This window comes from Amycolatopsis sp. VS8301801F10 (assembly GCF_046195355.1).
Lineage (GTDB): Bacteria > Actinomycetota > Actinomycetes > Mycobacteriales > Pseudonocardiaceae > Amycolatopsis.
In genome coordinates this window covers 8,637,218-8,752,057 of the sequence record NZ_CP176065.1, presented here as the reverse complement: position 1 = coordinate 8,752,057, position 114,840 = coordinate 8,637,218, and the positions used below count along the sequence as shown (strand labels likewise).

Here is a 114,840-nt window from a genome sequence, read left to right as displayed (position 1 = left end):
CTTTCGCTCACCCACCGCTCGTACGCGTACGAGCACGGCGGCCTGCCGCCGAACGAGCGACTGGAGTTCCTCGGAGACGCGGTGCTCGGCCTCGTCGTCACCGACCACCTCTACACCACGCACCCCGACCTGCCCGAGGGCCAGCTCGCGAAGCTGCGCGCCAGCGTCGTCAACATGCACGCGCTGGCCGGCGTCGCGCGCGGGCTCGGCGAGGGCGGGCTCGGGGCGCATCTGCTGCTGGGCAAGGGCGAAGAGCTCACCGGCGGCCGGGACAAGGCGAGCATCCTCGCCGACGGTCTCGAAGCCGTCATCGGCGCCACGTACCTCGCGCACGGCATCGAGGTCGCGCGCAAGCTCGTGCACCACCTCTTCGACGGGTTGCTGGCCGAGGCTCCGCTGCGCGGGGCAGGCCTCGACTGGAAGACCAGCCTGCAGGAGCTGACCGCCTCCGGGGGACTCGGCGTGCCCGAGTACCGCGTCGAGGACAGCGGTCCCGACCACCGCAAGGAATTCACCGCCACCGTGCTGGTGGCGGGCCGCGCGCTGGGCGAGGGCAACGGCACCACGAAGAAGGAAGCCGAGCAGAAGGCCGCGGAGACCGCCTGGCGGGCCCTGTCGGAGGAACTCGGCAGGGGCGACGACGCGAGCTGACGCGTTCTCCCTTCTTTCCGGGGCTGGTTGGCGAGATTCGCTGATCAGCCCCGTTTTTGTGCGCCGGACCGGCGGCTGTGCCCGGTTTCCTGCCGGACGGGGGCGCCTGAGTCCTCCCCGGGCCTCGTCGCGGTTTGTGCACCGGCCCCGGAATTGTCGGGGGCGCCGGGCAGAATGAGGGCATGCCCGAACTACCCGAGGTCGAGACCGTCCGCGCCGGTCTCGAAGCGCACGTCGCCGGCCGTACCGTCCGGGCCGTCGAGGTGCTGCACGACCGCGCTATCCGGCGGCACGCCCAGGGAGCCGCCGACTTCACCGGACGGCTCGCCGGAGTCACGATCGAGGCCGCCCGGCGGCGCGGCAAATACCTGTGGCTGGAACTGTCCGACGGCGAGGCGGTCCTGGCGCATCTCGGCATGAGCGGGCAGATGCTGGTGCAGCCCGAGGACGCGCCGGACGAGAAACACCTGCGCGTCCGGGTCCGCTTCGCCGACGGCGGCCCGGAGTTGCGGTTCGTCGACCAACGGACGTTCGGTGGCTTGGCTTTGGACGAGCTGGTCGAGGTGGACGGCGACAGCCTGCCGGGGACTATCGCGCACATCGCGCGGGACCCGATGGATCCGAAGTTCGACCCGGAGGCGGCGGTGCGCGCGCTGCGGTCGCGCCGGACTGAGGTGAAGCGGGCGCTGCTGGATCAGACGTTGGTGTCTGGGGTGGGCAACATCTATGCCGACGAGGCGTTGTGGCGGGCGAAGCTGCATTGGTCTCGGCCGACGGAGAAGCTCACGGCTGCTCAGGGGCGGGCGTTGGTGGCCGCTGCCAGTGACGTGATGGCGGCGGCTTTGGTGGCGGGCGGGACTTCGTTTGATGCGCTTTATGTGAATGTGAATGGGGAGTCTGGGTATTTCGAGCGTTCGCTTGACGCGTATGGGCAGGAGGGGATGCCTTGTCGGCGTTGTGGGACGGCGATTCGGCGGGAGCCGTTTATGAATCGGTCTTCGTTTTCTTGTCCGAGGTGTCAGCGGCGGGCTAGGTCGGTTTAGCTGGGGGAGGGTCCGGTGACGGCTCGTCGCCCTGGCGGGCGACATTGCCGGTTGATGGGTTGCGTGGGGCGCCCCGAAGCTTGATTGTGCTGACGGTTCGGGGGTGCTTGTCAAGGCGGGAAAGATGCCTTGACAAGCACCCCCGAACCGCAGGGAGGCTTCGTATCGGGGTGCGGGGGAGGGGCTGGGTGCCACGCTCTTTGGGTGCAGATGCTGCGGCTTTAGGGCTGGGTGCCTCGCTGTTTGGGTGCACCGGCTGCGGGTTTGGGGCTGGGTGCCTTGCTGTTTGGGTGCAGCGGTGCGGTTTTTAGGGGTGGTTCAGCGGTTTGGGGTTGGCGGGTGCGGGTGGGTTGGGTGTGCGAAGTCGAGCGAAAACTAGGCCCGCAACCGTAATTGCCAGTGAGAGCCAGGGGAACCAGTTGCCGAATCTGGTGTGGAACGTTGGGCCGGGGCCTGCCGGAACGTCGGCGACGACCGACGTGAACGGAGTGGGGCCGCCGGTTCGGGCTTCGGCTTGGATGCGACCGTAACCGTCGGAGAGCATCAGGGTGCCGTTTGCGTCGGACAGTGCTATTGACTGTCCGCTTTCCACACCTCGGAGCAGTGCGTTGCGGGTGTGCTGCCAGCCGCCTTCGTCGTTGCTGTCTGGCGGGACTGCCAGTTCCGCCGGGATGGCGAGGATTCGCGAGCCGGCGGCTGCGTAGTCGCGGCTGGGGGCGGTGAAGGTCGTGTCGCCGCAGATCACCAAGCCGGTCGGGGCGGGCGCGCCGGGGACGAATACCAGGTCTCGGCCGGGTGGGCTCACCAGGTCGTGGTGTTTCAGGTATCGAACGGGTGCGGCGCCGTCGGCGGGGAAAGCCAGTGCGTAGTCGTAGTTGTGTTTGCCTGGTCGGTCGTAGTACTCGAAGCCGACCACGATCGCCGTGCCTCGGGCCTTGGCGGTGCGGCGCATTGGTTCTACCAGGGCGGTCGGCCATTCTTCTTCGGCGCTGAAAGCAGCTTCGGGCAGCACTACGAGCTGTACGCCGTCCGGCATGGCGGAAATCTGGTCGAGGTAGTCCTGGACCAGGGCTCGGCCGCGGGCGGTGCCGAGTTCAGGGCCCCAGTGGTAGCCCGCGTTCTGCGTGGTCGCGGCCATTCGCACCGACGGACCGCCCGAAGCGGAAAGGCGCAGGGCGCCGCCGCCGAGGGACAGGGTCACCAGGACTGCGGCGACGACCCCGGTGCGCAGCCGGGACGCTCCGGGCGCGCACATGGCGGCGACCGCGGAAGCGGGCAGCAGCACCAAAAACTCGATGCCCCACATCCCGGCCCACGAAGCGGTTTGCAGCACGAGCGGCGCGTCGCCCTGGTCGTTGGCCAGGGAACCCATCATGCCCATCGGGTTCGAGATGGCGATCAAATACAAGAGCGAGGTCCACGCCGCCGGTGCGGCCAGACTGGCCAGCAGCGTCCGGCGACGGCGTGCCAAGGCCCAGAAAAGCCAGACCGCGAATGTGAACACCAAAGACATTCCGACATCGATGGCCGCCCCGAACGGCCACAGCGGTTCGTCGCCGGAATGTGCTTGGTAGGCCCACATATTCGCGGTGCCGAGCAGGAAAGCGCCGAAGGCGGTGCCCGCGGCGGTCCAGCCGCCGACCCGAGTCGCCAGCAACAGCACGGGAAACGGCGCGAGCCAGGTGAGGACGGCGATCGGCGCGAGTCCGGTGCCGAAGTAGAAAAGCACCGCCGACGACAGGAGTGCGGCCGGGACCTGCCAGCGGGCGTTAGGTGTTGAGGCCATGGAGGATTCTCCGGGAGGTGCGTCGGCATGGTGCGCGGAATTTGGGTTCTGCTGTGCCGAGGCTGTCGGCGAGGTGGTGCTGCACGGTGGCTTGGGTTTGTGTGCGGATTTGCCTGCGGGCGTTAGGTTTTGAGGCCATCGAAGATCCTGCGGGAGGTGCGTCGGCATAGTGCGCGGAACTCGGGTTCCGCTGCCCCCATGCGGCCGGCGAGGTAGTGCAGCACCATGCCTTGCGTCTGCGTGCTGACGGTGAGCGCGGCTTCCAGCGGATCGTCCTCGCGCAGTACGCCGTCGCGCATGCCTTCTTCGATCAGTCGGACCAGGGCGGTGAACGGCGGCGAACCGGGTTCGCGGAAACCGTCCGGGTACAGGCGGGCTTGGGTCCAGCCGTCGGTCATCAGGAAGCGGTACAGGTGTGGCTGGCCGAGTGCGAAGTCCAGGAACCGGTCCAGCAGTGCGTCGAAGCGGTCGAGCCATTCGCCGCCGGGGGCCGGGTCTTTCCATGCCGCGCCTAGTTCGCGGGCGGTGGCGTCGGCGACTGCGCGCAGCAGGACCTCGCGGTTTTCGTAATGCCGGTAGATCGCCATCGCGGTGACCCCGGCGGCTTCGGCGACCCGGCGCATGCTGACCGCCGCTGCGCCCTCGGCGGCGATGATCTCGCGTGCTGCCGCCGCGAGTCGTTCGGCGGTGGGAATCTCGGCCATGTCTACACTGTAGACCACGAGGTCTACGCTGTATACCCGACCGTTCGGCTCCCGCTGACCAGGACGGATGGGCAGCGATACCGCCGGATGGCCGCGTGCCGTGCACACTACTGCGCTATGCGTGGTACCTTCTCTCGCGCAGGACCGGGGAAGGAACGCCGTGGAGATCAGTCAGCTGCTCAAGGGAGTGCTGGACCTGGCGGTCCTCGCGGTGCTGCGCGACGACGACGGGTACGGCTACGACGTGCTGCGAAGACTTCGCGTCGCCGGCCTGGAGGAGGTCGGGGACGCATCGGTGTACGGCACGCTGCGGCGGCTGTACAAGGCGGGCTTGCTGACGTCCTACGTGGTTCCGAGCGAAGAAGGCCCGCACCGCAAGTACTACAGCTTGAACGACCGGGGCAGGGCGCGGCTCGCCGAATCGGCGCGCACGTGGCGCAGCTTCGCGTCCATTATGGACAGTTTGGTGAACGAGCGGGCCTGACCGCGCGGGCAGGCGGCACGAATCGGGGAGAGGCAGCATGAGCACGGACAAGCCGACGGCCGCGCGGGTGTACCTGTCGAGGGTGCGCACCGCGCTCGCGGATCTGCCCGCGAACGAGATCGAGGAACTGCTCGAGGACGTCCGGCCGCAGCTGGCCGAGATGGAGGCGGAGGCCGGGGCGGCGGCGCGGGTCGAGGACCTCGTCGCGCGGCTCGGCACTCCGGAGAGCTACGCGGCGGAGCTGCGGGCGTCCGGCGGCTACCCGCCCGCTCCGGCGGCTCCGGAAGCGGCGACCGAGGTCCTGCCGACCGCGAAGCCGGGCCGGCTCGGAGCCCGGCTTGCCTTGTGGGGATTGCTTTTCTGCGCGGCGGGGACGGCGCTGGTCGCGTTCTACACAGCGGTGCGCTTCGATTCCGACGCGCTGGTCGGGATGCTCGTGCTGGCCCCGGTGTTCGCGGTGAGCGTGGCGTTCCTGCTGCTGCGCGGCGTCGATGCGATCCGGGAGCTGCCGGAGGCCGTCCGCGCGCGGGCGATGCTGAAGTCGATGCGGGAGGACCGGTCGGCCGACCGCGCGTTCGCCTATCTCAACTCGCTGAAACCGGCGTGGTGGGTGGTTTGCGGGTTCGCGCTGCTGGCGTTCGGGCTGCTGCTGATGATCCGAGACCTGCACGCGGTCCTGCTGCTGCCGGTGCTGCTCGTCGGCGCGGGCCTGGTGATGTGGGCGGGCCCGCGGATCAAGGCCGACGGGCGGATGCTGTGGATCGCGGTGCCGGTGTCGGCGTTCGTCGTGGGCAGCGCGTTCGGCGGCCTCGGCGCGGCGGTCAACCTGGTCCGGGACCGCACGTACTCGTCGAACTCCGCCCCGGTGTACGCCTCGTCGAGGTACGAGGACGTCCACGGCAACGAGGCGCTGCGCTACGGCTCGCACGAACTGAGCAACGTGTACGTCTTCGACGCGAACGGCAAGCCGCTCGAGAACGTCTACCTGTACGACGACCGCGGCCGCCCGCTCACGATCACGCGCTACGGCTGCGAGAAGGACAGCGGGACGAGCCAGATGACCGGGCAGGACAACCAGTTCCCGCGCCCGAAGGTCGTCGAGGGAGTGCAGGACGACCGCGGGAATGTCAACGGCTACAACGGTTATCGCGGGTACTGCCGGGAGGATCACGGGGTGCCGTTCGCGGCGGTGATCCCGAAGGCTCCGGCGACTTCGGCGACGCCGGTTCCGCCGACGAAGGCTGCTCAGCCGACCAAATAGGCGGGGTGCCTCCGCGGCAGCTTGCGAGCCGGTGCTGGGTGGTCGGCGGGAGGTTTGGGGCACGAGCCCGACAGCCCGGACCGCCGGGAGCCGGGGCAGCCGCGCCTCGCGAGGAGGCCCGGACGCGGGACCGGTTTCGTTGGCCGGGAGTCGGCTGGATTGGCGGCGGGCTCGTCCCGCGGTGAAGCCCCGGAGTGCGAAACGGGTTCTGGGTGGCCCGGACTTGGCTGGGGCGGGCTCGTTCCGCTGCCGGGTCTTGGATCGCGCATCCAGTTCTGGTCGGCGGGGCTGGCGACCAGGCTCGTCTCGCGGCGATGGGCCGGGGGTGCGAGACCGGTTCTGCTTGGTCGGGAGATAGCTGGACCGGCGGGACCCGTCCCGCCGCGAAGGCCCGCAAAGCGAAACCGGGCGCCCCGGCCGCGAAACGGCCCGGGCGCCCGGGAGGCGAGTGCCGGAACTCAGTGGTTGAAGGCGGAGCGCGCCGCGAGGTCCGCCAGCAGCTGGCGGCCCTTCTCGGCGTTGCGCGGCTGCGCCAGCACGTCGTAGCGCTGCGCGACCAGCTGGCTCTGCGAGATGAACCCGCGCTTGTTGCGGTTCGCCGCGTAGCCCAGTGCGCCGAAGGCCACGTTGAACACGACACCCGCGGCCAGGCCGAGCACGATCGACAGCAGTCCGGCGGCCGGGTTGAGCATGCTCAGCACCAGGCCGAGGAACAGGCCGAACACCGCGCCGGACATGGCCGCGCTGCTGAGCATCCGGCTCCAGCTCATTTTGCCCGCGATGCGCTCCACCAGCATCGGCTGGACCCCGACGATGGTCACGTCGGTGACCGGGAAATCAGCGTGCGCGAGGTGGTCGACGGCCTGCTGGGCCTGCTCGTAGGACTCGTACGACCCGATCGGCCACCCGGTGGGCAGCGTCGGGAGCTGCGGCCGCGCCTGCTGCTGGCTGAACGTGGTCTGCGTGAATGCTTCAGTCATCCCTCTCACCTCTCTTGCCCGGTCCAACGCACGAGGGGGCGGATTTGGTCCCGGACGCACCGGATTCACAGTATCTTCTCAGCCGGGCAACCCGGACATAGCAGGCGCCGGGCGGGTGAGGTCGGCGAAGCATCCGTTTAAAGGTCTAAGAAAATACCTTTTAGTGGATTGACCGCGCCCCGGCGGCCCGGTAGGAAGAAGCCGCAAAGGACCTGATCCGAACCTTTGGGGCGATGCGATGGCGGCCAGGCGAGGAATGCTCACGCTGGAAGACCTCCGCGAACGGGTGACGGCGGGCACGATCGACACGGTGCTCGTCGCGCTCACCGACATGCAGGGGCGGCTGCAGGGCAAGCGCTGTTCGGCGGAGTACTTCCTCGAAGAGGTGGCCGGCCACGCGACCGAGGCGTGCAACTACCTGCTCGCAGTGGACGTCGACATGAACACCGTCGACGGCTACGCCATCTCGTCCTGGCAGAGCGGCTACGGCGACTTCGTGCTCCGCCCGGATTTCGCGACGCTGCGGGAGATCCCGTGGCAGGAGGGCACCGCGCTGGTGCTCGCGGACGTCGAGCGCGTGCAGGGCGGCCCGGTTTCCGTTTCGCCGCGCCAGGTGCTGCGCCGTCAGCTCGACCGGCTCGCCGAACTCGGCCTGAAGGCGTACGTGGGCACCGAACTCGAGTTCATCGTGTTCGACGACTCCTACGAGTCCGCGTGGGACAAGCGCTACCACGACCTCAAACCGTCCAATCAGTACAACGTCGACTACTCCATGCTCGGCACCGCGCGCATCGAGCCGCTGCTGCGCCGGATCCGCAACGGGATGGCGGGTGCGGGCCTGTATCCGGAGTCGGCGAAGGGCGAGTGCAACCCGGGTCAGCACGAGATCGCCTTCCGTTACGCCGAAGCGCTCGCGACCTGCGACAACCACGGCATCTACAAAAACGGCGCGAAGGAGATCGCCGCGCAGGAGGGCAAGAGCCTCACGTTCATGGCGAAGTACAACGAACGCGAGGGCAACTCCTGTCACATCCACCTGAGCCTTCGCGGCAAGTCCGGCGAAGCGGTGCTTCCCGGCGACGGCGAACACGGCTTCTCGAAGCTGATGCAGCACTTCCTCGCCGGACAGCTGGCAGCGTTGCGCGAGCTGACGTACTTCTTCGCCCCGAACATCAACTCCTACAAGCGTTATGTCCCTGGCAGCTTCGCGCCGACAGCGATCGCGTGGGGCACGGACAACCGTACGTGCGCGTTGCGCGTTGTCGGGCACGGTGACGGGTTGCGCGTCGAGAACCGCGTACCTGGCGGAGACGTGAACCCGTACCTCGCTGTCGCCGCGATGGTCGCTGCCGGGCTGCACGGCATCGAGAACGAACTGCCGTTGGAGCCTGAGTTCGTAGGCAACGCGTACGAGTCCGACAAGCCCACTGTGCCCGTCACGCTTGCTGAAGCGGCTCAAGTGCTAGAAGGCAGCCGTATCGCGCGAGATGCCTTCGGTGCCGATGTAGTCGACCATTACCTCAACGCCGCGCGGATCGAGCGCGAAGCGTACGAGCGAGCTGTGACCGATTGGGAGCGCATCCGTGGTTTCGAACGACTCTGACCCGCCCGTCATCGGCCTCAGCACCTATTCGGAACAGGCGAAGTTCCTGGCCTGGGACACCGAAGCGACGCTGCTACACCGCGTGTACGCGGACTGTGTGGTGAAGGCGGGCGGGATTCCGGTGCTGTTGCCGCCCGTCACCGACCAGTACGCCAGGCTCGTCGAGCGCATCGACGGTCTCGTCCTCACCGGCGGCGCGGACGTCGAACCCAGCCGTTACGGCCAGGAGCCGCACCCCGCGACGTACACGCGAGAAGAGCGCGACGCGTTCGAATTCGGCTTGTTCGCGGCGGCGCGCGCGGCCGGGAAGCCGGTGCTCGGCGTGTGCCGCGGGCTGCAGGTGATGAGCGTCGCGCTCGGCGGCACGCTCACCCAGCACCTGCCGGAAACCCTCGGCGACGCGACGCATCAGCCGGCCCCGGCGACGTTCGGAACCAGCACAGTCACCCTGGTCGACGGCACGCGGGCGGCGGCGATTCTGGGCCAGGAAACGAAAGTCCACTGTTACCACCATCAGGCGATTGACCGGCTCGGCTCCGGTTTGCTCGCCTCGGGGCACGCGGAGGACGGCACGATCGAGGCCGCGGAGCTGCCGGGGGAGTTCGTGCTCGGCGTGCAATGGCATCCGGAGCAGGACGGCGACGACGTCCGGCTGTTCGCCACGCTGGTGAACGCCGCGCAGGAGGGGAAATGACGACGTTCGAGGTGCGCAATCCGGCGACCGCGGAAGTGGTCCGCCAGGTCGAGCTGACCAGCGAGGCGGAGACCGACGCCGCGATCGCCCGCGCGCACGCCGCGTTCCCGGCCTGGCGGGCGGTCGCCCCGGGCGACCGGGCGAGGCTGCTGCGCCGGTTCGCGGACGCGGTCGACGCCGATCTCGAACACCTCGCCCGGCTGGAGGTCGAGAACTCCGGGCACACCATCGGCAACGCCCGCTGGGAAGCGGGCAACGTGCGGGACCTGCTCGAATACTCCGCGGGCGCGCCGGAACGCTTGCTGGGCAAGCAGATTCCGGTCGACGGCGGCGTCAACGTGACCTTCCACGAGCCGCTGGGCGTCGTCGGCGTGATCGTGCCCTGGAACTTCCCGATGCCGATCGCGGGCTGGGGCTTCGCGCCGGCGCTCGCGGCGGGCAACACCGTCGTGCTCAAACCGGCCGAGCTGACCCCGCTCACCGCGCTGCGGCTGGCCGAACTCGCCCGTGAGGCGGGACTCCCGGAGGACGTCTTCCAGGTGCTGCCGGGCAAGGGATCCGTTGTCGGGCAACGGTTTGTCACGCATCCGGCGGTGCGCAAGGTCGTGTTCACCGGTTCGACCGAGGTCGGCAAGCAGGTGATGGCCGGCTGCGCGGCGCAGGTGAAGCGGGTGACGCTGGAGCTGGGCGGCAAGAACGCCAACATCGTGTTCGCCGACGCCGACGTGGAGAAAGCCGCGGCGACCGCGCCGTACGGGGTGTTCGACAACGCCGGGCAGGACTGCTGCGCGCGGTCGCTGATCCTGGTGCAGGACACCGTTTACGACCGGTTCCTCGAACTGCTGGAACCCGCGGTACAGGGCGTGGTCGTCGGCGATCCGGGCGACGAGGCGACCGAGATGGGCCCGCTGATTTCCGCGGACCACCACGCGAAAGTCTCCTCCTACGTCACCGAACAGACGCCGGTCGCCTTCCGCGGCAGCGCGCCGTCCGGGCCGGGCTACTGGTTCGCGCCGACCGTCGTGCTCCCGCCGGGCTTGGCCGATCCGCTGGCCCGCGACGAGATCTTCGGCCCGGTCGTGGCGGTGGTCCGCTTCCGCGACGAGGCTGAAGCCGTGCGGATGGCCAACGACACCGAATACGGTCTGTCCGGCTCGATCTGGACCCGCGACGTCGGCCGCGCTTTCCGGGTCGCGCGCGGCGTCGAATCCGGGAACCTGTCGGTGAATTCGCACTCCTCGGTCCGTTACTGGACGCCCTTCGGCGGCTTCAAGCAGTCCGGTCTCGGCCGCGAGCTGGGCCCGGACGCGGCCGCCGCCTTCACCGAGACGAAGAACGTTTTCCTGAGCACGGAGGAATGAATGGTGCAGCGTTTTGACGGCCGCGTCGCGGTGATCACCGGCGGGGCGAGCGGCATCGGCCTCGCCACCGCCAAGCGCCTGGCGAGCGAGGGCGCGAAGGTGGTTATCGGCGACATCGCGCCGGAGCAGGGCAAGGCCGCCGCCGACGCGGTGGGCGGGGCGTTCGTCCAGGTCGACGTCACCGACGCGGACCAGGTCGAGGCCCTTTTCCAGACGACGGTCGACGAGTTCGGCGCGGTCGACGTCGCGTTCAACAACGCGGGCATCTCGCCGCCCGAGGACGATTCGATCCTCACCACGGGAATCGAAGCCTGGGAGAAGGTGCAGCGGGTCAACCTGACGTCGGTGTATCTGTGCTGCAAGGCGGTTCTGCCGCACATGCAGCGCCAGGGCCGCGGTTCGATCGTGAACACCGCGTCGTTCGTGGCCGTGCTGGGGGCCGCGACGTCGCAGATTTCCTACACCGCCTCGAAAGGCGGCGTGCTCGCCATGACGCGCGAGCTGGGCGTGCAGTTCGCGCGCGAGAACATCCGCGTCAACGCGCTGTGCCCGGGGCCGGTCAACACGCCGCTGCTGAAGGAACTGTTCGCGAAGGACCCCGAGCGGGCGGCTCGTCGGCTGGTGCACGTCCCGGTCGGCCGGTTCGCCGAACCGGAGGAGATCGCCGCCGCGGTGGCCTTCCTGGCGAGCGACGACGCCAGCTTCATCACCGCCGCGCAGTTCCTCGTCGACGGCGGCATCTCGGGCGCTTACGTGACCCCGCTGTGACTGTCCGTGAAGGAAACCGGCGCGCGAGATCGCGCCGGTTTCTGGACTGAATCGGGAGGGAGAAATCGGCTTCCCGGCGATCTCGCCGCCTCGGCGGAGCCGAGGCCATGTCACAGCCGGGCGCGGTAGACTGGCGCGTGAAGCGGCAGGTAGAGTGGCCGCACCCACAATCGCATACAGGGCCGTTCGAGCCGGAGCGGGAGAGTCCCATGTCAGCAGTGGGACACCGAAGGAGCAAACTCCCCGGAATCTCTCAGGTAACCGCTACCGCTTTTGGCGAGGCCACTCTGGAAAGCAGGCGCACCCGCGCCTCACCCAAGGTGAAAGCCGTGCCGAGCGCGCGGTGAAACTCTCAGGTGCCCATGACAGAGGGGGAGTTCCCAGTGCACCGCCGCGCCCGGTGCCCGTCCCGAGGAGCTCCCATCACCTCCACCCCCTTCGACACCCGCCACATCGGTCCCGGCGAGGCCGAGCGGGCGAAGATGCTCGCCGAATGCGGTTACGGAAGCCTGGACGCCCTCGTGGAAGCGGCGGTCCCGACCGCTATCCGCACTGCCGGTGACCTGGCGCTTCCCGCGCCCGCGTCCGAGGAAGAGGCCACCGCGGAGCTGCGTGCGCTCGCCGCGCGCAACCGGCCGATGACGCAGATGATCGGTCTCGGCTACTCCGACACCGTCACGCCGGGCGTGATCCGCCGCAACGTGCTGGAGAACCCGGCCTGGTACACCGCGTACACGCCGTACCAGCCGGAGATCTCGCAGGGCAGGCTCGAAGCGCTGCTGAACTTCCAGACCGCGGTGTCCGACCTGACCGGGCTGGCGATCGCCAACGCCTCGATGCTCGACGAGTCCACCGCGGCCGCCGAGGCGATGACGCTGATGCGCCGCGCGTCGAAGTCGAAGTCCAATGTGGTCGTTCTCGACGCCGAATGCCTTCCGCAGACCATCGAGGTCGTGCGGACGCGCGCCGCCGGTCTCGGCATCGACGTGCAGGTGCGCGACCTGCTCACCGGGCTGCCCGAGGAGTTCTTCGGCGTCATCGTGCAGTACCCGGGCGCGTCCGGCGTGCTGCGCGGCCGCGGTTTCTACCACGCGGTTTCCGAAGCGGCGAAGGCCGCGGGCGCGCTGTACACGGTCGCTGCCGACCTGCTCGCGCTCACCTTGATCGCCGCGCCCGGCGAGTTCGGCGCGGACGTCGCTGTCGGTTCCACGCAGCGCTTCGGCGTGCCGCTGGGCTACGGCGGTCCGCACGCCGGGTACATGGCGGTGCGCGCGGGTCTCGAACGGTCGCTGCCTGGCCGTCTGGTGGGCGTGTCCGTGGACGCGGACGGCAACACTGCGTACCGCCTCGCGCTGCAGACGCGCGAGCAGCACATCCGTCGCGAGAAGGCGACCTCCAACATCTGTACCGCGCAGGTGCTGCCCGCGGTGCTCGCGGCGATGTACGCGGTCTACCACGGTCCTGAGGGGCTGAAGGCGATCGCGACGCGGGTTCACGAACTCGCGGCCGGTCTCGCGAACGCGCTGCGCGCCGGTGGCGTCGAAGTCGCCCACGAGGCCTTCTTCGACACTGTCGTCGCGAAGGTGCCTGGCCGCGCCGCTGAGGTGCACGCGGCTGCGCGCGAAGCTGGGATCAACCTCGGTCACATCGACGCCGACCACGTCCGCATCGCCTGCGACGAGGTCACGCGTCCCGACACGCTCGCGAAGGTGCTTCGCGCCTTCGGTGTCGACAGTGCGTGGGAAGCCGCGCAGGCGCTCCCGAACGGTCTCGCCCGCGAGAGCGGCTACCTGACGCACGAAGTGTTCAACTCGCACCGGTCCGAGACGTCGATGCTGCGTTACCTGCGCCGCCTCGCCGACCAGGACTTCGCGCTCGACCGCGGGATGATCCCGCTCGGCTCGTGCACGATGAAGCTCAACGCCACCGCCGAAATGGAGCCGATCAGCTGGCGCGAGTTCGCCGGCATCCACCCGTTCGCGCCGGCCGAGGACGCCGAGGGCTACCACGAGCTGGTCCGCCAGCTGTCCGGCTGGCTGGCCGAGGTCACCGGCTACGATCAGGTGTCGCTGCAGCCGAACGCGGGCAGCCAGGGCGAACTCGCCGGGCTGCTGGCCATCCGCGCCTACCACCAGGCGAACGGCCAGCCCGAGCGCGACGTCTGCCTGATCCCGTCGTCCGCGCACGGCACCAACGCCGCGTCCGCGGTGCTCGCCGGGATGCGCGTGGTCGTGGTCAAGTGCACCGACGAGGGCAACGTCGACCTGGAAGACCTGCAGTCCAAAGTGGACCAGCACCGTGCCGACCTCGCCGCGATCATGGTCACCTACCCGTCCACGCACGGCGTCTACGAGCACGGCATCGAGCGGCTCGCCAAGATCGTGCACGACGGCGGCGGCCAGGTGTACGTCGACGGCGCGAACCTCAACGCGCTGCTGGGCCTGGCGAAGCCGGGCGAGTTCGGCGGCGACGTCTCGCACCTGAACCTGCACAAGACGTTCTGCATCCCGCACGGCGGCGGCGGTCCCGGCGTCGGCCCGGTCGCGGCGCGCGCGCACCTCGCGCCGTACCTGCCGAACCACCCGCTGCTCGCGCAGGCCGGACCGGACACCGGCGTCGGCCCGATCAGCGGCGCGCCCTACGGCTCGGCGTCGATCCTGCCGATCTCCTGGGCGTACGTGCGGATGATGGGCGCGCCCGGGCTCACCGAGGCCACCAAGGTCGCGGTGCTCGCGGCCAACTACATCGCCGCCCGGCTCGCGCCGCACTACCCGGTGCTCTACACCGGCCAGGACGGCCTGGTCGCGCACGAGTGCATCCTCGACCTGCGCGGCATCACCAAGGAAACCGGCGTGACCGTGGACGACGTCGCGAAGCGGCTCATCGACTACGGCTTCCACGCGCCGACCATGTCCTTCCCGGTCGCGGGCACGCTCATGGTCGAGCCGACCGAGAGCGAGGACCTGGCCGAGATCGACCGGTTCTGCGAGGCGATGATCGCCATCCGCCGCGAGATCGACGAGGTCGCGGCCGGCCACTGGACCGCCGAGACCAGCCCGCTGCGCGGCGCGCCGCACACCGCTTCGTCGATCGCCGGCGAGTGGACCGCGGACTACGACCGCGAGCTGGCGGTGTACCCGTCCGGCGTGGCGCGCAAGACCAAGTACTGGCCGCCGGTGCGGCGGATCGACGGGGCGCGCGGCGACCGCAACCTCGTCTGCTCCTGCCCGCCCCTCGACGCGTACGACTCGTGAGCGGCAATCCCGGTTAGAACCGCGATCGCCACTCACGACAACGAAAGGCTTCCCGTGACGGAAACCCCCCTGCACCAGGTCCACCAGGATCTCGGCGCGCTGTTCACCGATTTCGCCGGCTGGTCGATGCCGGTGCGCTACGCCAGCGAACTGGCCGAGCACAAGGCCGTGCGCGAGGCGGCCGGGCTGTTCGACCTGTCGCACATGGCCGAGATCCACGTCCGCGGCCCGCAGGCCGCCGACGTGCTCGACTACGCGCTGGTCGGCAACCTGTCCGGCGTGAAACCGGGCCGCGCCCGCTACACGATGATCTGCGACGCCGACGGCGGCGTGCTGGACGACCTGGTCGTCTACCGGCTGGCCGACGAGGAGTACCTGGTCGTGGCCAACGCGGGCAACGCCACCGTGGTCGCGGACGCGCTGGCCGAGCGGGTCGCCGGCTTCGACGCGACGGTGGAGAACCGGTCCGCGGACACCGCGCTGATCGCGGTGCAGGGCCCGAAGGCGGTCGACGTGCTCGCCGCGGTGACCGACGCCGACCTCGGTGCGCTGAAGTACTACGCGAGCGTGCCCGCCGTCGTGAAGGGCCACGATGTCCTGCTGGCCCGCACCGGCTACACCGGCGAGGACGGCTTCGAGCTGTTCGTTGCCGCCGCCGAGGCTCCGGCGTTGTGGCGGCTGCTGACCGAGGCGGGGCAGGAGCACGGCCTGGTCCCGTGCGGCCTCGCCTGCCGCGACACGCTGCGGCTGGAAGCCGGAATGCCGTTGTACGGCAACGAACTCAGCCGCGAGCTGAACCCGTTCGCGGCCGGTCTCGGCCGGGTCGTGAAGTTCGAGAAGCCGGGCGACTTCGTGGGCCGCGCGGCCCTGGAGGAGCTGAAGAAGGCCGACGTCCCGCGCGTGCGGGTCGGCCTGCGCGGCACCGGCCGCCGCGCCCCGCGGCACGGGTACGCCGTGCTGTCCGGGGATGCCACTATCGGGGAGATCACCAGCGGCGCGCTGTCGCCGACGCTGGGCTACCCGATCGCCATGGCGTATGTAGACCGGGAGCACGCCGAGCCCGGCACCGCGCTGTCCGTCGACATCCGGGGCCGCGTCGAGCCGGTCGAGGTCGTCGCCCTGCCCTTCTACTCCCGAGCCTGAGAGGCCCCCGAACGATGAGCACCATCCCCCAGAACCTGTCCTACACCAAGGAACACGAGTGGCTGTCGGTCAACGACGGCGTCGCGACGGTGGGCATCACCGCGTTCGCGGCAGGCTCGCTCGGCGACATCGTGTTCGTGCAGCTGCCCGGCGTCGGCGACACGGTCACCGCCGGCGAGGTGTTCGGCGAGGTCGAGTCGACGAAATCGGTCAGCGAGCTGTACTCGCCGGTCAGCGGCGAGGTGGTGGCGGTGAACGAGACCACATCGGACACCCCCGAGGTCATCAACTCCGACCCCTACACCGAAGGATGGCTGCTGCAGGTGCGGCTCTCGGGCGACGTCCCGGAGCTGCTCGACGCGTCCGCGTACGCCGAGCTGACCCAGGAGAACTGATGACCGCCCCGTTCGACGCCCATCTGTCCGAAGTGGACCCCGAGGTCGCCGCCGCGGTGGCCGCGGAGCTGGACCGCCAGCAGTCGACGCTCGAGATGATCGCCTCGGAGAACTTCGCGCCGGTCGGCGTGCTCGAGGCGCAGGGCTCGGTGCTGACCAACAAGTACGCCGAGGGCTACCCGGGCCGCCGCTACTACGGCGGCTGCGAGCACGTCGACGTCGTCGAGCAGCTCGCGATCGACCGGGCCAAGGCGCTGTTCGGCGCGGAGCACGCGAACGTGCAGCCGCACTCGGGCGCGCAGGCCAACGCGGCGGCGATGTTCGCGGTGCTGAAGCCGGGCGACACGATCCTCGGCCTCGACCTCGCGCACGGCGGCCACCTGACGCACGGGATGAAGATCAACTTCTCCGGCAAGCTGTACAACGTGGTCGCCTACCACGTCGACAAGGAGACCGGGATCGTCGACGTCGCCGAGATCGAGCGGCTGGCGGTCGAGCACAAGCCGAAGCTGATCGTGGCCGGCTGGTCGGCCTACCCGCGCCAGCTCGACTTCGCCGAGTTCCGCCGGATCGCCGACCTGGTCGACGCCAAGCTGATGGTCGACATGGCGCACTTCGCCGGCCTCGTGGCCGCCGGGCTGCACCCGTCGCCGGTGCCGCACGCGGACATCGTCACGACCACCACGCACAAGACCCTCGGCGGCCCGCGCGGCGGGCTGATCCTGTGCCGCCAGGAACTGGCGAAGAAGATCAACTCGGCGGTGTTCCCCGGCCAGCAGGGCGGTCCGCTGGAGCACGTCATCGCGGCCAAGGCGGTGGCGCTGAAGATCGCCGCGACCGACGGGTTCCGCGAGCGCCAGGAGCGCACCCTGGAAGGCGCGAAGCTCCTCGCCGACCGGCTGTCGCGCACCGACTGCGCCGAGGCGGGCGTCCGCGTCCTCACCGGCGGCACCGACGTGCACCTGGTGCTGGTCGACCTGGTGAACTCCCAGCTCAACGGCCAGGAGGCGGAGGACCGGCTGCACTCGGTCGGGATCACTGTCAACCGCAACGCGGTGCCGTTCGACCCGCGTCCGCCGATGGTCACCTCGGGTCTGCGGATCGGCACCCCGGCGCTGGCCACCCGCGGTTTCGGCGCCGACGACTTCGCCGAGGTCGCCGACATCATCGCCGAAACGCTGAAACCGGACTTCGACGAGGCCGCCCAGCAGGCGCTGCGGGGTCGCGTGGAGCTGCTGGCCAAGAAGCACCCGCTGTACGCGGACCTGAACCGATGAGCGCGCAGCCCGAGGGGCGGAAGTTGTTGCGGCTTGAGGTGCGCAACAGCGAGACGCCGATCGAGAAGAAGCCGTCGTGGATCAAGACGCGGGTGCGGATGGGTCCGGAGTTCACCGAACTCAAGGGTCTGGTGCGTCGGGAAGGCCTGCACACTGTCTGTGAGGAGGCTGGTTGTCCCAATATCTACGAGTGTTGGGAGGACCGGGAGGCGACGTTCCTGATCGGCGGGGACCAGTGCACGCGGCGGTGCGATTTCTGTCAGATCGACACCGGCAAGCCCGCTGCGCTGGACCGCACCGAGCCGCGGAAGGTCGCCGAGAGCGTGCAGGCGATGGGCTTGCGGTATTCGACGATCACCGGTGTCGCCCGGGATGACCTGGCCGATGGCGGTGCGTGGCTGTACGCGGAGACGGTGCGGCAGATCCACGCGCTCAACCCGGGCACGGGTGTGGAGCTGTTGATTCCGGATTTCAATGCGGAGCCGGAGCAGTTGGCGGAGGTGTTCGGGTCGCGTCCGGAGGTGCTGGCGCACAACGTGGAGACGGTGCCGCGGATTTTCAAGCGCATTCGTCCCGGGTTCCGGTACGCCCGCTCGCTGGACGTGATCACGCAGGCTCGCGCGGCCGGTTTGGTGACGAAGTCGAACCTGATCCTCGGCATGGGCGAGACCCCCGAGGAGGTCGGCGTCGCCTTGCAGGACCTCTACGACGCCGGGTGCGAGATCATCACGATCACCCAGTACCTGCGCCCGTCGCCGCGGCATCACCCGGTCGACCGGTGGGTCAAGCCGGAAGAGTTCGTGGAACACGCCAAGACCGCTGAGGCGATCGGGTTCCCGGGCGTCATGGCGGGGCCGCTGGTGCGGTCGTCGTACCGCGCGGGCCGGTTGTACGCGCAGACCAAGGCCCACCGGGGCGAGGAATTGCCGGAGAACCTCGCTCACCTGACCGCCGAAGGACCGGCGGCGCAAGAAGCCAGCAGCGTGCTGGCGAGGCACTAAGAGAAGGGGCGGATCAATGGCGATCAGCGTCTTCGACCTGTTTTCGATCGGCATCGGGCCGTCGAGTTCGCACACGGTCGGCCCGATGCGGGCGGCCAAGACCTTTGTGGACGGTCTGGTCGAGGACGGCGTGCTGGACACGGTCGCGCGGGTGCAGGCCGAGCTGTTCGGCTCCCTCGGCGCGACCGGATTCGGGCACGGCAGTGACAAGGCGGTGCTGCTCGGGCTTTCCGGCGAGCGGCCGGAGGAAATCGACACCGACACGGTGCCCGCCAAGGTGGCGGCGATCCGGGAGTCCGGGCGGCTGACCGTCGGCGGGACGCATTCGGTCGCGTTCGCCGAGGACACCGACCTGACGATGCACCGGCGGAAATCCCTGCCCGCGCATCCGAACGGAATGGTGTTCCGGGCCTTCGCCGCGGACGGTTCGCTGCTGCGGGAACGGACGTACTACTCGGTCGGCGGCGGGTTCGTCCGCGACCAGTCGTACGAGACCGACCCGGTTTTCGTGGAGGACTCCACGCCGGTGCCGTACCCGTTCCGTACCGGGGCGGACCTGCTGAAGCATTGCGCGGACACCGGCCTGCCGATCAGCGAGATCATGCTGCGGAACGAGCTTTCCTGGCGCAGCCGCGAGGAAATTCGGGATGGCTTGCTGCGGATCTGGCAGGTGATGGCCGAGTGCGTGCGGAACGGGTACACGCACGAGGGTGTGCTGCCTGGCGGGTTGAAGGTGCCGCGGCGAGCCAAGTCGTTGCACGACAAGCTGCTGGCTGAAGACGGCGCGGACGACCCGTTGTACGCCATGGACTGGGTCAGCCTGTACGCGCTCGCGGTCAACGAGGAAAACGCCGCGGGCGGCCGCGTGGTCACTGCTCCCACCAACGGCGCGGCGGGGATCATTCCGGCGGTTTTGCACTACTACCAACGGTTTGTGCGCGGATCTTCCGATGACGGCATCGTCACGTTCCTGCTCACTGCCGGCGCGATCGGCTCGATCCTCAAGCAGACCGGCTCGATCTCGGGCGCTGAGGTCGGCTGCCAGGGCGAAGTCGGTTCGGCGTCGGCGATGGCGGCTGCCGGACTGACCGAAGTGCTGGGCGGATCGCCCGCGCAGGTCGAGAACGCGGCCGAGATCGGGGTCGAGCACCACCTCGGCTTGACGTGCGACCCGGTGGGCGGGCTGGTGCAGATCCCGTGCATCGAACGCAACGCCGTCGGCGCGTCGAAGGCGATCCACGCCGCGCGCATGGCGATGCGCGGCGACGGAAGCCACGTGGTGACGCTGGACAAGGCGATCAAGACCATGCGCGAAACCGGCGCGGACATGTCGGTGAAGTACAAGGAAACCGCGCGCGGCGGGTTGGCCGTGAACGTCATCGAGTGCTGATTTTCGTTCCGGGAAGGGCTTTTCGAGGGAATCAGATTCCTTCGAGGAGCCCTTCCCGGCGTTTCGGGGCCGCGAGCCGCAAGCCCAGTTCGATGAGCCACCAGCCGAACCGTTGCCGGACGGGCGCGCGAGTCGTCGGCGAATAGCGGACGCCCGCGACGGCGCGCAGTTCGTCTTGCCGGGCCGCGGCGTATTCGGGCAGGAACGGGTGCATCAGGATTCCCCCTCGGACGTGGTTTCGGCGGCGGAGCGCGGGAACGCCGCCCAGTGCGTGATCACCGACTCGTCGCCGGGGCGGGCCGGGCGGCGGTAGCGCTCGATCACGGCCCCGAGTTCTTCGGCCATCTGCCGGGTTTCGTCGGCCGTGAGAGTCAGCATGGTGCTGCTGAGCGTCGCGCTGTCGCGCCATTCGTCAGCCCAGCGCGGCAGTTCGGCGACGAACCGGGACTGTTCGCGATAGCGCTGGTCCACGTGGTGGTGCAGGAAGGCCATGAGCGAGCCGGCCATCTCCGGGTGATGCACGAAGTCCGCCGCGCTCATCCGGGTCGAATCCTGCGCCGCCTTCCACCAGCGTTCGCGCTTCGAGCCCCGGCCGGAGTCCTCCACGACCAACCCGGTTTCGGCGAGTTGCCGCAGGTGCCACGACGTGGTGCCGGAGCTTTCCCCGACGCGCTTGGCCAGCCCGGTCGCGGTGGCCGGGCCGTCGAGGGTCAGCAGGTCGAGCAGTTCCATCCGCAGCGGATGCGCCAGGGCGCGCAGGGTTTGCGCGTCGATCTGGCGAGTGCGGCGTTCGTCGGGCATGTCTCGTACCCTAGACCACAGAGAACTCTTTGCAAAGAATTCTCTGCAATCAGGGAGCATAGAATCGGACAGGTGGAGTCGACCTCGGTGGTGAGCGCGAACGCGGCCCTGTTCCGGCCGGTGCGGGCCGGGAACGCCTTCGAGGAGACCGTCGAGCGGCTGTTGCAGGCGATCCGGCTCGGGGTGGTCGGCGCGGGGGACCGGTTGCCCTCCGAGCGCGAGCTGGCCGAACGGCTCGGCGTGAGCCGGGTGACGCTGCGGGAGGCGATTCGCGCGCTGGCCGACGCCGGGTACGTCGAGTCGCGGCGCGGGCGGTACGGCGGCACGTTCGTGAACGAGAACCTGCCGGAGCCCGCGGAACGCGCGACCGGCGAGGTGGACGCGGCCGGGCTGGAAGACGCGCTGTGCCTGCGGCATGTGCTGGAAACCGGCGCCGCGGAGGCGGCCGCGGCGCGGACGTTGAGCCCGGCCGACCGCCAGCATCTCACCGGCACGCTCGCGGAAGCGTCGGCGGCCAGCCTCGCCGACTACCGGCGCAAGGATTCCCGGCTGCACCTGGCGATCGCCGAGGTGACCGCGTCCGCGTCGCTGACCAGCACGGTCGCCGACGCGCGGACCCGGGTCAACCAGCTGCTCGACCGGATCCCGCTGCTCGAACCCAATCTGGAGCATTCGAACGCGCAGCACGAGGCGATCGTCGACGCGATCCTGGCCGGCGATCCGGTGGCCGCGCGGCAGGCGATGGCCGAACACGTCGAGGGCACGGCGTCGTTGCTGCGCGCCTTCCTCTCGTGAGCAATTCACCGGGTCGACAGAACCTTGTCACTGGTTCAGTCGTCCTTCAATCGTGGAGTCAGCCTCGGAGAGTGACCAATCCGCTGGTACCCGTCGCCGGTGGCGCCGTATCCGCAGGGGTGCTTATTACCTGACCGGGTTCGCGATCGGCGTGCCGCTGATCGCGTTCTGGATCGCCTACCTGCTGATGGACGTCCGCAGCCCGCGGGACGTGCTCGCCTCGCTCGGCAAGACGGTCACGCTGAAGTACGCCGACGGCAGCGAGCTGCTGCGCGTCGTGCCCCCGGGCGGCGACCGGCGGTTCGTGCCGTTCGACCAGATCCCGCAGAAGCTGCGCGACGCGATCGTCGCCACCGAGGACCCGACGTTCTGGGCCAACTCCGGCTTCGACCCGACCGGGATCGGCCGCGCGTTCCTGACCGGCGTCGGCGGCGGGTCCGGGATCACCCAGCAGTACATCAAGAAATCGACCGGCGACGAGGATTCGACGCTCTGGCGGAAAATGCAGGAACTCGTGCTCGCCACGAAGATCACCCAGGAGCAGAGCAAGGAACAGATCTTCGAAAGCTACGTCAACATCATCTCTTTCGGCCGCAACACTTTCGGCCCGGCCGCGGCGATGAACGCGTACTTCGGCCGTCCGCTCGACAACACCATCACCTGGAGCGAAGCCGCTTTCCTGGCCGGGATGATCCAGTCTCCGTCGGTGCACGATCCGGCGGTTTCCGGGGACGAGCACGCGGCGAAGCGCTGGCGGTATGTGCGGGACAAGCTGGTCGAGCGCGGTTATCTGAAGAATGCCGACGGCATGGCTTATCCGGGCGCGGAGATCAAACCGCCCGCGGAGACGCGGGTGAGCCTGAGCTACGACCAGTACCATCTCAAACAGCGAGTGCTCACCGAACTGGAGGCGGCGGGGTTCTCGCTTTCCCGGTTGCAGCAAGGAAATCTCACCGTTCAGACCACTCTGGACCCAGGCTTGCAGACCGCCGCGCACGCCGCGCTGAGCGACCGGTTGAAGGGCGAGCCAGCGGAGTTTCGCGGCGCACTGGTGGCCGTCGACCCGACGAACGGTTCGGTGCGCGCGTACGACGGCGGCAACAACGGCGTCCGGGATTATGCGGCAACCGGCCATCCGCTCGGCTCGGCGTTCTACCCGTTCACCGCGGCGGCCGGGCTGAAGAACGGGATGTCGCTGGACGAGAAAGTAGCTGCTCCCAAGGAGATTCTGTACCTCGGCGAGAAGTTCGACTATCCGCCGAAATGCCCGCAGCCCTGCACCTTGCGCAGTGCGCTGGCCTCGGGCGCGGACACGCCGTTCATCACAGTCTCCAAGAAGGTCGGCGTCGACGAAGTGAGTGCGGCGGCCCGTTCGGCGGGAATTCCGGACGAGGTGGACGGCACGCCGACGATGCGCGAACAGGACGGTGCCACGATCGGCTCGGGCATCGTCGTCGGCCGGTACCCAATGCGCTCGCTCGACGTCGCCGGGGCGTACGCGACCTACGCCGCCAACGGAATGCGCGCGCCGGTGCACCTGGTGGACAAGGTGCTCGACCGGTCCGGGAAAGTCGTGTGGCAGCACGAAAGCGAGCCGGTCTCGGCGGTTCCGGAGAAGGTCGCACAGGACGTGACTTCCGTGCTGAGGACGACCCTGCCGGACGGCCGCCCGGCGGCTCTGCGCACGGGCGAGTTCGAACGCGGCAACTCGCGAGACAACCAGGACGCCTGGGCAGTCGGCTACACGCCCCAACTGGCAACGGCGGTGTGGCTCGGTTCTGACGACAACCGAAAGCTGCTCGACGCGGAGGGCAAGAAGGTGACCGGTTCGTCGGCGCCGGCGGACGTGTGGCGGTCCTTCATGGCCCGCCGGTGAATCAAGCGGCCCGCCGGCTGACCTTCGGAATCACCATCGGGCTCCCGCTCTCCGGGCACTCCATCACCCGGCACGGCAGCTCGAAGATCCGCTCCACGTTCTCCGCCGTCACGACCTCCTCCGGCGTCCCGGTGGCCAGCACCTTCCCGTCGCGCATCGCGATCAGGTGGGTCGCGTACCGGGCCGCGTGGTTGAGGTCGTGCAGCACCGCGACCAGCGTGCGGCCCTGTTCGCTGTGCAGCGTCGCGCAGAGGTCGAGGATGTCGAGCTGGTGCGCGATGTCCAGGTACGTCGTGGGCTCGTCGAGCAGCAGCAGGTCGGTCTGCTGGGCCAGCGCCATCGCCATCCAGACGCGCTGGCGCTGCCCGCCGGACAGCTCGTCCACCATCCGCTCGGCGAGGTCGTCGACGCCGGTCGCGCGCATCGCGTCGGCGACTACCATCGCGTCCTCTCGGGACCATTGGCGCAGCAGTTTCTGGTGCGGGTACCGGCCGCGCGCGACGAGGTCGGACACGGTGATCCCGTCCGGCGCGATCGAGCTTTGCGGCAGCAGGCCGAGCCTCCGCGCGACCTCCTTCGCGCCGTAGCTGGAGATCACCTCGCCGTCGAGGTAGACCGAGCCCGCGCGCGGCTTCAGCATCCGGGCGAGCGCGCGCAGCAGCGTCGTCTTGCCGCAGGCGTTGGGGCCGACGATGACCGTGAACGACTTGTCCGGGATGACCACGCCGAGCCGTTCGGCGACCGTGCGGCCGTCGTAGGCCAGCGTCAGGTTCTCGGCGTGCAGTCGGGTGCCTTCGCTCGTCAGTGCCACACAGGTAAGGCTAACCTAGTGACCCCCGTTCGGGGAGTTCCGTGGGTCGCATTAGCGAACAGTGACCGGCCGGTGCCATGATGCGTCCGGGAGAATCCCGGCAGAGCGAGGGTGGGATGGACGACTACCGCGTCGTCGCGGACGAACTCGCCGCCGACATCGAAGCCGGCCGGCTGCGGCCCGGCGACCGGCTGCCGCCGCAGCGCCGCTTCGCACGCGACCGCGGCATCGCCGGTTCCACCGCGGCCCGGGTGTACGGCGAACTCGTCCGCCGCGGCCTGGCGATCGGCGAGGTCGGCCGGGGCACCTTCGTGCGCGCGGCGAAGCCCGGCCCCGAACCGGCGCTGTCCGAACCCGGCGACGCGCGGGTCGACCTCGAGCTCAACTTCGCCGTGCTGCCAAGCCAATCGGCGAAACTGGCGCGAGCGCTCGAACCCGTGCTGCGCGCGGACGTCTTCACCGACGCCCTGCACCCGCTCGGCGCGGCGGGCACCAAAGCGGTCCGCGAGGCAGCGGTCGCGATGCTCGCTCGCGGGTCGTGGACGCCGGATCCGGAATCGGTGCTGGTCGCCGGAAACGGACGGCAGGGCATCGCCGCCGCGCTCGCCGCGTTCGTGCCGACCGGCGAACGGCTGGCGGTCGAATCCCTGACGTATCCGGTGGTCAAAGCCGCGGCGACCCGGCTGGGCATCGAACTGGTGCCGATCGAAACCGACGCGCACGGCCTGGTCCCGGCCGCGCTCGCGGCGAGCGCTCCGGTGCGCGCGCTGTACGTCCAGCCGACCCTGCACAACCCGCTCGGCACCACGATGCCGCCGCAGCGCCGCGCCGAACTGGCCGAGACCGTCCGCGGGCTGGACCTGCCGGTGGTCGAGGACGGCATCTACACCTTTCTCCGCCCGGACACCGAACCGCTCGCCGCGCTGATGCCGGAGCGGACGGTTTTCGTGGACAGCCTGTCGAAACGCGTAGCGCCCGGGCTCACCGCCGGATTCCTCGTGGTGCCGCCGCAGTGGGTCCCGCGACTGGCGAGCGCGATCCGATCCGGCGGCTGGACGGCGTCCCGATTCTCCGTGGAGGCGGCGCGGCGGTGGATCACTGGTGGCGTGCTGGCGGAGGTCGAAGCGGCGAAGCGCGCCGACGCCGGGGTGCGGGCAAGGATCGTCGCGGAACGTCTGGCGGGATTCCAGGTGTACGGCGACGCCTCGGCTTATCACCGGTGGTGGGTGCTGCCGGAGCAGTGGCGGGCCGAGACCTTCGTGGCCGCCGCCGCCCGCCGGGGGATCGCGTTGTCCCCGGCGGCGGCGTTTTCGGTGGTGCCGGGACACGCGCCGAACGCGGTGCGGATCGCGGTGTCCGCGCCTTCGGAGGAGACGTTGGCGAGCGCGCTGGACGTGCTGGCCGAGTTGGCGAGCGAGTCACCGGACGACCTGCTGGTGGACTCGTGAGTGGTGATCCCGGTTAGAACCGGGATGCACACTCACGACCTCCTTCGCCACACCAGCCGCGTCAGTGTCGCCGCGACTTTCGCCGGGGCGGGCTGCCGGGGCCGCTTTTTGGCTTCCGGCGCGGATTCCGGCATCACCCGGTACACGAGATGCGCCGCGAACCGGGCGAGGTCAGGGGCTGCCAGCGAGGCCAGTTCCGCGGCCCGGCCCTCGGGAAGGCTCAGGATCTGCGGCCGCCGCTCGATCGCCTTCACCACCAGCGCCGCGGCGCGTTCCGGGGAACTCGCGGGCAGCCCGCGGTACGACCCGGTCGGCGCGATCATGTCGGTGCGCACCAACGGCATCCGGACCGACGAGAACGTGACGCCGTCGGACAGCGTCTCGCGCCCGGCGGTTAGGCCGAACTCCTCGAGTGCGGCTTTCGAGGCCAGGTAAGCGGAAAACCGCGGCGTGTCGGTCTGCAGGCCCTGCGTGGTGACGTTCACGACGTGGCCGAACCGGCGTTCGATCATCGACGGCAGCAGGCCGAGGGTCAGCCGCACTGGGCCGAAGTAGTTGATGGCCATGGTGCGTTCGTAGTCGTGGAAGCGTTCCGTCGACAGCTGCACCGAGCGTCGAATGGACCGTCCGGCGTTGTTCACCAATACGTCCACCGCACCGTGGTCGGCGAGGACCGCCTTTACGAGACTGTCGACCGCTTCGCCGTCAGTGAGGTCGCACGGGTACGCCGCCGCTTCGCCGCCTGCTGCGGTGATCTCGCTACGCACGTCTTCGAGTTCTTCCGCACGCCGCGCGACGAGAAGCACCTTCGCACCGCGGCGCGCGACAGCCAGCGCACTCGCGCGGCCAATGCCGGACGACGCACCGGTAATGAGGACAACGCGTCCTTCGAGCCCTGGACGGCGAGCGTGGTCCGGGTCGAGATGCGCGCGCCAGTAGCGGTAGAGCGGTTCGGCGTAGTCGCGAAGCTCGGGAAGGTGGACGCCGCTGCCGTACAGCTCCGAAGTGGTGCGCGCGGTGTCGAACTCCACCTCCATGTTCAGGTGGGGGAGTACTTCGAGCGGAATCCCCAGCTCGGTCAACACTGCGGCCCGCGTCGCCCGTCCAGTCGGCAGGCGGTCCACAGCGGTCGCGAGCCGAGACGCTGTGCTGCGAAGCAGGCGAGACGGCACAGTCGTGCGTACGCGCGGCGCTCCGGCAACGCGGGCGAAGGCGTTGTAGACCTCGTGCAGCTTCTGCGGCCGCGGCGAAGCAAGGTGGTACGTACTGCCCGAAGGCGCTTCGCGGTGCATGAGGTTTTCCATCGCGGCGACGACGTAGTCGACCGGGACGAGGTTCGTGGCACCGAGATCGGGGGCGACGAGCGGCAGCTGCTTCGGCAGCGCGGCGAGCCGCGAGATGGCGGGCAGGAAGTAGTACGGCCCGTCGATCTTGTCCATCTCGCCGGTGCGCGAATCGCCGACGACCGCCGAGGGCCGGTAGACGCGGAACGCCACGTCGGACTGCGCGCGGACCAGCTTCTCGGCCTCGAACTTCGTGGCGTGGTACGGAGAACTGAAGGACTGCCCGAGGTCGAAGTCGGCTTCGGTGAAGCGGCCGGCGTGATCGCCCGCGACGGCGATGGACGAAACGTGGTGCAGCAGCCGCGCCCCGGCGGCCGCGGCGAAGGCGAGCAGGTTCCGCGTGCCCTCGACGTTCGCGGCCCGGTTCGCCGCGTCGTCGGCGGTGAAGTCGTAGATCGCGCCGAGGTGGACGACGTGGTCGACCCCGTCGTAGCCGGCCGGGTCGAGGCCGAGCAGCGGTTCGGTGAGGTCGCCGACGGCGGGGACCAGGCGGTCGGCGTTCGGCCACTCCCGCGCGAGGTCGGCCAGGCGGTCGCGCGAGGTGTTGCGGACGAGCACGTGGACGGCGGTCGTGTCCCGCCGCGCGAGCAACCGGGCGACCAGGCGCTTTCCGAGGAAGCCCGTCGCGCCCGTGACGAAGTAGGTGGTCATGGCCGGCACCTTTCGGGGTCTGCGGGTGCCGACTCTACCTACTGATGAGTAGGAACGGTAGTTGTCAGTCGGTTCCGGTGCGGCGCGCCGACGTCGCGGTGGCCACCACGGCGTCGCGCAGGGCCGCGCGCAGCCGTCCGACCTCCAGCGGGCCCAGCACCGCCGCCTCTCCCGGCGGTGCGACCAGGACGACTTTGTCGTCGCTGCTCACGAACACCGTCACGTCGCGCCGCCGCCCCGCCAGGTCCCGGCAGCCGACCGTCCACTCGTTCCGCACCGCACTGTCGTCCCGCGCTGTCACGGCCTTCGCCCTCCGATCACGTAGTGCCCGTGTCCTTCGTGCGCGAGTGGGACCGGCGGCTCCGGGGCGGCTTACGCCGGTTCACCCGAATTGCCTACTGGCCGGTTTTCCACGGGGTGTGACCAGCCGCGTACCGGAGTAGCGTCGGCCACCGCACGCCGCGGGCACTCGGGAGGACGGATGTCGGAACCTCGGAAGATCGTCATCGTCGGAACAGGGCTGGCCGGTGCCACCGCGGCGGCCACCATTCGAGAACGCAGTCTCGACGGCGAAGTCCTGCTGCTCGGCTCCAGCCCGCACCGGCCGTACGAGCTGCCTCCGCTGTCGAAAGCAGTGCTGCTCGGCAACGCCGACGAACCCGACTGGGTGCGCGAAGAGGGCTACTGGGCCGAGAACGACATCAAGCTGCTCTCCGGCACCACGGCGACCCGGGTCGAACTGGGCGCGCGCCTCGTCCTCGACGACGCTGGAGGCGAACACCGCTACGACCGTCTTGTCTTAGCGACCGGCTCGCGCCCGCGGACGTTGAAGGTGCCGGGGGGCGACCTGCCCGGCCTCTACACGCTTCGCACTCTCGATGACGCACTGCGGCTGCGTGAGGCTTTCGAGGCAGCGAAGCGGGTACTGATCGTCGGCGCAGGCTGGATCGGCACTGAAGCCGCCGCGGCCGCGCGTACGCACGGCGCTGAGGTGACTGTGGTCGCTCCGGAGAAGCTGCCGCTCGCGAACGTCCTGGGCGACGAAGTGGCCGGTGCGTTCTACCGTCTGCACGAAGAACACGGCGTGCAATGGCGTCTAGGCGAAGGCGTCGCAGCGATCACCGGTGACACCTCAGCGACCGGCGTCCGACTGTCGAGCGGCGAAGAGCTGTACGCCGACGTTGTGCTCATCGCCGTGGGCGCTGCTCCCAGCGTCGAGCTGGCACACGCCGCCGGCCTGGAACTGGCCGACGACGGCGGTGTCGATGTCGACGCAGGCCTGCGTACAGCGGCACCTGACGTGTACGCGATCGGCGATATCGCTTCGCAGTTCCATCCGCGCTACGGCCGCCGCGTACGCGTCGAGCACTGGGCGACAGCGCGTACGCAGGGCGAGCACGTGGCAGTCAACCTCTTCGGCGCGAACGAGCCGTACCTGAACACTCCGTACTTCTTCTCCGACCAATACGACCCGGACCGCGGCGGCCCGGCGATCGGCTGCGAATACCGCGGCCTGGCGGTCTTGGACCGGGACCGCGTCGTAGTGCGCGGCGACCTCGCGGCTTACGACTTCACGGCGTTCTGGGTGACCCCGGACAACGAGGTTTCGGCCGCGCTGAACGTCAACCAGTGGGACGACGGGGACGCGCTGCAGAAGCTGGTCGACGAACGCATCGCGGTCACCGACGACCAGCTCCGGAGCGGGAATCTCGCCGATCTGGGCTGACCGCCAGCGTCGCGAACGACAGCAGGGCGAGCACCCCGAACCCGGCCATCACGGCGGTCATCGGAACCGCCGTGCCGGACCCGCCGAGCCCGACCAGCGGCGTCGCGATCCCGCCGATCGCGAACTGCAGCACTCCCAGCAGCGCCGACGCCGATCCCGCGGTGCGCGCGTGTGCGGCGAGCGCGAGGGAACTGGCGTTCGGGCTGATGATTCCGATGCAGGACACCATGAGCAGCAACGGAATCAGCAACGCGGGCAACGGAAGGTGCAGGGTCGCCGCGGTCAGCGTGGCCAGGCCGGACAGCGTCGACACCGTCAGCCCGGTACGCAGCAGCGTCCGTTCAGGAAACCGGCCGACGAGCCATCCGTTGAGCTGCCCGGCAAGCACGATGCCGACGCCGTTGAGCCCGAAAACGACGCTGTATTCCTGCGGGCTGAGGCGGTAAACGTCCTGCAGCGCGAACGACGAACCCGAGATGTACGCGAACAGCGCGGCGAAGTTGAGCCCCGCCGTGAGCGCGTAGCCGAGAAAGGTGCGATCGGTGAGCAGCCGCCCGTACGTACGAAGCACGCCGCCCAGCCGCGCCGGATGCCGCTGCTCGACCGGCAACGGCTCCGGCAGCGCGAACGCGACCGCGCCGAGCAGCAGCACACCGAACCCGGTTAGGACGACGAACACGCCGCGCCAAGACGTGAACGTGAGCAGTTGACCGCCGAGCACCGGAGCGAGGATCGGCGCGAGCCCGTTGACGAGCAGGAGAAGCGAGAAGAACTTCGTCATCGCGGTGCCGGTGTAGAGGTCGCGGACGGCCGCGCGGGCGATCACGATCCCAGCCGCCGCGCCGAGCGCCTGGACGCTCCGAGCGGCGATCAGCAGTTCAACGCCAGGACTAGCCGCCGCCGCGACCGACCCGGCGATGTACAGCCCCAGCCCGGCCAGCAACGGCCGCCGCCGCCCCAAAGCATCCGACAACGGCCCAGCGACGATCTGGCCGACCGCCAGCCCGACGACGAACGCGGTGAGCGTCAGCTGGACGGTGGTGTCGGAGGCCTGGAAGTCGCCCGCCATCCGGGGGAGGGCGGGGAGATACATGTCGATGGAGAGCGGACCGAACGCGGAGAGGCCACCGAGGATGAGGAGCCGCCGGATCTTGCCCGGGGCCGGACGGTCGGGGAGGGTGGCCGGGTGATCGGCGGGGTGTTCCGCGGTGGGTGGGGGCGCGGTGGGGTGTTGGGCTGCGGAGTGGTTGGCCGTGGGGCGGTTGGGGGTGGGATGTTCCGTGCTGGACGGGCCCGCGGCGGAGTGATCGGCTGCGGAATGGTCCGTCGTGGGTCGGTTTGCTGTGGAGTGGTCGGCCGTAGAGCGGTCGACGGTGGATCGTTCCGTGCCGGATGGGGCCGCGGTGGGGCGTTGGGCTGCGGGTTGGTCCGGTGTGGGGTGGTTCGCTGGGGAGTAACGGGCCGTGGAGTGCTCGACGGCGGAATGTTCGGCTGCGGGTTGGTTCGGCACCGGGTAGTTCGCTGTGGAGTAATCGGCCGTGGGGTGGTTGACGGCCGAATGCTCCGCGCTGGATGGAGCCGCGGTGGGGTGTTGGTCGGCGGGGTAGTCCGGCGTGGGGCGGTCCGCTGTGTAGTGGTCGACGCTGGAATGCTCCGTGCTGGATCGGGTCGCGGTGGAATGTTCGGCGCCGCAAGGGCCCGCAGCGGAGTGATCGGCTGCGGAATGGTCCGTCGTTGGTTGGTCCCCTGTGGAGTGATCCGCAGCGGAGTGGTCGGACGTGGAGTAGTGGGTGGCGGAACACTCCATGTCGAAAGGGCCGTCAGCGGAATGTTCACCCGCGGAATGATCCGACGTCCCCCGGCTCACCCTGGACCGATCGGCCCCGGAGCGCCCAGCCCCCGAACGCTCCGGCGCCGAGCGATCCCCAGACCCCCGCGGCAGGTTGTCCGCAGACGGCGATTCCCGTTCAGCGGCACACAACGATCTCGCCGCACCGCCGGGATGCCGCTCGTCCGGCCCTGTCGTGTCTTCCGTCCCCATCCGCGCCGCACCGTCTCCTCCGTCGTGGCGGGACCTCCCCGCCACGACGAGTGTCCGTTATCCGCCCGGCAGCCCGGTGATCGGATCAATTTCCGCAGCAAATCCTCCTTCCCTCTAGATCTGCCCGCCACCTGTGCGCTATACATCGGATGTATCGCGTGAACGGTGTCGAGAGAGGGGTTCGTCCGTGCGGTTTGTGCGTCTCGGGGCAGCGGGGGCTGAGCGTCCGTTCGTCCGTGCCGGTGACGGCACCCTCCACGACCTCTCCGGGGTCACGCCGGACATCGACGGCGCGTTCCTCTCCGGCGACGGCCCGGCCAAGGCCGCGCGGGCGCTCGAAGCCGGGGAGCTGCCGGTCGCCGACGAGGCCGGGCTGCGGGTCGGCGCGCCGATCGCCGCGCCGGGCAAGATCGTCTGCATCGGGATGAACTACCGCCGCCACGCCGAGGAAACCGGCGCGGCCGTGCCGACCGAACCGGTGCTGTTCATGAAAGCCCCCGACGTCATGGTCGGACCGTTCGACGAGGTGCTGATCCCGCGCGGCTCCACGGCCACCGACTGGGAGGTCGAACTCGGCGTCGTCATCGGGAAAACCGCCCGCTACCTGGAAAGCGCGGACGAAGCGTTGGCGCACGTCGCCGGGTATGTCGTGTCCAACGACGTCTCCGAGCGCGATTTCCAGCTGCACCGCGGCGGCCAGTGGGACAAGGGCAAGAACTGCGAGACCTTCAACCCGCTCGGCCCGGAACTGGTGACCGCCGACGAGGTCCCCGACCCGCAGGCGCTCGGCCTGCGCACCTGGGTCAACGGCGAGAAGGTGCAGGATTCGTCCACAAAGGACATGGTGTTCGGCGTCGCCGAAACCATCCATTACCTGAGCCAGTTCATGGTGCTGCGCCCCGGCGACCTGATCAACACCGGCACCCCGGAGGGCGTCGCGCTCGGGCAGCCCGAACCGAAGCCGTACCTGCGCGCGGGCGACGTCGTCGAACTGGAAATCGACGGCCTCGGCAAGCAGCGCCAGACCTTCGGGCAGGCCTGACATGGCGAAAATCGTGGCTATGGAGGTCCGGGACGTCCGTTTCCCGACGTCGCGCGACCTCGACGGTTCGGACGCGATGAACCCGGATCCGGACTATTCGGCGGCTTACGTCGAACTGCACACCGACGCCGGGCCGGACGGTTACGGCCTCGCGTTCACCATCGGCCGCGGCAACGACGTGCAAGCCGCCGCGATCCGTGCGCTGGCACCGCATGTGGTCGGCCGTGACGTGCCGGAAGACGCGGAAGCGCTCGGCGACCTTTCGCGAGCGTTGATCGGCGACTCGCAATTCCGTTGGCTGGGACCGGAAAAAGGCGTGGCGCACATGGCGATCGGTGCGATCGTCAACGCCGCGTGGGACCTCGCCGCACGACGTGCCGGGCTTCCCTTGTGGAAGTTCGCTTCGCGGATGACGCCGGAAGAGTTGGTGTCCCTTGTGGACTTCCGCTACCTGTCCGACGCGCTCACCGAACAGGAAGCGCTCGACATCCTGCGTGCCGCCGAATCCGGGAAAGCCGAACGGACCGCCAAACTCGAGGCCGAGGGATATCGCGCGTACAGCACGTCGGCGGGCTGGCTCGGTTACTCCGACGCGAAACTCGTGCGGCTGGCCGAACAGGCTGTCGCCGACGGTTTCGAGATGATCAAGTTGAAGGTCGGCGGGAATCTCGAGGACGATGTCCGGCGAATGAAACTGGCGCGCGAGACTGTCGGTGCGGGAATCCGGATCGCGGTCGACGCGAATCAGCGCTGGGACGTCGCGACGGCGGTGTCGTGGATGACCGCGCTGGCGCCGTTCGATCCATATTGGATTGAAGAGCCGACCTCGCCGGATGACGTTCTCGGCCACGCGGCGATCGCGAAGGCGCTCGCACCGATCAAGGTCGCCACCGGCGAACACGTGCAGAACCGTGTGGTGTTCAAGCAATTGCTGCAGTCCGGTGCGATAGACGTGCTGCAGCTGGACGCCGCACGCGTCGGCGGAGTGAACGAGAATCTCGCGATCCTGTTGCTGGCGGCCAAATTCGGAGTTCCGGTATGTCCGCACGCCGGCGGAGTCGGATTGTGCGAGCTGGTGCGGCATCTGTCCATGTTCGACTTCGTGGCAGTGTCCGGTTCGGACGAAGACCGCACGATCGAATGGGTCGACCACCTGCACGACCACTTCACCGACCCGGCCGTCGTGCGCGACGGCCGCTACCTCGCCCCGACCGCACCGGGCTTTTCCGCGCGCATGCACGACGCTACGCTGCGCCGGTTCAGTTTCCCGGACGGTCCTGAATGGACGGAGAACGCGCAGTGAGCGAATTCGACGGCTTGGTCGCCGCGGTCACCGGCGGCGCTTCGGGTATCGGCCTGGCCACGGCGAACCTGCTGGCCCAGCGCGGCGCGAAGGTGGCCGTGCTCGACCTCAAGACCGACGAGGTGCCCGAGCCGCTGGCCGGATTCCGCTGCGATGTCACGTCCGATGCCGAGGTGCGTGCCGCGGTCGACGCGGTGGCCGAACGCTTCGGCCGGCTCGACATCCTGATCAACAATGCGGGAATCGGTGCACAGGGCGATGTCACCGCGAATGACGACGACGAATGGCACCGCGCGTACGACGTGAACGTGGTCGGAATGGTGCGCACGGCGCGAGCTGCCTTGCCGCACTTGAAAAACTCGCCCGCGGCGGCAGTCGTGAACACCTGCTCGATCGCCGCGTGGGCCGGGTTGCCCGCGCGGGCGCTGTACTCGGCCACGAAGGGCGCGGTGCTGTCGCTGACCCTCGCGATGGCCACCGACCACCTGCCGGACCGGATCCGCGTCAACTGCGTGTGCCCCGGAACCGCGGACACTCCGTGGGTCGGCAGGCTGCTCGACACCGCAGCGGACCCGGCGGCGGAACGGAAGGCGCTCGCCGCCCGCCAGCCGATGGGGAGGCTGGTGACCGCGGACGAGGTCGCGAACGCGATCGCGTACCTGGCCAGCCCGCTTTCGGCATCGACTACCGGCACCGCGCTCGCGGTGGACGGCGGCATGTACGGCCTGCGCCCGCGCGGACCCGTGCAGAACTGATCTGCTTAGCCAACAAGGCCTGTCATCAAGGAGGATGCGGTGCGTACGAAGGTGATCCGGCTGGCCGCCGCGGTGGCCGCCTGCGGTTTGGTGCTCGGTGCGTGCGGGTCCACTAAGGACAAACCGGCGGCAGCGGCGAGCGGCGGCGGCACCGGCAAGGTCGGGGCGACCCTGCCCCTGCTGACCTCGCCGTTCTGGCAGGCCTACAACAAATACGTGCCGCAGATGGCGAAGGAGCAGGGGCTCGACGCGCTGCCCACGGTGAACGCCGACAGCGACCCGGCTAAGCTCATCACGGACATCGGCACGCTGCTCAGCCAGGGCGTGAAGGGGCTCGTCGTCACGCCGCTCGACTCGGCCGCGGTCGTCGCCGGGCTGAAACAGGCTGAGAACAAGGGCGTTCCGGTGGTCGCGGTGGACGTCGCGCCGGAAAGCGGCAAGGTCGCGATGGTGGTTCGGGCGGACAACAAGGCCTATGGAACCAAGGCGTGCGAGGAAATTGGCAAGCGCGTGAAGAGCGGCAAGGTCGTTCAGGTGATGGGCGACCTCGCGTCGGTCAATGGCCGCGATCGGTCGGCGGCGTTCCGCGATTGCATGAAGCAGAAATACCCAGATATCAAGGTGCTCGAGGTCGCCGCCGAATGGAAGGCGGACAAGGCTTCGTCCGGTTTGGACAGTCTGCTGACCGCGAACCCGGACATCAAGGGCGTGTACATGCAGGCCGGCGGGGTTTACCTCGCGCCGACCGAGCAGGCGCTCAAGCGCAAGAACCTGTTCTTCCCGGTCGGCGACCCGAAGCACGTGGTGCTGGTGAGCAACGACGGCATCCCGCAGGAGCTGACCGCGATCCGCAACGGCGAACTGGACGCGACCGTTTCGCAGCCTGCCGACGCCTACGCCAAGTACGGCATGTACTGGCTCAAGAAGGCGATGGCGGGCGAGACGTTCAAGCCCGGCCCGACCGACCACGACTCCACGATCGTCGAGATCAGCCCCGGCATCCTGGAAGACCAGCTGCCCGCGCCGGTCGTGACCAAGGACAACGTGGACGACAAAGCGTTGTGGGGTAACAACCTGTGAGCGCGCCGGTAGTGCAGGCGGACGGCGTCGGGAAGCGGTACGGGCCCACCGTGGCGCTGCACGACGTCAGCCTCACCGTGCGGCCCGGCGAGTCACACGCACTCGTCGGCCGCAACGGGGCGGGCAAGTCCACGCTGGTGTCGATCCTCACTGGACTGTCCGAAACGGACACCGGCAGCGTTTCCTTCGGTGGGGTACCGGCACCTCCGCTGTCCAAACAGGACGACTGGAAGGCACGCGTGGCGTGCGTGTACCAGCACGCGATGGTGGTGCCGCAGCTGACGGTCGCGGAGAATCTGTTCCTGAACCGGCAGGCTCAGGGCGGCTTTGCGATCGGCTGGAAGAAGCTGCGCCGGCAAGCGCGGGAGCTGCTGGACTCGTGGGACGTGCGGGTCGATGTGGACACTCCGGCTGGCGAACTGTCCGTTGAGGACCGTCAGTTCGTCGAGATCGCCCGCGCGTTGAGTTATGGTGCCCGGTTCATCGTTCTGGACGAACCGACCGCGCAGCTGGACAGTCAGGCCATCGAGCGGCTTTTCGGGCGCATGCGGCAGATGCAGGAAAACGGCGTCACCTTCCTGTTCATCTCGCACCATCTGCACGAGGTTTACGAGGTGTGCCAAGCGGTTACCGTCCTGCGCGACGCTCGGCACGTGCTCACCGCGCCCGTCGAGGAGGTCAGCCGCGCGGCGCTGGTCGACGCGATGACGGGGGAACAGGGCGGCCTGGCTGTGCGAGACGCAGCCACCCGTGACCCGCTTGCAGTCGACGCCGAAGAGGTGCTCGCTGTCGATGGGTTGTCCGGCGACGGCTTCCACGACGTTTCCCTTCGCGTCCACCGCGGCGAGGTTGTCGGTCTCGCCGGGAGCAACGCGAGCGGCAAACATCAGGTGGCCGAGACGGTCTACGGCCTGCGCGCGCCCACCTCAGGAACCGTTTCAGTGAACGGAAAACGCCTGCCTTCGGGCGACATTCCCGCCGCCCTGCGCGCGGGAATCGGCTGCGTCCCCCGGGACCGGCACCACGAAGGCCTGGTGCTGGAACACTCCATTATGGACAACGCGACGCTGTCCGTGCTCGATCGGATGGGCCGCGGCGGCCTGGCGTCCCCGAAGGTCCGCCGCGAACGCGGAGCGCGCGCCCTGACCGACTACGACATCGTGGCGGCAAGCCCGGACCAGCCGGTTTCGGATCTGTCCGGCGGGAACCAGCAGAAAGTCGTGCTCGCCCGGGCGTTGGAGAGCGATCCGCGCGTGGTGGTGCTGATCAACCCCACCGCGGGGGTGGATGTGAAGTCGAAGGAGGCCCTGCTCGCGGTCGTGGACCGGGTGCGGGCCGAGGGGAAGGCGGTGCTGCTCGTGAGCGACGAGCTGGACGACCTGCGCCTGGCCGACCGCGTGCTGGTGTTGCGCGCCGGCGAGGTGGCCGCCGTTCACCAGGCCGGCTGGTCCGACGGGGACCTGGTGGCGGATATCGAAGGAGTCGGGCTCCATGACTGACCTGATGAGCGACCCGCAGACGGCGCTGCCCGCGGTACGGGCGAAGCGCCGGAAGTCGGCGTGGCTGCGCGAACTGGCGCTGCTGCCCGCGCTCGTGGTGGTGTTCGTGATCGGCGGGCTGATCAGCGACACGTTCTTCACCTTCGACAACATCATCAGCATCCTTTCCGCGGCGGCGGCGTTGTCGCTGGTCGTGCTGGGCGAATCGCTGGTGCTGCTGACCGGCAAGTTCGACCTGTCGCTGGAATCCACGATGGGCATCGCCCCGGCGATCGGCGCGATGCTGGTCATCCCGGCGGCGTCGTCCGGCTTCGGCACCGAATGGCCCTCAGTGCTCGGCCTGGTCGCGATCCCCGTGGTCGGAGCCCTGATCGGGTTCGTGAACGGCTTCCTGATCGTGAAGCTGAAGCTGAACGCGTTCATCGTGACGCTGGCGATGCTGACGGTCCTGCGCGGAACCCAGATCGGCACGACGAACGGCAAGACGCTGTTCGACCAGCTGGACGCGTTCACCGCGCTGGCGACGACGACGTTCGCCGGACTCCCGATGTCGGTCTGGCTCGCGGCGGCGCTGTTCGTCCTCTTCGGACTGGGCCTGCGCTACCACCGAGTCGGCCGCTCGCTGTACGCAATCGGCGGCAACCGAGAAGCCGCGCGGGCCGCTGGAATCCGGGTAGACCGCATCTCGTGGGCGGTCTTCGTGGTGGCCGGAGTGCTGGCTGCGATCGGAGGCCTCGCGTACACCGGCTACGTCGGCGCACTGGGTGCCGACCAGGGCGACGGGCTGATCCTGCAGGTCTTCGCCGCAGCGGTGATCGGCGGCGTCTCCCTGGACGGCGGCCGAGGCACCCTGGTCGGCGCACTGACCGGGGTGCTGCTGCTGCAGTCGGTGGACAGCCTGCTGCGCATCGCCCAGGTCCCGGCGGAATGGCTGAAGGCGATTTACGGGGGGATCATTTTGATCGCTCTGATCATCAGCCGGTATGCCGGCGGAAAGCCCCAGACCTGATCGGCGGAGGTTCGGTGATCATCCGACCTTCTTGGTGCACACGCTCGGGCGGCTTCGCGCCTGGTGCGGTGGTTGGCTGGTCGGCTGGCGCGGTGGTTGGCTGGTTGGCTGGTGTGGTTGGTCCGGGTGGCTTGGTGGCTGGTGCAGTTGGCTCGGTGACTGGTGCGGTCGGTCCGGGTGGCTCGCTGGCTGGCGCGGTTGGCCGGTCGGGTGGCGTTGTCGGCCGGGGTGGCTCGGTGACTGGTCTGGTAATTAGCCGGTTGGCTGGTGCGGTCGGTGTGAGCGGCTTGGTGGCTGGTGCGGTTGGCCCGTCGGGTGGTGCGGTCCGTCCGGGCGGCTCGCTGGCTGGTGGGGTGATTGGCCGGTCGGATGGCGCGGTCGGCCCGGGTGGCTCGGTGACTGGTGCGGTTGGCCGGTTGGCAGGTGCGGTCGGTCCGGGTGGCTTGGTGGCTGGTGTGGTGGTTGGCCCGGCGGGTGGCGTTGTCGGCCGGGGTAGCTCGGTGACTGGTCTGGTGATTAGCCGGTTGGCTGGTGCGGTCGGTGTGAGTGGCTCGCTGGCCGGTGTGGTGATCGGCCGGTCGGATGGCGCGGTGACCGGTGCGGTGGGTGGCATCGCGAGGAGGTTCGTGAAGGGCCCCTTCATCCCGCCAGCCAGCGAACGAGTTCCCTGCGTTTCGGCCCTGCGCGTACGACGGGTCCTTTCGCCTTTCCGGGTTCGGCACTCGCCGTTCCCCACCGCACGATCGACGCGAAAGTCCCCCTCGCTCCAGCTAGATGGGAGCGAGGGGTCCCTTCGCTTCGAACGTCCTGACGTGAAGGGTCCCCTCATCACCGCCGTGCAGGCGCGAAAGTCCCCGTCACGCCAATCGAGCACGAGCAAAGGGTCCCTTCACTCCGAGCACCAAGGAATGAAGGGACCCGTCACCGCATCAAGCCGTTCAGGAACAGCTGTCCGCATAGGAACCGACGCCGTCCGATCAGGAGGCGGCAGGCTCAGCCTCGTCGCCGGCCGCGGCGTCCTCGACCAGGGTGCTTCGCAGCCACTGTTCCACTCCGGCGACGTGCACCGTCGCCCACGAGCGGGCCAGTTCCGGTTCGCGTGCGGCGATCGCGTCGTAGATCGCGGCGTGTTGTTCCCGGGTCCGGGCAACCGCGCCCTCCTGGGTGAGGCCGCGCCAGATGCGGGCTCGCGCGGTCGGGCCGGAGAGACTTTCGAGCAGCGAACACAGCACCGGATTGCCCGAACCGTCCGCGATTTTGCGGTGGAACTGCAAATCGTTGGCCACCAGTGCCTCGACGGTCGGCGATTCCTCCAGCTCTCCGAGCAGCTCGCCGAGTTCGGCGACGTCCTCGTCGCGCATGTGCAGCGCCGCCATCGCGGTGGCCGCCGGTTCCAGGATCCGCCGCACGGCAAGGAAATCGAGCACGGTGTCGTCGCGGTGGAAGTCGACGACGAAGGTCATCGCGTCGAGCAGCAGGTTCGGTTCCAGGCTGGTGACGTAGGTGCCGTCGCCCTGGCGCACGTCCAGCACCCGGATCAGGCACAGCGCCTTCACCGCCTCCCGCAGCGAACTGCGGGACAGCCCCAGCCGCTGCGCGAGCTCGGCCTCCTTGGGGAGCCGGTCGCCCGGAGCCAGCTCGCCCGAAATGATCATGTCCTTGATCTTGTCGATCGCGACATCGGTGACGGGCATCGGGACCGCCCTCCCTGCAGAGACCTCGGATGTTTACCCCTAACAGCGTGCCACGACTCCCGTCAGGAGGAACGATGACCCACGGCCCGGCGCCGCAAACGGTCGCCTTGCGCACCCGGCTCAAGCCCGGAATGGAGAAAACCTACGAGGAGGTGCACGCGGTGATCCCGGCGGATCTGGACGCCGCGCTGCGCCGCGCCGGCGTGCGTTCGTGGCGGATCTGGCGCGACGGGCTCGACCTGTTCCACTTCGTCGAGGTGGACGATTTCGAGCAGATGCGCGCGAAACTCGCCGACGATCCGGCCGACATCGCGTGGCAGAAACGGATCAACGAACTGCTCGACCTCGACCGTTCGGACGTCGCGCACGGCCTCGGGCTGGTGTGGCAACTCCCGGCGGAGGCGTGACCGTGGACCTTCCTCCGCTGGGACTCGGCGGCGCGCAACTGGGCAACCTCTACCACGCGGTGCCGGACGAGATCGCCGCGGCGAGCGTGCGGCGGGCGTGGGACGAGGGGATTCGCTACTTCGACACCGCGCCGCACTACGGGCTCGGACTGTCCGAACGACGGCTCGGGGCCGCGCTGGCGGCGTATCCGCGAGCCGAGTACGTCCTGTCCACGAAAGTCGGGAGAGTGCTGGAACCGCGTGCGGTGGCCCCCGGCGAACGTGACGACCAGGGCTTCGACGTTCCCGCCACTTACCGCCGCCGGTGGGATTTCAGCCGCGACGGGGTGTGGCGTTCGCTGGAGTCGAGCTTGGACCGGCTGGGGCTCGACCGCATTGATCTCGTGTACGTGCACGATCCGGACGAGCATTTCGAGGAAGCAGTTTCGGGTGCGTTCCCGGCGTTGCTGGAGTTGCGCGAGCAGGGCGTCGTGGGGGCGATCGGGGCCGGGATGAACCAGGCGCCGATGCTGGCGGAATTCGTGCGCCGGTTCGATCTTGACCACGTCCTGATGGCTGGCCGGTACACCTTGCTGAACCAGCCGGCGTTGGACGAGTTGCTGCCGCTGTGCGTCGAACGCGGCGTCGGTGTCGTGGCCGGCGGCGTGTTCAACGGCGGAATCCTCGCCACTGAGCAACCCGGTGCGATTTACGATTACGCGGCCGCGCCCGCGGATCTCGTGGAAAAGGCTCAGAAGATCGCGGAAATCTGTGCGCGACACGGTGTTTCGCTGCCCGAGGCCGCGCTGGCGTTACCGCGAACGCACCCGGCAGTGGTGTCGGTGGTCGTCGGCGCACACGACGCCGAGCAGGTGTCGCTGAACGTTCGCCGGGCAGCGGCGAACGTGCCGCCCGTACTGTGGGACGACCTCGCCGACGCCGGCCTCCTGCGGTCGGCCGCCCGCCCCGTCGCGTCCGGAGGAGCCCAGTGATCGACTCGCACCACCACCTGTGGGACCCGGCGCGCCGCGAATACCCGTGGATGTCCGGCGACGCGCTGGCTCCGATCCGCAAGCCGTACACCGTCGACGATCTGCGCACGGTGGCCACCGCGGCGGGCGTCCACGCGACCGTGCTGGTGCAGACCGTCTCGGACGAGGCGGAAACCGAGGAATTCCTGGCCACAGCCGCGTCCGAACCCCTGCTGGCCGGCGTCGTCGGCTGGGTCGACCTCGCTGCCCCGGACGTAGCCGACCGGCTCGCCCGGCTGCGCGAACTAGGCCCGCTGGTCGGCATCCGGCACCAGGTCGAGGACGTGCCGGACCCGGACTGGCTGCTGCGCCCGGAGATCCTGCGCGGCCTGACCGCGGTCGGCAACGCGGGCCTGGTCTACGACCTGCTCGTGGCACCGGCACAGCTCGCCGCCGCCCGGCAGGTCGCCGAGCGGTTGCCGGACTTGCGGCTGGTCCTCGACCACGCCGCGAAGCCTGGCATCGCGGCCGGCGAATGGCAGCCGTGGGCGGACGGCGTGGCGTCGCTGGCCGCGCACGGCAACGTGCACTGCAAGCTGTCCGGCTTGGTGACGGAAGCCGACTGGCGCGAATGGCAGGTGGGCCATCTGCGCCGCTACGCAGACCACGTGTTCGAGTCGTTCGGCGCGAACCGGGTCATGTTCGGCTCCGACTGGCCAGTGTGCGAACTGGCGGCAGCGTACGAAGTCGTACTGGACGCGGCGGTGTCGCTGACCGGCGGGCTGAGCGACCCGGAACGTCTGGAGGTCTTCGAGCGCACGGCGGCACGCGTATATGAACTGAAAGATGCGGCGGGCTAAAACCAGAGTGCCGTGCGAAGCAGAGCCTGTCGACCGATTCGGCGGTCCGCGGCGGCGTTCCAGCCGTTCGAGTGACGAAACGACTCAGAAGTCCTGGCCCTGCACCATCTCGCGGAGCTTGGACAGCGCGCGGTGCTGCGTGACCCGGACGTTGCCGGGCGAAATGCCCAGCGTTTCGGCCGTCTCGTTAGCGCTGAGGCCGACGACGATCCGCAGCGCCAGGATCTCCTGCTGCAGCGGGGCGAGGCGGGTGAGCAGCTCCTGCAGACGGCTGCCGAGGTCGAGGCGCAGCGCGTGCGATTCCGGCTCGTTGCCGCCGGAGAGCGGGTGCTCCGGGAGTTCGGGCACCGGCTCGGACCGGTCGCGCGCGACGGCCCGGTAGGCGTCGGCGACCTTGTTGGCCGCGATCGCGTGCACGAGGTAGAGGAAGGAGCCGCCGCGGTCCTGGTAGTCGGGAAGGGCCTTGAGGACGGCCATGCAGACGTCCTGCGCGACGTCGTCGGCGGCGAGGTAAGAGAGGTCGCGGCCGCCCATCCGGGCCCGGCAGTAGCGGGCGACGACGGGGCGGAGCACGTGCAGCAGGTCGGCGATCGCGGCTTGATCGCCCTGCCCCGCGGCGCGTACCAGCGGGTCGAGGTCTTCTTTGGTCAGGCGTCCGCCGGACCGGGGCAGCGTCGAAGGGCTCACGTAGCCCGCGACGCCGGACACCGCAGTACGGGACGTCTTTGACGGTGCTGTCATGGTCGTCTCCCCGGCAACCCTGCGACCGTCGCTTGTCTTGGGGTCAACACTCTGTGATGTTGCGGTCGCAAGTACTCCGATTGAACCGGGCGAGCACTGCGATCGTTGCGACGCTCCGTAACCTTAAGCGGCCGGAGGCCGACCGTCCACATTTCAACTACGAATACCCCGTTAGCAGCAGCGGTCTTGACACAAACGAGACCAGCCGACGCACAGTACGAATCCGGCCTCGCAGCATGTGCGGATGTCCGATTTTGCGCGTCACGAAGAGTGATAGCCGGGTAGCTCAACTGAGAGTGGTCGCACTGCGGGTAGAACGGGTTCCACTACCGTTGGTGATCTTGTGGCTCGCCGTCACGCCGCGCCCGGGCGAAAACCCACCACCGCAGAACGGCGAACCGGACGACCCCGCCGACGAAACTGGCCGCGAGAAGCGCGGCGGTCTGCTGCCCGGCCGAGGGATGCGCGACGACGGCGTCGAGGGCCGCGAGGACGACCGATCCGTAGCCTGCGTAGAAGGCGAAAGTGACGAGGTCCTGCAGATGCCGCTTGCCCGCGCGACTGCTCCGGCTGGCGAAAGTGACACGCCGGTGGAACTCGGTGTTGCCCGCCGTCGTGATCGCGAGCGCGACGAGATTCGCCCATTGCGCGCCGATTTCCGGCCGGAAGACGAGGAAGAGGACTGCCTGCAGCCCGGTGGTGACGACCCCCGCGGCGAGATACCAGGCGGCGTGTCCTCCGATCTCGCGACGTGCGGTGCGTTTGTCGGGGCGGGTTGGCCGATGGACGCTCTGCGGTGCCAGACGCGTGGCGGGGCTCGCGGCCGGACTCTGGTGGGGCTGGCCGTGGGCGGGGCCGGTTTCGAGATCCGTCGCAGGTCGCGGCGGGCGGGTGGCTGCGGCGGCGAGGTTGTTGCCGGTTTTTGGCGACAGGAGGTCGGAGGTTTTCGCCGCTGCTGGCTCGTTCGGATTCGCCGTTGAGTGGCGACTGGCGGGCACGTCGCTTGCGTCCGAACGCGGCAGTCCGGCGTCGCCACTCGCTGGCCGAGGGCGACGGGGGTCCGTGGCGGTCGTTGGGTGGCGTCCGGCGGGGTCGGACCGTCGCAGCTCGTCGTCGTTGATTGCCGATTTATGGCGATTGATGCTCGGGTCGCGCACCCGGTCGTGGCTGATGGTTTCGGCTCCGGCGGCTGGCGGTCGCGAGGGTGCGGAGGCAGTTGCCGTTTCGTGGCGAGAGGCGGTGGCGTTGGCCGTCGGGCGGCGACTGGCCTGTCCAGGATTCGGCGGGAGCTGATCGCAATCGGTCGTTTCCTGGCGAGCGGTGCTCGGATTCGCCGTTGAGCGGCGACGGGCGTTCATCCTGCGGTGGTCGGTGCCGGAGTCCAAGGAGGCGCGAGTGCTGACTTCGTCGACCAGTACGGCCAGACCGTTGTCGGCTGCGCGGTACTGGTCGCTGGCCTCGGCGAAATCCGGGTGACTCGGAGTCGTGCCGAGCGTGCCAAAGTCCGGCAGCGCGTCATCGCCGAGTGGGTCGCTGCTGGCTTTGCGCCGGGGACGGATCCGGATCCGGCCGCGCGGCTTCCACCTGGTGGTGGTCATAGTGCCGACGCTAACTCCCCTTCGTTCGCTCATGCCCTGGCGGACCGCAGGAAACCCCTGTGATTCCGACGACAGCCGTTCGGCCCGTTTCACTCGAGGCCGCCTCGGGTAGCTCACCACGAACAATCCGGACCTGCGGGGAGGTGCCCGTGCGCGATCTTGGTGACGACACTCTCCGTGAGGGTCGGCCACCCGATGCGGTGAGTTCTCGCGTCGACCCGGTCCGCGCGTCCGCGCCTGGTGCCGCGGCGCGCGCCGAATCAGCTTCCGACGAGGTTCGGGAAAGCCAGCGTGCCGCGGAGCAGCCGGAGGTGCGTCCGCCGGTGCATGGCGGGCCGTTCGAGGGATCGGCCGATGCCGCCGGGGAGTCTGTCGGCGAGAAGTCTGCCGCCGGTGAGTCTGCTGACGGGGGCGATGCCGCGCCGGGGTCGCCCGACTCGGCTGGGTCCGGCTGGCCGGTGCCTGAACAAGGCGAACGGGTCGACCACGGCGGCTGCACGGTCGCCGACGCGATCCGGTCGGCCATGGCCCGAAGATCGTGATCTCAAACGTATTTGTGACAGGTTCCACCCTCGCGGCAACGGCCTCGCGCTCACACTGCGCGACCGTCGTGCCGCCTTTAGCGTGAAAAACCACCCTGCAACCGACCGCGCGCATCCGACTGCGACGAAGGGAAGGCCGAAAGATGCTGACCGTTACCGAAGCCGCCGCCGAGGCGATCACCGCGTTGACCGCTGAACAAGGCAGTGACTCCGAACAGAGCGGCCTGCGCTTCGCGCTGCAGAGCATGGAAGGCGACGGTGCCCAGCTGGCACTGTCCGTTGCCCCGGCACCGGAGGACGGCGACCGCGTCGTCGGCGCCGACGGCGGGGCGAAGGTCTTCCTCGAGCCGCAGGCTGCGGCCTTGCTCGACGACAAGGTCCTCGACGTTCAGCAGGACGACACCGGTGACGTCGCCTTCGCCGTCCTGCCCCAGCAGCAGTCCGCCTGACGGACTGCGCGAGCAACACCCGGCCACGGGGTTCGCGCGGCGGTGTCCGTCCGTTGAATCCCGTGGGCCGCTCGCCGGTACCGGATGCCTCACCGCAGGCGGGTCCTGCGAGGTGCTCCATGGCCGATCCCTTGGATGGCACAGCCATCCGAAAGGTGGGTTGTCCAGACGACGGCGTGGCTGCGTTGCTGTGCAGAAGCGCTCCCGCGATTGCCCGCGGGGGCGTTCTGCTACCTGGCGCGCAGCCAGTCCCGCACTAGCACTCCGGCCCGTTCGCGCAGCAGTTCCGCGGCGTGGGTGCGGGCGTAGTCCAGCGACGGCGCGTGGTCGATCAGCGCGCTGCTGCCCACGACTCCCAGCTCGGCCAGCGCCTCCGTGTCCAGCTGGATCCGTCCGGCGAGCACCAGCAGCGGAACACCCGTCCGTGCGGCCCGCGCCGCGATGCCGGCCGGGGCCTTGCCCGACAGCGATTGTTCGTCCAGCGAGCCTTCGCCGGTGATCACCAAGTCCGCGCCGGTCAGAGCGGTGTCGACGCCGGTCAGGCCGGCAATCAGGTCGAAGCCGGACTCGACCGTCGCGCCGAAACCCGCGATCGCTCCCGCCGCGACACCTCCGCCAGCCCCGGCTCCGGCAAGGTCGGAGACGTCGCGCGCGCCAGCCCGCACAAGCGCTTTCGCCCAGTGTGACAGTGCTTCGTCGAGCGCACGGACGTCGTCCGGGTCGGCCCCCTTCTGCGGACCGAACACGGCCGCCGCACCGTTCGCGCCGAGGAGCGGATTCGTCACGTCCGTCGCGACCGCGACCGGCACAGTGCCGAGCCGTTCGCGCGCAGGGCTCAGGTCGACGCGCGCCACCTGTGCCAGCGACCCGCCGCCGAGACCAACCGGTGCGCCGGAAGCGTCGAGGACTTTGGCACCCAGCGCAGCCAGCATTCCCGCCCCGCCGTCGGTGCTAGCGGTACCGCCGACGGTCAGCACGAGTCGCCGTGCTCCGCGAGCGAGGGCGTCGTTCAGCAACTCGCCGACGCCCCACGTGTGCGCGGCCAACGCGACTTCCCGGCTCGGCGTCACGAACTCGATCCCGCACGCTCGCGCCGACTCGACGTAGGCCGTGCCGTCAAGCAGCACGTACCTCGCCTCGACCGGATCGGCGAGCGGACCTCGCACTGACAACCGCACCATGGTGCCGCCCGCGTTCTCGAGCACCTCCAACGTCCCTTCGCCGCCGTCGGCGACTGGGCACGCGGAGATCTCGGCGTCCGGCAACGCATCGCGCACGCCCTGCGCGATCGCATCCGTCGCCTCGACCGCGGTCAGGCTTCCCTTGAACTTGTCCGGTGCGATCACGACCCGCGTCATCGGCCCACTTCCGTCAGCGGTTCGGCACCGGCGAGCACTGAGACGACATTGCGTGCGGCCAAGACCGCCATCGCCGTCCGCGTTTCCACCGTCGCCGACCCGAGATGCGGTGTCAGCACCACGCCGTCGCGGTCCAGCAACCGAGGTTCGACGTCCGGCTCCTTTTCGAACACGTCCAGCGCCGCGCCCGCGATCTCACCGGCTTCGAGCGCGTCGGCCAGCGCCGACTCGTCGACCACCGGACCGCGCGTGGTGTTCACCAGGTACGCGGTCGGCTTCATCGCCCGCAACGCGTTCGCGTCGACTAGGTGCCGGGTCTCGGGAGTCAGCGGACAGTGCAGCGACACGAAGTCGGAACGCCGCAGCAGTTCGTCAAACGACACGAACTCGCCGTCGAAGTCCGGTTTCGCCGACCGTCCGGAGTAGACGACCCGCATCCCGAACGCCGCCGCTCGTTGCGCCACCGCACGGCCGATCTGCCCGAGCCCGACGATGCCGAGCGTCTTGCCCTGCAAGCCGGACCCGAGAAGGAAGGCGAGGTGGAACGACCACGGCTGCCGTGCGCGCAGCAAACGTTCGCCTTCGCCGAGCCGCCGCGAGACGGCCAGCAGCAACCCGAACGCGAGGTCCGCGGTGGCGTCGGTGAGCACGCCCGGCGTGTTGGTGACCACGACCCCGCGCTCGGCCAGTGCACTGACCTCCACGTTGTCGTAGCCCACCGCGACGTTCGCGACGACCTTCAGTCCGGGACCCGCCGCGTCCGCGACTGAGCCGTCGATCCGGTCGTGCAGCATCGACACCACCGCGGCCGATCCGGCGACGAACTTCCGCAGTTCCTCGGGCGTGAGCGGCCGGTCCTCTGGCGAGATCTCGACTTCGCCTGCTTCGCCGAGCACCTGCACGGCCTCGTCCGGGATCCAGCGGGTGACAGCGATCTTCGGCATGCGGAGCAGCCTAATGCCGACCGTGCCGCTCGAGCGAGGTTCGCGGCGCGCTCACCGCCGGACACCCGCCTGAGCTGCGACGGAGCGTCCAGCCGCGACAGAACTTCGCCGACGCCGACAGCGCCCGGATTCCGCATTGCGGTACCACGCAACGAAATCCGGTCTGCCGCCGACTGCTCCGCTCTGTGCTTGCCGCGAAACCCGTTCGCCGACCCCTAGCGCACCGTGTTGTCTTATCGCCTCACCTCATCTCCCTCGAAGCCGCAAAACCTGGCGTTGTCTTGTGCCGTCTCTCCGGACGTCCGCTTCACCCTTTGGCACTCCCACGGGCGGCCGGATCGTGCTATGTTCTCATGTAGAACTTCTGTGCGCTATGCGAACACGCTAGCACGGAACGGCAGAAGCAGGAAGATCCAGACGGAAGGGCTCGTGATGGCAAGGGTGCTGTCGCTCGGCGAGGCGGTCGCCGAGCTGGTGCACGACGGAGACACCGTCGCTCTCGAGGGCTTCACGCACCTCATCCCCGTGGCGGCCGGGCACGAGATCATCCGTCAGGGCAGGCGGAACCTCACGCTCGTGCGGATGACGCCGGACATCGTCTACGACCAGCTCATCGGCGCGGGGTGTGCGAGCAAGCTGATCTTCTCGTGGGGCGGCAACCCCGGGGTCGGCTCGCTGCACCGGTTCCGCGACGCCGTGCAGCACGCGTGGCCGGCGCCGCTGGAGATCGAGGAACACAGCCACGCGGGCATGGCGAACCGTTATGTCGCAGGAGCTTCCGGGTTGCCGTTCGCCGTGCTGCGCGGCTACACCGGCACCGATCTGCCCGCGCAGACGGACACGATCAAGCCGATCACCTGTCCGTTCACCGGCGAGCAGCTCACCGCGGTGCCCGCGCTGAACCCGGACGTCACGATCGTGCACGCACAGCGGGCCGACCGGGCGGGCAACGTTCAGCTGTGGGGCATCGCGGGGGTGCAGAAGGAAGCGGTGCTCGCGGCGAAGCGGTCGCTGGTCACCGTCGAGGAGGTCGTGAACGAGCTGGAGCCGCGGCCGGGCGCACTGGTCCTTCCGTCCTGGGCGGTCACCGCGGTGGCCGAGGTGCCGCGCGGCGCGGCGCCGTCCTATGCCGCCGGGTACTACGAGCGGGACAACGCGGCGTATCAAGCGTGGGACGAGATCGGGCGGGACCGCGAGGAATTCGCCAAGTGGCTGAACGACCTGACCGGGGTGAAGGCATGAGCGAGTACACCGCTGACGAGATGATGAGCATCGCCGCGGCCCGCGCGCTCGGCGAGGGCATGTCGTGCTTCGTCGGGATCGGATTGCCCAGCACGGCGGCGAACCTGGCCCGGCGCACGCACGCCCCGAACCTCACGCTGATCTACGAATCGGGTTGTCTCGGCGCGAAACCCAGCAGGCTGCCGCTGTCGATCGGCGACGGCGAACTGGCCGACACCGCCGACGCGGTCGTCAGCGTGCCCGAGGTGTTCAACTACTGGTTGCAGCCCGGCCGGATCGACGTCGGGTTCCTCGGTGCCGCGCAGCTCGACAAATTCGGCAACATCAACACCACGGTCATCGGTTCCGACTACCGCGATCCGAAGGTGCGCCTGCCCGGCGCGGGCGGGGCGCCGGAGATCGCCGCGTCCTGCAAGGAAGTATTCGTCGTGCTGCGGCAGAGCAAGCGGACGTTCGTGGACAAGGTCGACTTCGTGACGTCGTTCGGCCACGGCTCCGGGCGCGGCGACCGCGAACGGCTCGGCCTGCGCGGAGCCGGGCCGACGCTCGTGGTCACCGACCTCGGCCTGATGCGGCCCGACCCGGAAACCGCGGAGCTCACGCTCACCGAACTGCACCCCGGGGTCGAGCTGGACCAGGTCGTGGAAGCGACGGGGTGGACACTGAAGACGGCCGCGGACCTCAAGACCACCCCCGCGCCCACCGAACGCGAACTGACCCTGCTCCGCGAACTGAAGAAGGCCGGCGAATGAGCGACGCATACATCCTCGACGCGATCCGCACTCCCTTCGGGCGCTACGGCGGCGCCCTTTCCGGAGTGCGTCCTGACGACCTGGCCGCGGGTGTCCTGCGGGCGCTGGCCGAGCGCAACGGCCTCGATCCGTCCACTGTGGACGAAGTGCTGCTCGGCGACGCCAACGGGGCGGGCGAGGACAACCGCAACGTGGCGCGGATGGCCCTGCTCCTCGCCGGATGGCCGACCTCGGTGCCCGGCGCGACGGTGAACCGGCTGTGCGGGTCCGGCGTCGAAGCGACCATGCAGGCGAGCCGGGCGATCCAGGTCGGCGACGCGTCGCTGGCGGTCGCGGGCGGCGTCGAGTCGATGAGCCGCTCGCCGCTGGTGATGCCGAAGCCGGACAAGGCTTTCCCGGGCGGCAATCAGACGCTGTACAACACGGCGCTCGGCTGGCGGATGGTCAACCCGGCGATGCCGTCGCAATGGACGGTTTCCCTCGGCGAGTCGACCGAACTGCTCGCCGAGCGTTACGGCATCGGCCGAGAAGAGCAGGACGCGTTCGCCGCGCGCAGTCACGTGAACGCCGCGCGGGCGTGGGACGAGGGCTTCTACGACGACCATGTGGTTCCGGTCGAAGGCGTCGAGCTGACCCGGGACGAGGGCATCCGCCCGGACTCCTCGCCCGAGAAGCTCGCGAAGCTGAAAACGGTGTTCCGCAAGGAAAACGGCACCGTCACGGCGGGCAACGCGTCGCCGCTGAACGACGGTGCGTCGGCGTTGCTGCTCGGCGACGAGGCCGCGGCCGAGCGGCTCGGCAAGACGCCGCTGGCCCGGATCGCCGGACGCGGCGCCGCGGGGGTCGACCCGGACGTGTTCGGCATCGGCCCGGTGCGCGCCGCGGAAATCGCGCTGGAACGGGCCGGCATCGGCTGGGACGACCTCGCGGCGGTGGAACTCAACGAGGCGTTCGCGGCGCAATCGCTGGCCTGCCTGAAAGAATGGTCGAAGCTGGACCCGGAGATCGTCAACGTCAACGGCGGGGCCATCGCGATCGGGCACCCGCTCGGCGCGTCCGGCGGCCGGATCATCGGCACGCTGGCGCACCAGCTCCGCCGCACCGGCGGTCGCTGGGGCCTCGCGGCGATCTGCATTGGCGTCGGCCAAGGTCTCGCTGTCGTGCTCGAGAATCGCTGAGAAAGGGGAGGCATCGTGGCCACACCGACCGACCGGCGCCTGCCGCAGTACCGGCCCGATCCGGACGGCACCCACCCGCCGCTCGACTACGCGCCGTACCGGTCCACCGCGCTGCGGCATCCGAAGCAGCCGCTGGTCCTGCTGCCGCAGATGCTCACCGAGGTCACCGGTCCGCTGCTCGGCCCGGGGCGGCTCGGCGAGTTCGACAACGACCTCACCCGCCAGCACGCGGGCGAGCCGCAGGGCCAGCGGATCATCGTCACCGGCAGGCTTCTCGACGGCGACGGGCGGCCGATCCGCAACTCGCTCGTGGAGATCTGGCAGGCCAACGCGGGCGGCCGCTACCGGCACACCGGCGACCGCTGGCCGTCCCCGCTCGACCCGAACTTCGACGGGCTCGGCCGCACGCTGACCGACGACGACGGGCGCTACGAGTTCACCACCATCAAGCCCGGCGCGTATCCGTGGAAGAACCACGACAACGCCTGGCGTCCCGCGCACATCCACTTCTCGGTGTTCGGCTCGGCGTTCACCCAGCGGCTCGTCACCCAGATGTACTTCCCGGACGATCCGCTGTTCTCGCAGGACCCGATCTTCAACTCCATTCCGGACGAGAAGGCGCGGCAGCGGATGATCTCCCGGTTCGACCTCGACCGCACCGAGGAAGAATGGGCGCTGGCGTTCCAGTTCGACATCGTGGTGCGCGGGCGCGAGCAGTCGGTGTTCGAGGACGAGGAGGAGGACGAGTGAGGTTGGAAAGCACGCCCTCGCAGACCGTCGGGCCGTACCTGTCCATCGGACTGCCGTGGGACGACGGGCCGTTCGTGGTCCCGGAAGGCACCGAAGGCGCGGTGTGGATCCGCGGCGGGGTGTACGACGGCGCGGGAAACCCGGTCCCCGACGCGATGATCGAGACGTGGCAGGCCGATCCGGACGGCGGGTTCGACCACCCCGACGACCCGCGCGGCAAGCCCGCCGCTCCGTTCCGCGGATTCGGCCGGTGCCCGACCGACGACCAGGGCCAGTACCGGATTCTCACGGTGCTGCCCGGCATCGTGCCGGACGCGTCCGGGGCTCCGCAGGCGCGGCACATCGACGTGTCGGTGTTCGCCCGCGGGCTGCTGAACCGGGTCGTCACGCGCATTTACTTCGAGGACCAGGACAACGCCGGCGACGCCGTGCTGGCGAGCGTTCCCGCGGAACGACGGGATACGTTGCTGGCCAAGAAGGAGGGTGTCGACTACCGGTTCGACGTGCGTTTGCAAGGCGAAGGCGAGACGGTGTTCTTCGCGGCCTGACCGGCCGTGTCCATTGTGGAGGTTCAAACGTGAGCAGTGTCCGGGTGCACCGGGTCGTCGAAGGCCCGGAGGCGGGTCCGGTGGTGGTGTTCTCCAACTCGATCGGCAGCGACCACCGGATGTGGGAGCCGCAGGTCGCGCCGTTGACCGAACGCGGATTCCGCGTGGTTCGGTACGACACGCGCGGCCACGGGTCGTCGCCGGTGCCGCCGGGGCCGTACGACCTGGCTGATCTGGGCGGCGACGTGCTGGGGTTGCTCGACGACCTCGGCGTCGAGCGCGCGCATTTCGTCGGTCTGTCGCTCGGCGGGATGACCGGGATGTGGCTCGGCGCGCACGCCGCGGAACGGCTGGCGAGCCTCACGCTGTGCTGCACGTCAGCGCGGCTCGGGCCGCCCGAGATGTGGGTCGATCGCGCACGCCTCGTGCGGGCGGAGGGCACCAAGGCGGTCGCGGAAGCAGGCGTCGGGCGCTGGGTCACGCCGGGCTACGCGCAGGCGCATCCGGACCAAGTCGCGTACCTGCGCGAGATGATCGAGGCCCAGCCTGACGAGGGGTACGCCGGCTGCTGCGAGGTGATCGAGCGGATGGACCTCACCGGCGACCTGCCGAAGATCTCCGTCCCGACGCTGGTGATCGCGGGTGCGGAAGACCCGTCGACGCCCGCCGAACCGCACGGGAAGGCCATCGCGGACGGGATCCCCGGCGCCCGGCTCGAGGTCGTCGCTTCCGCCGCGCACCTGGGCAGCTATGAACAGCCGGAGGAATTCACCCGGCTGATCCTCGAGCGGATCACGGAGGGCCAGTGACCGGAGACCGCTACGAGGCGGGCATGCGGGTGCGCCGCGAGGTGCTCGGCGACGAACATGTCGACCGGGCGGTCGCGCGGACCACCGAGTTCAGCAAGCCGTTCCAGGAGTACATCACCGAAGCGGCATGGGGTTCGGTGTGGACGCGCGACGGCCTCGACCGGCGGACCCGCAGCTGCATCACGCTGGCCGCGCTCACCGCGCTGCACTGCCACGACGAGCTGGCGATGCACGTCCGCGCGGCGGTGCGCAACGGGCTCACCGCGGACGAGATCCGCGAGGTCCTGCTGCACACCGGCGTCTACGCGGGGGTGCCGGCGGCGAACACCGCGATCGGCATCGCCCAGCGCGTCCTCGCGGAGCTGGGAGAACCCACCGCCCAGCCGCCGGCCGGATAGGGTTCGCCGCATGGAATCCGACGACCAGGCCGAACGCGGTGCGCACCACGTGCAGTCGCTGGAACGCGGGCTGGCGGTGATCAAGGCGTTCAGCGCCGAGGCACCGCATCCGACGCTCAGCGACGTCGCACGTGCCACCGGGCTGACCCGTGCGGCCGCGCGCCGGTTCCTGCTCACGCTCGTGGACCTCGGCTACGTCCGCACCGACGGGAAGTACTTCTCGCTCACCGCGCGCGTGCTGGAACTCGGCTACGCGTACCTGTCCAGCCTCAGCCTGGCCGAGATCGCGCAACCGCACCTGGAGCGGCTGTCGGCGGAGGTGCACGAGTCGAGTTCGGTGTCGGTGCTGGAGATCGCCGACATCGTGTACGTCGCGCGCGTCGCGGTGTCGCGGATCATGACGGTGAGCATCAACGTCGGCACGCGGTTCCCCGCGCATGCCACGTCGATGGGGCACGTGCTGCTCGCCGACATGGACCGGACCGAACTCAACGCCTATTTCATCGTCGCCGACCTCGACCGGCTGACCCCGCACACTCTCACCCACCGCACCGCGCTCGAAGCCGAGCTGGCCAAGGTCCGGGAGCAGGGCTGGGCGATGGTCGACCAGGAACTCGAAGAAGGCCTTCGCTCGGTCGCCGCGCCAATTCGCAACCGGGCGGGGCGCGCGGTCGCCGCGGTCAACATCTCGACGCACGCGAGCCGGACGTCGGTCGAGACTGTCCGGACCGAGTTCGTTCCGCCGTTGCTCGAGACCGCGGCCGCCATTTCGGCGGAGCTCGCCACGGTCGCGCCCGGGCGTGCGGCCCAGGGCTGAGGAGCGCCGATGACGGAACCGGTTGCCGGACTGCTGCTCGCCGCCGGGGCGGGGAGGCGGTTCGGCGGGCCCAAAGCGCTGGTCGAGTACGACGGGGAGCCGCTGGTCCGGCGAGCGGTGCGGAACCTGGCCGAGGCCGGATGCGCCTCGGTGCGGGTGGTGGTCGGTGCGTCGGCTGAGCAGGTCCGGGAGCTCTTGCCGCCGGACGTCACTGCGGTGCTCGCTCCGCGGTGGCAGGACGGGATGGGGGAGTCGCTGAAGGCTGGGCTGGAATCGCTGACCGGGGAGCCGGCGGTGGCGGTGCTCGTGCATCTGGTGGATCTGCCGTGGGTTCCGGCGGCGGCGCTCGAGCGGATCGTCGGAGAGGCTTCCGAGGACGCGGTCGTGCGGGCCGCTTACCAGGGGGTTCCCGGGCATCCGGTGCTGTTCGGGCGGCGTTGGTGGGGTGAGATCGCGGGGTCGGCGAGCGGGGACCACGGGGCGCGGGACTGGTTGCGCGGGCGTGCTGACGTGCGGCTGGTCGAGTGCGGCGATCTCGGGAGCGGCAGTGACGTCGATCGGCCCGGGGACCTGGCCGGGCCTGGCGCGGAGCGGCGATGAATCGTGCGGTGGTGCGCGGTGCGGCCGGCGAGGGGAATCCGGCAGGGGCCTCGTTGGGTTGGCGAGTGAGCTTCTCTTGTCCGGACGAGGCGGCGGCGCACAGTGCCTTGCTGGAGCTGCAGTCCAGAGGCGGCTTACGGAGCGTGGCTGAACCCGTCGGATCGGAGGGCGGGTGGCGGCGAACGGCGAACTTGACGGTCTCGGATCTACGATCGGGGGCGTGACAGAGTCCCTCGCCTCGCCCGACGCGCTCGCGGCCGCCCTCGACACCACCGGTTACCTTGCCGACGAGGGGCTGGCCACCGCGGGCTTCCTCGCGACGCAGATGCAGCGTCCGCTCTTCTGCGAAGGCGAGCCGGGCACCGGGAAGACCTCGCTGGCGCTGGCCTTGTCCGAGGCGTTGAAGTGGCCGTTGGTGCGGCTTCAGTGTCACGAGGGCATCGACGCCGCGCAGGCGCTCTACGAATGGGACTTCCCTCGGCAGCTCCTGCACCTGCGGGCCCTGGAAGCGGCCGACGGCGGACGGCTCGACGCGGAAACTGCCGAGCGTTCGCTGTACACGGAGCGTTTCCTGCTCGCGCGTCCGCTGCTGCAGGCGCTGACTACGACGCCGTGTGTGCTGCTGGTGGACGAGATCGATCGCGCGGACGACGAGTTCGAGGCGTTCCTCCTGCAGTTGCTCGACGAATACACGGTCACGATCCCGGAGTACGGCGAGGTGCGGGCCGAGCAGCCGCCGCTCGTCGTGCTGACGTCCAACCGGACTCGCGAGGTGCACGACGCGCTCAAGCGCCGGTGCCTTTACCACTGGCTCGAGCACCCGGATCTGGCCAGGGAAATCAGCATCCTGCGCCGTCGGCTGCCCGGGATCGGCGAGACGCTCGCGCGCCAGATCGCCGACGCCGTGCACCGGCTGCGGGCAATGGACCTTTTGAAACCGCCGGGTGTCGCCGAATCTCTCGACTGGGCAAGGGCTTTGCTCGCTCTCCAGCGCGACGAACTGGACGCCGCGACGGCCGCGCGCACCCTGGGTGCGGTGCTGAAATACAGCGAGGACCTCGACCGGGTGCGGGCGAAGCTGGACACGCTGTTCTCCTGAGGTTCTGTCTATTGTGGACAGTGCGGTAAATTCCGTTGCGGCGGGTGCGGGGATCGGGCATGCTTGAAGCATCACTGAATGACTTCGCCGACTTCACTGATATTTGCCTGAGCTTGTGACTGTGACTGTGCCGGAAGGAGGGCTCGTGACCGACTTCGTCCGGACTGCCCTCCTGGCTGTCCGCTGAGTTCCCGTTCTTTCCTGAAGGTTCCGTGCGCCCGCCTTGCGCTACCGAGGCTGGCCGCTGCGCGCAACCACGGTCCGCGCACGCTGTCCCGGAGGCGGGACAGCGTGCGCGGCCGCCCTTTCGCCGATGCCGTGGCCGGCGGGAGCCTTCGGGACCGTGGTGCGGGTGGCGTGCTTGGCTTGCCGTGCGCGACGGCCCGGCTGGGGAGTTGGCGCGGTGTCGGCTTGGCCTCGAGTGCGGGGGTTTCCGTGGGGCTTCTGTGCGGCGGCGTTTGGCTGGAGGGCCGGGCGTGAGTCGTGACGCAGGGAGCGCGACCGGACGGCCGGAGTGAGCCATGGCGGTGGGCTGGAGGGTCGGAGCGTGACCGGAGAGCCGGGGCGCGAGTTGTGGCGTTGGGCTTGAGGGTGGAGCGTGACCGTCGGGCCAGACCGCGTGAATCGCGGGGTTGGACTGGAAGGTCGGAAGGTCACCGGAGGGCCCGCGTGTGAGTCGTGGCGTTCGGCGGGAGGGCCGGGGCTCGCGGTGTTGGGCCTGAGGGGCGGAGCGTGGCCGTAGGGCCAGACCGTGAATCGCGGCGCGGGGCTGGAGGGCCGGGGCGTGAGGCGTGGCCACGGGCCTGAGGCGGAGCGTGAGTCGTGGCGTTCGGCTAGAGGTCGGCGCGTGAGCTGTGGCGTTCGGTCGGAAGGAATGGACTCGAACGTTCCCCTGGGCGGGCGGAGGGCGAGCGTGGCGGTTGGCCGGATGACCGGGGCGTAGCGCGAGCTGTGGCGTTGGGCTGCAGGGCCCGCGCGTGAGCGAGGCGTTCGGCTGGCTGGCTGGTGCGTGAGCTGTTGCGTTGTGCCGGAAGGGCTGGAATGGCGAGCGTTCGGGCGGGCGTGGCTGGAGCGCGGACGCGGCGTTCGGCAGGAGGGCCGGGGTGCGAGCCGTGGTGTCAGCTGGGCGTCGGTTTCGTGGTGCGGTTCTTCTCCTGCAGGGCAAGGTGGCTCGCGCTGGATCGTGGAGGGTCCGGGCTGGATGGAACGGCGGGCAGGCGCTCGGATGCCGCGGAGCGGGGGCGAGTTGGTGCGAGCCGGAACATCCGCGGGTTCGACGCGGTTCACACTGGAATGGCGGTGCGGAGGAACACTGGCGAGCTGGAGCAGCTCAAGCCGGAACCCTCGTGTGCCCAAGAGCTTCTGGCTGGCCGCGAACCTCCGCGCGGGCGGAAATTCCTGCGCGCCAAGATCACGGGCGACCGTCTGCGGCTTGCCGTCGGGCGGCGATGGCTCAGGGCGGCTGAACCGGTCGCGGGTGAGGGGCGTTCGGGCAAATCCGGATCGGCTGTCGCGGCGCGGTTTCCCGGGTGGGGGTCACAATGGGGAGCATGAGCACCGAAGTCGCTGACCCGCTTGCTGGTTATGCGGGGTTCGCGGCGGCGTTGCGGGAGGCGGGCGTCGCCTGTGACGCGCGGCGGGTGCAGGCTTACCTGTCCGCCGTGGCGAAAGTCGATGTCGCTCGTCCCACGCAGCTGTACTGGGTCGGGCGGTTGACCCTTTGCTCCGACCCCGACGACCTGCCTCGCTACGAGGAAGCGTTCGCACGGTGGTTTGAGGGGGACGAGAGCCCAAAGGCGACGTCGGGGACTCCGGTGCGGAAGCAGGCCCGGATCGCTCCGCTCGTCGCGGCCGGCGGCGACGGGGACAGCACCCAGGAATCTCACGACACGCTGCGGGTCGCGGCGAGCGATCACGAGGTGTTGCGGCATCGGGATCTCGCTGAGCTCATCAAGGCCGAGCGGGCGCATTTGCGCGAGTTGCTGGCGACGTTGCGGCCCGTGCTGCCTCGTCGGCGAGCGGCGCGGCGGACGGCTGCGCATCGGGGTGCGCTTGATCCGGCGCGGACTCTCCGGGCGATGCTCGCGTCCGGTGGCGAGCCCGTTCGGCTGGCGCATCATCGGCGGGGGACGCGGGCGCGGAAAGTCGTTTTGCTGATCGACGTTTCCGGCTCGATGAGCCCGTATGCCGACGCGTTGCTGCGGTTCGCGCACGTCGTCGCGAGAGCGGCGCCGATGTCGGTCGAGGTGTTTACGCTGGGCACTCGGATGACGCGAGTGTCCCGGCAGCTCCGGCAGCGCGATCCGGAGCAGGCCATGCTCGCCGCGGGTACCGCGGTGCCCGATTTCGCTGGTGGGACACGGCTTGGCGAGACGTTGCGGGTGTTTCTCGACCGTTGGGGACAACGCGGGTTCGCGCGACGCGCGGTAGTCACCGTGTTCTCCGACGGGTGGGAGCGCGGCGACGTCAGCCTGCTGGCCGAACAACTTGGCCGGCTGCGCCGTCTCGCGCACGCCGTATTCTGGGTGAATCCGCACGCAGGGCACGAGGGTTATGCTCCGGTCCAATCCGGCATCGTGGCCGCCCTGCCGCACATCGACCGGCTGCTGGCCGGGCACAGCCTGGCGACGTTGGAACGACTCCTCGGGGAGATTGCCGATGCGTGACGTACTGGACGACGTGTACCGCCGCTGGCAGGCGGGCGAAACGGTCGGGCTCGGCACGGTGGTGGCCACGTTCTCGTCGGCGCCGCGGGCTCCGGGCGCGTCGATGATGGTCGCGCCGGACGGCACGGTCGTCGGGAGCGTGTCCGGCGGCTGTGTCGAGGGCGCGGTGTACGAGCTGGCCAACGAGGTCGTAGCCGAGCGGAAGCCGGTGCTGCAGCGCTACGGGGTCAGCGACGACGACGCCTTCGCGGTCGGGCTCACCTGCGGCGGGATCATCGACATCTACGTCGAGCCGGTGGACCGCGAATCGATGCCGGAGCTGGAGCGCGTCGTCGAATCGGTGCGCGGCGGCGAGCCGGTCGCGGTGGTCACGATCGTGGAGCACGAGACGCCCGGGCTGGTCGGCGAGCACATGATCGTGTGGCCGGACCGGGTCGAGGGGTCCCTTGGCTCGTCGCGGATGGACGACGCGGTCGCGGACGACGCGCGCGGGCTTCTCGCCGCTGGACGCACCGGCACGCTCCATTACGGACCGGACGGGCAGCGGCGCGGCGAGGGCATGGCGGTTTTCGTGAACTCCTTCGAGCCGCCGCCGCGACTGCTCGTGTTCGGTGCCATCGACTTCGCCGCCGCAATGGCACGGATGGGTGCTTATCTCGGGTACCAGGTGACGGTGTGCGACGCGCGCCCGGTGTTCGCGACCAGCAGCCGGTTCCCGGAGGCACATGACGTGGTCGTCGACTGGCCGCACCGCTATCTGAAGGCCGAGGCCGAGGCGGGCCGGATCGACGGGCGGACGGCGATCGCGGTGCTCACGCACGACCCGAAGTTCGACGTGCCGCTGCTGGAGGTCGCGCTGCGGCTCGACGTCGGGTACGTCGGCGCGATGGGTTCCCGCAAGACGCACGACGACCGGTTCGCGCGGCTTCGCGAGGCGGGGATCACCGAGAGCGAGCTGGAACGCCTGTCGTCGCCGATCGGGCTCGACCTCGGCGCGCGCACGCCGGAGGAGACGGCGGTGTCGATCGCGGCGGAGATCATCGCGCTGCGCTGGAGCGGGACCGGGCAGCGGCTGGCGGCGTTGAGCGGGCGGATCCACAGCTGACCGGACGGCGGCGAGCAGCAAGCGTTTGCGCCGGGACCGGCGGCTGGGATTCTCGAGCGGCGCTGGTGGGGCGGGTTGCTGGATGGTCCGGCGGCTTGGCGGGAGGCTTCTCGGCCGGGGTCCGGCGGCTGGTGCGGTTGGGATTCGGGAGTAGCGCCGGTGAGGTGGGTTGCTGGGTGGTCCGGCGGTTCGCGAGATGCTGTGCGGGCAGGGGTCCGTGGGTTGGCGCGGCTGGAGATTCGGGAGTGGCGCTGATGGGGCAGGCTGCTGGGCGGCCCGGCGGTTCGCGGAATGCTTCTCGGGCGAAGGGCCATGGCTGATGCGGTTGGGGATTCTCGAGTGGCGCCGGTGAGGTGGGTTGCTGGGTAGTCCGGCGGTTCACAGGATGCTGCGGGGGCCGGTGGTTGGCGCAGCTGGGGGATCCGGGAGTGGCGCTGGCGAGGCGGGACAGCTGAGTTCGTCAGACGCCGTGCGTGCCGGGATCGTTGGCCGGTGCGAGAGGGAGATCCCGGTGCAAGAGCGAGATCCGGGCAGGCGGCGCAGTTGAGTATTTCGGCAGCTGACCGGCTGCTGCGAGGCGCGAGACCGGCGGCTGGTGCAGCCCGACCACGCAATCCACCGGGAAACCCCAGCCCAGCAACGAAACCGGTGAACCCCCGACCCGAAACCTCGTCCCCCCGGGAAGATCCACCGCCTAGGGCGGGGCTGAAAAATCACCCGTCCGGCTTCACGCAACTGCGTCTCGAAACGCGCGACAAACCCGCACTTGCGGAACGGCAGAACCGACGTGTGACATCAGGACTTGTCCGCGCGCGAAAGGCGTAGCACGCTCCCCTGTGAGGCCGATCACGCATCGCGCCTTGGCCGTTCCCGAACCGGCCCGCCGCCTCCGCCGGGAGGGCTGGCGGGCATTTGCACTTGGAGGCCTTTGATGCGCATCACCGTCACTGTCGACGGCACGAAATACACCGATGACGTCGAGCCGCGCACCCTGCTCGTCCATTACTTACGGGAACGCGTCGGGAAGGTGGGCACCGTCGTCGGGTGCGACACCAGCAACTGCGGCGCGTGCACCGTCCATCTCGACGGACACAGCGTGAAATCCTGTTCCGTTCTCGCCGTGCAGGCCGACGGATGCGAGGTCACGACCATCGAGGGGCTGGCCCGCGACGGTCAGTTGCACCCCGTCCAGCAAGCCTTCCACGACAATCACGCATTGCAGTGCGGGTTCTGCACGCCGGGCATGATCATGCAGTCCATCGACCTGCTCGCGGACAACCCGGACCCCGACGAGCAGGCCGTTCGCGAGGGGCTCGAGGGCAATCTTTGCCGCTGCACCGGTTACCAGAACATCGTGAAGGCGGTTCGCGCCGCCGCGAAGCACATGAGTCCTGGTGCGGGGCCGGAAGCCGAGAAGATCGAGCAGGCCAACCACGTCGGCGTGGGTGGTGAATGATGACTGCCACGATCGAGCCCGAGGTAGGAAAGTCCCGTCGGCGCAAGGAAGACGAGCGGCTGATCACCGGGCGTACTCGGTGGACGGACAACATCGCGTTGCCGGGCATGCTGCATCTCGCGGTGCTGCGGAGTCCGCTGGCGCACGCGAAGATCGTTTCGATCGACACGTCCGCGGCCAAGGAATCGCCCGGGGTCGTCGCCGTTTACACCGCTGCTGACCTCGATCCCGAAGGGGCGATCGGCATGCCGTGCGCGTGGCCGATCACGCCGGACATGGCTGCGCCGCGGCGTCCGGTGCTGGCGGCGGATCGGGTGAATTTCGCTGGCGAGGGCGTGGCTGTGGTGGTCGCGCGGTCGTCGGCGGAGGCGCATGACGCGCTCGAGGCGATCGAGGTCGAGTACGACGAACTGCCGCCGGTGCTCGACCTCGAAGCCGCGCTCGCCGAGGACGCGCCGCTGGTGCACGAGGAACTCGGCAGCAACAAAAACGCGTTCTGGGTCTTCGACTCGGCCGAGGCGGGCACTGGCGGCAACGTCGAGGAAGCACTGTCCTCTTCGGAGGTCGTGCTGAAGCGGCGGTTCCGCCAGCAGCGATTGGTGCCCGCGTTCATGGAGCCGCGCGCGTGCGTGGTCGACCCGACCGGCGCGCAGCTGACCATGTGGTCGGCCACCCAGGTGCCGCACATCCTGCGCGTGATGTCCGCGCTGACGCTCGGCATCCCGGAGCACAAGCTGCGCGTGATCGCGCCGGACGTCGGCGGCGGGTTCGGCGGCAAGATCGGCGTGCTGCCCGAGGAAATGATGACCGTGCTCGTCGCGAACAAGCTCGGCAAACCGGTGAAGTGGAACGAATCCCGGTCCGAGACGATGCTCGCCGCGCACCACGGCCGCGACCAGATCCAGGACATCACGATCTCGGCGAAGTCCGACGGCACGGTCACCGGGCTCAAGGTCGAACTGCTCGCCAACCTCGGCGCGTACAACGGCCTGGTCGGGCCGGGCGTGCCGATCCTCGGCGCGTTCATGTTCAACGCGATCTACAAGATCCCGGCTTACCACTTCGCCTGCACCAACGTGTTCACCACGACCACGCTCACCGACGCCTACCGCGGCGCGGGCCGTCCGGAAGCGACGTTCGCGATCGAGCGGATCATGGACGAGCTGGCCGACGAGCTCGGCATGGACCCGATCGAGCTGCGCGAAAAGAACTGGATCAAGCACGAGGAATTCCCGTTCACCACGGTCTGCGGGCTCACCTACGACTCCGGCAACTACGAGGCCGCGACCGAAAAGGCGAAGGAGCTTTTCGGCTACGACGCGCTGCGCCGCGAGCAGAAGGAACGCCGCGAGGCGAACGATCCGGTGCAGCTCGGCATCGGGGTCTCGACGTTCACCGAGATGTGCGGGCTCGCGCCGTCGCGGGTGCTGGGTTCGCTCGACTACGGCGCTGGCGGCTGGGAATACGCGTCGCTGCGGATGCTGCCGACCGGCAAGGTCGAGGTCACCACGGGTGCGTCGGCGCACGGACAGGGACACGAGACGGCGTGGAGCCAGATCGTGGCCGACCAGCTCGGTGTGGCCTTCGAGGACGTCGAGGTGCTGCACGGCGACACGCAGTCCTCGCACAAGGGCCTTGACACTTACGGCTCGCGGTCACTGGTCGTCGGCGGCATCGCGATCGTCAAGGCGGCGGAGAAGGTGGTCGCGAAGGCGAAACCGATCGCCGCGCATCTGCTGGAATGCTCCGAGGACGACCTCGAGTTCTCCGGCGGCAAGTTCACCGTGAAGGGCACGGATTCGTCGACGACGATCCAGGACGTCGCGCTCGCCGTGTTCGCCGCGCACAACCTGCCGGACGGTGTCGAACCGTCGCTGGATTCCGACGCCACCTTCGATCCGGAGAACTTCTCCTTCCCGCACGGCACGCACCTGTGCGCGGCCGAAGTGGACACTGAGACCGGCCAGGTGAAACTGCGTTCGTACGTCTGCGTGGACGACGTCGGCAAGGTGGTCAACCCGCTGATCGTGGAAGGCCAGGTGCACGGCGGGCTCGCGCAGGGCATCGCGCAGGCGTTGTTCGAGGAGGCCGTCCACGACGAGAGCGGCACGCTCACCACCGGCACGTTCGCCGACTATCTGCTGCCCTCGGCGGCCGACCTGCCGTCGTTCACCACGGACCGCACGGAAACGCCGTCGACCACGAACCCGTTGGGAGCCAAGGGAGTCGGCGAGGCGGGCACGATCGCCTCGACGCCCGCCGTGGTCAACGCCGTGGTCGACGCGGTGCGCCACTTCGGGGTGAACGACATCGAAATGCCGCTCACGCCGATGCGCGTGTGGAACGCGGTGCGGGGCGGCGCCGCTGACGCCGGCGGACCCGGCGGCGAGGCCGGCGGCGGTCTCGGTTCGATCGACGCCTCCGGAGGTGCCCAGTGATCCCGGCCCCGTTCGACTACGTCGCTCCGTCCACGGTGGACGAAGCCGTGCAGGCGCTCGCCGCGGCGGGCGAGGACGCCAAGGTGCTCGCGGGCGGGCAAAGCCTGCTGCCGGTGCTGCGGATGCGGCTGGCCGCGCCGACCACGCTGGTCGACCTCGGGAAAATCGCCGAAATGCGCGGCGTGCGCGAGGACGGCGACGCGCTCGTGGTCGGTGCGATGACGACGCATTACGAGGTCCAGCGCGACCCGTTGATCGCCGAGCACGCGGCGCTGGTGAAGGAAGCGACCGACACCGTCGCGGACCCGCAGGTGCGCCACCGCGGCACGTTCGGCGGCGCGATCGCGCACGCGGACCCGGCCGGGGACCTGCTGGCCCCGGTGCTCGCGCTGGACGGCGAGCTGGTGCTGGCCGGTCCGGACGGGCGGCGCACGGTGCCCGCGGCGGAGTTCTTCCAGGACTACTTCACCACCGCGCTGGCCCCGGACGAGCTGCTCGTCGAGGTGCGGCTGCCCAAGCACACCGGCTGGCGGGCGCACTACGAAAAGTTCAACCGGGTCGCCCAGGCCTGGTCGATGTGCGCGGTGGCGGCCACCGTGCGCACCGAGGGCGGCGTGATCGAGGAAGCCCGGGTGGCGCTCACGAACATGGGCGCGACCCCCGTCCGGGCGACCGGCGTGGAGCAGGCGTTGCTCGGCGCGCAGGCCAACGCGGAGACGATCCGGGCGGCCGCCGCGCACGCGGCCGAGGGCACCAACCCGGTCGCGGACGGCAATTCCGACGTCGAGTACCGCCAGCATCTCGCGCGGGTGCTGACTGGGCGTGCCGTCGCGGCGGCGGTGGGCGCCTGAGCTGACCGGCCGGGAAGGACTCCTTGGGGGACTCTGCTTCCCCCAAGGAGTCCTTCGCGGCAACGCTTCGCCGGAGACGGCCGTAAGGTGGACGGCAACGGCTCGAAGCAGTGTGCAGGAGAGGAGGTCGGCCCGTGCGGCTCGACCACGAATTCACCGTCCCCGCCCCGATCGGGGAGGTCTGGCAGGCCGTCATCGACCCGGAGCGGGTCGCCCCGTGCATGCCGGGCGCCTCGCTCACCAAGGTGGAGGGGGACACCTTCGCGGGCACGGTGAAGGTCAAGCTGGGTCCGATTTCGCTGCTGTACAAGGGAACCGGCGAGTTCCTGGAGAAGGACGAGGCGGCGCGCAAGGTCGTCATCAAGGCGTCTGGCAAGGACGCCCGCGGCGGCGGCACCGCGGCGGCGACGGTGACCCTCATGCTCACCGAACGCGACGGCGGCACGCACGGCGCGGTCGCCACCGACCTGGCGATCACCGGACGTCCGGCGCAGTTCGGGCGCGGCCTGATCTCCGAGGTGGGCGGCAAGATCCTCGACACCTTCGCGGGGAATCTCGCGGCCTCACTGGAGACCCCGGCCGAAGCGGCGCCGGCTCCGGAAGCGAAGGCGGAGGAGAAGCCCGAGGAGAAGCCCGCGGCCGAGGAGAAGCCCGAGGAGAAGCCGGTCGCCGAGGAGAAGCCGCACTTGCGGAGCGTTCCGGCGGGCGGTTCGACCGGCGAGACCGAGGCGATCGACCTGCTCGACTACGCGGGGCAGTCCGTCGCGAAGCGGCTGGCTCCGGTGGCCGCGGGCGCGGTCGTGCTGCTGATCGTGCTGGCCGTGGTGCGGAAGCTGCGTCGCCGCTGACCGGCCCGGGAAACGCCCGCTCGCTCTACCCAGAGCGTGCCCGGCGGGCAGTTCGCGGGCGAGTTTTCGCTCGGTTCGGCTAGCTTCGGAGTGGACCCGCTACCCTGGGCAACTTCCGTAGGCCGAATTTCGCGTGGGGGCGCCCGTGACGCAGGCACCTGTCCCCATCGGGGTGCGCGACGCGGTGACGGCTTGGCGCGGCTGGCCGCCGCGCTGGGCGATGTGGGCGGTCGCGCGGCGGCGGTGGATCGGCTACGCGATGGGGTGCGAGGCCCTCGCCGCGGCGCTCACGGTGACCGGTCTCGCGACCGGGTTCGGCGGGCCGGTGCAGGTCAGCTCGTTCGGCGTGCTCGTCGGGCTGGGCATCGCGCAGGCCGAAATGTCGCGCCGGATCGAGCGGCTGCGGCGGTGGATGAGCGGCCAGACGCACATCAACGTCACGTCCGTCTGGTACCTCGCCGGTGCGTTCCTGCTTCCGCCGGCCTGGGTCGCGTTGCTGGCGTTGGTGCTGTACCTGCATCTGTGGCTGCGAGTGTGGCGACACGTGCGTACGCGGCCCGCGCATCGCTTCGTCGCGAGCACCGCGTGGGCGATGCTGTCGTGCTTCGCGGCGTCTGCGGTGTTGACCATCGGCGGTCTGGATCAAGCGCGGCTCGACACCGCGTACGGCGTCCTCGCGCTCGCCTTGGCCGGGGCTGTCTTCGAGTTGGTGAACGTGGTGCTCGTAGCGACGGGCATCTACCTGTACACGAACAGCCGCTCGCCCGCGGACCTCGTCGGCACCTGGGAAGACAACGCCTTCGAGCTGGCGACGCTCTGTCTCGGCGGGCTCGCTGCGCTGGCGTTCGTCCACCAGCCGGTGCTCGTGGTGTTCGTGTTGCCGCCGTTGTTCTTGCTGCACCGCTACCTCCTGCTGAAACAGCAGCTGCAGGTGGCGGTGGTGACCGACGAGAAGACGGGGCTGCTCAACACCGCGGGCTGGCACGAGCTGGCGACCCGCGAATTCACCCGGGCCCGGCGGCGCGGGGCGGGCAGCGGGTTCGCCGTGCTGATGATCGATCTCGACCACTTCAAGCGCATCAACGACACGTACGGCCACCTCACCGGCGACGAGGTGCTGGCCGCGGTGGCCGTGGCGATCGAGTCCTCGGTGCGGCAAAGCGACACCGTCGGCCGGTTCGGCGGCGAGGAATTCGTAGTCCTGCTGCCCGCGACCGGCGGCACGGACGTGCTCGGGATCGCCGAACGGGTGCGGGTCGCGGTGGGGGAGCTGACCGTCTCGGTGGGAGGTCCGCTGCGGATCAGCGGACTCTCCGTGTCCGTCGGGGTGGCGTGTTATCCGCAGGCGGGCAACACCCTTGACGAGGTGCTGCGGTCCGCCGACGCCGCGCTGTACCGGGCGAAAGACGGCGGCCGGAACCGCGTGGCGGTCTGAGCCGGAAATACCGGGCGCGGGCAATTGTTGAACGTTGTATGAGCACTGCGGATCACGAGACCGACGTCGTGGTGATCGGGGCCGGGCAGGCCGGACTGTCGGCGGCGTATCACCTGCGCCGGGCCGGATTCGCCAACGAACGCGGGTTCGTCGTGCTCGACCACGGCAAACGCGCGGGCGGCGCGTGGCAGTACCGGTGGCCGTCGCTGGTGGTCGGGAAGGTGCACGGGATCCACGACCTGCCGGGGATGGCGTTCGGGACCCCGGACCCGGCGCGGCCGGCGAGCGAAGCCGTGTCGGAGTACTTCGCGCGCTTCGAGAAGACGTATGACCTGCCGGTGCACCGTCCGGTCGACGTGACCGCGGTGCGGCGCGCGGGGGAGCGGCTGGTGGTCGAATCGCCCGCGGAGACGTGGGCGGCGCGTGCGGTGATCAGCGCGACCGGGACCTGGGACCGGCCGTTCTGGCCGCGTTACCCCGGCAGTTTCGCCGGACGGCAGCTGCACACGGCGGATTACCGCGGCGCGGAGGAGTTCCGCGACCAGCGCGTGGTGGTCGTCGGCGGCGGGACGTCGGCGGTCCAGTTGCTGATGGAGATCGGCCCGGTCGCCCGTTCGACGGTGTGGGTGACGCGGCGTCCGCCGGTGTGGCGCGAGGAAGAGTTCAGCGAGGACTGGGGGCGCATGGCGGTGGCGAAGGTCGACCAGCGGGTGCGGGCCGGGTTGCCGCCGGAGAGCGTCGTGAGCGTGACGGACCTGCCGGTGACGCCGCAGGTGCTCGCCGGTCGGGCGGCGGGATATCTGGACCGGCGGCCGATGTTCTCGCGCTTGGTTCCCGACGGGGTCGTCTGGGAGGACGGCAGCTTCGAGCCCGCGGACATCATCCTGTGGGCGACCGGGTTCCGCGCCTCGATCGACCACCTGGCTCCGCTGCACCTGCGGACGCCCGGCGGCGGGATCCGGATGGACGGGACCCGCGTGGTCGCGGAGCCGCGGCTGCACCTGGTCGGGTACGGGCCTTCGGCCAGCACGGTGGGGGCGAACCGGGCTGGGCGCGCGGCGGTGCGGGAAGTCCGGCGGCTGCTGGAGCGGTGAAGTTCCGTGAGGGCCACTTTCACGGACAGGCGGTGAGGGCCAGCGTCCCTCAGGTTTTCCCTTCACCGCACTTCCCTGGAGCCAGCAGCGGGCCATTCCGCTGATCGGGCGGTCTTGATCGTTTCACGTCCGTTCCGGGCTTGTCGGGAGAAACCGGGCCCGCTACTCTGCCGTTTTAGTTAGGAAACTTTCCTAACGCAACGAGACGCCGCAAAACCGTAACGCCGCCGCCCTGTTCCCGTCCGGCCCGAAGGAGTGCGACGTGTCCTCGTCCCGTGTCCGAAGCATCGCCCGGTTCGCCTTGCCGGCGGCCGCCGTGGTGCTGTTGCCCGCCGCGGTCTCGCCCGCGCGCGACGCCAGCGCCGCTGCCGCAGATGTGCTGCTGTCCCAAGGAAAACCCGTCAGCACGTCCACGCTCGAGACGTCCGCGTTGAGCGGCGAGAACGCCGTCGACGGGAACCTCAAGACCCGCTGGGCCAGTGCGGTCAGCGCCGACGCCCAGTGGCTGCGCGTCGATCTCGGGCAGGCCGCCACGATCCACCGGGTGAAGCTGAACTGGGAAGCCGCCTACGCCAAGAAGTACCGCATCGAGATCTCCGACGACGGCGAGAACTTCAAGTCGATCGCGACGATCACCAGCGGCGACGGCGGCACCGACGACCTCACCGGATTGTCCGGGCACGGCCGGTTCCTGCGCTTCGTCGGCACCGAGCGCGCCACGAAGTACGGCTACTCGCTGTGGGAGCTTCAGGCGTACGGCACGCCGGACTCGTCCGGGGACACCCAGGCGCCCACCGCTCCGTCGAACCTCGCCGCGGGCGAGGTCGGCCCGAACAGCGTCGCGCTGACCTGGGCCGCCGCGACGGACAACGTCGGCGTCAGCGGGTACGAGGTGCTGCGGGACGGCAAGTCCGTCGCCACCAGCACGACCACGTCCTACACCGACAACGGCCTCTCGCCGGACACCGACTACACCTACACCGTCCGGGCCAAGGACGCCGCCGGCAACACCTCGCCGGTCAGCGGCGCGGTCAAGGTGCACACGAAGCCGGGGACCGCGGGCAACACCTTCGTGCTCGCCGCGGCCGGCGACATCGCCGAGCAGTGCACCGCGAGCAGCTCCAGCTGCATCCACCCGAAGACCGCGAAGCTCGTCCAGGACATGAACCCGGCCGCGGTGATCACCATGGGCGACAACCAGTACGACTCCGACGACGTCGGACTGAAGCTGCAGAACTTCAAGGACTACTACGACAAGACCTGGGGCAAGTTCAAGAGCATCACGCACCCGATCCCCGGCAACCACGAGACCTACGACGACGACACGCCGTTCAAGGCCTACGAGCAGTACTTCGGCAAGATCGCCACCCCGAACGGCAAACGGTACTACAGCTGGGAAATGGGCAACTGGCACTTCATCGCGCTGGACTCCAACGGCTTCGTCGACGACAAGGACGGCGGCGAGCTCAAGGACACCGACCAGATGAACTGGCTCAAGCAGGACCTGGCGAAGAACACCAAGGGCTGCGTCGCGGCGTACTACCACCACCCGCGGTGGAGCTCCGGCGACCACGGCGACCAGCGCGGTTCCAAGCAGCTGTGGGATCTGTTCGCGCAGAACAAGGTCGACCTGGTCCTCAACGGCCACGACCACCACTACGAGCGGTTCGTGCCGCAGGACGCGAGCGGCAAGGCGAACCCGGCGGGCCCGGTCGAGATCATCGGCGGCATGGGCGGCGCGAACCCGTACCCGGTCCACTCCGCGCACCCCACCACGGCGAAGCTGCTCAAGGACACCTTCGGCGTGCTGAAGCTGACGATGACCGACACCACCTTCTCCGAGCAGCTGATCGGTCTCGACGGCAAGGTCCAGGACAGCAGCCCGACCTACACCTGCCACAACTAGGGGCCGGTCATGTACATCGCGACAAGCCGTAGTTCGGACGTCGCGGCGGGCACCGAGCGGAAGGCCGGCCTGCGCCGGGTGTCGGCGAACGTCGTCGCACTCGGCGCGGTCAGCCTGGTCACCGACATCTCGTCGGAGATGGTGACCGCGGTGCTCCCGCTGTATCTGGTGCTCGGCCTCGGGCTGAACCCGCTGCAGTTCGGCCTGCTCGACGGGCTTTACGCGGGAGCCACCGCCGTGGTCCGCGTGCTCGGCGGGCATCTGGCCGACCGGTGGCGCCGCCTCAAGGCGGTCGCCGGGTTCGGCTACGGCTTGTCCGCGGTGTGCAAGCTCGGCCTGGTCGCGGCCGGTTCGTCGGTCGCGGCGATCGGCGTGGTGCTCGCCGCCGACCGGACCGGCAAGGGGCTGCGCACCGCCCCGCGCGACGCGTTGATCTCGCTCAGCAGCGAGCCCGACACGCTCGGCCGGTCGTTCGGCGTGCACCGTGCGATGGACACCGTCGGCGCGTTCCTCGGCCCGCTCGTCGCGATGGCCGTGCTCGCGCTGAGCCTCGGCAGCTATACGTCGGTGTTCTTCACCAGTTTCTGCATCGCGGCGATCGCGGTGCTGCTGCTCGTGTTGTTCGTCCGCGACCATAAACAGGAAATCGCCGACCGGGCCGCGGTGTCCGTGAAGGCCGCTTTCGGATTGCTGCGCGAGCGGGGTTTCCGCCGCGTGGCGGTGTGGGCGGCGCTGCTCGGATTCGTGACTCTCGGCGATTCCTTTGTGTACCTGGTGCTTCAGCGGCGCTGGGACGTCGCGGCGACGTTCTTCCCGTTGCTGCCGCTCGGCACCGCCGGGGTGTATTTGGCGCTGGCGGTTCCGCTGGGCAAGCTGGCCGACCGGATCGGGCGCTGGCCGGTGTTCCTCGGCGGGCACGTCGCGCTGGTCGCCGCGCTGGTCGCGTTGTGCGGGCCGGTGTCCGGATTCTGGCTCGCGGCTCTCGCGTTGGGGCTGCACGGCGTGTTCTACGCGGCTACCGACGGGGTGCTGATGGCTGCCGCCGGACCGTTGGTGCCCGCCGATCTCCGGGCGACCGGGCTGGCCGTGGTCCAAACGGGACAGGCGGCCGCCCGGATGCTCTCGTCTGTCCTCTTCGGACTCGCCTGGACCTTGTGGGATCTCCAGCCCGCGGTCCTCGTGGCGGCCGGAGCGCTCGCTGTCGTGGCGCTCGGCGCCGCTTTCGCAAGGCCGGTGCGCAAATGAAAAAAGTCCTTCTCGCGGTGGTCGGAACTGTGGTGCTCGCGGCGGCCGCGGTGGTGTACACCGTTGCCGCGCGGCCCAGTCCGGCCGAACCGGGGAAAGTCGAGCACCTTTCGCTCGCGCCCGGGCAGTTGTTCTTTCGCAGCACTAAAACGGGCAACGTCGGCGTCGTTCCGCTCGCGGATCCTGGTGCCGCGCCGAAGTTCAGCGACCTGAAGTGCGATCGGTTCGCGGTGTCCGCGTCGACCGGGATGTGCCTCGCGGTGCGGCCGGGCACGCTGCCCGCGGTCAGCGACTTCAGCGTTCTCGACCGCAATTTCACCACGACGCACAAGGATTACCTGCCGGGGACGCCGAGCCGGGCGCGGGTTTCGCCGGACGGCAAACGGGTGTACTGGACGGTGTTCGTCACCGGCGATTCCTATGCCGCTACCGGGTTTTCCACCCGCGCCGGGATTTACCAGCTGGACAACGGCGAGCTGGAGAAGACGATCGAGGAACTGCCGGTCCTGGTCGGCGGGAAGCGGTACTTCTCCGCGGACGTCAATTACTGGGGCATCACGTTCGCCAAGGACGGCAAGCGGTTCTATTCGACGCTGGGCACCAAGGGCAAGACGTACCTGATCGAAGGCGACTACGACACTTACCGCGGCAAAGCGCTGCGGGAGAACGTGGAATGCCCGTCGCTGTCGCCGGACGAAACGCGGATCGCGTTCAAGAAGAAGGTCGGCGAGGGCGTCTGGCGGCTGTCCGTGCTCGACCTCAAGACGATGCGGGAGACCGCGCTCGCCGAGACCCGCAGCGTCGACGACCAGGCGCTCTGGCAGGACGACCACACGATCCTGTACGGGCTGGAGAACGCCGTGTGGTCGGTGCCCGCGGACGGGTCCGGGGCCCCGCGCAAGCTGGTCTCCGACGCCTCCTCGCCCGCCGTCACCCGCTGATTCGACATCTCTTTACGACGTATAGTACCCTCGCGTCCGGCGATACTTTACGACGTAAAGAGATGAGATGGCTGAAGCGACTCTGTACGACGGAACGCGGATCGAAGCGCAGGTGCGCGGGGAAGGGCCGGTGCTGCTGCTCCCGGTCGACCCCCGGCCGGCCGAAGGACCGGAGGCCGAGGCGGCCCGGCAGTGGGGCGCCGACCCGGAGCTGGGCCGTTCGCTGATCGGGGGATTCGCCGGGTTCCGGGTGGTGGCCTTCGACTACCAGGGGCATCGGATGGCGCATCCGGCCGAGCTGACGCCGGACGTGGTCGCGGCCGACTTCCTGGCCGTGGCGGACGCCGTGGGGGCGGAACGGTTCTCGTATTACGGGTACTCGTGGCTGGCGTTGTCCGGGCTGCAGCTGGCGTTGCGGACGGATCGGCTGGACGCGCTGGTGATGGGCGGGTATCCGCCGCTGAACGGGCCGTATGCGGCGATGCTCGCGGTGACCCGGGCGACGTACGAGGTGGCGCTGGCCGGGCCGTCGGCGTCGCCATCCGTGGCTGAGCCGGGGGATTGGGATTCAGTGGATGTCCAGTTGTCGACGGAGCAGACGAAGCAGTTCGTGACGTTGTACGAGGCGTTGCAGGATTTCGACGACCGGGCGGTCGAGCTGTCGTGTCCGCGGTTGTGCTTCGCGGGGTCGGAGGATCGGATCGAGTACAGCGAGCGGTGGGGCGGGGTGACCGTCGACATCGCGGGGCCGTTGCTGCGGGAGCGGGCTGAGCTGGAGGCGCGCGGGTGGACGGTGGAGGTGCTGGACGGGGTGGACCACATGGGGGCGATGCAGGCCGCGGCGGTGCTGCCGGTGGTGCGGCCGTGGCTGGGGAAGGTCTTGTGAGTGGCGATCACGGTTCTAACCGTGATCGCCACTCACGACGCCCCGCCTAACCGCAGCTCGTGCTCCAGCGCCTCCAGCTCCGCCCCTCCCGCCATCTGCCGGGTCAGCTCCGGCAGTTCGATCTCCGGCTTCTCGTAGCACCCGAGCGCCGTGCCGCGTTTGAGGAGCAGGAAACGGTCGGCCACCGGATACGCGTGATGCGGGTTGTGCGTGATCAGGACGACGCCCAGGCCCCGGTCGCGGGCCTGGGCCACGTACTTCAGCACCACCCCGGCCTGCTTCACGCCCAACGCGGCCGTCGGCTCGTCCAGGATCAGCACCTTCGCGCCGAAGTGGATGGCGCGGGCGATCGCGACGCATTGCCGTTCGCCGCCGGACAGCGTGCCGACCGGCTGTTCGACGTCCCGCAGGTCGATGCCGAGGTCGGCTAGGGCTTTCTTCGTCAGCTCCCGGCCTTTGCGCCGGTCCAGGGCGCGGAACGGACCGAAGCCGACGGTCGGTTCGGAGCCGAGGAAGAAGTTGCGCCACACGCTCATCAGCGGCACCACCGCGAGATCCTGATACACCGTGGCGATTCCGCGGTCCAGCGCTTCCCGGGGCGAGGCGAACCGCACCGGCGCGCCTTCGACGAGGAACTCGCCTTCGTCGTGCTGGTGCACCCCGGCGAGGATCTTGATCAAAGTGGACTTTCCCGCGCCGTTGTCGCCCAGTACGCAGGTGACCTCGCCCGCATTGACCACAGTGGACACTTCGCGCAGCGCGACCACGGTTCCGTACCGCTTGCCGACGTTCCTGACTTCGAGGAGAGCGTTCATCGCCGCACCCTTTCCGCGCGCCGCCGCAAAGCGTTGTTGACCAGGACCGCCGCCAGCAGCATGATCCCGAGGAACAGCATGAACCAGTCGTTGTCCCAGCCGGCGAACACGATGCCCTGACGGGCCATGCCGAAGATCAGCGCTCCGATCGCCGCGCCGACGGCCGAGCCGAACCCGCCGGTCAGCAGGCAGCCGCCGATCACCGCGGCGATGATGTACTGGAATTCGAGCCCGATGCCCTGATTCGCCTGGACGCTCGCGAACCGCAGGATGTTGATCGAGCCGACGAGCCATCCGGCGAGCGCGGTGCCCATGAACAACAGGATTTTCGTGCGCACCACCGGAACGCCGACCGCGCGGGCGCTGGCCGCCGAACCGCCGACCGCGAAGATCCAGTTGCCGAAGCGCGTCCGCACGAGCAGCCACGCGGCCACCGCGATCGCGCCGAGCCACCAGACGATGGAAATCTGGAATGGCGTGCCGCCGATGTCCACTGTGGAGGCGAAGACGAACCCGGCGGACGCGTAACCGTCGGTGGAGCGCATGCCGGAGACCTGCACGGTTCCGGTGACCAGTCGCGTAACGCCGAGGTTCAAGCCTTGCAGGGCAAGGAAAGTGCCGAGGGTGACGATGAAACTCGGCAGTCCGGTTTTCATCACCAGCCAGCCGTTGAACGCGCCGACGGCCAGCGCGAAGACCAGCGAGACCAGCAGTGCGAGCCAGACGTTCCAGCCCGCTTGGGTGGCGAGGATCGCGGTGACCAGCGAGGTCGACGCGGTCATCACGCCCGCGGACAGGTCGAACTCGCCGCCGACCATCAGCAGCGACACGGCCACCGCCATGATGCCCAGCGTCGCCGCGTCGTCCAGCCAGGTCGCGGCTCCGCTGGCGCTGAAGAACTTGTCGGACGCGAAGGTGAAGAACAGGAAGACCACGACCGCGCCGAGCAACGCGCCGATCTCCGGGCGGAGCACCAACCGGTCGGTCAGCCGCGGCTTCGCCAGCCGTTCGTCGAGGGTCGTCATCGGGTGCCCCTTTGCACGTACTGGCCGACCTTGTCCACTGTGGATTTGTCGACCAGGTCGGGGCCGGTGAGCACCGGTTTGCCGCCGCCGACGACGTTCGCGTTGTCCCGGTACAGCTTCAGGAACTGCACCGGGAGGTAGCCCTGTTCGTACTGCTGCTGGTCGACCGCGAACAGCACGTCCCCGGCCTTGATCGCGGCCACCACGTCGGAGTTGAGGTCGAACGTAGCGACCTGCGCCTTCGCGTTGACCGACTTGATCGCGCTCACCGCCCGTGCGGCGACTTGGGAGTTCAGCGTGAGGACCGCGTCGATCGACGAATCGGTCTGCACCGCGCCGCGGATGCGGGACTCGGCGTCGGTCGGGTTGGAGATGTCCACCTGAAGCGTCTGCACGGTGCCGGCGAACCCGGTCTTCGCGCCGTCGCACCGCTGCGCCTGGCCGACGTTTCCGGCCTCGTGGATCACGCACAGCAGCTTGTGCTTGCCCAGTTCCTTGAACTTCTTCCCGGCTTCCTGCCCGGCGATCGACTCGTTCTGTCCGACGTGCGTGAGCGCGCCGTACGCCGCGCTTTTGTCCTCGCCGGAGTTGATGGTGATCACCGGGATTCCGGCGCGCACCGCGGCCTCAATGGACGGACGGAGCGCCTCGGGGTTCGCCATCGACACCACGAGCCCGCCGGTTTGCTGCGCGACTGCGTTGTCGATCAGCTTCGCCTGCGCGCCCGGATCGCCGTCCGAGGTGTACTCAACTTGCACGCCAAGGTCTTTGCCCGCTTGTTCGGCGCCGTTTTTCACCACGTTCCAGAACGCGTCGCCGGCGGTGCCGTGCGTGATCACCGAAACCTTCAGCGGTCCGGACGGCGTCGGCGCGGCGGCGGGCGCGGTCGACTTCGGCTCGGCGGCCGGACCGGTGCACGCCGCCAGCAGCAAGCCCGCGGCCAGCAGGCCCGCCACCGCGCGGCCGGAGCGCCGTGCGCGCTCCCAGCGATGGGACATCGTTGTCTCTCCTCGCTTGTTTTCCAACGTCAGCCGGTGATGGTGCGCAGATACGACAGGCTGGCCGCGACGTCCTTGCCGGGGCGGTCCACCGGGCTGTCGTCGCTCAGCGCGGTGTCCTGCTCCAGGACGTACCAGCCGTCGTAGCCCGCTTCGACGACGGAGCGGACCATGGCTTCGATGTCGACGTCGCCCTCGCCCAGCGGCACGTAAAGCCCCTTGCCGACGGCTTCGGCGTACGGAAGTTCGCCCGCACGAACGGCGTCGGCCAGTTCGCCGCGGACGTCTTTGAGGTGCAGGTGGCCGATCCGCCGCGGGTGCCGCCGGGCGAGCGCGACCGGGTCGGTGCCGCCGATCAGCAGGTGGCCGGTGTCGAGGCAGAGCTGGAGATCGGAATCGGCGAGGAAGCGTTCGACCTCGGCCTCGGTCTCCACGTGGGTGCCGACGTGGGGATGCAGTACCGTTCGGAGGCCGTGTTTCGCTGCTGTATCGCGGATCTTGCCTGCCGTGCGGACCAAAGTGGACCATTCGGCGTCGGTCAGAGTGGGCCGTTCGTCGTAACCGTCGAGGCCGGTTGCTGCGGCGAGCACGAGCGTTCCGCCGCCGCAGGCCGCGAACAGCGCCGCAGAGTCTTCCGCTTCGGCGACGGCCGCGTCCGGATTTTCGTGCAGCGGCACGGCGAGGAAGCCGCCGACGAGTTCGAGCCGATGGCTTCCCAGCAGCTTCTTCAGCTCGGCCGGTTCGCGCGGCAGGTAACCGGGCGGGCCCAATTCCGTTGCGGTGACGCCCAATCCGGCCATTTCCCCGAGCACCGCCGGGGCGTCGAGCACTCGTCCCCAGCCGGGCACCTCGCAGACTCCCCACGAGATCGGGGCGGCGGCGACGCGGATCTTCGCGGTCATGGATCCCTCTCCGGTCGGGGGACGGGCCCTTGATTAGAGCGCTCTAAGCTTGTAGCGTCCGGACCGTCGCGTCAAGCGCTTCTCCGGGGAGGTTTTCGCATGGGGAAGCCCACCATGGAGGACGTCGCCGCGCGCGCCGGGGTTTCCCGGGCGCTGGTTTCGCTCGTGATGCGCAACGCGCCGAACGTCTCGGCGCGACGGCGCGCGGCGGTGCTGAAAGCGGCCGAGGAACTGGGGTATTCGCCGCACGTCATGGCGCGGTCTCTGGCGAGCCGGACCTCGACGGTGCTCGGCGTGATGGTGAACGATCTGCGCAACGCCTTCTTCGCCGACGTCGTGGAAGGGCTGGACGCGGCGGCTCAATCGGCCGGATTCGATTTGATCCTCAACACCGGCGGCCGGATGCCATCGCGGGAAGGGGCGGCGTTGCGCAGTCTGCTGTCTTTTCGTCCGGCTGGCATGGTGCTGTTGTCGCCAGTCGTGCCAGCCGCAGCGATCGAAGCCGCGGCACGGCAGTGTCCGGTAGTGTTGGTGTCGCGCACTTCTCGTCTGTCCACTGTGGATACCGTGAACGACGACGGCGAGGCTGGCGCGGCGTTGGCCGTGGAGCACCTGGTCCAGCTGGGGCATCGGCGGATCGCGCATCTCGACGGCGGGGGAGCGGCCGGTGCCGCGGCGCGACGGCGCGGTTTCCAGCGGGCGATGCGGGCGCACGGGCTGGAGCCGATCGTGGTGCGCAGCGAACACACCGACACGGCGGGCGAAAAGGCTGTGCAGGAGTTGCTGTCGGTGTATTCACCGACGCCGACCGCGCTGCTCGCGGGCAACGACTTCAACGCGGTCGGGGCGATCTCGGCGCTCGAGGAACACGGGTTGCGGGTGCCAGAGGACGTTTCGGTGGTCGGCTACGACAACACGTCCTTGGCTTCCCTGCGGCACATTTCACTGACCACAGTGGACCAGCCGCGCGCGGAAATGGCGCGGCTCGCTTTTGACGCGTTGCTGGAACGCGTACGCGGTGAGCGCACCGAGCCGGTGCGGCATTTGCTTCATCCGTCCCTGGTCGTGCGGGAGACCACGGGGCCTAACTCAGGGGAGGCACAGCGATGAGGTTGGGACTGGCAGGAGCCGGACGGATCGGAGCCGCGCACGCGGAAACGCTGGCGGGCTTCGACGAGGTCGCTTCGGTGGTCGTGGCGGACGTGGATCCCGCGCGAGCCCAGTCGGTCGCGGCTCGGCTCGGAGTCGAGGCGGCTGAGGGAATCGACGCGCTGTTCCGGGCTGGTCTCGACGGTTTGGTCATCGCGGCGGCCACGGACGCGCATCCGAAGTTGATCATCCAGGCGGTCGACGCGGGAGTGCCGGTGTTCTGCGAAAAGCCGGTCGCCGCGGACATCCCCGGCACACTCGCGGTGCTCGACCGGATCGCGGGCTCGGACGTCCCGGTGCAGATCGGCTTCCAGCGCCGGTTCGACGCGGGCTACCAGGCCGCGCGGGTCGCGGTGGAAAGCGGGGAACTGGGCTGGCTGCACAGCGTCCGGGCGACCACTTTGGACCCGGCCCCGCCGCCCGCCGCCTATGTCGCGCATTCCGGCGGACTGTTCCGGGACTGCGGGGTGCACGATTTCGACATCCTCCGGTGGGTGACCGGCCGGGAAGTCGCGGAAGTTTTCGCCTTGGGCGGCAACAAAGGCGAGCAGTTCTTCGCGGATGCCGGAGACGTCGACACCGCGGCAGTCGCCCTGACGCTCGACGACGGAACCCTCGCGACGGTCTCGCTGACGCGCTACAACGGCGCGGGCTACGACGTGCGCTTCGAAGCCCTCGGCTCGCTGGGGAACGCCGTGGTGGGCTTGGACGACCAGGCCCCGCTGCGGTCGGTGGAACCGGGGGTCGGACCGTTGCCGGGACCGGCGTATCCCGGCTTCATGGAACGGTTCCGGACCGCTTATGCCGCCGAGCTGCGGGCCTTCCTGGACGTCGCCGCCCGGCGGATCCCGTCGCCGGCGGGCGCGGGGGATGCGTTGGAGGCGTTCTACATCGCGGAGGCGTGCGAGGTCTCGCGGAGGGAGAACCGTCCGGTGCGGGTCGCGGAGGTGCGGCGGTAGGCGGGAAAGTATATGAGCACCTCGGCGAGAGCGTTGAGTTCTTCCGCGTCGAAACGACCGGAAAGCACCGCTGTGTTGCCGTGTCCGTCGCCGACCGCCTCATGGCGAGCGAGGTGTGCGCTTCAGCTCTTTGAGTCGGCATGCGCCGATAACTCAACCTCGCGGGCGAAGCAGCTTCTCCACCAACGTATCCACCAGCTCCCGAGGCACCGCCGCCCCGGTCAGTGCACTGTAGACGATCGGCCCCAGCAAAGAGTCCCTTGTGGACTCCGGGTCCAGCACCGGGGAAATCTCGCCTGATTCGGCGGCCCGCGTCAGCATCTCGCGCTCGGCGAGCTGCCGCGGCTCCAAGTAGCGCTCATGGAAGCGCGCCGCCGTCCCGACATCGTGCTGTGCCTCGGCCAGCAGGGTGAGCAGGCATTTGCCCGCCGGGTCCTCGGTCAGGAAGTGCGCGAAGTCGCGCAGATACGCGCGGATGCTCTCAGCTGTCGGCAGGTCCGTCGGCACCGGCAGGCGTTTCGCGCTGTCCTCGATCAGCGTGTCCAGCAGGATTTCGACCTTGGACGGCCACCAGCGGTAGATCGTCTGCTTCGCGACGCCGGCGCGACGCGCGATCGCTTCGACGGTCAATGCGCCGAAGCCGTGCTCGACCAGCAGGTCGTCGGCGGCGTGGAGCACCGCCAGGCGGGCGGCCTCGTCGCGCCGGTTGCCGGAGCGTGCCCTGCGGGGCTGGGAATTGACTGCGGGCATACCGGACACCTTACCGTGCTACTGTCTAGACGTGACGTTGCGTCTAGACAAGGGAGCGGCCATGACAGCACGCCGGGCAGTGGTGGTCGGGGCTTCGCGCGGACTGGGATTGGTGCTGGTCACCGAACTGGACCGGCGCGGATGGGAGGTCATCGCGACCACTCGCGACGGTTCGGTGCCGCTGGAGGGAATGCGGACCGAGCACCTCGAGATGACCGACGAAGCACAGATCGCCGCGCTGAGAGACAGAATGGACGGTCCGCTCGATCTGCTCTTCGTGAACGCGGCGATCGACCGCGGGAATCTGCCGATCAGCGAAGTGCCCACTGGGATGTTCGCCGAAGTGATGATCACGAATGCGTTGGGGCCGTTGAGAGTCCTCGAAGGACTGCGCGATCTCGTCGCGCCGGGCGGCACGGTCGCGGTGATGTCGTCCGAACAGGGCAGTATCTCGAGGAACGTCGAACCGGGATACGAGCTGTACAAGGCGAGCAAGGCCGCGCTCAACCAGCTCATGCGCAGTTACGCGACCCGGTACAAGGGCGACGGGCGCACCAAACTGCTCATCGACCCCGGCCACAACCGGACGCGGCTCGGCGGGCCGGACGCGCCGTTGCTGCCGGAAGAAAGCGTGCCCGCGGTCGTCGACGTGCTCGAAGCGCGGGCGGGCGAGCCGGGGCTGCGGTTCCTCGACCGGTTCGGCGAGCAGATTCCCTGGTAACGACTAAGCCGATCGGGTAGCGCCGGGCGGCTTCGCGTGCCAAGCTGCGGGGCGTGCCTGGATCGGGAGAATCCGAGATCGTGCTGATCCCGCTCGACGAGCAGGGGCTGGAGCGGCTGCTGGAAGCCGCGGTGGCCGACGCCGATCCGACGGAGGTCATGCCGCCGGTGGAGGGTCCCGCCGGATGGACCGAAGCCCGCCGCGAAGCGTTTCTCGCCTTCCACCGCCGACGATCGCTCAATCCGGACACCGCCATCGAGACGACGTGGGTCGTGGAGGTCGACGGCCAGGTCTGCGGGGCGGCCCGGCTGCGGCCGGTGTCCGGACGGGCCGCGCTGGAGGTCGAAGCCGGGGTGTGGCTCGGCCGTTCGGCGCGCGGCCGCGGGATCGGGCGCAAGGTGACCGCGGTGCTGCTGGACGCGGCGCGCGACGGCGGCGCGGCGAAGTTCGTCGCGACGACCACAGTGGACAACGCGGCAGCCCAGCGGCTGCTGAGCGGGGCCGGTGCGGAACTGGACGTCCGCGGCACGGAGATCGACGCGCACCTGGACTTCTGACCGGCCCGGCACCGCCGGGCGAGGCCAAGGTCCGTGAGGGGAACTCTGAGGGATTCAGCTTTCCCCTCACGGACAGCGGGTCAGTTGAGTTCCAGCTCCGGCGAGTACATGTCGAACCAGTGGTGCAGGTCCAGTGCCCGGTCCATGCCGACGCGCTGGGCCTGGCTGATCGCCGACGGATCGGTGTCCGCCGACTGCTGCAGCCACTCCCGGCTGACCATCTGGAACACCGGATTGTCCTTCTGCGCCAAGGCTTCCTTGACCTGCTGCTGCAGCGCGATCGCGTACCCCGGGTCCTGAGTGGACGGATACGGGCTCTTCACCCGGTCCCGCACCGACGCGGGCAGCACGTGCTTCGTCGCGTGCCGCAGCAGGCTTTTTTCCCGGCCGTCGAAGGTCTTCAGCGACCACGGCGCGTTGTAGACGTACTCCACCAGCCGGTGGTCGCAGAACGGCACGCGCACTTCCAGGCCCACCGCCATCGACATCCGGTCCTTGCGGTCGAGCAGCTGCCGCACGAAACGGGTCAGGTGCAGGTTCGAGATGACCCGCATCCGGGACTCCCGCTCGGATTCGCCGTCCAGCAAGTCCACTTGGGACACCGCGGTCCGGTACTGGTCGTCGACGTAGGAATCCAGGTCCAGCTTCGCGGCGAGACCCGGTTCGAGCAGCGAACCCCGGTTCTCCATCAGGCTGTTGCGGAAGGCCAGCCACGGGAAGGTGTCCGCGTTGACCGCGGCCTCGTCGTGGAACCAGCGGTACCCGCCGAACACCTCGTCGGCCGATTCGCCGGACAGTGCGACCGTCGATTCCGCCCGGATCGCCTTGAACAGCAAGTACAACGACGTGTCCATGTCGCCGAGCCCGGACGGGATGTCGCGGGCGCGCAGCACCGCGCGGCGCACCTCGGGGTCGCTCAGGTCGGCCGGGTTCAGCATCACGTCCTGGTGCGCCGAACCGACGAGCTTGGCGACGTCGCGGATGTAGGGCGAATCGGGCGTGTCGCGCATTTCGTCGGGCTGGAAGTTCTCCTCCTGCCCGAAAAAGTCGACCGAGAAGGTGCGCAGCTGCTCGCCTTCCTCGGCGAGCCGGGCGGCGGCGAGGCCGGTGACCGCGCTCGAGTCGAGACCGCCGGACAGCAGCACGCAGCGCGGGACGTCGGCGATCAGCTGCCGGTTGACGATGTCGGTCATCAGCTCGCGCACGCGCGCGACCGTCGTCTCCTGGTCGTCGGTGTGCTCCTTCGCGTCGAGCTTCCAGTAGGTGCGGGTGTTGATGCCCTCGCGGGTCACCGTCACGACGGTGGCCGGGTCGACCTCGTACATGCCCTTCCACAGCGACCAGCCCGGCCGCTTCGTGAAGCCCATCAGCTCGCGCAGGCCGTCGCTGTCGACCACCTTGCGCGCCAACGGGTTCGCCAGGATCGCCTTCGGCTCGGAGCCGAACAGGACGCCGTCGCGGGTGGGGTAGTAGTAGAACGGCTTGATGCCCATCCGGTCGCGGATCATCACGAGCTTCTGGTCGCGCTCGTCCCAGATCGCGAACGCGTACATGCCGTTGAGGTGGTCCACGACCTCGGTGCCCCACTGCAGATAGCCGTGCAGCACGACCTCGGTGTCGCTGTCGGTCTCCCAGCGGTGCCCCAGTTTGGTGAGTTCTTCACGAAGTTCGGAGAAGTTGTACGCCTCGCCGCTGTAGACCATCGCGACCTCGCCGTTCGGGGTCTTGACGCTCATCGGCTGGCGGCCGCCCGGCAGGTCGATGATGGCGAGCCGGCGATGGCCCAGCGCGACCGAGCGGCGGACCCAGGTTCCGCGGTCGTCGGGTCCTCGGCAGGCCATGGTCTCGGTCATCGCGTCCGCGATCTCCTGCTGCTGCGTGAGATCGGTGTCGTAGGAAACCCAGCCCGCGATTCCGCACATACGAGCCCTCCCTGAACCTAGTTAGTTAGTTGATACAACTATTGGTTACTCAGGTGTAACACGGACCCCGGCGCTTGTCTGCCCGAATTGCACTCTCTGTCCTTGATCCGCTACCAGCTGTGCCGCAAGTCACCCACCAACTACAGAACGTCACGCGCTCCCCATCGCCCGGATGCCGCCCGCCGTAGTGGCCCGGGTCACCGGGCGTCAAGATCGCGTAAACGCCCCCAGGTCGCGGCGTCAAGGAGGCGTCAGACGCGGGTGCTCACGCTCCGCTACGACCGCACAGTGGCTCTCGACCGACGGTCACCCGTGCCGGGTGACCCTTCCTGAGAGGTGCCTCGTGGCGGATTTGCTGTACGCCCTATTGCTCATCGGCGTTTTCGCGGTGCTCGCCGGTGTCCTGCGCGGGCTGGAGAAGCTGTGAGCGGCGCGGGCACCGTGGCCAACATCGTCGGCGGGCTGCTGGCGCTTGGCCTCCTCGGCTACCTGTTCGTCGCCCTCGTGAGGCCGGAGAAATTCTGAGATGAGTGACGTCGCGGCCGGCTTCCTGCAAGCCGGCGTGCTCCTGGTCGCCCTCGCGGTGGTCTACAAACCCCTCGGCGACTACCTCGCCCGCGTCTTCTCCACCGGGAAGCACCTGCGGGTCGAGAAGGCCCTGTACAAGATCGTCCGGGTCGACCCGGGCACCGAACAGCACTGGAAGACCTACGCCTCCGGCGTGCTCGGCTTCTCGTTCGTCTCGGTGCTCCTGCTGTATCTGCTGCAGCGCCTGCAATCGGTCCTGCCGTGGAACTTCGGCCGCGGGCCGGTGTCGCCCGCCGTCGCCTTCAACACCGCGGTTTCCTTCGTGACCAACACGAACTGGCAGTCGTACACCCCCGAGACGACCATGGGCCACTTCGTCCAGATGGCCGGGCTCACCGTGCAGAACTTCCTGTCCGCCGGTGTCGGGCTCGCCGTGGCGATCGCGGTGACGCGCGGGTTCGTCCGCTCGCGCACCGACCGGCTGGGCAACTTCTGGGTCGACCTGACCCGCGGCACGATTCGCGTGCTGCTGCCGATGGCGTTCGTGTTCGCGCTCGTGCTCGTGGCGCTCGGCGTGGTGCAGAGCCTGCGTTCCGGCGTCGCGGTGACGAATCCGGACGGCAGCACCAGCCGGATCGCGCTCGCCCCGGCGGCGAGCCAGGAAGTGATCAAGGAACTGGGCACGAACGGCGGCGGCATCTTCAACGCCAACTCCGCGCACCCGTTCGAGAACCCGAACGTCTGGACCAACGTCGTCGAGATGTTCCTGATCCTGGTGATCCCGGTCTGCCTCACCCGCGCCTTCGGGCAATTGGTCGGCAACCGGAAGCAGGGCTACGTGCTGCTGTCGGTGATGGCCGGTCTGTGGACCGCGATGCTCGCGGTGATCTGGACTTCCGAGGCACGCACGAACAGCCCGGCGGCGCTGGCCGCGGGCGCGAACCTCGAAGGCAAGGAACAGCGGTTCGGGATCGGCGGCACGTCGTTGTTCGCCGACACCACCACCGGTACTTCGACCGGCGCGGTGAACGGCGCGCACGACAGCCTGTCCGGCCTCGGCGGCGGGGGCACGATGCTGAACATGCTCTTCGGCGAGGTTTCGCCGGGCGGCGTCGGCACCGGGATGTACGGCATCCTCGTGATGGCCGTGATCGCGATGTTCCTCGCCGGGCTGATGGTCGGCCGGACGCCGGAGTACCTGGGCAAGAAGCTCGGCAAACGCGAGGTCACCTGCGCGGCGATCGCGATGCTGGCGATGCCCACCGTGGTCCTGCTCGGCTCCGGCATCGCGCTGATGCTGCCGGGAACCCGGGACGCGCTGGGCAACTCGGGTCCGCACGGGCTGTCGGAAGTCCTGTACGGCTACACGTCCGCGGGCAACAACAACGGCAGCGCCTTCGGCGGTCTCACCGCGACCAGCGACTGGTTCCAGGCGTCGCTGTCGGTGGCCATGCTGATCGGCCGGTTCGTGCCCATCGTCGCGGTGCTCTGCCTGGCGGGTTCGCTTGCCGCGCAGAAGAAAGTCCCGGAAACCGCGGGCACGCTGCCCACCACCGGGCCGCTGTTCGGGACGCTGCTGACCGGCACCGTCGTCCTCGTCGCGGCCCTCACGTTCATCCCGGCCCTCGCGCTGGGGCCGATCGCGGAGGCGTTGGCATGACCATCACTCAAGAGCGGACTCCCGAAGAGGAGACGCAACACCACGTAGAAAACGCTGGCAGAGTCGGTGCCGGTGTCTTCAGTCCGAAGCAGCTGTGGTCGTCCATGCCGGACGCGCTGCGCAAGCTGAACCCGCGCCACCAGCTCAAAAACCCGGTGATGTTCGTGGTGTGGGCCGGTTCGGTCCTGACCACCGTCTTCGCGATCACCGACCCGAGCGTGTTCTCCATCCTGATCGCGGTGTGGCTGTGGTTCACCGTCGTGTTCGCGAACCTGGCCGAGGCCGTCGCCGAGGGGCGCGGCAAGGCGCAGGCGGAATCCTTGCGGCGGACCAAAAAGGAGACCGTCGCGCGGCGGCTCACCGAGGACGGTTCCGAAGAGCAAGTGCCGGGCGTGGACCTGCGCGTCGGCGACCGCGTGGTGGTCGAGGCCGGGCAGGTGATCCCGGGCGACGGCGACGTCGTCGAGGGCATCGCCACGGTCGACGAATCGGCCATCACCGGCGAGTCGGCTCCGGTGATCCGGGAGTCCGGCGGCGACCGTTCGGCGGTGACCGGCGGCACCACGGTGCTGAGCGACCGGATCGTGGTGCGGATCAGCACCAAGCCCGGCGAGTCCTTTGTGGACCGGATGATCGCGTTGGTGGAAGGCGCTTCCCGGCAGAAGACGCCGAACGAGATCGCGCTGACCATCCTGCTGTCGACGCTGACCATCATCTTCCTGCTCGCCGTCGTGGCGCTGCAGCCGATGGCGGCCTACTCCGGCAGCGAGCAGTCGGTGATCGTGCTGACCGCGCTGCTGGTCTGCCTGATCCCGACGACGATCGGCGCGCTGCTGAGCGCGATCGGCATCGCCGGGATGGACCGGCTGGTGCAGCGCAACGTCCTCGCCACCTCCGGCCGCGCGGTCGAAGCCGCCGGAGACGTATCGACTCTGCTGCTGGACAAGACCGGCACGATCACCTTCGGCAACCGGCGCGCGACCGAGCTGATCCCGGTCGGCGAGTCCACTGTGGACGACCTGGCGCGCGCGGTCCGGCTGTCCAGCCTCGCCGACGGCACGCCGGAAGGCCGCAGCATCGTCGAGCTGACCGCCGAGCAGCACGGGCTGCCCGGAAAAGCGGACGACAGCGAAAAGCTCGCCGAGTTCGTGCCGTTCACCGCCCAGACCCGGATGAGCGGCGTCGACCTCGATGGCCGCGAAGTCCGCAAGGGCGCGACTTCGGCGGTGCGCCAATGGGTGCGCGACCGCGGCGGCGATGTGCCGGACGAGACCGAACGCGTCGTGGACGAGATCAGCCAGCAGGGCGGAACCCCGCTGGTGGTCGCGGAAGCGGCGGGCGGCACGGCGTTCGTGCGCGGCGTGATCCGGCTGTCGGACGTGGTGAAGCCGGGCATGAAGGAGCGGTTCGAGGAACTGCGCTCGATGGGCATCAAGACGGTGATGATCACCGGCGACAACCCGCTCACCGCGAAGGCCATTGCCGAGGACGCGGGCGTCGACGACTATCTCGCCGAGGCCAAGCCCGAGGACAAGATGGCGCTCATCAAGAAGGAGCAGGAGGGCGGGCGGCTCGTCGCGATGACCGGCGACGGCACGAACGACGCGCCCGCGCTCGCGCAGTCCGACGTCGGCGTGGCGATGAACACCGGGACCATGGCGGCCAAGGAGGCCGGCAACATGGTCGACCTCGATTCGAACCCGACGAAGCTGATCGAGATCGTCGGCATCGGCAAACAGCTGCTGATCACCCGCGGCGCGCTCACCACGTTCAGCGTGGCGAACGACCTGGCGAAGTACTTCGCCATCCTGCCGGCGATGTTCACCAGCATCTTCGCCCAGCTCGGCGCGCTCAACATCATGCACCTGGCGACGCCGAAGTCGGCGATCCTGTCCGCGGTGATCTTCAACGCGCTGATCATCGTCGCGCTGATCCCGCTCGCCCTGCGCGGCGTGCGGTACCGGCCGTCGTCGGCGTCCGCGCTGCTGCGCCGCAACCTGCTCGTCTACGGCCTCGGCGGGATCGTCAGCCCGTTCCTCGGGATCTGGGTGATCGACCTGATCGTGCGCCACATTCCAGGGATTGGCTGACATGAACGTCTTGCTCAAGCAGACCTGGGCGGGCCTGCGCCTGCTCCTCGCGATGACCGTGCTGCTCGGCATCCTCTATCCGCTGGGCGTGTGGGCGGTGTCCCGCATTCCCGGCCTCCAGGGGAACGCGGAGGGCTCGGTGGTGACGCAGAACGGCCAGGCCGTCGGCTCGTCGCTGATCGGGATCGACCCGGTGCCCGCCGACGCCGCGCACGACCCGTGGTTCCACAACCGGCCCTCCGCCGGTTCGAAGGACGTGCTCGGGCCGGGCGACCCGTCGACGTCGGGGCCGTCCAACAAGGGGCCGTACAACGAGGATCTGGCGAAGGCCATCGCGCAGCGGCGGGAGCTGATCGCCAAACGCGAGGGCGTCAACCCGGCGGAGGTGCCCGCGGACGCGGTGACCGCCTCGGGTTCGGGCCTCGACCCGGCGATCAGCTTCGCCTACGCCGAGCTGCAGGTGCTTCGCGTGGCCCGCAACACCGGGCTGAGCGAGGACAAGGTGCGGCAGCTGGTCGCGGACAACACCACCGGCAACGGGATCGGCGTGCCGGGCGTGAATGTGCTCCGGCTCAACCTTGCCGTGCATTCGGCCGCTCCTGGCGCACACTGACACAGTGAGCACCTCTGACCCCTCCCCGAAGCCGCGCCGAGGCGAACTGCGGATCTACCTCGGCGCGGCTCCGGGCGTCGGCAAGACCTTCGCCATGCTCGGCGAAGCACGCCGCCGCCTCGACCGCGGCACCGACGTGGTCGTCGGCCTGGTCGAGACGCACGGCCGGAAGAAGACCGCCGACCTGCTCGACGGGCTGGAGATCGTGCCGCGGCGCACGGTCCGCCACCGCGGGCACGAGTTCGCCGAAATGGACCTCGACGCGGTGCTCGCCCGCGCGCCCGAGGTCGTCGTCGTGGACGAGCTGGCGCACACGAACGTGCCCGGCGGACGGCACGAGAAACGCTGGCAGGACATCGACGAGCTGCTCGAAGCGGGCATCGACGTGCTGTCCACGGTCAACGTCCAGCACCTGCAGAGCCTCAACGACGTGGTCGAGCGGATCACCGGCGTCACCCAGCAGGAAACCGTTCCGGACGAGGTCGTGCGCCGGGCGGAGCAGCTGGAGCTGGTGGACATCACGCCGGAGGCGCTGCGGCGGCGGCTCGCGCACGGCAACGTCTACCCGGCCGAGCGGATCGACGCCGCGCTGGGCAACTACTTCCGGCCCGGCAACCTCACCGCGTTGCGCGAACTGGCCCTGTTGTGGGTGGCCGACCAGGTCGACGTCGCGCTGCAGCGGTATCGCGCCGAGCAGAAGATCACCGATACGTGGGAAACGCGCGAACGGGTGGTCGTGTCGATCACCGGCGGTCCGGAAAGCGAGACGCTGATCCGGCGGGCCAGCCGGATCGCCACCCGGGCGGGCGCGGAACTGCAGGTCGTGCACATCCTGCGCGGAGACGGCCTGGCCGGGATCGGGCCGACCGCGATGGCCCGCTGCCGCACGCTGGCCGAGGAGGTCGGCGCGACCTTTCACACGGTGGTCGGCGACGACGTGCCGACGGCGCTGCTCGACTTCGCGCGCGGCGTCAACGCGACTCAGCTGGTGGTGGGGACTTCGCGGCGCTCCCGGATCGCGCGGCTTTTCGACCAGGGCATCGGCGCGACCGTGGTGCAGCAGTCCGGGCCGATCGACGTGCACATGGTCACGCACTCCTACGCCGGCGGACGGCTGCGGGCGCGGCTGGGCACGAGCCCGCTGGCGCCGTCGCGGCTCGTGCTGGGCTGGGTGCTGAGCATCGTGGCGCCGCTCCTCGCGACCGGGCTCGGCGTGCTGCTGCGCGACGCGGTCGAGTTCTCCACGGACGTTGTTCTGTTCGTGCTGGCCACCGTAATCGTCGCGCTGGTGGGCGGGCTCGGTCCGGCGTTGGTGGCCGCGGTCTTCGGCGCGGGGCTGTTGAACTTCTTCTTCACACCGCCGCTGTACACGCTGGATGTGCACAGCCCGCAGAACGTCGTGACGTTGATCGCGATGGTCGTGGTGGCGGTGATGGTGGCGCTCGTCGTCGCTTCGGCCGCCCGGCGCGGGGTGGCGGCGGCGCGGGCGCGAACGGAGGCGTCGTTGCTGGCGTCTTATGCGCGCACCGTGCTGACCGATCCGAATCCGATCGAGCGGTTGCTGGAGAAGGTCCGGGAGAACTTCGGCCTCACTTCCGTGACGCTGCTGGAGAAACGCAACGGAAAGTGGGAAAAGGTCGCGCTCTCCGGCGGTGAACCGTGCGCTGATCCGGATGAGGCCGATGTGGACATCGCAGTGACTGCCGATGTCCACCTGACGTTGCGCGGGCGCGCGTTGCCCGCGGCGGACCGCCGCGTATTGGAAGCTGTTGCGGGACAAGCGTTGCTCGCCTTGCGACAGCAGCGGATGGCGGCAGCCGCGGCAGCTGCAGAACGGAAAGCCGAGGCGACCGAACTGCGCACGACGCTGCTGTCCGCGGTCGGGCATGACTTGCGGACGCCGCTCACGTCCATCAAGGCCGCGATCGGCAGCCTGCGCGCGCCGGATCTATCGCTGTCCGATGAGGACACTGAGGAACTGATGGAGGCCGTCGAGCTTTCGGCCGACCGGCTCGCCGGGCTGATCGACAACCTGCTCGACTCCTCCCGGCTGGCCACCGGTGCGGTCACCCCGCATCTGCGGCCGGTCGGCTACGACGAAGTGGTCGCGCACGCGCTGTCCAATGTGGACAACTCGCAGAACGTGCAGGTCTCCGTCGACGCGCGGTTGCCTTCGGTGCAAGCGGATCCCGGCCTGCTGGAACGGGTGATCGCGAACGTGCTCGACAACGCCCTCCGGCACGGCGGCGGCGACGTTTCCGCACGGGCGAGCGCGCATTCGGAGTACGTGGAACTGCGGATCGTCGACCACGGCAAGGGGTTGCGGAAGGGCGCCGCGGAATCCGCGTTCGCGCCGTTCCAGCGGCTGGGCGGGGACCGGGACTCGACGCCGGGCGTCGGGCTCGGCCTGTCCGTCGCGAAGGGGTTCACCGAGGCGATGGGCGGTACGGTTCGCGCCGAGGACACTCCTGGCGGAGGGTTGACCGTGGTGATCTCGCTCCCGGCCTGCACCGGCCGGGAACTGGTGGAAGCCGAATCGGCGGAGGAGGGCGCGGCGCGATGACTGCCGACCAAACGGCCACGGTGCTGGTCGTCGACGATGAACCGCAGATCGTGCGCGCGCTGCGGATCAACCTCAACGCGCGCGGGTACAAGGTGATCACCGCACACGACGGCACCGCCGCGCTGAAGGCGGTCGCCGAAACGAAACCGGACGTGGTCGTGCTCGACCTCGGCCTGCCGGATCTGGACGGCACCGAGGTGATCGCGGGCCTGCGCGGCTGGACCACGGTGCCGATCATCGTGCTCTCCGCGCGCGGCGATTCCGCGGACAAGGTGCAGGCGCTCGACGCGGGGGCCGACGACTACGTCACCAAACCGTTCGGAATGGACGAACTGCTGGCCCGGTTGCGGGCGGCGGTCCGTCGTTCGTCGGTGGTGGGCACGGACGGCGCGGAAGCCGTGGTGGACACCGGATCGTTCACCATCGACCTGGCGGCGAAGAAGGTGCTGCGCGAGGGCCGCGAGGTGCATCTGACGAAAACCGAATGGGGCGTGCTGGAACTGCTCGTGCGCAACCGCGGCCGGTTGGTGGCGCAGAAGCAGCTGCTGCACGAGGTGTGGGGACCGTCGTACGAGACGGAATCCCATTACCTGCGCGTGTATTTGGCGCAGCTGCGGCGGAAGCTGGAACCGGAGCCTTCGCGGCCGCGGCACTTGCTCACCGAACCCGGTATGGGGTACCGCTTCGAAATCTGACCTGGCGGTAAAGCCGTGAGGGAATCGGATTCCCTCACGGACTTTCAGCGGCTGGTGGGGCTCGTCGGGTTGGAGTCCGAAGTGGACGCGCTCGGCGACGAGGACGGCTGTCCGCCGGTGGAGCTGCTGCCGGAGCTGGGCGGCGGGCTGTCCGGGGGCGAGGAGTGGGTCGGGTCGGACGACGTCGACGTCGGCGGGTTCACCGTGTGCGACGAGGGAGGGGTCGTGGTTCCGCCGCCGGGATTGGTCGGCGGGTCGCTGCGTTGCGACGTGGTGCCGCCCGGCGTCGGCTGTCCGCCGCCCGGCTGCCCGCCGGGCTGGCCCGCGTTCGGCGGGGGCGTGATCACGCTCGTCGTCGGCTTGCCGTCCGGGCCCACCGCCACCACGGTCGTCGGGGTCGGCGGGACGGTCTGGCCGGGGGTCGGCGAACCGGGGACGGTCATCGGGCCGCCGGGGACGGCGTTGCCCGGGACGACGACCTGCGAGCCGACCGGTTGGCCGCCCATTCCGCCGCCGCTGGTGCTGGTCGTCGCGGTGTCGGCGACCGAGCCGGGGCCGGCCAGTTCGGCGACCGCGGCGAAGGCGGTGGCGACGACGAGGCCGCTGACGCCCAGGATCGCGTAGCCGGAGCGGCTGAGCCTCCCGCTCGCGCCCTTCGGCGGTGCGGTGCGGCCAGCGCTCACCGCGATCTCCGGCGACGCCGAGCTTGGTTCAGGCCCGTCGGGACGGGACATGCGGGCTCCTTAGAAGAGACAACGCTCAGGTCGAGGGCGGCACGGGGGAGCGGGGCTCCGGCCCCGGATGCCAGGCGGGAGGTTATCACCGCTCAGGACCCGTTCGCGCGGCCCAGGCACGGGGCCGTCACGGTCCGCAGCCGGGCGCGTGCGGCAGGATGGGGCCGGTGAACGAGCAGGAATCGCCCGTCCGGCTGGCCGCCTGGGTGCACGGGCAGGTGCAGGGTGTCGGTTTTCGCTGGTGGACCCGGAGCCGCGCGCTCGAACTCGGGCTGACCGGATTCGCCAGGAACCTCCCGGACGGCCGTGTCGAGGTGGTCGCGGAGGGTGACCGGGACAACTGTGCGCGACTGCTGGCCGCGCTGCGCTCGGGAACCTCACCCGGACGAGTGGATCAGGTCGTTGAACGCTGGACGGACGCCAAGGGCGGGCTGGACGGCTTCGCCGAACGCTGAGAGCGGTGGGACGGCTGCGGCTGATGGGGTGCTTGGGGTTGCCGGGGCTTTGGAACCTGTGCTAGGCGCGCCCGGGCGGCCCGGCCTCCCACGGCGCGCCCGAACCCCCGGGTAGCCTGTCGGCGAACCGGGGGACCGGTAGCCATCCAGTACCCGTGGCCAAGAGGGGTCGGCAGCACGTGCACCTGAAAAGCCTGACGCTCAAGGGCTTCAAGTCCTTCGCCTCGGCGACCACGCTGCGCTTCGAACCCGGCATCACCTGCGTGGTCGGCCCGAACGGCTCCGGAAAATCGAACGTCCTCGACGCGCTGCGCTGGGTCATGGGCACCCAGGGCGCGAAGGACCTGCGCGGCGGCAAGATGGAGGACGTCATCTTCGCCGGCACCGCCGGCCGCGCCCCGCTCGGCCGCGCCGAGGTCACGCTCACCATCGACAACGCCGACGGCGCGCTGCCGATCGAGTACGCCGAGGTCTCCATCACCCGCCGGATGTTCCGCGACGGCGCGAGCGAGTACGAGATCAACGGCGACCGCTGCCGGCTGATGGACGTCCAGGAACTGCTGTCGGACTCCGGTATCGGCCGCGAGATGCACGTCATCGTCGGGCAGGGCCAGCTGTCGGCGATCCTCGAGTCGAAGCCCGAGGAGCGGCGCGCGTTCATCGAGGAGGCTGCGGGCGTCCTCAAACACCGCAAGCGCAAAGAGCAGACCCTGCGCAAGCTCAACAACATGCAGGGCAACCTCGATCGGCTCACCGACCTCACCACCGAACTGCGCCGCCAGCTCAAACCGCTGGGCAAACAGGCCGAGATCGCCCGCAAGGCCCAGTCGGTGCAGTCCGACCTGCGCGACGCCCGGCTCCGGCTGCTCGCCGACGACCTGGTCACCCAGCGCGAGTCCATCGCCCGCGACGAGGCCGACGAGCGCACCGCCCGCCAGCGCCGCGCCGAGGTCGAGCAGGCGCTGGAAATCGTGTCCGCCGAAGAGGCCGAGCTGGAGGCTTCGCTCGCCGAGGACGCGCCGCGGCTGCAGATCGCGCAGGAGACTTGGTACAAGCTGTCCGCGCTCACCGAACGGCTGCGCGGCACCGTGCGGCTGGCGGTGGAGCGGCAGCGGCACCTTTCCTCCGACGTTTCCGCGCCGACCGGCGGCCGGGACCCGGAGGAGCTGCTCGCGGAAGCCGAACAAGCCGCCGAACGCGAGCAGGAACTCACCGAGGCCGTCATGGAGGCCCGCGAACTTCTCGCGGAAACCGTGCTGCGCCGGGAAGAACTCGAACAGCGGGTGCAGGCCGCGGAGCGCGCGCACTGGGCCGCGGTCCGGGCGATCGCCGACCGCCGCGAGGGCATGGCGAAGCTGACCGGTCAGGTCGAAGCGTTGCGCAGCAAGAACGGCGCGACCGCGGAAGAGGTCGACCGGCTCACCGTCGGGCTGCAGGAAGCGGCCGAGCGCGCCGAAATCGCGGTCGAGGAGCTGGAAGAAGCGAAAGCCGCCGGCGGCACGGAGGAATCCGACGACGCCGAGCTGCAGCAGCGCCACGACCGTGCGGTGGAGGCGAACAACGCCGCCAAGGCCCGTGTCGAAGAGCTGGTGAAGGCCGAACGCGGCGCCGAGCGCGAGATCGCGTCGGAGAAGGCGCGCGTCGAGGCGTTGTCGATGGGGCTCAAGCGCAAGGACGGCGCGGGCGCGCTGCTGGGTGCTTCCGCGGAACTGCCGGGGCTGCTCGGTTCGGTCGCCGCGTTGCTCACCGTGCAGCCGGGCCACGAGGTCGCGCTGGCCGCCGCGCTCGGACCGGTGGCCGACGCGGTCGCGGTGTCCGGCGGCGAGAACGCGCTGTCCGCGCTGAAGTACTTGAAGGAGACCGATTCCGGCCGCGCCGGGATCGTGCCGGTCGGTGCCGCGTCCACTGTGGACACTAGCTCGTGGCCGGCGCTGCCCGAGGGCGCGCGCTGGGCCCGCGAGGTCGTCAGCGCGCCGGAGCAGCTGCGGCCCGCGGTCGAGACGGCGCTGGACCGGCTCGCGCTGGTGCCGGACCTGGAAGCCGCGCGTCAGCTCGTCGCGCAGCACCCGGAAGTGCGTGCGGTCACCGCCGAGGGCGATGTCTTCGGGGCCACCTGGATCGCGGGTGGTTCCGCCGCGCGCGAGAGCGTGATCGAGGTCCAGGCGGCGGTCGACGAGGCGCAGGAACGCTTGCGCACCGCCGAACGCGCGCTGGAGCGGTACTCCGCCGAACTGGAGGGCGCCCGCGCCGAACAGCAGTCCCGGCGCGAAGAGGTCAGCCAGGCGAAGGACGCGCTCGGCGAAGCCAAGGTGCGCAAGGCGCGGTCCTCGGAGCGGCTCAACCGGCTGCAGCAGGCGGCGCGGTCCGCGCAGGCCGAGGTCGAACGGCTGACCCAGCAGCGCGCGAAGGTCGAGCAGAGCCGCGAGCAGGCGCTGGAACAGTTGGCAGAGCTGGAAGAACGGCTCGCCGCGGTCGCCGAGCAGCCGGTCGAGGACGACCCGGACACCGCCGAACGCGACGAAGCCGCCGAGCAGCTTGCCGTGGTACGGCAGGAAGAAGTCGAAGCCCGGCTCGCGCAGCGCACCGCCGAGGAACGCGCGCGCAGCATCGCCGGACGAGCGGAATCGTTGCGCCGCGCGGCTTACGCCGAACAGCAGGCCCGCGAGCGCGCGGCCAAGGCACGGGAAGCGCGCGAGCGCGGCGCGGAAATCGCGAACGCGGTCGTCAACGCCGGCGAGTTCGCGCTGGAGCGGATCGAGCTGTCCGTGCAGCGCGCGGCCGCCGAGCGCGACGAAGCCCAAGCCCAGCGCCAAAGCCGCGAAACCGCGCTCACCGCGGTGCGCGCGAAGGTGCGCGAGCTGTCCGGCGAGCTGGAGAAGCTGACCGACGCCGTGCACCGCGACGAGGTGCTGCGCGCCGAGCAGAAGCTGCGGCTGGAAACGCTGGAAGCCAAGATCGCCGAGGACTTCGGCATCGGCCTGGCGGACCTGGTCGAGGAGTACGGCCCGAACGTGCCGGTGCCGCCGAGCGCGGGCGAGATGGCCGAGTACGAGGCGGCCAAGGAACGCGGCGAGGACGTCACCCCGCCGCCGCCGATGCCCTACGACCGCGAAACCCAGGCCCGCCGCGCCAAGCGCGCGGAGAAGGACCTCACCCTGCTGGGCAAGGTGAACCCGCTGGCGCTGGAGGAATTCGCGGCGCTGGAGGAGCGGTACAAGTTCCTCTCCACCCAGCTGGAAGACCTCAAGGACACCCGCAAGGACCTCGAGGCCGTCATCAAGCAGGTCGACGAGAAGATCCTGGAGGTCTTCACCTCGGCCTACGCGGACGTGGCGCGCGAGTTCGAGACCGTCTTCGGCGTGCTGTTCCCCGGCGGCGAGGGCCGGATGGTGCTCACCGAGCCGAACGACCTGCTCGCCACCGGCGTGGACGTCGAGGCGCGTCCGCCGGGCAAGAAGGTCAAGCGGCTGTCGCTGCTGTCCGGCGGCGAGAAGTCGCTGGTGGCGGTCGGCATGCTGGTCGCGATCTTCCGGGCCCGCCCTTCGCCGTTCTACGTGATGGACGAGGTCGAGGCGGCGCTGGACGACACCAACATGCGCCGGCTGATCGGCCTGCTGGAGCAGCTGCGCGATTCGTCGCAGCTGATCATCATCACGCACCAGAAGCCGACGATGGAGATCGCCGACGCGCTGTACGGCGTGAGCATGCAGGGCGACGGCATCACCAAGGTGATCTCGCAGCGGCTGCGCACCGCGGCGGAGGAACCGGTCCCGGCGTCGTAACCGCGAGCCTGACGGTGGCCGCGCGCGAAGAGCAAGCTGCGGCGGGTCGTCATCCGCTGAGCGGACGCGGCCCGGTCCCCTCGGCTTCGAAGGGATCGGGCCGCGTTTCCGTCCTTGCTACGCAGGGGTTTCCACGGGTTCCTCGACCGTCTCGACATTCGGGTCCGCGCCGCGCCGCCGCAGCGACAGCAGTCCGCCCACGAGCAGCGTGATCAGCACCCCGGCGAAGGTGTACCAATACGTCGCCAGCGGCACGAGCGTCTTGGTCGCCGCGCCGAAGTGGATGTGCACCTCGGTGGTCGCCTTGTCGAATTTCACGAACAGGATCAGGAAAGCCATCCCGACCACCGAGCAGGCGAACGCGATCACCGCGTCGGATTGCCGGGCCTTGCGCACCAGCAGGCCGAGGAAGAACGAGCCGAGCAGCGCGCCGTAGGTGTAGCCGACGATGCCGAGGCCCTGCTGGATCACCGGGTCCTTCGAGTTGGTGAACATCGAGGCGAACACCGCGAACACCGCCGCCCAGATGAGTGTCCACATGCGACCGTGCCGGAGCAGTTTGGCGTCCTCGATCGATTTGTGCGTGAACCGCTGGTAGAGGTCGGCGATGGTGGAGGTGGAAAGCGCGTTGAGCGCGGACGCGAGCGCGCCCATGGTCGAGGCGAGGATGCCGGCGATCAAGAGCCCGGCGAGGCCGACCGGCAGGTCGTTGACGATGAAGTTGGAGAACACGTCGTCGCCGGACATCTTCCCGGCCGCGACCGCGGTGGCCGTCGCGCCGGTCTTGCCGCCGGTGTAGACCCACAGCATCGCGCCGACGAGCAGGAACAGCGCGAACTGGACGAACACCACGAAGGCCGAGCCGATCAGCGCGCGCTGGCCGTCCCGCAGGTTCCGGCACGAAAGCAGCCGTCCGACGATCAGCTGGTCCGCGCCGTGCGAAGCCATCGACAGGAACGCGCCGCCGACCACCGCGCAGAGGAACGCGTACGGGTTGGTGAGCAGGTTCGACGCGAAGTCGGTCAGCTGGAACCGGCCCTGGCTCGAGGCGATCTGCGTCCAGCCGGACGGCAGCTTCGTGGACAGGAAGATCACCGCGCCGACCGCGCCGAGGATGTAGAGCGACCACTGGATGACGTCCACCCAGATCACCGACTTGATGCCGCCGACGAACGCGTAGACCACGGTGAGCGCGGTCAGCAGCACGACGATGTGCCAGTACTCGGTGTGGATGCCGTAGTGGCCGAGGATCGCCTTGATCGGGATCGCCCCGGCGAACAGCCGCAGCCCCTCGGCCAGCAGCCGCGTCACCACGAAGGTGACCGACGCGGTGCCCTGCAGCCCGCGGCCGAAGCGGCGGCCGAGGAATTCGTACGCGCTCACGTAATTGCCGCGGAAATAGCGCGGCAGCAGCACGAACGCGGCGATCACGCGGCCGATGATGTAGCCGAAAGCGACTTCCAGGAACAGGAAGGCGCTGCCGAACACGAGCCCCGGCGTGGAGATCACGGTGAGCGTGGACGTCTCGGTGGCCACCACCGAGAGCGTGACCGCCCACCACGGCATGCTGCGTTCGCCGACGAAATAGTCGTTCGCGGACTTCTGTCTGCGTCCGACCAGCACGCCGATGACCGGCATCGCCGCGAGGTACACGATGACGATCACCAGATCGACTGGATTCATGGGGTTCTCCTACCGTGGTTGCCCGGATTGCGCGACCCGGAGCCGGGTCGCGGCGCCCCCCAGCGGGGCGGGGAGATTCAGGGGCGCCGCACCCGGCGTCAGCGCGCCGAGCAGGCGGGGACCGCTCGCTCCGGTGGCCGACGGCAGCGTCGCCGGGACGCCGCACCAGCTCAGCCAGCCGAGCAGCGCGGTCAGGTAGGCCTCTTTGCCGGAGCCGGGAAGGCCGAGGTCGTCGCTGGTGCGGAGCGCGCCGTCGGGCAGCTGCCGGGCCAGCGCGGCCATGGTCGCCGGGTTCGCGACGCCGCCGCCGGACGCGACAACGGTCGCCGCGCCGTGCCGCCGGCATTCCGCGGCGACCGTCGCGGCGGTCAGTTCGGTGAGCGTGGCCAGCAGATCCTCCGGGGACAACGGCGGCAGTCCGGACAGGGCCGCGTCCAGGTAGCCGGCGTGGAAGTGCTCTTTGCCCGTGGATTTCGGGGGAGGGGCGGCGAAATAGGGGTCGGCGAGCAGCCGGTCGAGCAGGTCTTTCCGGACCGAACCGGCGAGCGCGAGCCGTCCGTCGACGTCGGCGGACAGTTTGCCGTCGCTGACGTGCGCGGCGGCGAGGTCGAGCAGCGCGTTGGCCGGGCCGGTGTCGTACGCGAGCACTTTGTCGGACTGGGTGACCACGGTGATGTTCGCGATGCCGCCGAGGTTGAGCGCGGCGACCGGGCGTCCGGTCTCCTCGGCGAGGCCGCGCAGCCACATCGCGTCGAGCGTGCTCGCCAGCGGTGCGCCCTGGCCGCCCGCGGTGATGTCGCGGATGCGGAGGTCGGCGATCACCGGAACTCCGGTGCGCTCGGCGATCCACGCCGGCTGGCCGAGCTGGAGCGTGCCGAGCGCGACGCCGTTTTCGACCCAGTGGTAGACGGTCTGGCCGAGCGAGGCGATCACGTCCACCGGCCCGTACGCGGCGATCCCGCGCGCGGCCGCGTCCGCGAACGCCTGGCCGACCCGGGTGTCGAGCACGGTCAGCTGCCGCGCGCTGCTCGGCCGCGGCGGGAGAGCGTCGAGGAGGTCGGCGCGGAGGTCGGCGGGATAGGGCACGTCGAGTTCGCCGAGCGGGGTGAGGACGACGGTCCCGTTGTCGGAGCGGATTTCGGCGACCGCGACGTCGATCCCGTCCACGGAGGTGCCCGACAGCAGCCCGAGGACGCGGAAACAGTGGCCGGCGGGGGTGGTCATCCGATGTGGTCTAGTCAACGCGGAAGGGGTGGCGCAAGACGCTTCGTGGAGTCTTGGCCGAATCGGAACCGTTCGCGTTACTCGTTGGCTTCGCGGTGGGGTGTCCGGTGGCTCGGGCACGCGGATGACAGGATGGTGGCGTGTCGAGCACCTGGTTCTGGATCGTTGTCGTCGCCGTCGTCGTCCTGGTCGCCTTGCTGGCGTCCGGGCTGCTCATCGCGCGCAAGCGGCGGATCAGCATCGCCGAACAGCGCGAGGTCGAGGAGAAGCCGAAGGGCGGCGGGTACGCCGCGAGCGGCGGGATCTCGCTGGCTCCCGGAGGGACGACCGCTGAGGCCCCGCCTGCTCCCGAGCCCGCGCCGGAGCCGGTGGTCGAGCATCCGGTCGAGGACCGGCCGGAAGTCGACGGCCAGCCCGCGGTCGGCGACGACGCCGCCGTCCCGCGCGATTCCGACCAGCGCACGGTGCGCGACGTCAAGCTCCCCGAACCGGTGGAGGAAGAGGCTCCCGAAGCGGTCGTGCCGGGAACGGCCGAGCCGATCGAGGAGATCGAGTCCCCGTCCGGCCGGCTCGAGCGCCTGCGCGGCCGCCTGTCGAAGTCCCGGTCGGTGTTCGGGCAGAGCCTGCTGGGCCTCCTCGGCGGCGGCGACCTGGACGAGGATTCCTGGCAGGACGTCGAAGACACCCTGCTGATGGCGGACCTCGGCGCCGCCACGACGACCCAGATCGTGGAACGCCTGCGCGACGAACTGAACCGCCGCGCGGTGCGCACGTCCGCGGAAGCGCGCGAACTGCTGCACGAGGTGCTGACCGCGTCGCTGTCCACGGACGCCGAACGTTCGGTCCGCGCCCTCCCGCACGAGGTGGACGGCAAGAAGCAGCCCGCGGTGGTGCTGGTCGCGGGCGTGAACGGCACCGGCAAGACCACGACGACCGGCAAACTGGCCCGAGTCCTGGTGGCGCAAGGCGGAACGGTGGTCCTCGGCGCGGCCGACACGTTCCGCGCCGCTGCCGCCGACCAGCTCCAGACGTGGGGCGAGCGAGTGGGCGCGTCGGTCGTGCGAGGAAAGGAAGGCGCGGACCCGGCGGCAGTCGCGTTCGACGCGGTCAAGCAGGGCATCAGCGAGGGCGTGGACACGGTGCTGGTCGACACCGCGGGCCGCCTGCACACGAAGACCGGCCTGATGGACGAACTCGGCAAGGTGAAGCGAGTCGTGGAAAAGCAGGCGCGGGTGGACGAGGTGCTGCTGGTGCTGGACGCCACGACGGGCCAGAACGGCTTGGCGCAGGCACGGGTGTTCGCCGAGGTCATCGACGTGACGGGCATCGTCTTGACCAAACTGGACGGCACGGCCAAGGGCGGGATCGTGTTCCAGGTCCAGAAGGAGCTGGGGGTGCCGGTGAAACTCGTGGGCCTCGGCGAGGGACCGGACGACCTGGCGCCGTTCGAGCCGGGTGCGTTCGTGGACGCTTTGCTGGGCTGATTCCCCCAGACGAGTGAAGAACGGCTAAACCGGACATCCTTGTAGCGTGGCCTGCCACGGTGGGTAGCAACGCGGCTACGACTACGAGGGGTGGGCATGTCGGGGGGTTTCGGCGCGGTCCCGGAAGAATTGTTCCGGACCGCGAATGCGATCGGGGACGTGGTCGGCAGTGCCGCGGGCCTGCTGTGGCAAGGACCGAGCGGCGACTACGGGCACCGCGGCGTCCAGGCCGGGTGGGCCGGGTTCGTCGAGGAAATCCAGGCTGAGGTCGCCCGGCTGACCGGCATCGCCCAGGGCCACGGCGACGATCTGCGGACGGCGGCCGGGAAGTACGCGCAATCCGACGCTGCCGCGACCGGGACGATCGGCGAATTCGGTGCTGGGCTCGGCGACCTCCTCGGCGAGGCCGCTGGAGGCGAAGCGAAGATCGGCAGCAGGCTCGAGGGCGCCCCCGGCGGCGGTTTCACCGGGGGTCTCACGCCGAGCCAGCTGAACGAACGGCTCGCCGAGCCCGAAGCGGGATTGCACGACGTTCCCGGAGGCGGCTGGACCGGCGGGGCGACCGGGCGGATCAGCGGGTCGATCGACGACGACGGGCCGATGCGGATCATGAGCCCGGAGCGTTCCCGGCAGCTCTTCCCCGGTGCCTCCGGCGACCCCTCCGGCGGCGGCAACGGACCGGTCTTCTGATGACGGCGGAACTCGGGCAGACCACCGACCCGAAGGCTCTGATCCCCGGCGAACCGCACCTGCTCTCCGGCGATCTGAAAGAGCTGGTGCGCAACCTCGACAAGATGGCCGGGATTTCCGAGGGGCTCGGCGGGATCGCGCTCCGGGAGTGGTCCGGCGACGCGGCGGACCGGTTCCGGGAAGTCTTCGGACAGGAGCCGAAGAACTGGATCGAGACGATCGGCGTCCTGGGCAAGGGCGCGACCGCGCTCGCCGACTACGGCGACGCGCTGACCTGGAGCCAGAGCGAAGCGCAGCGGGCGATCGAGCTCTTCACCCAGGCGCAGGCGGCCTCGCGGGCCGCGGCCGCGGACTACCAGGTGCAGATGCTGCGCGCCAGTTCGATCGGGGAAGCCATCGCTCCGCTGGTGGATCCCGGCCGCGCCGCCATGGCCGAGGCACAGCAGATCCTCGAAAACGCGCGCGCCAAGCTCGAACAGGTCGGCGGCATGACCGCGGAAGCGCTCGGGTTCAGCCGCGACGAGGACGGCACGTACTCGAAGGACGTCGGCAAGGGCAAGGAGTTCGGCGCCGACCGCCGCGAACTCGTCGACCAGGGGAACGACGAGAAGGGCAAGTCCGAAGAGAAGGACCCGGGCGGGTGGCAGAAGGGCCGCTTCGGGCGGAGCTTCAAGGGCGAATTCGGCAGCCAGTCGGACGGGATGTTCGGCGACAAGATCGGCAGCCTGCTCGAATCGCTCGGGATCGACACCCACGAATCGACCGTGTCGGCGGAAGCGGGCGTGGATCTGCTCGACGGTTCGCTCGAGGGCGCATTCGGGTCCGAGCAGTTCGGCGGCAGCGGAAAGGTCGAGGGCGCGGTGCTCGGCGCGCATGCCGAGGCGCATGCCGGCGCGAGCATCCTCGGCGTCAACGCCGGCGCCTCGGCCGAGGCGTATTTGGCGAAGGGCAGCGCGGAAGGCGAACTGCACCTTGGCGACCACGCGGGCTTGACGGGTTCCGCCGAAGGCGAGATCGGGGCCAGCGCTTCCGCCGAGGGCTCGATCGGCGTGACCGGGGCACAGGGCCAGGTCGAGGCGTTTGCCGGCGGCCGGGTCGAGGGCGACGTCAGCGCGGAGGTCGGCGGCGTGTCGGCCGGGGTGCACGGCGAGGCCTGGGCCGGGGTCGGGGTGGAAGCGAGCGGCCAGGTCGGCATGGGCGACGACGGCAAGTTCCACCTCGGCGCCTCCGTCGGGGTCGGCCTCGGCGTCGGCGGCAAGATCGGGTTCGACATCGCGATCGATCCGGGCGAGGTCGTGGACACGGTGAAGGATGTCGCCGACGATGTCGGCGAGGTCGTTTCCGACGTGGGCAAGGGCATCTCGAACGCGGCCGGGGCCGTCGCCGGCTTCCTAGGCTTCTGAAAACCAGACCCAGATTCGGAGAAACGCAGTGGCATCCACTATTCCGGTCCCGATCCAGTTCTCGTTGCCCGAGGGCTGGCAATCGGTGCCGCCGGACGAAGTCGGCGCCGCCGGGGCGGCGTTCGTCGCCCTGAAGGCGGCGTCGGCGCGGGACGGGTTCACTCCCAACATCTCGATCACCGGGGAGGTCCGGGAGAACGCCGACCTCACGGAGATCGGGGACGAAGCGGTCGAGAAACTGCGCGCGGCCGGCGCCGCCGATGTCCGGCTCGGCAGGCGGAACGAGGTCGGCTCGGAGTCGGATCCCGCGTTGACCCAGGCGGTGAAGCTCACCATCCCGTTGCGGGGCAAACCCGCCGACCTCGTGCAGTTCCAGGTGTTCATGCTGATGCGGGACCAGCGGGACCCGCGGCGGAGCGCCGTGCTGCACGTGGTGCTGTCCGCGTTGCTGGAGGACCAGTTCGAGCACGTGATCGGCGATTTCCAGAAGTTCCTTGACACCATCGAGCCGGAGAAGCCCACCCCATGAACGAAACAGCCCGGCACTTGCTCGCCCGGATCGAAGCGATCGATTCCGCCGCGACCGACAACCGGCTGCGCGCCGAGGCGTACCGGCGGATGAACGACGAACTCAAGGAAACGCAAGGACGGGCGACGTCTCCCGACGGCGCGGTCACGGTCGTGGCCGGGCCCGGCGGCGGGATCACCTCGATCACGTTCAGCGAGAGTTCGTCGGAAACCGCCCGGGAAGTGCTCGCCGCGGACGTGCTGCGGGCGATTTCCGAAGCGCAGGCGAACGTCGCGCGGGCGCAGGCCGAGGTGGTGCGCCGGGGACTCGGCGACACCGAATTGCTCGACCGGGTCCTGGATTCCGACGTGGAGTTGTTCGGCGCGTCCCGCCCGCCGTCGGTCAGCGCCGTCAGCGCCGTGGCCGCCGTTCCGGCCGCCCGTCCGCAGCCCGCTTTCGCCGGCCGGGGCAGGCGGGTGGCGGACGAAGAGTTCGAACCGGTCGACATCTTCGACGACGGGGACGAGCGCCGGCGATGAGCGTCGCGCTGATCCTGGTGATCGTCATCGGCGGGACGGTGCTCCTGGCCGGGGCGCTCGTCTGGTTCCTGGTCTGGAACGGCCGTTCCGTGAAACGCGACCAGGAACAGGCCATGGCTCGGCTGCGGCAGGAGATGCAGCGGCGCGGGTGGCGGTACGAGGAGCGCAACGACGCCTACTGCGCCTATTTCGACGAGGGCGACCGCTACCTCGAGCGGAACGTGGTCGAGCAGGTGATGAACCCGCTCGGACCGTACTTGAACCGGCGGGAAGTCTACGAGGCGCGCGAGATCGTCACCGGGACACATCGCGGCAGGCCGTTCCTCGCCGGGGCTTTCCGGGTGCGGACGCCGATGCAGGGCGAGACCAACACGCTCAGAGTGATCTGGGTGCGCGGGCCGGGAACCGGTCCGGCGCTGCAGATCAGCCGCGTCGCCGAGTTGTCCAGCCGGGTCAACGCGCACCTCGGGCAGGGCGACGTGCAGACCGGGGACCCCGAGTTCGACCTTCGGTACGAAGTGCGCAGCGGGAACGCCGATTTCGCCCGCGCCGTACTGAATCCGGCGGTGACGGCGTTTCTCAAAACCGATCCCCGCACTTTCCGCGGGTTCACCCTGGTCGGCGGCAAGCTCGACTTTCTCGACCAGGTCAGCGACCACCGGGACCCGAAGTATCTGCTGCCCGCCCTCGATCTCCGCTGCGATCTCCTCGACCGCATCCCCCCTTCCGTCTGGCATTAGGAGAAGAACCCATGCGCGTCCGTTCCGTCCTGCTCGCCGCCGGTGCGCTGTTGCTCGCCGGGTGTTCGGTGAGCGTGAGCGTCGGCAAGGAAGTGTCCAAGGAGAATTTCGAAAAAGGCATTTCCGACGCACTCCAGCGGTCCATCGGCGAGCGGCCGGACACCGTCGCCTGCCCTGGCCCGATCAAGGCCGTCGAAGGGGAGTCGATGCGGTGCGTCCTCACCGCTGGCGGACAGAAAGTCGGGCTCACCGCCAAAATCGGGGCGGTGAACGGCACCGATGTGCAATACCACGTCCAGGTCGACCAGAAACCGATGAAGTGACCCGCGTAACCCTCCGCTCCCTCACTGAAGCCGACCGGGCGCGAGTGCACGAGATTCTGTCCGCTCCGGAAGTTTCGCAGTGGTGGGGCGATCCCGACGAGGAAACCGACGGGCTTCTCGCCGAGGACGAGGACCAGACGTACGCCATCGAGTACCAGGGCCGGACCGTCGGCGTGATCCAAGGCTGGGAGGAAACCGCCCGGCGCTATCGGCACGCTGGGATCGACCTTGCCGTGCACCCGGAGCACTACGGGCTGGGGCTCGGCGCGGAGGCGATCCGGATTCTCGCGCAGCGGCTGTTCGACCAGGGGCACCACCGGATCACCATCGACCCGGCGGCGGCCAACGTTCGCGCGATCCACGTGTACGAGAAGCTCGGCTTCCGGCGCGTCGGGATCCTCCGCGACTACGAGCAAGGGCCGGACGGCACCTGGCACGACGGGCTGCTGATGGACCTCCTCAAAGGCGAACTCAGGTAACCGGCAGCTGCTGCGAAAGCCGGTCCGCGATCTTTTGCACCACCGGCGCGATGTGGCTCACCGCGTCCGCCGTCAGTCGGCCGGAAGGGCCGGACACCGACACCGCGGCGGGCACCGGTGCGCCGGGGATCGCGACCGCGATGCAGCGCACTCCGAGTTCCTGCTCCGCCTCGTCCAGCGCGTAACCCTGTCCGGCGATTTTCTTCAGCTCCACCGCCAGCGCGTCCGGATCGGTGAAGGTGTGTTCGGTGTACGCGGGCATCCCGGTGCGCTCCAGCAGCGCCGCGACCTCGTCGGCGGGCAGCTCCGCCAGCATCGCCTTGCCCACGCCGGTGCCGTGCGGCAGCAAGCGCCGTCCCACCTCGGTGAACATCCGCATCGAGTGCTTCGACGGCACCTGCGCGACATACACCACCTCGTCGCGTTCCAGCACCGCCAGGTTCGCCGTTTCGCCGACCTCCTCGACCAGCTCCACCAGCAGCGGCCGCGCCCACGCGCCGAACTGCATGCTGGCGTTCTCGCCCAGCCGGATCAGCCGGGCGCCCAGCGCGTAGTGCCGGTTGGTGTTCTGCCGGACGTAGCCCAGCGACACCAGCGTGCGGATCAGCCGGTGGATCGTCGGCATCGGCAGCCCGGACAGGGTCGCCAGCTCCGACAGGCTGGCCTCGCCGCCGGTGTCCGCCAGGTGCTCCAGCAGCTCGAACGCGCGCTGCAGGGACTGGACGCCGCCGTCTCGTCCGCTCTTCTCAGCCGCCACCAGTGGTCCTCCTCACAGACCCGATTGATGTTCCGCTATGCAGAAACTATAGTCCGTCAGGTAAAAACCGTAGGGACGTTATCCAAAGCACTACTCGGGGTGTTGCGCATGTCTGAGGTCCAGGTTCTCGGCGGGTCCGTCGAGCGTGGGGACGAGATTCTGACGCCGGAAGCCCTCGCTTTCGTAGCGGGCTTGCACGACGAGTACGCCGCGCGGCGCGACGAACTCCTCGTCGCGCGCGGCAAGCGGCGCGAGGAGGCCCGCACGACCGGACGGCTCGATTTCCTCCCGGAGACGAAGGAGATCCGCGAGGGCGAATGGCAGGTCGCGGGCGCCCCGGAAGCGCTGCGCGACCGCCGCGTGGAGATCACCGGCCCGACCGACCGCAAGATGACCATCAACGCCCTCAACTCCGGCGCCAAGGTGTGGCTCGCCGACTTCGAGGACGCCAACACGCCGCACTGGGCGAACGTGGTGGGCGGCCAGGTCAACCTGTTCGACGCGATCCGCGGCACGATCACGCTCGACCAGAACGGCAAGCACTACGAGCTGAAGCCCGACGTCGAGCACGCCACCATCGTGGTCCGCCCGCGCGGCTGGCACCTCGACGAGCGGAACCTGACCTTCGGCGGCCGCAAGGGCGTCGGCGCGCTGGTCGACTTCGGCCTGTACTTCTTCCACAACGCCCAGGAGCTGCTCAACCGCGGCAAGGGCCCGTACTTCTACCTGCCGAAGATGGAAAGCCACCTCGAAGCGCGGCTGTGGAACGACGTGTTCACGCACGCGGAGAAGGCGCTCGGCATCCCGCACGGCACCGTCCGCGCGACGGTGCTGATCGAGACCATCCCGGCCGCGTTCGAGATGGAAGAGATCCTCTACGAACTGCGCGAGCACGCCTCCGGCCTCAACGCGGGCCGCTGGGACTACCTGTTCAGCGTCATCAAGTACTTCCGCGACGCGGGCGAGAAGTTCGTGCTGCCGGACCGCAACTCGGTCACCATGACCGCGCCGTTCATGCGCGCCTACACCGAACTGCTCGTGCGCACCTGCCACAAGCGCGGCGCGTTCGCGATCGGCGGCATGGCCGCGTTCATCCCGAGCAAGGACCCGGAGGTCAACAAGGGCGCCTTCGAGAAGGTGCACGCCGACAAGTCGCGGGAGGCCGGGGACGGCTTCGACGGTTCGTGGGTCGCGCACCCGGGCATGGTCGCACTCTGCAAGGAAGAGTTCGACAAGGTCCTCGGCGACAAGCCGAACCAGCTGGACCGCACCCGCGATGACGTGCAGGTGACCGCCGACCAGCTGCTGGACGTCGCCTCGACGCCGGGCAGCGCCACCGCAGCCGGACTGCGCGCGGCGGTCGACGTCGGCATCCGCTACCTCGCCTCGTGGCTGGGCGGCAACGGCGCGGCGGCGATCCACAACCTGATGGAAGACGCCGCCACGGCCGAGATTTCGCGGTCGCAGGTGTGGCAGTGGGTCAAGAACGGCACGCAGCTGGACAACGGCGAGAAGGTCACCGCGGAGCTGGTGCGCGGCGTCGTCGCCGACGTCCGCGGCGAGCTGGCCGCGGAGATCGCCGACGACCTGCTGAAGCCGGCGGTCGAGCTGTTCGAGCAGGTCGCGCTGGCCGACGAGTTCCCGGACTTCCTGACCCTGCCGGCGTACGAGCACATCCAGTAATGGGCGGCGGACGGCTCGCCGAGGACGTCTACACCGCCGCCGACGCGCGGTTGGCCGAGGCCGACGCGCGCGTGGCGGCGAAGTACCCCGGCGAGTCTCCGGGCCGTCGTCCGGTGCACACGGTGTACGTGCCGGCGTCGCAGTACCGCACGCGCCTGGTCGCCGACTGGGGCAAGCAGGCGATGCGGGTCTTCGTCGAGCACGGCGACCTGCTGAACCTCGACCCGGCGGTGGCCGAGCGGGTCCGCGAGAAGCTCCTCACCGAGCCGATCGAGGACCTCCGCATCGACTTCGAGGACGGCTACGGCCGTCCCGGCGACGAAGCGGAGGACGCGGCCGCGGAGGCCGCCGGGCGCACCCTCGCGACCACCGGCGGCACCCCGTTCGTCGGAATCCGGTTCAAGAGCTTCGAAGCCGCGACCCGGCGCCGCGGCATCCGGACGCTCGACCTGTTCCTGTCCGGCTTGCTCTCCGAAGGCTCGCTGCCGGACGGATTCGTGGTGACGCTGCCGAAGGTCACCGCGGTCGAACAGGTCGAGGTCGCCGCGGAAGTGTTGGGGCGGCTGGAAACCGCGTACGGACTCCCCGACCGCGCGCTGCGGTTCGAGGTGCAGATCGAGACCGCGCAGTCGATCCTCTCGACCGACGGCACGGTCTCGGTCGCGCGGATCATCCAGGCCGCGGACGGCCGGTGTTCCGGGCTGCACTACGGGACCTACGACTACAGCGCGGGTCTCGGCATCAGCGCGGCGTACCAGAGCATGGCGCACCCGGCGGCCGACTTCGCGAAGCAGCTGATGCAGGTCGCGGCTGCCGGAACGGGCGTGCGGCTGTCCGACGGTTCGACCAACCGGCTCCCGGTGGGCGACGACCTGCCGGGCGCGTGGGCGGAGCATCTGCGGCTGGTGCGGCGGTCGCTGGAGAACGGGTTCTACCAGGGCTGGGACCTGCATCCGCACCAGCTGCCGACCCGGTACGCGGCGACGTACGCCTTCTACCGCGAGGGCGCCCCGGCGGCGGCCAAGCGGCTGCAGGACTACGCGTCGAAGACCTCCGGGGGAGTGCTCGATGAGCCTGCCACGGCGGAAGCGCTCGCGCGGTATCTGCTCGGCGGGTACTACTGCGGTGCGCTGGCGGAGGCGGAGCTGCCGTTCGAGGTGGCCCGGATCGAGGCGTACGCGCGGCGGCAACCCTGAGACGTCGTGAGTGCCTATCACGGTTAGAACCGCGATAGGCACTCACGAGTCAGGCACTCGCGATCGCCGCCGTGTCCCAGTAAAACGGCCACACCTCGGCGATCCGCCCGTCCTCGATCCGGAGCGTCTGCAGGATCGGGAACTCCAGCTCCCGCCCGGTCGCCCGGGTCCGGGCGCGGACCTGGGTGCGCACCACCGACGTCGCGCCGAGGGCGAGGAACTCCTGCTCGCCGATCTCGAACGACTCCCACGCCCGGCTCATCGCGAGGAAGAACTCCTCCATCCCGGAGTGGCCGCGCCACTCGCCGCCGAAAGGCAGTCCCTCGGCCTGGTGCAGTACGACATCCTCGGCGAAATACAGGGCCAGCGGGGCAAAAGAAGCCGAACCGGGGCCGCCGGCGGCGAAATACTCAGCTTCGGCTCGGTACATGCCGTTGAGCACGGCGGCGGGATCAGTCACGGGCACCAGCCTCGCCATTCCGGGACCGCACTGCTGGCGGCAATCGGACTTCGCGGTCTCCGCTCGTTCTGTCGGCCCTCCTCGGTAGACTTCACGCCGGTCTTTCAGGGGCGAAAGGAAACACGAAAGCCATGGCTGAGGAAACCGGGACGGTCGAAACGCTGGAGTTCCAGTCCGAGGCGCGCCAGCTGCTGCAGCTGATGATCCACTCGATCTACTCGAACAAGGACATCTTCCTGCGCGAGCTGGTCTCCAACGCCTCCGACGCGCTGGACAAGCTGAAGCTGGAGACCTACCGAGACAAGGATCTGCGGGCGGACACGGACAACCTGCACATCGAGATCCTCCTCGACGCCGAAGCGCGCACCCTCACCGTGCGCGACAACGGCATCGGGATGAGCCGGGACGACGTCGTCAACCTGATCGGCACCATCGCGAAATCCGGCACCGCCGACTTCCTGCGCAAGCTGAAGGAGTCGAAGGAATCCGCCGGGCAGGACCTGATCGGGCAGTTCGGCGTCGGCTTCTACTCCAGTTTCATGGTCGCCGACAAGGTCACCCTGGTGACCCGGCGCGCGGGCGCCGACGAGGGCGTCCGCTGGGAATCCACCGGCGAGGGCACCTACACGATCGAGTCGCTTTCCGAGGCGCCGCAGGGCACCTCGGTGACGCTGCACCTCAAGCCGGCCGACGACGAGGACCACCTCTACGACTACACGTCGCCGTGGAAGGTGCGCGAGATCGTCAAGCGCTACTCCGACTTCATCACCTGGCCGGTGCAGATGGCCAAGACGGGCGAGGGCGAAGAGGGTCTCGAGACCGTCAACTCGATGAAGGCGCTGTGGGCGCGCTCGAAGGACGAGGTCTCCGACGAGGAGTACCACGAGTTCTACAAGCACATCAGCCACGACTGGACCGACCCGCTCGAGACGATCCGGATGCAGGCCGAGGGCACCTTCGAGTACCAGGCGCTGCTGTTCCTGCCCTCGCGCGCGCCGATGGACCTGTTCATGCGGGACGCGAAGCGCGGCGTGCAGCTGTACGTCAAGCGCGTGTTCATCATGGACGACTGCGAAGCGCTGATGCCGAACTACCTGCGGTTCGTGAAGGGCGTCGTCGACGCGCAGGACCTGTCGCTGAACGTGTCGCGCGAGATCCTGCAGCAGGACCGGCAGATCCGGGCGATCCGGCGGCGGCTGGAGAAGAAGATCCTCTCCACGGTCAAGACGATGATGACCGAGGACGCCGAGAAGTACGCGAAGTTCTGGGCCGAGTTCGGCCGGGCGGTCAAGGAAGGCCTGATCGACGACCCGGAGAACCGGGAGCAGATCCTGGAGATCTCGTCGTTCGCCTCGACGCACCACGCCGAGAAGCCCACCTCGCTGCGCGACTACGTGTCGCGGATGAAGGAGGGCCAGGAGCACATCTACTACCTGACCGGCGATTCGCGCACCACCATCGAGAACTCGCCGCACCTGGAAGCGTTCCGCGCCAAGGGGTACGAGGTGCTGATCCTCACCGACCCGGTCGACGAGATGTGGGCCGACGCGGTGAGCGGCTTCGACGGCAAGACGTTCCAGTCGGTCGCGAAGGGCGAGGTCGACCTCGGCGACGAGACGACCGAGGAGAAGAAGGCCGAGTACTCCGACCTGCTGAAGTGGATGTCGGCGACGCTGTCCGACACCGTCAAGGAGGTCCGGCTGTCCTCGCGGCTGACCACGTCGCCGTCCTGCATCGTCGGCGACGCGGGCGATCTGACCCCGACGCTGGAGAAGATGTACCGCGCGATGGGGCAGGAACTGCCGCCGGTGAAGCGGGTGCTGGAGCTGAACCCGGAGCACCCGCTGGTGACCGGGCTGCACAAGGCGTTCGCCGAGCACCCGGAGGACGCCTCGCTGGCCGAAACGGCGGAACTGCTGCACGGCATGGCGTTGCTCGCCGAGGGCGGCGAGCTGAGCGACCCGAGCCGGTTCCTGAACCTGGTGGCGGATCGCGCGGCCAAGGCGTTGTGACGGGTACTCGTGAGTGGCAATCCCGGTTCTCACCGGGATTGCCACTCACGAGCTTGAGGAGGTCGCATGAGGACAGTCGTCGAGAACGCCGCGATCGCGACGGTCAGCGGTCCCGAGTACCGCAACGGACACGTCGTCATCGAGGACGACCGCATCGCCGCCGTCGGCGACGGCGTCTACCCGGGGACGGCGGACGAACGCGTCGATGCCGCCGGCTGCCTCGTTACGCCCGGCCTCGTCAACACGCACCATCACCTCTACCAATGGGCCACCCGCGGTCTCGCCGCCGACCACCCGCTGTTCGAGTGGCTGGTCGCGCTGTACCCGGTGTGGGCCAAGCTGGACGAGGGCATCACGCACGCCGCGGGCAGTGCCGGAATGGCGCGGCTCGCGCTGTCCGGCTGCACCACGGTCGCCGACCACCACTACGTCTTCCCGTCCGGCGGCGGTGACCAGGTGGCCGCGCTGGTCGCCGCGCGGGAGCGGATCGGGCTGCGGCTGCACCTGGTCCGCGGCTCGATGGACCGCGGCGAATCGGACGGCGGGCTGCCGCCGGACAGCCTGGTCGAGACCGCCGAGGACGCCCTTCTCGGCACCGAAGCCGCGATCGACCGCTATCACGACGCATCGCCGGGCGCGCACCTGCAGATCGCGGCGGGCCCGTGCTCGCCGTTCACCGTCACCGAGCGGCTGATGGCCGAGTCGGCCGAATTGGCGCGGCGCAAGGGCGTCCGGCTGCACACGCACCTGGCCGAAACCCAGGACGAGGAAAAGCAATGCCTCGCCGAGACCGGCCTCACGCCCGCCGAGTACGCGGACAAACTGGGCTGGCTGGCGGCGGACGTCTGGCTGGCGCACACCGTGCACCTCGCCCCGGACGCGATCCGCCGGTTCGGCGCGACCGCGACGGGTTCGGCGCATTGCCCGACGTCCAACGGACGGCTGGGCAGCGGAATCGCCCCGGTGCGCGACTTGCTGGACGCTGGTGCCCCGGTCGGGCTGGGCGTCGACGGCGCGGCTTCGAGCGAATCCGGCGGCTTGGCGGAGGAACTGCATCAGGCGTTGCTGCAGGCCCGGCAACGCGGCGGGCCGACGGGCTTGACGACCCGGGAAGCGCTGTGGCTCGGCACCCTGGGCGGCGCGCGCTGCCTCGGCCGGGAGCGCGAGCTGGGCTCGGTGGAGCCGGGGAAGCTCGCTGACCTGGCGGTGTGGGACCTGAACGGGCTGAACTACGCGGGCATCGACGACCCGGTCGCGGCGCTGGTCCTGGCCGCTCCGCCGCCGCTGCGGAAGTTGTTCGTGGGCGGGAAGACTGTGGTGGACCAGGCGCGGCTCACGACGGCGGACGAAACGGTGATCGCGGGCGAAATGGCGAAGGCGAGCGCCCGGTTGAGGGAAGACCGGTAGCGAACTCAGACGTCGGCACCGCGAGTCTCGGCGCGGGTCTGGGTTTCCTCGGACTGGCCGCGGTGCTGAGGCAATTCCGTATCGCGCAGGCATGGATATCCCGTCGTCAGCATTCGGCGAACGGCCGCGAGGACAGTCCCGATTTCTGGCAGGACGCTGAGAATGCCCGGCAATTCGGGCGGACTGTCCTAAAGCGACGACTCCGCGGCCAGGATATGCTTTCCGGAAAGCGGGCGGGCGAGCGGAGAACCTTCAGTGGCGACAGAACTGACCCCGGCGCCGGTCCCGGCGCTGGCGCCAGCCCCGTCGGCGAAAGGAACGAAACGCGCGCTCGGCGCGGCGGTGGCCGCGGTGCTGGGCGCGGCAGCGTTCCTGGTGGTGCTGCACGTCGACCGCTACTGGGGCCCGATCGACCCGGTCAGCGCGATGCTCAGCGACTACGCCTGGACGCCCGGCTGGTGGATGTGGGCGGCGGCGATGCTGCTGGCCTCGGCCGGTTCGGTCGTGGTGGCCGTGGTCCTGCGCCGCCGGAAGATCCTGCGCGGGGCGCTGACGGTCGTCGCGATGCTCGGCTGGTGCGCCGGACTCGCGGCGGTCGCGTTGTTCACGAAGGACCCGCAGGGAAATGCGGTCACGTGGGTCGGCAAAGTGCATCTCGGCGCGACCGGGATCAGTTGCGTGAGTTTGCCGTTGGCCGGATGGCTGCTCGGATGGACGCACCGGAATGCGCCGCGATGGCGGGGTTATGCGCGCTGGTCGCGTATTTTGGCAGTAGCGGCCGTGCCGTTCTTTCTGCCGTTTCTCATTCCGTTCGCGGCCAATGTCGCATTCGGGCAGCATCTGCCGACCGTCGCGACCGGGCTCGTGGAACGGCTGATGGCGGTGCTGGAACTGGTCGAACTGCTCGTGCTCGCCGGATGGGCGTGGCGCGCGGCCGAATGATCAGGTGGCGTCGGGATCGACCGGCGGCCGCTCGTTCGCCCGCAACGGAACCGGCGCCGGAACCGGCTGGGCGGCCGGCGGCGCGGCCGGGGGAGTGTCGTCGAGGAAATACCGCGTCACGGCCGCGCGCGGGGTGCCGATCCGCAGGGACTGCAGTTCCTGCAACGGTTTCCGCAGCTCCTGGTACTCCGGGCCGAGTTCCGACTCCAGCTGCGCTTTGGCGCCCGCGGCGAATCCGCGGGCCCGCTTCACGGTCTGCGCGACCCAGTGCGCCGCCTCCGGCAGCCGTTCCGGGCCGAGGATGAACAACCCGGCGAGCAGCACGATCACGATGTGGTCGATGCTGAGACCGAACACCGGCCACCTCCCGCGGACCCCGGATGCTGCTTCCAGCTTAACCGTCCGCGGGGCGGCGTTTCCCGTCGTCACCCAGTTCGGTCAGCAGCCGTCGCGCTACGTCGACCACGGCCGCGCCCGCCACCGCCATCGGTTCAGTCGTCCGCATGGAGCGGCATAGCACGAACGCGCCTTCCAAGCTGGTGATCAAGGCGAGCGTGAGCGTGCGGGCGTGCTCCTCGGGAAGGCCGAACGCGGAAAATCCCTTGGTGCCCGCCCGTGTCCACGCCTCGAACACGTCCGCGGTGGCCTTGCGCAGGGGTTCGTTCGTGGTCGCCACTTCGAGCGCGACGGTCGCGATCGGGCAGCCCTCGACGTAGTCCGTTTCGAGCAGCGTGGTGACCGCGGCCCCGAAGAAGGTCTCGAGGCCGGTGATCAGGTCCGGCGCCGGCGTGACGAAGACTTCGAACAGCTGCCCGTACTGCATCCCCGAGGTGCGTACCACTTCTTCGCCCAGCTGCTCCTTGCCGCCGGGGAAGAAGTGGTACACGGACCCGAAGGGCGCGCCGGCCTTTTCGACGATCTGCTTCATGCCGGTGCCCGCGTAGCCGCCTTGCCGGAACAACTCCGCCCCGGCGGCGAGGATGCGGTCCTTGGTGCCAGTCACGACACCGAGGATAGCTCCTGGACAGTAGAGCGTTCTATCAAACGCGGCCGGAGCACCAGGTTGAGCACCACCGCCGTCACGCAGCCCGCGCTGATCCCGGAGTTGAGCACGACCTGCAGCGCGGCCGGGAACCCGGAGTAGAAGTCCGGCACGGCGATCGGGATCAGCCCGACGCCGAGCGACGCGGCGACGATCGCGACGTTGACCGGATGCTCGAACGACGCCTTCGCCAGCGTCCGGACGCCGCTCACCGCGACGCTGCCGAACAGCACCAGCCCGGCCCCGCCGAGCACCGGCTGCGGCACCAGCGCGATGATCCCGCCGGTCACCGGGAACACGCCCAGCAGCACGAGCACGACGCCGCTGGCCGCGACCACGTACCGGCTCACCATCCGGGTGAGCGACACGAGCCCGATGTTCTGCGCGAACGCCGTGCAGGCGAATCCGCCGAAGATCGTGCCGACGGCCGTGGAGAGCCCGTCCGCGCGCAGGCCGTCGGCCAGCACTCGGCTGGTGGTCGGCCGGTCCACGATTTCGCCGAGCGCCAGCAGGTCGGCGGTGCTTTCCGCCATCACCACGAGCATCACGATGAGCATCGAGACGATCGCCGCGATGTCGAACGCGGGCGTGCCGAAGTGGAACGGGGTCACGATGCCGAACACCGGGGCCTGCCGCAGCGTCGACGTGTCGACTTGGCCCATCGGCCACGCCACGACGGTGCCCACGACCAGGCCGAGCAGCAGCGCGATCCGGCTCCAGAACCCGGTCAGGAACCGGGTGAAGACGAGCACCGCGACCAGTGTGATC

103 protein-coding genes and 1 riboswitch (2 of these 104 only partly in view) are annotated in these 114,840 nt (G+C 69.4%); of the genes, 75 read left to right on the top strand and 28 right to left on the bottom strand.

All coding sequences use genetic code 11. From position 1 onward, the window contains the following. Positions 1-651: the 3' portion of a ribonuclease III gene (rnc, locus tag F9C11_RS40120; RefSeq protein WP_409182544.1), read on the top strand. 90 nt of this gene lie to the left of the window's left edge; 651 of the gene's 741 nt are visible here — the last part of the coding sequence; its start codon lies beyond the left edge, outside the window; it ends in the stop codon at positions 649-651. A gap of 182 nt (positions 652-833) precedes the next feature. Next, entirely contained in the window at positions 834-1,694 is an 861-nt protein-coding gene (mutM, locus tag F9C11_RS40115) for a bifunctional DNA-formamidopyrimidine glycosylase/DNA-(apurinic or apyrimidinic site) lyase (protein WP_409182543.1), read from the top strand. 307 nt (positions 1,695-2,001) lie between these two features. Here mutM and F9C11_RS40110 read toward each other — a convergent pair whose 3' ends face one another. Further along, positions 2,002-3,480 carry a nitrilase-related carbon-nitrogen hydrolase gene (locus tag F9C11_RS40110; RefSeq protein ID WP_409182542.1) on the bottom strand — a complete coding sequence of 493 codons (1,479 nt, stop codon included), beginning with the start codon at positions 3,478-3,480 and terminating at the stop codon, positions 2,002-2,004. A gap of 122 nt (positions 3,481-3,602) precedes the next feature. Beyond that, on the bottom strand, positions 3,603-4,184 hold the full coding sequence (locus F9C11_RS40105; protein ID WP_409182541.1) for a TetR/AcrR family transcriptional regulator: 582 nt from the start codon (positions 4,182-4,184) through the stop codon (positions 3,603-3,605). A gap of 160 nt (positions 4,185-4,344) precedes the next feature. Here F9C11_RS40105 and F9C11_RS40100 point away from each other — a divergent pair, with 160 nt between their 5' ends. After that, positions 4,345-4,668: a PadR family transcriptional regulator gene (locus F9C11_RS40100; protein ID WP_409182540.1), complete on the top strand. Its 324-nt coding sequence runs from the start codon at positions 4,345-4,347 to the stop codon at positions 4,666-4,668. A gap of 37 nt (positions 4,669-4,705) precedes the next feature. Next, a complete protein-coding gene (locus F9C11_RS40095) occupies positions 4,706-5,929 on the top strand; it encodes an HAAS signaling domain-containing protein (RefSeq protein ID WP_409182539.1) in 1,224 nt (407 codons plus the stop codon). 458 nt (positions 5,930-6,387) lie between these two features. Here F9C11_RS40095 and F9C11_RS40090 read toward each other — a convergent pair whose 3' ends face one another. Then, positions 6,388-6,909 (bottom strand): general stress protein, encoded by a 522-nt coding sequence (locus F9C11_RS40090; RefSeq protein ID WP_409182538.1) that lies wholly within the window; start codon positions 6,907-6,909, stop codon positions 6,388-6,390. A gap of 238 nt (positions 6,910-7,147) precedes the next feature. On the opposite strand from F9C11_RS40090, the gene F9C11_RS40085 reads away from it, so the two are divergent. The 10 genes from F9C11_RS40085 (at position 7,148) to F9C11_RS40040 (ending at position 19,795) form a co-directional block, all read left to right on the top strand. Then, positions 7,148-8,512 (top strand): glutamine synthetase family protein, encoded by a 1,365-nt coding sequence (locus F9C11_RS40085; protein ID WP_409182537.1) that lies wholly within the window; start codon positions 7,148-7,150, stop codon positions 8,510-8,512. Beyond that, positions 8,493-9,206 carry a gamma-glutamyl-gamma-aminobutyrate hydrolase family protein gene (locus tag F9C11_RS40080; protein WP_409182536.1) on the top strand — a complete coding sequence of 238 codons (714 nt, stop codon included), beginning with the start codon at positions 8,493-8,495 and terminating at the stop codon, positions 9,204-9,206. The genes F9C11_RS40085 and F9C11_RS40080 overlap by 20 nt, the downstream gene beginning before the upstream one ends. Further along, the gene (locus F9C11_RS40075; protein WP_409182535.1) at positions 9,203-10,567 is read left to right on the top strand and encodes an aldehyde dehydrogenase family protein; all 1,365 of its coding nucleotides are present in this window, start codon (positions 9,203-9,205) and stop codon (positions 10,565-10,567) included. The genes F9C11_RS40080 and F9C11_RS40075 overlap by 4 nt, the downstream gene beginning before the upstream one ends. Further along, positions 10,568-11,335: a 3-oxoacyl-ACP reductase gene (locus F9C11_RS40070; RefSeq protein WP_409182534.1), complete on the top strand. Its 768-nt coding sequence runs from the start codon at positions 10,568-10,570 to the stop codon at positions 11,333-11,335. It abuts the gene before it with no gap. 277 nt (positions 11,336-11,612) lie between these two features. Then, positions 11,613-11,714: riboswitch (glycine riboswitch) on the top strand. After that, positions 11,698-14,589 carry an aminomethyl-transferring glycine dehydrogenase gene (gene gcvP / locus F9C11_RS40065; protein ID WP_409182533.1) on the top strand — a complete coding sequence of 964 codons (2,892 nt, stop codon included), beginning with the start codon at positions 11,698-11,700 and terminating at the stop codon, positions 14,587-14,589. Its footprint overlaps the riboswitch before it by 17 nt. A gap of 54 nt (positions 14,590-14,643) precedes the next feature. Next, a complete protein-coding gene (gene gcvT / locus F9C11_RS40060) occupies positions 14,644-15,732 on the top strand; it encodes a glycine cleavage system aminomethyltransferase GcvT (RefSeq protein ID WP_409182532.1) in 1,089 nt (362 codons plus the stop codon). A 14-nt stretch (positions 15,733-15,746) separates the two neighbouring features. Further along, on the top strand, positions 15,747-16,127 hold the full coding sequence (gene gcvH / locus F9C11_RS40055) for a glycine cleavage system protein GcvH (protein WP_409182531.1): 381 nt from the start codon (positions 15,747-15,749) through the stop codon (positions 16,125-16,127). Continuing rightward, positions 16,127-17,404: a serine hydroxymethyltransferase gene (gene glyA / locus F9C11_RS40050; RefSeq protein WP_409182530.1), complete on the top strand. Its 1,278-nt coding sequence runs from the start codon at positions 16,127-16,129 to the stop codon at positions 17,402-17,404. Before gcvH ends, glyA begins: the two co-directional genes overlap by 1 nt. Then, positions 17,401-18,405, top strand: coding sequence for a lipoyl synthase (lipA, locus tag F9C11_RS40045; protein WP_409182529.1), 1,005 nt, complete (start codon positions 17,401-17,403; stop codon positions 18,403-18,405). The genes glyA and lipA overlap by 4 nt, the downstream gene beginning before the upstream one ends. A gap of 16 nt (positions 18,406-18,421) precedes the next feature. Then, positions 18,422-19,795 carry an L-serine ammonia-lyase gene (locus F9C11_RS40040; RefSeq protein WP_409182528.1) on the top strand — a complete coding sequence of 458 codons (1,374 nt, stop codon included), beginning with the start codon at positions 18,422-18,424 and terminating at the stop codon, positions 19,793-19,795. A gap of 31 nt (positions 19,796-19,826) precedes the next feature. Here the strand turns inward: F9C11_RS40040 and F9C11_RS40035 are convergent, their stop codons facing one another. Further along, on the bottom strand, positions 19,827-20,009 hold the full coding sequence (locus F9C11_RS40035; RefSeq protein WP_409182527.1) for a hypothetical protein: 183 nt from the start codon (positions 20,007-20,009) through the stop codon (positions 19,827-19,829). Further along, positions 20,009-20,596 carry a winged helix-turn-helix domain-containing protein gene (locus F9C11_RS40030; protein WP_409182526.1) on the bottom strand — a complete coding sequence of 196 codons (588 nt, stop codon included), beginning with the start codon at positions 20,594-20,596 and terminating at the stop codon, positions 20,009-20,011. The genes F9C11_RS40035 and F9C11_RS40030 overlap by 1 nt, the downstream gene beginning before the upstream one ends. A gap of 72 nt (positions 20,597-20,668) precedes the next feature. Here F9C11_RS40030 and F9C11_RS40025 point away from each other — a divergent pair, with 72 nt between their 5' ends. Both F9C11_RS40025 and F9C11_RS40020 read left to right on the top strand, forming a co-directional pair. Next, positions 20,669-21,391, top strand: a complete 723-nt coding sequence (locus F9C11_RS40025; RefSeq protein WP_409182525.1) for a FadR/GntR family transcriptional regulator — start codon at positions 20,669-20,671, stop codon at positions 21,389-21,391. Between the two features lie 151 nt (positions 21,392-21,542). Beyond that, entirely contained in the window at positions 21,543-23,267 is a 1,725-nt protein-coding gene (locus F9C11_RS40020) for a transglycosylase domain-containing protein (protein ID WP_409182524.1), read from the top strand. Between the two features lies 1 nt (position 23,268). Here the strand turns inward: F9C11_RS40020 and F9C11_RS40015 are convergent, their stop codons facing one another. Further along, positions 23,269-24,078, bottom strand: a complete 810-nt coding sequence (locus tag F9C11_RS40015) for an ABC transporter ATP-binding protein (RefSeq protein WP_409182523.1) — start codon at positions 24,076-24,078, stop codon at positions 23,269-23,271. Between the two features lie 116 nt (positions 24,079-24,194). Between F9C11_RS40015 and F9C11_RS40010 the strand changes: the two genes are divergently transcribed. Beyond that, positions 24,195-25,526, top strand: coding sequence for a PLP-dependent aminotransferase family protein (locus tag F9C11_RS40010; RefSeq protein WP_409182522.1), 1,332 nt, complete (start codon positions 24,195-24,197; stop codon positions 25,524-25,526). A gap of 32 nt (positions 25,527-25,558) precedes the next feature. Here the strand turns inward: F9C11_RS40010 and F9C11_RS40005 are convergent, their stop codons facing one another. Together F9C11_RS40005 and F9C11_RS40000 are read right to left on the bottom strand one after the other, a co-directional pair. Beyond that, complete coding sequence (locus F9C11_RS40005) at positions 25,559-27,520, bottom strand: SDR family oxidoreductase (RefSeq protein WP_409182521.1); 1,962 nt, start codon at positions 27,518-27,520, stop codon at positions 25,559-25,561. Between the two features lie 64 nt (positions 27,521-27,584). Further along, entirely contained in the window at positions 27,585-27,821 is a 237-nt protein-coding gene (locus F9C11_RS40000) for a hypothetical protein (RefSeq protein WP_037810157.1), read from the bottom strand. Positions 27,822-28,001: 180 nt separating this feature from the next. Between F9C11_RS40000 and F9C11_RS39995 the strand changes: the two genes are divergently transcribed. After that, a complete protein-coding gene (locus tag F9C11_RS39995; protein WP_409182520.1) occupies positions 28,002-29,246 on the top strand; it encodes an NAD(P)/FAD-dependent oxidoreductase in 1,245 nt (414 codons plus the stop codon). On the opposite strand, the gene F9C11_RS39990 is transcribed toward F9C11_RS39995, so the two are convergent. Beyond that, on the bottom strand, positions 29,200-30,396 hold the full coding sequence (locus F9C11_RS39990) for a multidrug effflux MFS transporter (protein ID WP_409187082.1): 1,197 nt from the start codon (positions 30,394-30,396) through the stop codon (positions 29,200-29,202). The two genes, F9C11_RS39995 and F9C11_RS39990, sit on opposite strands and share 47 nt — an antisense overlap. Positions 30,397-31,474: 1,078 nt before the next feature. On the opposite strand from F9C11_RS39990, the gene F9C11_RS39985 reads away from it, so the two are divergent. From F9C11_RS39985 to F9C11_RS39960, 6 genes are read left to right on the top strand one after another with little or no spacing between them, the layout of a single operon-like run. Beyond that, positions 31,475-32,329, top strand: coding sequence for a fumarylacetoacetate hydrolase family protein (locus F9C11_RS39985; RefSeq protein ID WP_409182519.1), 855 nt, complete (start codon positions 31,475-31,477; stop codon positions 32,327-32,329). 1 nt (position 32,330) lies between these two features. Beyond that, a complete protein-coding gene (locus F9C11_RS39980; RefSeq protein ID WP_409182518.1) occupies positions 32,331-33,632 on the top strand; it encodes an enolase C-terminal domain-like protein in 1,302 nt (433 codons plus the stop codon). After that, positions 33,629-34,387, top strand: a complete 759-nt coding sequence (locus F9C11_RS39975) for an SDR family NAD(P)-dependent oxidoreductase (RefSeq protein WP_409182517.1) — start codon at positions 33,629-33,631, stop codon at positions 34,385-34,387. The genes F9C11_RS39980 and F9C11_RS39975 overlap by 4 nt, the downstream gene beginning before the upstream one ends. Positions 34,388-34,426: 39 nt before the next feature. Continuing rightward, positions 34,427-35,467, top strand: coding sequence for a sugar ABC transporter substrate-binding protein (locus tag F9C11_RS39970; protein WP_409182516.1), 1,041 nt, complete (start codon positions 34,427-34,429; stop codon positions 35,465-35,467). Then, positions 35,464-36,966 carry a sugar ABC transporter ATP-binding protein gene (locus tag F9C11_RS39965; protein WP_409182515.1) on the top strand — a complete coding sequence of 501 codons (1,503 nt, stop codon included), beginning with the start codon at positions 35,464-35,466 and terminating at the stop codon, positions 36,964-36,966. Before F9C11_RS39970 ends, F9C11_RS39965 begins: the two co-directional genes overlap by 4 nt. Beyond that, the gene (locus F9C11_RS39960; RefSeq protein WP_409182514.1) at positions 36,959-37,975 is read left to right on the top strand and encodes an ABC transporter permease; all 1,017 of its coding nucleotides are present in this window, start codon (positions 36,959-36,961) and stop codon (positions 37,973-37,975) included. Before F9C11_RS39965 ends, F9C11_RS39960 begins: the two co-directional genes overlap by 8 nt. 977 nt (positions 37,976-38,952) lie before the next feature. Here F9C11_RS39960 and F9C11_RS39955 read toward each other — a convergent pair. Beyond that, positions 38,953-39,669: a FadR/GntR family transcriptional regulator gene (locus tag F9C11_RS39955; protein WP_409182513.1), complete on the bottom strand. Its 717-nt coding sequence runs from the start codon at positions 39,667-39,669 to the stop codon at positions 38,953-38,955. A gap of 74 nt (positions 39,670-39,743) precedes the next feature. Here F9C11_RS39955 and F9C11_RS39950 point away from each other — a divergent pair, with 74 nt between their 5' ends. From F9C11_RS39950 to F9C11_RS39940, 3 genes are read left to right on the top strand one after another with little or no spacing between them, the layout of a single operon-like run. Then, positions 39,744-40,076 carry an L-rhamnose mutarotase gene (locus tag F9C11_RS39950; RefSeq protein ID WP_409182512.1) on the top strand — a complete coding sequence of 111 codons (333 nt, stop codon included), beginning with the start codon at positions 39,744-39,746 and terminating at the stop codon, positions 40,074-40,076. Further along, on the top strand, positions 40,073-41,047 hold the full coding sequence (locus F9C11_RS39945) for an aldo/keto reductase (RefSeq protein WP_409182511.1): 975 nt from the start codon (positions 40,073-40,075) through the stop codon (positions 41,045-41,047). The genes F9C11_RS39950 and F9C11_RS39945 overlap by 4 nt, the downstream gene beginning before the upstream one ends. Next, positions 41,044-41,886: an amidohydrolase family protein gene (locus F9C11_RS39940; RefSeq protein WP_409182510.1), complete on the top strand. Its 843-nt coding sequence runs from the start codon at positions 41,044-41,046 to the stop codon at positions 41,884-41,886. Before F9C11_RS39945 ends, F9C11_RS39940 begins: the two co-directional genes overlap by 4 nt. Positions 41,887-41,970: 84 nt before the next feature. Here F9C11_RS39940 and shbA read toward each other — a convergent pair whose 3' ends face one another. Both shbA and F9C11_RS39930 read right to left on the bottom strand, forming a co-directional pair. Next, positions 41,971-42,627, bottom strand: coding sequence for an RNA polymerase sigma factor ShbA (shbA, locus tag F9C11_RS39935; protein WP_409182509.1), 657 nt, complete (start codon positions 42,625-42,627; stop codon positions 41,971-41,973). 326 nt (positions 42,628-42,953) lie between these two features. Next, positions 42,954-43,430: a GtrA family protein gene (locus F9C11_RS39930; protein ID WP_409187081.1), complete on the bottom strand. Its 477-nt coding sequence runs from the start codon at positions 43,428-43,430 to the stop codon at positions 42,954-42,956. Positions 43,431-44,910: 1,480 nt separating this feature from the next. On the opposite strand from F9C11_RS39930, the gene F9C11_RS39925 reads away from it, so the two are divergent. Then, entirely contained in the window at positions 44,911-45,216 is a 306-nt protein-coding gene (locus F9C11_RS39925) for an iron-sulfur cluster biosynthesis protein (protein ID WP_409182508.1), read from the top strand. Positions 45,217-45,446: 230 nt separating this feature from the next. On the opposite strand, the gene F9C11_RS39920 is transcribed toward F9C11_RS39925, so the two are convergent. Next, positions 45,447-46,574 (bottom strand): glycerate kinase, encoded by a 1,128-nt coding sequence (locus tag F9C11_RS39920; protein WP_409182507.1) that lies wholly within the window; start codon positions 46,572-46,574, stop codon positions 45,447-45,449. Beyond that, the gene (locus F9C11_RS39915; protein ID WP_409182506.1) at positions 46,571-47,518 is read right to left on the bottom strand and encodes a 2-hydroxyacid dehydrogenase; all 948 of its coding nucleotides are present in this window, start codon (positions 47,516-47,518) and stop codon (positions 46,571-46,573) included. The genes F9C11_RS39920 and F9C11_RS39915 overlap by 4 nt, the downstream gene beginning before the upstream one ends. A gap of 432 nt (positions 47,519-47,950) precedes the next feature. Here F9C11_RS39915 and F9C11_RS39910 point away from each other — a divergent pair, with 432 nt between their 5' ends. The 22 genes from F9C11_RS39910 to F9C11_RS39805 all read left to right on the top strand — a co-directional run bounded on the left by F9C11_RS39910 (position 47,951) and on the right by F9C11_RS39805 (position 72,582). Further along, the gene (locus tag F9C11_RS39910; protein WP_409182505.1) at positions 47,951-48,760 is read left to right on the top strand and encodes a CoA transferase subunit A; all 810 of its coding nucleotides are present in this window, start codon (positions 47,951-47,953) and stop codon (positions 48,758-48,760) included. Further along, positions 48,757-49,512: a CoA-transferase subunit beta gene (locus F9C11_RS39905; protein WP_409182504.1), complete on the top strand. Its 756-nt coding sequence runs from the start codon at positions 48,757-48,759 to the stop codon at positions 49,510-49,512. Before F9C11_RS39910 ends, F9C11_RS39905 begins: the two co-directional genes overlap by 4 nt. Further along, positions 49,509-50,690 (top strand): thiolase family protein, encoded by a 1,182-nt coding sequence (locus F9C11_RS39900; protein ID WP_409182503.1) that lies wholly within the window; start codon positions 49,509-49,511, stop codon positions 50,688-50,690. The genes F9C11_RS39905 and F9C11_RS39900 overlap by 4 nt, the downstream gene beginning before the upstream one ends. Positions 50,691-50,705: 15 nt before the next feature. After that, entirely contained in the window at positions 50,706-51,440 is a 735-nt protein-coding gene (gene pcaH / locus F9C11_RS39895; protein WP_409182502.1) for a protocatechuate 3,4-dioxygenase subunit beta, read from the top strand. Next, entirely contained in the window at positions 51,437-51,988 is a 552-nt protein-coding gene (gene pcaG / locus F9C11_RS39890) for a protocatechuate 3,4-dioxygenase subunit alpha (protein WP_409182501.1), read from the top strand. Before pcaH ends, pcaG begins: the two co-directional genes overlap by 4 nt. Positions 51,989-52,017: 29 nt before the next feature. Then, the gene (pcaD, locus tag F9C11_RS39885; protein ID WP_409182500.1) at positions 52,018-52,797 is read left to right on the top strand and encodes a 3-oxoadipate enol-lactonase; all 780 of its coding nucleotides are present in this window, start codon (positions 52,018-52,020) and stop codon (positions 52,795-52,797) included. After that, a complete protein-coding gene (gene pcaC, locus F9C11_RS39880; protein WP_009074285.1) occupies positions 52,794-53,195 on the top strand; it encodes a 4-carboxymuconolactone decarboxylase in 402 nt (133 codons plus the stop codon). Before pcaD ends, pcaC begins: the two co-directional genes overlap by 4 nt. A gap of 10 nt (positions 53,196-53,205) precedes the next feature. After that, entirely contained in the window at positions 53,206-54,012 is an 807-nt protein-coding gene (locus F9C11_RS39875) for an IclR family transcriptional regulator C-terminal domain-containing protein (protein WP_409182499.1), read from the top strand. A 9-nt stretch (positions 54,013-54,021) separates the two neighbouring features. Then, a complete protein-coding gene (locus tag F9C11_RS39870; protein WP_409182498.1) occupies positions 54,022-54,612 on the top strand; it encodes an NTP transferase domain-containing protein in 591 nt (196 codons plus the stop codon). Between the two features lie 220 nt (positions 54,613-54,832). Further along, entirely contained in the window at positions 54,833-55,711 is an 879-nt protein-coding gene (locus F9C11_RS39865) for a MoxR family ATPase (RefSeq protein WP_051172312.1), read from the top strand. A gap of 1,550 nt (positions 55,712-57,261) precedes the next feature. Continuing rightward, a complete protein-coding gene (locus F9C11_RS39860; protein ID WP_409182497.1) occupies positions 57,262-58,377 on the top strand; it encodes a vWA domain-containing protein in 1,116 nt (371 codons plus the stop codon). Continuing rightward, complete coding sequence (locus F9C11_RS39855) at positions 58,370-59,482, top strand: XdhC family protein (RefSeq protein ID WP_409182496.1); 1,113 nt, start codon at positions 58,370-58,372, stop codon at positions 59,480-59,482. The genes F9C11_RS39860 and F9C11_RS39855 overlap by 8 nt, the downstream gene beginning before the upstream one ends. A 931-nt stretch (positions 59,483-60,413) precedes the next feature. After that, on the top strand, positions 60,414-60,938 hold the full coding sequence (locus F9C11_RS39850) for a (2Fe-2S)-binding protein (RefSeq protein WP_409182495.1): 525 nt from the start codon (positions 60,414-60,416) through the stop codon (positions 60,936-60,938). Continuing rightward, a complete protein-coding gene (locus tag F9C11_RS39845; RefSeq protein ID WP_409182494.1) occupies positions 60,938-63,376 on the top strand; it encodes a xanthine dehydrogenase family protein molybdopterin-binding subunit in 2,439 nt (812 codons plus the stop codon). The genes F9C11_RS39850 and F9C11_RS39845 overlap by 1 nt, the downstream gene beginning before the upstream one ends. Next, on the top strand, positions 63,373-64,227 hold the full coding sequence (locus F9C11_RS39840; protein ID WP_409182493.1) for an FAD binding domain-containing protein: 855 nt from the start codon (positions 63,373-63,375) through the stop codon (positions 64,225-64,227). The genes F9C11_RS39845 and F9C11_RS39840 overlap by 4 nt, the downstream gene beginning before the upstream one ends. 134 nt (positions 64,228-64,361) lie before the next feature. Continuing rightward, positions 64,362-65,075, top strand: a complete 714-nt coding sequence (locus F9C11_RS39835) for an SRPBCC family protein (protein WP_409182492.1) — start codon at positions 64,362-64,364, stop codon at positions 65,073-65,075. A 220-nt stretch (positions 65,076-65,295) separates the two neighbouring features. After that, complete coding sequence (locus F9C11_RS39830; protein WP_409187080.1) at positions 65,296-66,510, top strand: diguanylate cyclase; 1,215 nt, start codon at positions 65,296-65,298, stop codon at positions 66,508-66,510. Between the two features lie 38 nt (positions 66,511-66,548). Next, a complete protein-coding gene (locus tag F9C11_RS39825) occupies positions 66,549-67,604 on the top strand; it encodes an NAD(P)-binding domain-containing protein (protein ID WP_409182491.1) in 1,056 nt (351 codons plus the stop codon). Positions 67,605-67,866: 262 nt separating this feature from the next. After that, the gene (locus F9C11_RS39820) at positions 67,867-69,510 is read left to right on the top strand and encodes a discoidin domain-containing protein (RefSeq protein ID WP_409182490.1); all 1,644 of its coding nucleotides are present in this window, start codon (positions 67,867-67,869) and stop codon (positions 69,508-69,510) included. Positions 69,511-69,519: 9 nt separating this feature from the next. Next, positions 69,520-70,755: an MFS transporter gene (locus F9C11_RS39815; protein WP_409182489.1), complete on the top strand. Its 1,236-nt coding sequence runs from the start codon at positions 69,520-69,522 to the stop codon at positions 70,753-70,755. After that, positions 70,752-71,696: a hypothetical protein gene (locus tag F9C11_RS39810; RefSeq protein WP_409182488.1), complete on the top strand. Its 945-nt coding sequence runs from the start codon at positions 70,752-70,754 to the stop codon at positions 71,694-71,696. The genes F9C11_RS39815 and F9C11_RS39810 overlap by 4 nt, the downstream gene beginning before the upstream one ends. A gap of 67 nt (positions 71,697-71,763) precedes the next feature. After that, positions 71,764-72,582 (top strand): alpha/beta fold hydrolase, encoded by an 819-nt coding sequence (locus F9C11_RS39805; protein WP_409182487.1) that lies wholly within the window; start codon positions 71,764-71,766, stop codon positions 72,580-72,582. Between the two features lie 32 nt (positions 72,583-72,614). Here F9C11_RS39805 and F9C11_RS39800 read toward each other — a convergent pair whose 3' ends face one another. Genes F9C11_RS39800 through F9C11_RS39785 form a run of 4 tightly spaced genes read right to left on the bottom strand, consistent with a single transcriptional unit; the run spans position 72,615 to position 76,322 of the window. Beyond that, positions 72,615-73,397, bottom strand: a complete 783-nt coding sequence (locus F9C11_RS39800) for an ATP-binding cassette domain-containing protein (RefSeq protein ID WP_409182486.1) — start codon at positions 73,395-73,397, stop codon at positions 72,615-72,617. Then, a complete protein-coding gene (locus F9C11_RS39795; protein WP_409182485.1) occupies positions 73,394-74,422 on the bottom strand; it encodes an ABC transporter permease in 1,029 nt (342 codons plus the stop codon). The genes F9C11_RS39800 and F9C11_RS39795 overlap by 4 nt, the downstream gene beginning before the upstream one ends. Further along, complete coding sequence (locus tag F9C11_RS39790) at positions 74,419-75,420, bottom strand: sugar ABC transporter substrate-binding protein (RefSeq protein WP_409182484.1); 1,002 nt, start codon at positions 75,418-75,420, stop codon at positions 74,419-74,421. Before F9C11_RS39790 ends, F9C11_RS39795 begins: the two co-directional genes overlap by 4 nt. A 29-nt stretch (positions 75,421-75,449) precedes the next feature. After that, entirely contained in the window at positions 75,450-76,322 is an 873-nt protein-coding gene (locus tag F9C11_RS39785) for a sugar phosphate isomerase/epimerase family protein (RefSeq protein ID WP_409182483.1), read from the bottom strand. Between the two features lie 99 nt (positions 76,323-76,421). Between F9C11_RS39785 and F9C11_RS39780 the strand changes: the two genes are divergently transcribed. Together F9C11_RS39780 and F9C11_RS39775 are read left to right on the top strand one after the other, a co-directional pair. Next, entirely contained in the window at positions 76,422-77,432 is a 1,011-nt protein-coding gene (locus tag F9C11_RS39780) for a LacI family DNA-binding transcriptional regulator (RefSeq protein WP_409182482.1), read from the top strand. Beyond that, the gene (locus F9C11_RS39775) at positions 77,429-78,430 is read left to right on the top strand and encodes a Gfo/Idh/MocA family oxidoreductase (RefSeq protein WP_409182481.1); all 1,002 of its coding nucleotides are present in this window, start codon (positions 77,429-77,431) and stop codon (positions 78,428-78,430) included. Before F9C11_RS39780 ends, F9C11_RS39775 begins: the two co-directional genes overlap by 4 nt. A 153-nt stretch (positions 78,431-78,583) precedes the next feature. Here F9C11_RS39775 and F9C11_RS39770 read toward each other — a convergent pair whose 3' ends face one another. Beyond that, positions 78,584-79,180 (bottom strand): TetR/AcrR family transcriptional regulator, encoded by a 597-nt coding sequence (locus F9C11_RS39770; RefSeq protein ID WP_409182480.1) that lies wholly within the window; start codon positions 79,178-79,180, stop codon positions 78,584-78,586. 61 nt (positions 79,181-79,241) lie between these two features. Between F9C11_RS39770 and F9C11_RS39765 the strand changes: the two genes are divergently transcribed. Continuing rightward, a complete protein-coding gene (locus tag F9C11_RS39765) occupies positions 79,242-79,901 on the top strand; it encodes an SDR family NAD(P)-dependent oxidoreductase (protein WP_409182479.1) in 660 nt (219 codons plus the stop codon). A gap of 53 nt (positions 79,902-79,954) precedes the next feature. Further along, positions 79,955-80,458 carry a GNAT family N-acetyltransferase gene (locus F9C11_RS39760; protein WP_409182478.1) on the top strand — a complete coding sequence of 168 codons (504 nt, stop codon included), beginning with the start codon at positions 79,955-79,957 and terminating at the stop codon, positions 80,456-80,458. Positions 80,459-80,538: 80 nt separating this feature from the next. Here F9C11_RS39760 and asnB read toward each other — a convergent pair whose 3' ends face one another. Next, entirely contained in the window at positions 80,539-82,380 is a 1,842-nt protein-coding gene (gene asnB, locus F9C11_RS39755; protein WP_409182477.1) for an asparagine synthase (glutamine-hydrolyzing), read from the bottom strand. A 423-nt stretch (positions 82,381-82,803) separates the two neighbouring features. On the opposite strand from asnB, the gene kdpF reads away from it, so the two are divergent. Genes kdpF through F9C11_RS39725 form a run of 6 tightly spaced genes read left to right on the top strand, consistent with a single transcriptional unit; the run spans position 82,804 to position 90,529 of the window. After that, positions 82,804-82,905 carry a K(+)-transporting ATPase subunit F gene (gene kdpF / locus F9C11_RS39750; RefSeq protein ID WP_037358287.1) on the top strand — a complete coding sequence of 34 codons (102 nt, stop codon included), beginning with the start codon at positions 82,804-82,806 and terminating at the stop codon, positions 82,903-82,905. Position 82,906: 1 nt separating this feature from the next. Continuing rightward, on the top strand, positions 82,907-84,568 hold the full coding sequence (gene kdpA / locus F9C11_RS39745) for a potassium-transporting ATPase subunit KdpA (protein ID WP_409182476.1): 1,662 nt from the start codon (positions 82,907-82,909) through the stop codon (positions 84,566-84,568). Continuing rightward, on the top strand, positions 84,565-86,658 hold the full coding sequence (gene kdpB, locus F9C11_RS39740) for a potassium-transporting ATPase subunit KdpB (RefSeq protein ID WP_409182475.1): 2,094 nt from the start codon (positions 84,565-84,567) through the stop codon (positions 86,656-86,658). Before kdpA ends, kdpB begins: the two co-directional genes overlap by 4 nt. Position 86,659: 1 nt before the next feature. Next, on the top strand, positions 86,660-87,271 hold the full coding sequence (locus F9C11_RS39735; protein ID WP_409182474.1) for a potassium-transporting ATPase subunit C: 612 nt from the start codon (positions 86,660-86,662) through the stop codon (positions 87,269-87,271). A gap of 4 nt (positions 87,272-87,275) precedes the next feature. Beyond that, complete coding sequence (locus tag F9C11_RS39730) at positions 87,276-89,834, top strand: DUF4118 domain-containing protein (RefSeq protein WP_409182473.1); 2,559 nt, start codon at positions 87,276-87,278, stop codon at positions 89,832-89,834. Continuing rightward, positions 89,831-90,529, top strand: coding sequence for a response regulator (locus tag F9C11_RS39725; RefSeq protein WP_409182472.1), 699 nt, complete (start codon positions 89,831-89,833; stop codon positions 90,527-90,529). Before F9C11_RS39730 ends, F9C11_RS39725 begins: the two co-directional genes overlap by 4 nt. A 44-nt stretch (positions 90,530-90,573) precedes the next feature. Here the strand turns inward: F9C11_RS39725 and F9C11_RS39720 are convergent, their stop codons facing one another. Next, positions 90,574-91,263, bottom strand: coding sequence for a hypothetical protein (locus tag F9C11_RS39720; protein ID WP_409182471.1), 690 nt, complete (start codon positions 91,261-91,263; stop codon positions 90,574-90,576). 158 nt (positions 91,264-91,421) lie between these two features. On the opposite strand from F9C11_RS39720, the gene F9C11_RS39715 reads away from it, so the two are divergent. Next, on the top strand, positions 91,422-91,718 hold the full coding sequence (locus tag F9C11_RS39715; RefSeq protein WP_409182470.1) for an acylphosphatase: 297 nt from the start codon (positions 91,422-91,424) through the stop codon (positions 91,716-91,718). A gap of 179 nt (positions 91,719-91,897) precedes the next feature. Continuing rightward, positions 91,898-95,500: a chromosome segregation protein SMC gene (smc, locus tag F9C11_RS39710; protein ID WP_409187079.1), complete on the top strand. Its 3,603-nt coding sequence runs from the start codon at positions 91,898-91,900 to the stop codon at positions 95,498-95,500. A 117-nt stretch (positions 95,501-95,617) separates the two neighbouring features. Here smc and F9C11_RS39705 read toward each other — a convergent pair whose 3' ends face one another. Further along, the gene (locus F9C11_RS39705; RefSeq protein WP_409182469.1) at positions 95,618-97,183 is read right to left on the bottom strand and encodes a sodium:solute symporter; all 1,566 of its coding nucleotides are present in this window, start codon (positions 97,181-97,183) and stop codon (positions 95,618-95,620) included. Between the two features lie 9 nt (positions 97,184-97,192). Continuing rightward, positions 97,193-98,407, bottom strand: a complete 1,215-nt coding sequence (locus F9C11_RS39700) for an anhydro-N-acetylmuramic acid kinase (protein WP_409182468.1) — start codon at positions 98,405-98,407, stop codon at positions 97,193-97,195. 140 nt (positions 98,408-98,547) lie between these two features. Here F9C11_RS39700 and ftsY point away from each other — a divergent pair, with 140 nt between their 5' ends. The 8 genes from ftsY to F9C11_RS39660 all read left to right on the top strand — a co-directional run bounded on the left by ftsY (position 98,548) and on the right by F9C11_RS39660 (position 104,573). Beyond that, entirely contained in the window at positions 98,548-99,891 is a 1,344-nt protein-coding gene (gene ftsY / locus F9C11_RS39695) for a signal recognition particle-docking protein FtsY (RefSeq protein ID WP_409182467.1), read from the top strand. Between the two features lie 96 nt (positions 99,892-99,987). After that, entirely contained in the window at positions 99,988-100,581 is a 594-nt protein-coding gene (locus F9C11_RS39690) for a hypothetical protein (RefSeq protein WP_409182466.1), read from the top strand. Continuing rightward, positions 100,581-101,984: a putative T7SS-secreted protein gene (locus F9C11_RS39685; protein WP_409182465.1), complete on the top strand. Its 1,404-nt coding sequence runs from the start codon at positions 100,581-100,583 to the stop codon at positions 101,982-101,984. Before F9C11_RS39690 ends, F9C11_RS39685 begins: the two co-directional genes overlap by 1 nt. A gap of 28 nt (positions 101,985-102,012) precedes the next feature. Continuing rightward, entirely contained in the window at positions 102,013-102,513 is a 501-nt protein-coding gene (locus F9C11_RS39680) for a hypothetical protein (protein ID WP_409182464.1), read from the top strand. Beyond that, a complete protein-coding gene (locus F9C11_RS39675; RefSeq protein WP_409182463.1) occupies positions 102,510-103,031 on the top strand; it encodes a YbaB/EbfC family nucleoid-associated protein in 522 nt (173 codons plus the stop codon). The genes F9C11_RS39680 and F9C11_RS39675 overlap by 4 nt, the downstream gene beginning before the upstream one ends. Beyond that, positions 103,028-103,771 (top strand): hypothetical protein, encoded by a 744-nt coding sequence (locus F9C11_RS39670; protein ID WP_409182462.1) that lies wholly within the window; start codon positions 103,028-103,030, stop codon positions 103,769-103,771. The genes F9C11_RS39675 and F9C11_RS39670 overlap by 4 nt, the downstream gene beginning before the upstream one ends. A gap of 11 nt (positions 103,772-103,782) precedes the next feature. After that, the gene (locus F9C11_RS39665) at positions 103,783-104,094 is read left to right on the top strand and encodes a DUF4333 domain-containing protein (protein WP_409182461.1); all 312 of its coding nucleotides are present in this window, start codon (positions 103,783-103,785) and stop codon (positions 104,092-104,094) included. After that, positions 104,091-104,573, top strand: coding sequence for a GNAT family N-acetyltransferase (locus F9C11_RS39660; protein ID WP_409182460.1), 483 nt, complete (start codon positions 104,091-104,093; stop codon positions 104,571-104,573). Before F9C11_RS39665 ends, F9C11_RS39660 begins: the two co-directional genes overlap by 4 nt. Here F9C11_RS39660 and F9C11_RS39655 read toward each other — a convergent pair. After that, complete coding sequence (locus F9C11_RS39655) at positions 104,566-105,330, bottom strand: IclR family transcriptional regulator (RefSeq protein WP_409182459.1); 765 nt, start codon at positions 105,328-105,330, stop codon at positions 104,566-104,568. The two genes, F9C11_RS39660 and F9C11_RS39655, sit on opposite strands and share 8 nt — an antisense overlap. Positions 105,331-105,438: 108 nt before the next feature. On the opposite strand from F9C11_RS39655, the gene aceB reads away from it, so the two are divergent. Both aceB and F9C11_RS39645 read left to right on the top strand, forming a co-directional pair. Further along, positions 105,439-107,013: a malate synthase A gene (gene aceB, locus F9C11_RS39650; RefSeq protein WP_409182458.1), complete on the top strand. Its 1,575-nt coding sequence runs from the start codon at positions 105,439-105,441 to the stop codon at positions 107,011-107,013. Then, positions 107,013-108,209: a DUF6986 family protein gene (locus F9C11_RS39645; protein WP_409182457.1), complete on the top strand. Its 1,197-nt coding sequence runs from the start codon at positions 107,013-107,015 to the stop codon at positions 108,207-108,209. Before aceB ends, F9C11_RS39645 begins: the two co-directional genes overlap by 1 nt. Before the next feature lie 49 nt (positions 108,210-108,258). On the opposite strand, the gene F9C11_RS39640 is transcribed toward F9C11_RS39645, so the two are convergent. Beyond that, positions 108,259-108,669, bottom strand: coding sequence for a nuclear transport factor 2 family protein (locus F9C11_RS39640; RefSeq protein WP_409182456.1), 411 nt, complete (start codon positions 108,667-108,669; stop codon positions 108,259-108,261). A 131-nt stretch (positions 108,670-108,800) separates the two neighbouring features. Here F9C11_RS39640 and htpG point away from each other — a divergent pair, with 131 nt between their 5' ends. The 3 genes from htpG (at position 108,801) to F9C11_RS39625 (ending at position 113,030) form a co-directional block, all read left to right on the top strand. Beyond that, positions 108,801-110,681, top strand: a complete 1,881-nt coding sequence (htpG, locus tag F9C11_RS39635) for a molecular chaperone HtpG (RefSeq protein WP_409182455.1) — start codon at positions 108,801-108,803, stop codon at positions 110,679-110,681. A gap of 66 nt (positions 110,682-110,747) precedes the next feature. Next, the gene (locus F9C11_RS39630) at positions 110,748-112,088 is read left to right on the top strand and encodes an 8-oxoguanine deaminase (RefSeq protein WP_409182454.1); all 1,341 of its coding nucleotides are present in this window, start codon (positions 110,748-110,750) and stop codon (positions 112,086-112,088) included. Positions 112,089-112,343: 255 nt separating this feature from the next. Then, on the top strand, positions 112,344-113,030 hold the full coding sequence (locus F9C11_RS39625) for a DUF998 domain-containing protein (RefSeq protein WP_409182453.1): 687 nt from the start codon (positions 112,344-112,346) through the stop codon (positions 113,028-113,030). Here the strand turns inward: F9C11_RS39625 and F9C11_RS39620 are convergent, their stop codons facing one another. The 3 genes in view from F9C11_RS39620 to F9C11_RS39610 are tightly spaced (at most 37 nt apart) and all read right to left on the bottom strand, a layout consistent with a single transcriptional unit that may run on beyond the window. After that, entirely contained in the window at positions 113,031-113,387 is a 357-nt protein-coding gene (locus F9C11_RS39620; RefSeq protein ID WP_409182452.1) for a Sec-independent protein translocase TatB, read from the bottom strand. A 37-nt stretch (positions 113,388-113,424) separates the two neighbouring features. Further along, complete coding sequence (locus F9C11_RS39615) at positions 113,425-114,033, bottom strand: TetR/AcrR family transcriptional regulator (protein ID WP_409182451.1); 609 nt, start codon at positions 114,031-114,033, stop codon at positions 113,425-113,427. Beyond that, positions 114,030-114,840 carry the 3' portion of a nucleobase:cation symporter-2 family protein gene (locus tag F9C11_RS39610; protein ID WP_409182450.1) on the bottom strand. 536 nt of this gene lie beyond the right edge of the window, so 811 of the gene's 1,347 nt are visible here — the last part of the coding sequence; the start codon falls outside the window, past its right edge; the stop codon is at positions 114,030-114,032. The genes F9C11_RS39615 and F9C11_RS39610 overlap by 4 nt, the downstream gene beginning before the upstream one ends.

Bases quoted from the DNA above. Each gene is read 5' to 3' on its own strand.
- F9C11_RS39950 (WP_409182512.1), top strand. From the start codon at position 39,744: ATGACCCACGGCCCGGCGCCGCAAACGGTCGCCTTGCGCACCCGGCTC.
- F9C11_RS39685 (WP_409182465.1), top strand. From the start codon at position 100,581: ATGACGGCGGAACTCGGGCAGACCACCGACCCGAAGGCTCTGATCCCC.
- asnB (WP_409182477.1), bottom strand. From the start codon at position 82,380: ATGTGCGGAATCGCGGGCTGGGTTTCCTACGACACCGATCTCACGCAG.
- F9C11_RS39700 (WP_409182468.1), bottom strand. From the start codon at position 98,407: ATGACCACCCCCGCCGGCCACTGTTTCCGCGTCCTCGGGCTGCTGTCG.
- F9C11_RS40085 (WP_409182537.1), top strand. From the start codon at position 7,148: ATGGCGGCCAGGCGAGGAATGCTCACGCTGGAAGACCTCCGCGAACGG.
- F9C11_RS40090 (WP_409182538.1), bottom strand. From the start codon at position 6,909: ATGACTGAAGCATTCACGCAGACCACGTTCAGCCAGCAGCAGGCGCGG.
- kdpB (WP_409182475.1), top strand. From the start codon at position 84,565: ATGACCATCACTCAAGAGCGGACTCCCGAAGAGGAGACGCAACACCAC.
- F9C11_RS39795 (WP_409182485.1), bottom strand. From the start codon at position 74,422: ATGACGACCCTCGACGAACGGCTGGCGAAGCCGCGGCTGACCGACCGG.
- F9C11_RS39790 (WP_409182484.1), bottom strand. From the start codon at position 75,420: ATGTCCCATCGCTGGGAGCGCGCACGGCGCTCCGGCCGCGCGGTGGCG.
- F9C11_RS39875 (WP_409182499.1), top strand. From the start codon at position 53,206: ATGGAATCCGACGACCAGGCCGAACGCGGTGCGCACCACGTGCAGTCG.
- F9C11_RS39830 (WP_409187080.1), top strand. From the start codon at position 65,296: ATGTGGGCGGTCGCGCGGCGGCGGTGGATCGGCTACGCGATGGGGTGC.
- F9C11_RS39825 (WP_409182491.1), top strand. From the start codon at position 66,549: ATGAGCACTGCGGATCACGAGACCGACGTCGTGGTGATCGGGGCCGGG.
- gcvP (WP_409182533.1), top strand. From the start codon at position 11,698: ATGACAGAGGGGGAGTTCCCAGTGCACCGCCGCGCCCGGTGCCCGTCC.
- shbA (WP_409182509.1), bottom strand. From the start codon at position 42,627: ATGACAGCACCGTCAAAGACGTCCCGTACTGCGGTGTCCGGCGTCGCG.
- F9C11_RS39800 (WP_409182486.1), bottom strand. From the start codon at position 73,397: ATGAACGCTCTCCTCGAAGTCAGGAACGTCGGCAAGCGGTACGGAACC.
- F9C11_RS40010 (WP_409182522.1), top strand. From the start codon at position 24,195: ATGGACGACTACCGCGTCGTCGCGGACGAACTCGCCGCCGACATCGAA.
- lipA (WP_409182529.1), top strand. From the start codon at position 17,401: ATGAGCGCGCAGCCCGAGGGGCGGAAGTTGTTGCGGCTTGAGGTGCGC.
- gcvH (WP_409182531.1), top strand. From the start codon at position 15,747: ATGAGCACCATCCCCCAGAACCTGTCCTACACCAAGGAACACGAGTGG.
- F9C11_RS39780 (WP_409182482.1), top strand. From the start codon at position 76,422: ATGGGGAAGCCCACCATGGAGGACGTCGCCGCGCGCGCCGGGGTTTCC.
- F9C11_RS39765 (WP_409182479.1), top strand. From the start codon at position 79,242: ATGACAGCACGCCGGGCAGTGGTGGTCGGGGCTTCGCGCGGACTGGGA.
- F9C11_RS39910 (WP_409182505.1), top strand. From the start codon at position 47,951: ATGGCAAGGGTGCTGTCGCTCGGCGAGGCGGTCGCCGAGCTGGTGCAC.
- F9C11_RS39900 (WP_409182503.1), top strand. From the start codon at position 49,509: ATGAGCGACGCATACATCCTCGACGCGATCCGCACTCCCTTCGGGCGC.
- F9C11_RS39720 (WP_409182471.1), bottom strand. From the start codon at position 91,263: ATGTCCCGTCCCGACGGGCCTGAACCAAGCTCGGCGTCGCCGGAGATC.
- F9C11_RS39725 (WP_409182472.1), top strand. From the start codon at position 89,831: ATGACTGCCGACCAAACGGCCACGGTGCTGGTCGTCGACGATGAACCG.
- F9C11_RS40095 (WP_409182539.1), top strand. From the start codon at position 4,706: ATGAGCACGGACAAGCCGACGGCCGCGCGGGTGTACCTGTCGAGGGTG.
- F9C11_RS39735 (WP_409182474.1), top strand. From the start codon at position 86,660: ATGAACGTCTTGCTCAAGCAGACCTGGGCGGGCCTGCGCCTGCTCCTC.
- F9C11_RS39960 (WP_409182514.1), top strand. From the start codon at position 36,959: ATGACTGACCTGATGAGCGACCCGCAGACGGCGCTGCCCGCGGTACGG.
- F9C11_RS39980 (WP_409182518.1), top strand. From the start codon at position 32,331: ATGGCGAAAATCGTGGCTATGGAGGTCCGGGACGTCCGTTTCCCGACG.
- F9C11_RS39925 (WP_409182508.1), top strand. From the start codon at position 44,911: ATGCTGACCGTTACCGAAGCCGCCGCCGAGGCGATCACCGCGTTGACC.
- F9C11_RS39905 (WP_409182504.1), top strand. From the start codon at position 48,757: ATGAGCGAGTACACCGCTGACGAGATGATGAGCATCGCCGCGGCCCGC.
- F9C11_RS39870 (WP_409182498.1), top strand. From the start codon at position 54,022: ATGACGGAACCGGTTGCCGGACTGCTGCTCGCCGCCGGGGCGGGGAGG.
- F9C11_RS40035 (WP_409182527.1), bottom strand. From the start codon at position 20,009: ATGCACCCGTTCCTGCCCGAATACGCCGCGGCCCGGCAAGACGAACTG.
- F9C11_RS40005 (WP_409182521.1), bottom strand. From the start codon at position 27,520: ATGACCACCTACTTCGTCACGGGCGCGACGGGCTTCCTCGGAAAGCGC.
- F9C11_RS39850 (WP_409182495.1), top strand. From the start codon at position 60,414: ATGCGCATCACCGTCACTGTCGACGGCACGAAATACACCGATGACGTC.
- F9C11_RS39675 (WP_409182463.1), top strand. From the start codon at position 102,510: ATGAACGAAACAGCCCGGCACTTGCTCGCCCGGATCGAAGCGATCGAT.
- F9C11_RS40030 (WP_409182526.1), bottom strand. From the start codon at position 20,596: ATGCCCGACGAACGCCGCACTCGCCAGATCGACGCGCAAACCCTGCGC.
- F9C11_RS39995 (WP_409182520.1), top strand. From the start codon at position 28,002: ATGTCGGAACCTCGGAAGATCGTCATCGTCGGAACAGGGCTGGCCGGT.
- F9C11_RS39665 (WP_409182461.1), top strand. From the start codon at position 103,783: ATGCGCGTCCGTTCCGTCCTGCTCGCCGCCGGTGCGCTGTTGCTCGCC.
- F9C11_RS40105 (WP_409182541.1), bottom strand. From the start codon at position 4,184: ATGGCCGAGATTCCCACCGCCGAACGACTCGCGGCGGCAGCACGCGAG.
- aceB (WP_409182458.1), top strand. From the start codon at position 105,439: ATGTCTGAGGTCCAGGTTCTCGGCGGGTCCGTCGAGCGTGGGGACGAG.
- F9C11_RS39915 (WP_409182506.1), bottom strand. From the start codon at position 47,518: ATGCCGAAGATCGCTGTCACCCGCTGGATCCCGGACGAGGCCGTGCAG.
- htpG (WP_409182455.1), top strand. From the start codon at position 108,801: ATGGCTGAGGAAACCGGGACGGTCGAAACGCTGGAGTTCCAGTCCGAG.
- F9C11_RS39715 (WP_409182470.1), top strand. From the start codon at position 91,422: ATGGGGCCGGTGAACGAGCAGGAATCGCCCGTCCGGCTGGCCGCCTGG.
- F9C11_RS39955 (WP_409182513.1), bottom strand. From the start codon at position 39,669: ATGCCCGTCACCGATGTCGCGATCGACAAGATCAAGGACATGATCATT.
- glyA (WP_409182530.1), top strand. From the start codon at position 16,127: ATGACCGCCCCGTTCGACGCCCATCTGTCCGAAGTGGACCCCGAGGTC.
- F9C11_RS39855 (WP_409182496.1), top strand. From the start codon at position 58,370: ATGCGTGACGTACTGGACGACGTGTACCGCCGCTGGCAGGCGGGCGAA.
- F9C11_RS39815 (WP_409182489.1), top strand. From the start codon at position 69,520: ATGTACATCGCGACAAGCCGTAGTTCGGACGTCGCGGCGGGCACCGAG.
- F9C11_RS40110 (WP_409182542.1), bottom strand. From the start codon at position 3,480: ATGGCCTCAACACCTAACGCCCGCTGGCAGGTCCCGGCCGCACTCCTG.
- F9C11_RS39690 (WP_409182466.1), top strand. From the start codon at position 99,988: ATGTCGGGGGGTTTCGGCGCGGTCCCGGAAGAATTGTTCCGGACCGCG.
- F9C11_RS39805 (WP_409182487.1), top strand. From the start codon at position 71,764: ATGGCTGAAGCGACTCTGTACGACGGAACGCGGATCGAAGCGCAGGTG.
- mutM (WP_409182543.1), top strand. From the start codon at position 834: ATGCCCGAACTACCCGAGGTCGAGACCGTCCGCGCCGGTCTCGAAGCG.
- F9C11_RS39770 (WP_409182480.1), bottom strand. From the start codon at position 79,180: ATGCCCGCAGTCAATTCCCAGCCCCGCAGGGCACGCTCCGGCAACCGG.
- F9C11_RS39630 (WP_409182454.1), top strand. From the start codon at position 110,748: ATGAGGACAGTCGTCGAGAACGCCGCGATCGCGACGGTCAGCGGTCCC.
- F9C11_RS40070 (WP_409182534.1), top strand. From the start codon at position 10,568: ATGGTGCAGCGTTTTGACGGCCGCGTCGCGGTGATCACCGGCGGGGCG.
- F9C11_RS39845 (WP_409182494.1), top strand. From the start codon at position 60,938: ATGACTGCCACGATCGAGCCCGAGGTAGGAAAGTCCCGTCGGCGCAAG.
- F9C11_RS40040 (WP_409182528.1), top strand. From the start codon at position 18,422: ATGGCGATCAGCGTCTTCGACCTGTTTTCGATCGGCATCGGGCCGTCG.
- kdpA (WP_409182476.1), top strand. From the start codon at position 82,907: ATGAGTGACGTCGCGGCCGGCTTCCTGCAAGCCGGCGTGCTCCTGGTC.
- F9C11_RS39810 (WP_409182488.1), top strand. From the start codon at position 70,752: ATGAAAAAAGTCCTTCTCGCGGTGGTCGGAACTGTGGTGCTCGCGGCG.
- F9C11_RS39775 (WP_409182481.1), top strand. From the start codon at position 77,429: ATGAGGTTGGGACTGGCAGGAGCCGGACGGATCGGAGCCGCGCACGCG.
- F9C11_RS40075 (WP_409182535.1), top strand. From the start codon at position 9,203: ATGACGACGTTCGAGGTGCGCAATCCGGCGACCGCGGAAGTGGTCCGC.
- F9C11_RS39705 (WP_409182469.1), bottom strand. From the start codon at position 97,183: ATGAATCCAGTCGATCTGGTGATCGTCATCGTGTACCTCGCGGCGATG.
- F9C11_RS39920 (WP_409182507.1), bottom strand. From the start codon at position 46,574: ATGACGCGGGTCGTGATCGCACCGGACAAGTTCAAGGGAAGCCTGACC.
- F9C11_RS39785 (WP_409182483.1), bottom strand. From the start codon at position 76,322: ATGACCGCGAAGATCCGCGTCGCCGCCGCCCCGATCTCGTGGGGAGTC.
- F9C11_RS39860 (WP_409182497.1), top strand. From the start codon at position 57,262: ATGAGCACCGAAGTCGCTGACCCGCTTGCTGGTTATGCGGGGTTCGCG.
- F9C11_RS39670 (WP_409182462.1), top strand. From the start codon at position 103,028: ATGAGCGTCGCGCTGATCCTGGTGATCGTCATCGGCGGGACGGTGCTC.
- F9C11_RS39645 (WP_409182457.1), top strand. From the start codon at position 107,013: ATGGGCGGCGGACGGCTCGCCGAGGACGTCTACACCGCCGCCGACGCG.